The organism is Cupriavidus sp. 22TCCZM01-5 (assembly GCF_057798915.1).
The window spans coordinates 57,672-171,317 of the sequence record NZ_JBYOJR010000002.1; the positions used below are offsets into that span (position 1 = coordinate 57,672).

Annotated in this window: 108 protein-coding genes and 1 tRNA gene (2 of these 109 running past the window's edge); 28 read left to right on the plus strand and 81 right to left on the minus strand. The window is 65.9% G+C overall.

Annotated elements, in window-relative coordinates; translation table 11 throughout:
* From AC3FNH_RS02355 to andAc, 8 genes are all read right to left on the minus strand, one after another.
* Positions 1-1,700 carry the start of an adenylate/guanylate cyclase domain-containing protein gene (locus AC3FNH_RS02355; protein WP_488718956.1) on the minus strand. 1,747 nt of this gene lie to the left of the window's left edge, so 1,700 of the gene's 3,447 nt are visible here — the first part of the coding sequence; its start codon is at positions 1,698-1,700; the stop codon falls past the left edge of the window.
* 324 nt (positions 1,701-2,024) lie between these two features.
* The gene (locus AC3FNH_RS02360; protein ID WP_488718957.1) at positions 2,025-3,746 is read right to left on the minus strand and encodes an amidohydrolase; all 1,722 of its coding nucleotides are present in this window, start codon (positions 3,744-3,746) and stop codon (positions 2,025-2,027) included.
* A 157-nt stretch (positions 3,747-3,903) separates the two neighbouring features.
* On the minus strand, positions 3,904-4,821 hold the full coding sequence (locus AC3FNH_RS02365; RefSeq protein WP_488718958.1) for a dioxygenase family protein: 918 nt from the start codon (positions 4,819-4,821) through the stop codon (positions 3,904-3,906).
* A gap of 14 nt (positions 4,822-4,835) precedes the next feature.
* A complete protein-coding gene (locus AC3FNH_RS02370) occupies positions 4,836-6,221 on the minus strand; it encodes an MFS transporter (RefSeq protein WP_488718959.1) in 1,386 nt (461 codons plus the stop codon).
* A gap of 76 nt (positions 6,222-6,297) precedes the next feature.
* Positions 6,298-7,521 carry an NAD(P)/FAD-dependent oxidoreductase gene (locus AC3FNH_RS02375; RefSeq protein ID WP_488718960.1) on the minus strand — a complete coding sequence of 408 codons (1,224 nt, stop codon included), beginning with the start codon at positions 7,519-7,521 and terminating at the stop codon, positions 6,298-6,300.
* Between the two features lie 15 nt (positions 7,522-7,536).
* Positions 7,537-7,869 carry an anthranilate 1,2-dioxygenase ferredoxin subunit AndAb gene (gene andAb / locus AC3FNH_RS02380; RefSeq protein ID WP_483713102.1) on the minus strand — a complete coding sequence of 111 codons (333 nt, stop codon included), beginning with the start codon at positions 7,867-7,869 and terminating at the stop codon, positions 7,537-7,539.
* Between the two features lie 11 nt (positions 7,870-7,880).
* Positions 7,881-8,357, minus strand: coding sequence for an anthranilate 1,2-dioxygenase small subunit AndAd (gene andAd / locus AC3FNH_RS02385; protein WP_276100253.1), 477 nt, complete (start codon positions 8,355-8,357; stop codon positions 7,881-7,883).
* A gap of 1 nt (position 8,358) precedes the next feature.
* Entirely contained in the window at positions 8,359-9,636 is a 1,278-nt protein-coding gene (gene andAc / locus AC3FNH_RS02390; RefSeq protein WP_488718961.1) for an anthranilate 1,2-dioxygenase large subunit AndAc, read from the minus strand.
* 361 nt (positions 9,637-9,997) lie between these two features.
* Here andAc and AC3FNH_RS02395 point away from each other — a divergent pair, with 361 nt between their 5' ends.
* On the plus strand, positions 9,998-11,011 hold the full coding sequence (locus tag AC3FNH_RS02395; protein ID WP_488718962.1) for an AraC family transcriptional regulator: 1,014 nt from the start codon (positions 9,998-10,000) through the stop codon (positions 11,009-11,011).
* Positions 11,012-11,059: 48 nt separating this feature from the next.
* Here the strand turns inward: AC3FNH_RS02395 and AC3FNH_RS02400 are convergent, their stop codons facing one another.
* The 10 genes from AC3FNH_RS02400 to AC3FNH_RS02445 all read right to left on the minus strand — a co-directional run bounded on the left by AC3FNH_RS02400 (position 11,060) and on the right by AC3FNH_RS02445 (position 22,345).
* Positions 11,060-12,142 carry a M14 family metallopeptidase gene (locus tag AC3FNH_RS02400; protein ID WP_488718963.1) on the minus strand — a complete coding sequence of 361 codons (1,083 nt, stop codon included), beginning with the start codon at positions 12,140-12,142 and terminating at the stop codon, positions 11,060-11,062.
* Between the two features lie 73 nt (positions 12,143-12,215).
* Positions 12,216-12,974, minus strand: coding sequence for a hypothetical protein (locus tag AC3FNH_RS02405; RefSeq protein ID WP_276100249.1), 759 nt, complete (start codon positions 12,972-12,974; stop codon positions 12,216-12,218).
* 99 nt (positions 12,975-13,073) lie between these two features.
* A complete protein-coding gene (locus AC3FNH_RS02410; protein WP_488718964.1) occupies positions 13,074-13,892 on the minus strand; it encodes a M55 family metallopeptidase in 819 nt (272 codons plus the stop codon).
* Positions 13,889-14,923, minus strand: a complete 1,035-nt coding sequence (locus tag AC3FNH_RS02415) for a DmpA family aminopeptidase (RefSeq protein ID WP_488718965.1) — start codon at positions 14,921-14,923, stop codon at positions 13,889-13,891. The genes AC3FNH_RS02410 and AC3FNH_RS02415 overlap by 4 nt, the downstream gene beginning before the upstream one ends.
* An 11-nt stretch (positions 14,924-14,934) precedes the next feature.
* Positions 14,935-15,846 carry a glutathione ABC transporter permease GsiD gene (gene gsiD / locus AC3FNH_RS02420; RefSeq protein ID WP_488718966.1) on the minus strand — a complete coding sequence of 304 codons (912 nt, stop codon included), beginning with the start codon at positions 15,844-15,846 and terminating at the stop codon, positions 14,935-14,937.
* 15 nt (positions 15,847-15,861) lie between these two features.
* Positions 15,862-16,782 carry a glutathione ABC transporter permease GsiC gene (gsiC, locus tag AC3FNH_RS02425; RefSeq protein ID WP_488718967.1) on the minus strand — a complete coding sequence of 307 codons (921 nt, stop codon included), beginning with the start codon at positions 16,780-16,782 and terminating at the stop codon, positions 15,862-15,864.
* 80 nt (positions 16,783-16,862) lie between these two features.
* Entirely contained in the window at positions 16,863-18,419 is a 1,557-nt protein-coding gene (gene gsiB / locus AC3FNH_RS02430; protein WP_488718968.1) for a glutathione ABC transporter substrate-binding protein GsiB, read from the minus strand.
* Between the two features lie 28 nt (positions 18,420-18,447).
* Positions 18,448-20,337 (minus strand): dipeptide ABC transporter ATP-binding protein, encoded by a 1,890-nt coding sequence (locus AC3FNH_RS02435; RefSeq protein ID WP_488718969.1) that lies wholly within the window; start codon positions 20,335-20,337, stop codon positions 18,448-18,450.
* Between the two features lie 49 nt (positions 20,338-20,386).
* Entirely contained in the window at positions 20,387-21,361 is a 975-nt protein-coding gene (locus tag AC3FNH_RS02440; RefSeq protein WP_488718970.1) for an isoaspartyl peptidase/L-asparaginase family protein, read from the minus strand.
* A gap of 6 nt (positions 21,362-21,367) precedes the next feature.
* A complete protein-coding gene (locus AC3FNH_RS02445; RefSeq protein ID WP_276100699.1) occupies positions 21,368-22,345 on the minus strand; it encodes a MurR/RpiR family transcriptional regulator in 978 nt (325 codons plus the stop codon).
* A 270-nt stretch (positions 22,346-22,615) separates the two neighbouring features.
* Here AC3FNH_RS02445 and AC3FNH_RS02450 point away from each other — a divergent pair, with 270 nt between their 5' ends.
* The gene (locus AC3FNH_RS02450; RefSeq protein ID WP_488718971.1) at positions 22,616-24,547 is read left to right on the plus strand and encodes an ATP-binding cassette domain-containing protein; all 1,932 of its coding nucleotides are present in this window, start codon (positions 22,616-22,618) and stop codon (positions 24,545-24,547) included.
* A gap of 66 nt (positions 24,548-24,613) precedes the next feature.
* On the opposite strand, the gene AC3FNH_RS02455 is transcribed toward AC3FNH_RS02450, so the two are convergent.
* The 4 genes from AC3FNH_RS02455 to alr form a co-directional block, all read right to left on the minus strand.
* A complete protein-coding gene (locus tag AC3FNH_RS02455; RefSeq protein ID WP_276100240.1) occupies positions 24,614-25,099 on the minus strand; it encodes a disulfide bond formation protein B in 486 nt (161 codons plus the stop codon).
* Between the two features lie 169 nt (positions 25,100-25,268).
* Entirely contained in the window at positions 25,269-25,847 is a 579-nt protein-coding gene (locus AC3FNH_RS02460; protein WP_488718972.1) for a GNAT family N-acetyltransferase, read from the minus strand.
* A gap of 3 nt (positions 25,848-25,850) precedes the next feature.
* On the minus strand, positions 25,851-27,215 hold the full coding sequence (radA, locus tag AC3FNH_RS02465; RefSeq protein WP_276100238.1) for a DNA repair protein RadA: 1,365 nt from the start codon (positions 27,213-27,215) through the stop codon (positions 25,851-25,853).
* Between the two features lie 90 nt (positions 27,216-27,305).
* On the minus strand, positions 27,306-28,427 hold the full coding sequence (gene alr, locus AC3FNH_RS02470) for an alanine racemase (protein ID WP_488718973.1): 1,122 nt from the start codon (positions 28,425-28,427) through the stop codon (positions 27,306-27,308).
* A 456-nt stretch (positions 28,428-28,883) separates the two neighbouring features.
* On the opposite strand from alr, the gene lplT reads away from it, so the two are divergent.
* The gene (lplT, locus tag AC3FNH_RS02475; protein WP_276100236.1) at positions 28,884-30,203 is read left to right on the plus strand and encodes a lysophospholipid transporter LplT; all 1,320 of its coding nucleotides are present in this window, start codon (positions 28,884-28,886) and stop codon (positions 30,201-30,203) included.
* Positions 30,204-30,596: 393 nt separating this feature from the next.
* Here lplT and AC3FNH_RS02480 read toward each other — a convergent pair whose 3' ends face one another.
* The 5 genes from AC3FNH_RS02480 to tsaB form a co-directional block, all read right to left on the minus strand.
* Positions 30,597-31,571: a Bug family tripartite tricarboxylate transporter substrate binding protein gene (locus AC3FNH_RS02480; protein ID WP_488718974.1), complete on the minus strand. Its 975-nt coding sequence runs from the start codon at positions 31,569-31,571 to the stop codon at positions 30,597-30,599.
* A 219-nt stretch (positions 31,572-31,790) separates the two neighbouring features.
* On the minus strand, positions 31,791-32,921 hold the full coding sequence (locus AC3FNH_RS02485; RefSeq protein WP_276100235.1) for a DUF1853 family protein: 1,131 nt from the start codon (positions 32,919-32,921) through the stop codon (positions 31,791-31,793).
* Positions 32,902-33,756, minus strand: a complete 855-nt coding sequence (locus AC3FNH_RS02490; RefSeq protein ID WP_488718975.1) for a uracil-DNA glycosylase — start codon at positions 33,754-33,756, stop codon at positions 32,902-32,904. The genes AC3FNH_RS02485 and AC3FNH_RS02490 overlap by 20 nt, the downstream gene beginning before the upstream one ends.
* Positions 33,753-34,238, minus strand: a complete 486-nt coding sequence (rimI, locus tag AC3FNH_RS02495) for a ribosomal protein S18-alanine N-acetyltransferase (protein ID WP_276100696.1) — start codon at positions 34,236-34,238, stop codon at positions 33,753-33,755. The genes AC3FNH_RS02490 and rimI overlap by 4 nt, the downstream gene beginning before the upstream one ends.
* 56 nt (positions 34,239-34,294) lie before the next feature.
* Complete coding sequence (tsaB, locus tag AC3FNH_RS02500) at positions 34,295-35,059, minus strand: tRNA (adenosine(37)-N6)-threonylcarbamoyltransferase complex dimerization subunit type 1 TsaB (protein WP_488718976.1); 765 nt, start codon at positions 35,057-35,059, stop codon at positions 34,295-34,297.
* Between the two features lie 121 nt (positions 35,060-35,180).
* Between tsaB and AC3FNH_RS02505 the strand changes: the two genes are divergently transcribed.
* Entirely contained in the window at positions 35,181-35,450 is a 270-nt protein-coding gene (locus AC3FNH_RS02505) for an acyl-CoA-binding protein (protein ID WP_276100232.1), read from the plus strand.
* Positions 35,451-35,471: 21 nt separating this feature from the next.
* On the opposite strand, the gene AC3FNH_RS02510 is transcribed toward AC3FNH_RS02505, so the two are convergent.
* Together AC3FNH_RS02510 and AC3FNH_RS02515 are read right to left on the minus strand one after the other, a co-directional pair.
* Positions 35,472-36,953, minus strand: a complete 1,482-nt coding sequence (locus AC3FNH_RS02510; RefSeq protein ID WP_488718977.1) for a DHA2 family efflux MFS transporter permease subunit — start codon at positions 36,951-36,953, stop codon at positions 35,472-35,474.
* Positions 36,950-37,420, minus strand: a complete 471-nt coding sequence (locus AC3FNH_RS02515) for an SRPBCC family protein (protein WP_276100230.1) — start codon at positions 37,418-37,420, stop codon at positions 36,950-36,952. Before AC3FNH_RS02515 ends, AC3FNH_RS02510 begins: the two co-directional genes overlap by 4 nt.
* 112 nt (positions 37,421-37,532) lie before the next feature.
* Between AC3FNH_RS02515 and AC3FNH_RS02520 the strand changes: the two genes are divergently transcribed.
* The 6 genes from AC3FNH_RS02520 to AC3FNH_RS02545 all read left to right on the plus strand — a co-directional run bounded on the left by AC3FNH_RS02520 (position 37,533) and on the right by AC3FNH_RS02545 (position 41,837).
* Positions 37,533-38,207 (plus strand): SGNH/GDSL hydrolase family protein, encoded by a 675-nt coding sequence (locus tag AC3FNH_RS02520; protein WP_488718978.1) that lies wholly within the window; start codon positions 37,533-37,535, stop codon positions 38,205-38,207.
* A 77-nt stretch (positions 38,208-38,284) separates the two neighbouring features.
* The gene (locus AC3FNH_RS02525) at positions 38,285-38,698 is read left to right on the plus strand and encodes a VOC family protein (RefSeq protein ID WP_488718979.1); all 414 of its coding nucleotides are present in this window, start codon (positions 38,285-38,287) and stop codon (positions 38,696-38,698) included.
* A gap of 193 nt (positions 38,699-38,891) precedes the next feature.
* Complete coding sequence (locus AC3FNH_RS02530) at positions 38,892-39,140, plus strand: AbrB/MazE/SpoVT family DNA-binding domain-containing protein (RefSeq protein ID WP_488718980.1); 249 nt, start codon at positions 38,892-38,894, stop codon at positions 39,138-39,140.
* Positions 39,134-39,454, plus strand: coding sequence for a type II toxin-antitoxin system PemK/MazF family toxin (locus AC3FNH_RS02535; RefSeq protein ID WP_488718981.1), 321 nt, complete (start codon positions 39,134-39,136; stop codon positions 39,452-39,454). Before AC3FNH_RS02530 ends, AC3FNH_RS02535 begins: the two co-directional genes overlap by 7 nt.
* A gap of 213 nt (positions 39,455-39,667) precedes the next feature.
* Positions 39,668-40,483, plus strand: coding sequence for a MetQ/NlpA family ABC transporter substrate-binding protein (locus AC3FNH_RS02540; protein ID WP_488718982.1), 816 nt, complete (start codon positions 39,668-39,670; stop codon positions 40,481-40,483).
* Positions 40,484-40,970: 487 nt separating this feature from the next.
* Positions 40,971-41,837: a lysophospholipid acyltransferase family protein gene (locus tag AC3FNH_RS02545; protein WP_488718983.1), complete on the plus strand. Its 867-nt coding sequence runs from the start codon at positions 40,971-40,973 to the stop codon at positions 41,835-41,837.
* Between the two features lie 26 nt (positions 41,838-41,863).
* Here the strand turns inward: AC3FNH_RS02545 and AC3FNH_RS02550 are convergent, their stop codons facing one another.
* A complete protein-coding gene (locus tag AC3FNH_RS02550; RefSeq protein ID WP_276100225.1) occupies positions 41,864-42,304 on the minus strand; it encodes a PaaI family thioesterase in 441 nt (146 codons plus the stop codon).
* Between the two features lie 257 nt (positions 42,305-42,561).
* Positions 42,562-43,215: a DsbA family oxidoreductase gene (locus AC3FNH_RS02555; protein ID WP_276100224.1), complete on the minus strand. Its 654-nt coding sequence runs from the start codon at positions 43,213-43,215 to the stop codon at positions 42,562-42,564.
* Positions 43,216-43,895: 680 nt separating this feature from the next.
* Here AC3FNH_RS02555 and AC3FNH_RS02560 point away from each other — a divergent pair.
* Entirely contained in the window at positions 43,896-44,171 is a 276-nt protein-coding gene (locus AC3FNH_RS02560) for a hypothetical protein (RefSeq protein WP_488718984.1), read from the plus strand.
* A 98-nt stretch (positions 44,172-44,269) separates the two neighbouring features.
* Here AC3FNH_RS02560 and aceB read toward each other — a convergent pair whose 3' ends face one another.
* Positions 44,270-45,856, minus strand: coding sequence for a malate synthase A (gene aceB / locus AC3FNH_RS02565; RefSeq protein WP_488718985.1), 1,587 nt, complete (start codon positions 45,854-45,856; stop codon positions 44,270-44,272).
* 54 nt (positions 45,857-45,910) lie between these two features.
* Positions 45,911-46,612, minus strand: coding sequence for a haloacid dehalogenase type II (locus AC3FNH_RS02570; protein ID WP_488718986.1), 702 nt, complete (start codon positions 46,610-46,612; stop codon positions 45,911-45,913).
* A 263-nt stretch (positions 46,613-46,875) separates the two neighbouring features.
* Here AC3FNH_RS02570 and AC3FNH_RS02575 point away from each other — a divergent pair, with 263 nt between their 5' ends.
* Entirely contained in the window at positions 46,876-47,826 is a 951-nt protein-coding gene (locus AC3FNH_RS02575; protein WP_488718987.1) for a substrate binding domain-containing protein, read from the plus strand.
* 187 nt (positions 47,827-48,013) lie between these two features.
* Entirely contained in the window at positions 48,014-48,448 is a 435-nt protein-coding gene (locus AC3FNH_RS02580; protein ID WP_276100219.1) for a universal stress protein, read from the plus strand.
* A gap of 299 nt (positions 48,449-48,747) precedes the next feature.
* Here AC3FNH_RS02580 and aceA read toward each other — a convergent pair whose 3' ends face one another.
* The 34 genes from aceA to AC3FNH_RS02750 all read right to left on the minus strand — a co-directional run bounded on the left by aceA (position 48,748) and on the right by AC3FNH_RS02750 (position 85,540).
* Positions 48,748-50,043 (minus strand): isocitrate lyase, encoded by a 1,296-nt coding sequence (aceA, locus tag AC3FNH_RS02585; RefSeq protein WP_488718988.1) that lies wholly within the window; start codon positions 50,041-50,043, stop codon positions 48,748-48,750.
* Between the two features lie 436 nt (positions 50,044-50,479).
* Positions 50,480-50,896, minus strand: coding sequence for a gamma-glutamylcyclotransferase family protein (locus AC3FNH_RS02590; RefSeq protein ID WP_488718989.1), 417 nt, complete (start codon positions 50,894-50,896; stop codon positions 50,480-50,482).
* A 1-nt stretch (position 50,897) separates the two neighbouring features.
* Positions 50,898-51,395 carry a ribonuclease E activity regulator RraA gene (gene rraA / locus AC3FNH_RS02595; protein WP_276100216.1) on the minus strand — a complete coding sequence of 166 codons (498 nt, stop codon included), beginning with the start codon at positions 51,393-51,395 and terminating at the stop codon, positions 50,898-50,900.
* 75 nt (positions 51,396-51,470) lie between these two features.
* Positions 51,471-52,733 (minus strand): MFS transporter, encoded by a 1,263-nt coding sequence (locus tag AC3FNH_RS02600; RefSeq protein WP_488718990.1) that lies wholly within the window; start codon positions 52,731-52,733, stop codon positions 51,471-51,473.
* A 156-nt stretch (positions 52,734-52,889) separates the two neighbouring features.
* Positions 52,890-53,720 (minus strand): LytR/AlgR family response regulator transcription factor, encoded by an 831-nt coding sequence (locus tag AC3FNH_RS02605; RefSeq protein WP_488718991.1) that lies wholly within the window; start codon positions 53,718-53,720, stop codon positions 52,890-52,892.
* A gap of 78 nt (positions 53,721-53,798) precedes the next feature.
* A complete protein-coding gene (locus tag AC3FNH_RS02610) occupies positions 53,799-54,971 on the minus strand; it encodes a sensor histidine kinase (RefSeq protein ID WP_276100213.1) in 1,173 nt (390 codons plus the stop codon).
* A gap of 290 nt (positions 54,972-55,261) precedes the next feature.
* The gene (locus tag AC3FNH_RS02615) at positions 55,262-56,209 is read right to left on the minus strand and encodes a CysB family HTH-type transcriptional regulator (RefSeq protein ID WP_276100212.1); all 948 of its coding nucleotides are present in this window, start codon (positions 56,207-56,209) and stop codon (positions 55,262-55,264) included.
* The gene (locus tag AC3FNH_RS02620; RefSeq protein WP_276100211.1) at positions 56,206-57,342 is read right to left on the minus strand and encodes a sulfate/molybdate ABC transporter ATP-binding protein; all 1,137 of its coding nucleotides are present in this window, start codon (positions 57,340-57,342) and stop codon (positions 56,206-56,208) included. The genes AC3FNH_RS02615 and AC3FNH_RS02620 overlap by 4 nt, the downstream gene beginning before the upstream one ends.
* A complete protein-coding gene (gene cysW, locus AC3FNH_RS02625) occupies positions 57,339-58,262 on the minus strand; it encodes a sulfate ABC transporter permease subunit CysW (protein ID WP_488718992.1) in 924 nt (307 codons plus the stop codon). The genes AC3FNH_RS02620 and cysW overlap by 4 nt, the downstream gene beginning before the upstream one ends.
* Position 58,263: 1 nt before the next feature.
* A complete protein-coding gene (gene cysT, locus AC3FNH_RS02630) occupies positions 58,264-59,220 on the minus strand; it encodes a sulfate ABC transporter permease subunit CysT (RefSeq protein WP_488718993.1) in 957 nt (318 codons plus the stop codon).
* A gap of 135 nt (positions 59,221-59,355) precedes the next feature.
* Positions 59,356-60,015, minus strand: coding sequence for an RBBP9/YdeN family alpha/beta hydrolase (locus AC3FNH_RS02635; protein ID WP_276100208.1), 660 nt, complete (start codon positions 60,013-60,015; stop codon positions 59,356-59,358).
* Positions 60,012-60,854, minus strand: a complete 843-nt coding sequence (locus AC3FNH_RS02640; RefSeq protein ID WP_276100207.1) for an EAL domain-containing protein — start codon at positions 60,852-60,854, stop codon at positions 60,012-60,014. Before AC3FNH_RS02640 ends, AC3FNH_RS02635 begins: the two co-directional genes overlap by 4 nt.
* An 87-nt stretch (positions 60,855-60,941) precedes the next feature.
* A complete protein-coding gene (locus AC3FNH_RS02645) occupies positions 60,942-61,157 on the minus strand; it encodes a TOBE domain-containing protein (protein WP_011298135.1) in 216 nt (71 codons plus the stop codon).
* 100 nt (positions 61,158-61,257) lie between these two features.
* The gene (locus tag AC3FNH_RS02650; RefSeq protein ID WP_488718994.1) at positions 61,258-62,157 is read right to left on the minus strand and encodes an ATP-binding cassette domain-containing protein; all 900 of its coding nucleotides are present in this window, start codon (positions 62,155-62,157) and stop codon (positions 61,258-61,260) included.
* Between the two features lie 12 nt (positions 62,158-62,169).
* Positions 62,170-62,970 carry an aliphatic sulfonate ABC transporter permease SsuC gene (gene ssuC, locus AC3FNH_RS02655; RefSeq protein ID WP_488718995.1) on the minus strand — a complete coding sequence of 267 codons (801 nt, stop codon included), beginning with the start codon at positions 62,968-62,970 and terminating at the stop codon, positions 62,170-62,172.
* A 10-nt stretch (positions 62,971-62,980) separates the two neighbouring features.
* Entirely contained in the window at positions 62,981-64,144 is a 1,164-nt protein-coding gene (ssuD, locus tag AC3FNH_RS02660) for an FMNH2-dependent alkanesulfonate monooxygenase (protein WP_488718996.1), read from the minus strand.
* A gap of 35 nt (positions 64,145-64,179) precedes the next feature.
* Positions 64,180-65,238: a sulfonate ABC transporter substrate-binding protein gene (locus AC3FNH_RS02665; protein ID WP_488718997.1), complete on the minus strand. Its 1,059-nt coding sequence runs from the start codon at positions 65,236-65,238 to the stop codon at positions 64,180-64,182.
* A gap of 184 nt (positions 65,239-65,422) precedes the next feature.
* Complete coding sequence (gene ssuE / locus AC3FNH_RS02670; protein WP_276100202.1) at positions 65,423-66,037, minus strand: NADPH-dependent FMN reductase; 615 nt, start codon at positions 66,035-66,037, stop codon at positions 65,423-65,425.
* Positions 66,038-66,105: 68 nt separating this feature from the next.
* The gene (locus AC3FNH_RS02675; protein ID WP_276100201.1) at positions 66,106-67,110 is read right to left on the minus strand and encodes a sulfate ABC transporter substrate-binding protein; all 1,005 of its coding nucleotides are present in this window, start codon (positions 67,108-67,110) and stop codon (positions 66,106-66,108) included.
* A gap of 735 nt (positions 67,111-67,845) precedes the next feature.
* Positions 67,846-70,434 (minus strand): ATP-dependent chaperone ClpB, encoded by a 2,589-nt coding sequence (gene clpB, locus AC3FNH_RS02680; protein ID WP_488718998.1) that lies wholly within the window; start codon positions 70,432-70,434, stop codon positions 67,846-67,848.
* A 312-nt stretch (positions 70,435-70,746) separates the two neighbouring features.
* The gene (locus tag AC3FNH_RS02685) at positions 70,747-72,867 is read right to left on the minus strand and encodes a D-(-)-3-hydroxybutyrate oligomer hydrolase (protein WP_488718999.1); all 2,121 of its coding nucleotides are present in this window, start codon (positions 72,865-72,867) and stop codon (positions 70,747-70,749) included.
* 94 nt (positions 72,868-72,961) lie between these two features.
* A complete protein-coding gene (locus AC3FNH_RS02690) occupies positions 72,962-74,038 on the minus strand; it encodes a branched-chain amino acid ABC transporter permease (RefSeq protein ID WP_488719000.1) in 1,077 nt (358 codons plus the stop codon).
* Positions 74,039-74,051: 13 nt separating this feature from the next.
* Entirely contained in the window at positions 74,052-75,077 is a 1,026-nt protein-coding gene (locus AC3FNH_RS02695; protein WP_488719001.1) for a branched-chain amino acid ABC transporter permease, read from the minus strand.
* Between the two features lie 81 nt (positions 75,078-75,158).
* Positions 75,159-75,899, minus strand: coding sequence for an ABC transporter ATP-binding protein (locus AC3FNH_RS02700; RefSeq protein ID WP_488719002.1), 741 nt, complete (start codon positions 75,897-75,899; stop codon positions 75,159-75,161).
* Positions 75,892-76,665, minus strand: a complete 774-nt coding sequence (locus AC3FNH_RS02705) for an ABC transporter ATP-binding protein (RefSeq protein WP_488719086.1) — start codon at positions 76,663-76,665, stop codon at positions 75,892-75,894. The genes AC3FNH_RS02700 and AC3FNH_RS02705 overlap by 8 nt, the downstream gene beginning before the upstream one ends.
* Positions 76,666-76,697: 32 nt before the next feature.
* Entirely contained in the window at positions 76,698-77,885 is a 1,188-nt protein-coding gene (locus AC3FNH_RS02710; RefSeq protein WP_488719003.1) for a substrate-binding domain-containing protein, read from the minus strand.
* Between the two features lie 112 nt (positions 77,886-77,997).
* Positions 77,998-78,618, minus strand: coding sequence for a TetR/AcrR family transcriptional regulator (locus AC3FNH_RS02715; RefSeq protein WP_488719004.1), 621 nt, complete (start codon positions 78,616-78,618; stop codon positions 77,998-78,000).
* 265 nt (positions 78,619-78,883) lie between these two features.
* Positions 78,884-79,264, minus strand: a complete 381-nt coding sequence (gene crcB / locus AC3FNH_RS02720; RefSeq protein WP_276100193.1) for a fluoride efflux transporter CrcB — start codon at positions 79,262-79,264, stop codon at positions 78,884-78,886.
* Positions 79,264-79,764 (minus strand): molybdopterin synthase catalytic subunit MoaE, encoded by a 501-nt coding sequence (gene moaE / locus AC3FNH_RS02725; RefSeq protein WP_276100192.1) that lies wholly within the window; start codon positions 79,762-79,764, stop codon positions 79,264-79,266. Before moaE ends, crcB begins: the two co-directional genes overlap by 1 nt.
* 1 nt (position 79,765) lies before the next feature.
* A complete protein-coding gene (gene moaD / locus AC3FNH_RS02730; protein WP_276100191.1) occupies positions 79,766-80,023 on the minus strand; it encodes a molybdopterin converting factor subunit 1 in 258 nt (85 codons plus the stop codon).
* Positions 80,024-80,053: 30 nt separating this feature from the next.
* On the minus strand, positions 80,054-81,295 hold the full coding sequence (locus tag AC3FNH_RS02735) for a molybdopterin molybdotransferase MoeA (protein ID WP_488719005.1): 1,242 nt from the start codon (positions 81,293-81,295) through the stop codon (positions 80,054-80,056).
* Between the two features lie 179 nt (positions 81,296-81,474).
* Positions 81,475-82,923 carry a threonine synthase gene (gene thrC / locus AC3FNH_RS02740; RefSeq protein WP_488719006.1) on the minus strand — a complete coding sequence of 483 codons (1,449 nt, stop codon included), beginning with the start codon at positions 82,921-82,923 and terminating at the stop codon, positions 81,475-81,477.
* 21 nt (positions 82,924-82,944) lie between these two features.
* Positions 82,945-84,255 (minus strand): homoserine dehydrogenase, encoded by a 1,311-nt coding sequence (locus tag AC3FNH_RS02745; protein WP_276100188.1) that lies wholly within the window; start codon positions 84,253-84,255, stop codon positions 82,945-82,947.
* Positions 84,256-84,304: 49 nt separating this feature from the next.
* Positions 84,305-85,540, minus strand: coding sequence for a pyridoxal phosphate-dependent aminotransferase (locus AC3FNH_RS02750; RefSeq protein WP_224081890.1), 1,236 nt, complete (start codon positions 85,538-85,540; stop codon positions 84,305-84,307).
* Between the two features lie 312 nt (positions 85,541-85,852).
* Here AC3FNH_RS02750 and AC3FNH_RS02755 point away from each other — a divergent pair, with 312 nt between their 5' ends.
* The 5 genes from AC3FNH_RS02755 (at position 85,853) to AC3FNH_RS02775 (ending at position 90,253) form a co-directional block, all read left to right on the plus strand.
* Entirely contained in the window at positions 85,853-86,242 is a 390-nt protein-coding gene (locus AC3FNH_RS02755; protein ID WP_276100187.1) for an Mth938-like domain-containing protein, read from the plus strand.
* Positions 86,243-86,400: 158 nt separating this feature from the next.
* Positions 86,401-86,868, plus strand: a complete 468-nt coding sequence (locus AC3FNH_RS02760) for a peroxiredoxin (protein ID WP_276100186.1) — start codon at positions 86,401-86,403, stop codon at positions 86,866-86,868.
* Positions 86,869-87,256: 388 nt separating this feature from the next.
* The gene (locus AC3FNH_RS02765; protein ID WP_276100185.1) at positions 87,257-88,960 is read left to right on the plus strand and encodes a PhoH family protein; all 1,704 of its coding nucleotides are present in this window, start codon (positions 87,257-87,259) and stop codon (positions 88,958-88,960) included.
* A 113-nt stretch (positions 88,961-89,073) separates the two neighbouring features.
* Positions 89,074-89,541 carry a hypothetical protein gene (locus AC3FNH_RS02770; protein ID WP_488719007.1) on the plus strand — a complete coding sequence of 156 codons (468 nt, stop codon included), beginning with the start codon at positions 89,074-89,076 and terminating at the stop codon, positions 89,539-89,541.
* Positions 89,542-89,581: 40 nt separating this feature from the next.
* Entirely contained in the window at positions 89,582-90,253 is a 672-nt protein-coding gene (locus AC3FNH_RS02775; protein WP_488719008.1) for a C40 family peptidase, read from the plus strand.
* A gap of 69 nt (positions 90,254-90,322) precedes the next feature.
* Here AC3FNH_RS02775 and AC3FNH_RS02780 read toward each other — a convergent pair whose 3' ends face one another.
* From AC3FNH_RS02780 to AC3FNH_RS02815, 8 genes are all read right to left on the minus strand, one after another.
* Positions 90,323-91,330 carry an inorganic phosphate transporter gene (locus tag AC3FNH_RS02780; RefSeq protein ID WP_276100182.1) on the minus strand — a complete coding sequence of 336 codons (1,008 nt, stop codon included), beginning with the start codon at positions 91,328-91,330 and terminating at the stop codon, positions 90,323-90,325.
* A gap of 13 nt (positions 91,331-91,343) precedes the next feature.
* Positions 91,344-91,970, minus strand: a complete 627-nt coding sequence (locus tag AC3FNH_RS02785; RefSeq protein ID WP_276100181.1) for a DUF47 domain-containing protein — start codon at positions 91,968-91,970, stop codon at positions 91,344-91,346.
* 184 nt (positions 91,971-92,154) lie between these two features.
* The gene (locus AC3FNH_RS02790; RefSeq protein WP_276100180.1) at positions 92,155-93,546 is read right to left on the minus strand and encodes a replicative DNA helicase; all 1,392 of its coding nucleotides are present in this window, start codon (positions 93,544-93,546) and stop codon (positions 92,155-92,157) included.
* Positions 93,547-93,746: 200 nt separating this feature from the next.
* Positions 93,747-94,199 carry a 50S ribosomal protein L9 gene (rplI, locus tag AC3FNH_RS02795; protein WP_276100179.1) on the minus strand — a complete coding sequence of 151 codons (453 nt, stop codon included), beginning with the start codon at positions 94,197-94,199 and terminating at the stop codon, positions 93,747-93,749.
* Between the two features lie 36 nt (positions 94,200-94,235).
* The gene (gene rpsR, locus AC3FNH_RS02800) at positions 94,236-94,514 is read right to left on the minus strand and encodes a 30S ribosomal protein S18 (RefSeq protein ID WP_011298166.1); all 279 of its coding nucleotides are present in this window, start codon (positions 94,512-94,514) and stop codon (positions 94,236-94,238) included.
* A gap of 3 nt (positions 94,515-94,517) precedes the next feature.
* Positions 94,518-94,817, minus strand: coding sequence for a primosomal replication protein N (priB, locus tag AC3FNH_RS02805; protein ID WP_276100178.1), 300 nt, complete (start codon positions 94,815-94,817; stop codon positions 94,518-94,520).
* 77 nt (positions 94,818-94,894) lie between these two features.
* Positions 94,895-95,269: a 30S ribosomal protein S6 gene (gene rpsF / locus AC3FNH_RS02810; RefSeq protein ID WP_011298168.1), complete on the minus strand. Its 375-nt coding sequence runs from the start codon at positions 95,267-95,269 to the stop codon at positions 94,895-94,897.
* Between the two features lie 102 nt (positions 95,270-95,371).
* Positions 95,372-96,370 carry an asparaginase gene (locus tag AC3FNH_RS02815; protein ID WP_276100177.1) on the minus strand — a complete coding sequence of 333 codons (999 nt, stop codon included), beginning with the start codon at positions 96,368-96,370 and terminating at the stop codon, positions 95,372-95,374.
* A 196-nt stretch (positions 96,371-96,566) separates the two neighbouring features.
* Here AC3FNH_RS02815 and lexA point away from each other — a divergent pair, with 196 nt between their 5' ends.
* The 6 genes from lexA to AC3FNH_RS02845 all read left to right on the plus strand — a co-directional run bounded on the left by lexA (position 96,567) and on the right by AC3FNH_RS02845 (position 106,498).
* A complete protein-coding gene (gene lexA, locus AC3FNH_RS02820; protein WP_276100176.1) occupies positions 96,567-97,223 on the plus strand; it encodes a transcriptional repressor LexA in 657 nt (218 codons plus the stop codon).
* A 102-nt stretch (positions 97,224-97,325) separates the two neighbouring features.
* A complete protein-coding gene (locus AC3FNH_RS02825; protein ID WP_276100175.1) occupies positions 97,326-97,499 on the plus strand; it encodes a hypothetical protein in 174 nt (57 codons plus the stop codon).
* A 419-nt stretch (positions 97,500-97,918) separates the two neighbouring features.
* Positions 97,919-99,973, plus strand: coding sequence for a CHAT domain-containing protein (locus AC3FNH_RS02830; RefSeq protein ID WP_488719009.1), 2,055 nt, complete (start codon positions 97,919-97,921; stop codon positions 99,971-99,973).
* A 1-nt stretch (position 99,974) separates the two neighbouring features.
* Positions 99,975-103,682 (plus strand): nSTAND1 domain-containing NTPase, encoded by a 3,708-nt coding sequence (locus tag AC3FNH_RS02835; protein WP_488719010.1) that lies wholly within the window; start codon positions 99,975-99,977, stop codon positions 103,680-103,682.
* A gap of 30 nt (positions 103,683-103,712) precedes the next feature.
* The gene (locus AC3FNH_RS02840) at positions 103,713-105,059 is read left to right on the plus strand and encodes a hypothetical protein (protein WP_488719011.1); all 1,347 of its coding nucleotides are present in this window, start codon (positions 103,713-103,715) and stop codon (positions 105,057-105,059) included.
* Entirely contained in the window at positions 105,056-106,498 is a 1,443-nt protein-coding gene (locus AC3FNH_RS02845; protein ID WP_488719012.1) for a C25 family cysteine peptidase, read from the plus strand. Before AC3FNH_RS02840 ends, AC3FNH_RS02845 begins: the two co-directional genes overlap by 4 nt.
* Positions 106,499-106,515: 17 nt before the next feature.
* Here AC3FNH_RS02845 and AC3FNH_RS02850 read toward each other — a convergent pair whose 3' ends face one another.
* Positions 106,516-106,722, minus strand: coding sequence for a hypothetical protein (locus AC3FNH_RS02850; RefSeq protein ID WP_276100170.1), 207 nt, complete (start codon positions 106,720-106,722; stop codon positions 106,516-106,518).
* A gap of 46 nt (positions 106,723-106,768) precedes the next feature.
* Positions 106,769-107,020 carry a hypothetical protein gene (locus AC3FNH_RS02855; protein ID WP_276100169.1) on the minus strand — a complete coding sequence of 84 codons (252 nt, stop codon included), beginning with the start codon at positions 107,018-107,020 and terminating at the stop codon, positions 106,769-106,771.
* A 251-nt stretch (positions 107,021-107,271) separates the two neighbouring features.
* On the opposite strand from AC3FNH_RS02855, the gene AC3FNH_RS02860 reads away from it, so the two are divergent.
* From AC3FNH_RS02860 to AC3FNH_RS02875, 4 genes are all read left to right on the plus strand, one after another.
* The gene (locus AC3FNH_RS02860) at positions 107,272-107,496 is read left to right on the plus strand and encodes a DUF2188 domain-containing protein (RefSeq protein ID WP_488719013.1); all 225 of its coding nucleotides are present in this window, start codon (positions 107,272-107,274) and stop codon (positions 107,494-107,496) included.
* Positions 107,497-108,089: 593 nt separating this feature from the next.
* Positions 108,090-108,377, plus strand: coding sequence for a hypothetical protein (locus tag AC3FNH_RS02865; RefSeq protein WP_276100693.1), 288 nt, complete (start codon positions 108,090-108,092; stop codon positions 108,375-108,377).
* 105 nt (positions 108,378-108,482) lie between these two features.
* Positions 108,483-108,558: transfer RNA gene (locus tag AC3FNH_RS02870), tRNA-His, on the plus strand.
* Between the two features lie 395 nt (positions 108,559-108,953).
* Complete coding sequence (locus AC3FNH_RS02875; protein ID WP_276100167.1) at positions 108,954-109,097, plus strand: hypothetical protein; 144 nt, start codon at positions 108,954-108,956, stop codon at positions 109,095-109,097.
* Positions 109,098-109,531: 434 nt separating this feature from the next.
* On the opposite strand, the gene dusA is transcribed toward AC3FNH_RS02875, so the two are convergent.
* The 4 genes from dusA to AC3FNH_RS02895 all read right to left on the minus strand — a co-directional run.
* Complete coding sequence (gene dusA / locus AC3FNH_RS02880) at positions 109,532-110,557, minus strand: tRNA dihydrouridine(20/20a) synthase DusA (protein ID WP_488719014.1); 1,026 nt, start codon at positions 110,555-110,557, stop codon at positions 109,532-109,534.
* 179 nt (positions 110,558-110,736) lie between these two features.
* A complete protein-coding gene (locus AC3FNH_RS02885; RefSeq protein ID WP_276100165.1) occupies positions 110,737-111,300 on the minus strand; it encodes an NADPH-dependent FMN reductase in 564 nt (187 codons plus the stop codon).
* Between the two features lie 129 nt (positions 111,301-111,429).
* Positions 111,430-112,512: an enoyl-CoA hydratase/isomerase family protein gene (locus AC3FNH_RS02890; RefSeq protein WP_488719015.1), complete on the minus strand. Its 1,083-nt coding sequence runs from the start codon at positions 112,510-112,512 to the stop codon at positions 111,430-111,432.
* Positions 112,513-112,614: 102 nt separating this feature from the next.
* Positions 112,615-113,646, minus strand: partial view of a methyl-accepting chemotaxis protein gene (locus AC3FNH_RS02895; protein ID WP_488719016.1) — the 3' portion only. It continues 534 nt past the right edge of the window; 1,032 of the gene's 1,566 nt are visible here — the last part of the coding sequence; the start codon falls outside the window, past its right edge; the stop codon is at positions 112,615-112,617.

Genomic DNA, 113,646 nt, shown 5'->3' on the forward strand with positions numbered 1-113,646 from the left:
TGGCCGAGCAGGACCTTTTCTTCAACCAGCGTCTGGACCACTTCCTCCATAAAGAACGGGTTGCCTTCGGTCTTCGACAGGATCAGCGCTTTCAGGGGCAAGAGCGAGGGATGGTTGCCCAGCAGTCCCGTCAGCAGCCCCTGCGCCTCTGCCAGCCCCAGCGGATCCAGGCTCAACTGGGTGTAATAGGGCCTGGCGCCCCAGTCATGCGCGTACTCCGGGCGGTAATTGACCAGCAACAGGATCCGGGCCTGCGGCACATGCTCGATCAGGATATTGAGGAAAGCCTCGGTCTCACTATCCAGCCATTGCAGGTCTTCGAACAGGACCATGAGCGGCTGGTTCTGGCTCTCGCGCACCAGCAGGCGTGCGATGGCTTCGAAGGTGCGCTGGCGCCGGATCGCCGAGTCCATCGTCGGCAGCACCGACCCCGGCTCGCTGAAGCCGAGCAGGTAAAGCACGTAGGGCAGATGCTCCTCCAGGGTGCGATCCAGGATCATGAGCCTGCCCGCGACCTTCTCGCGGCACAGGCGTTCGTCATCCTGTATCGTGATCTGGAAGTAGTTCCTCAGCAGGTCGACCAGCGGCAGGTAAGGAAACGCCTTGCCGTGCGATACGGAGAAGGTCTCGAGCACCATGCAGCCTTGCTGCGCGCGTCCTTTGAACTCGTGGAACAGGCGCGACTTGCCAACGCCCGCCTCGCCCACCACGCCGATGATCTGCCCGCGCCCTTCCCTGGCCGACGCAAAGGCGTGCTGCAAGCGTTCCAGTTCGGCCTGGCGCCCGACAAACTTCGCCAGGCCGCGATGCGCCGCCACCTGCAGGCGCGTACGCAACGCGCCGAGGCCGAGTACCTCGTAGACCGCGAGCGGCTCGCGGACGCCCTTGACGCTTGTCGTCCCAAGGTCCTTGAACTTGAAATACCCTTCGGTCAGCTTGTGGGTCGATTCGCTGACCAGGATGGACGACGGCATGGCAACGCCTTCCATGCGCGCGGCGATATGGATGGTGTGTCCCACCGGGTCATAGTCGGTGCGCAGGTCATCCTTGCGGATGGAACGCACCACCACTTCGCCGGTATGGACGCCTACGCGGATCTGCAGCGGCACGCCCTGCTCCAGGCGGACCCGGTCAGCATGGCAGCGCATCGCTTCCTGCATGCGCAGCGCCGCGAACAAAGCCCGCAGCGGATGGTCCTCGTGCGCAATGGGTGCGCCGAACAGCGCCATGATGCCGTCACCGAGGGATTTGGCGACGTATCCCTCATAGTGGTGCACGGCCTCCATCATCAGGGCCACCACCGGGTCGATCAGTCCGCGCGCTTCCTCGGGGTCCAGGTCCTGGATCAATGCCGTCGAGCCAGCCATGTCCGCGAACAGCGCGGTAATGGTCTTGCGTTCGCCCGCCGTGCCGCCTCTGGCTTCCATGGCCGCCTGTTCGGCAAGGATGCGCTCGGCCAGATGGGGTGGCGTGTACAGAACGGGGGCGGAATTGGCCGAGGCCGGGGCCGGGGCCAGGACCGAGCGAGTACCGGGCGTGACAACGGCGGCAGCCAGGGAGGCGCCGCACGCTCCGCAGAACTTTGCCGTAGGGCTGGACTCCTTGCCGCATTGGGGGCAAACCTGCGCAAGCCTGCTCCCACATTCTTCGCAGAAGTTGACTCCTGCGGGATTCTCGAACCCGCAACTCGCGCAGCGCATATCGCCCTCTGACCGCATTCGCCTGTCACGCACCCATTAGAGGCGCAATCACTGCACATCGCAAGTCAGAGCTCACGTTGCGGCGAAAGCGGAGAGCGGCAAGCCGATTGCGGGCGGGGACGAAAGTGGCGCAATAACATCTCTTACGCCCGGCGCCGTGGCTGCTCCCTCAAGATTTCAATGCATCCGCCGGAATCGCTTCGCTTCGGCTTGTCAGGCACGCACGCTACCTGACGAGACTGCACGCACCGGGCGAACGGACCGGTGAGGCTATCTCGTCACGAGCGTGCTGCGTACGGCGTTCGTATGCCGGTACTCTTCGACTTAAAAGGCCGGAACCGAAGTGGCCGCGTCGCGGTACACCTGGCGGCCTCCGACATAGGTGGCAATGGCGTGGAGATTCTGGATGTCGACTTCAGGCACCGTCAGATAGTCTCCTGACAACACCACGAAGTCGGCCAGCTTGCCCTTTTCGATCGAGCCCTTGGTATCGGCCTCGCCGTTCAGGTCGGCATAGTTGATGGTGAACATGCGCAGCACGTCGGCGCGTCCCACGCGTTCGTCCGGTCCATATACGCCGTCGGTGATCGTGTCGCGGGTAATAAAGTGATACATCCCCCAGAACGGATTGACCGGCATGTTCGCGGAATCGGTGCCGCCGACGAGCTGGAAGCCGGCATCCATGAAGGTCTTCACGGGGGTCACGTGTTCTGCGCGGTCGTGCCCCCAGTACTTCGACAGCACCGGTGCGGCAACGTACAGGTGGGCCTGCACGGACAGCCTGGCGCCCAGGGCGCGTACGCGGTCGAGCTGCTCCTTGCGGACCACGAATGCATGCTCGATGGTCCAGCCCCTGACGGCGCCCGGGCTGGCCTTGTCGAGGCTTTCCCACGCCGTCAGGACCTGGTCCAGCGCCGCATCGCCAACCACGTGCACGGCCACGCGGTACTTGTTGCGGGCCAGTTCGCCGACCACATCCTGGTACGCCTGGCCGGAAACCAGCGGCAGCCCGAAGAACGTTCCGCCCTTGCCGTAAGGCTCGCTGTAAGGCTGGCTCATATAGCCGCCTTCAAACCCGCCATCGACCGAAGTCTTCGCGCCCCAGATGCGCACCCATTCGTCGCCAGAGCCTGGCGGCAACTGGGCCGAGGCAATAATCGACTTGATCTGCGCGGCCGAGTTCACGGGCGCCATGGCGTTGAGCAGCAGCTGGAAGCGCAGGCTCAGCTTGCCCGCGGCCTGGAGCTGGCGGATGACGGCATAGGCCGAGGGCACGTCAGTGCCCGTGAACATGCCCGGCACACGCACGCTGGTCAGCCCCAGCGCATTGAGCTTGCGCTGCATTTCTTCCAGTGCCGCGGCGTCAAACTTGGGCGGCGCGGGCAGCGTCATCAGCGAGCGCGCATTGTTGATCAGGACGCCGGTCAACTGGCCGTTGCTGTCTTTCTGGATGATGCCGCCGTCGGGCGACACCGTGCTTTCGGTGATATTCCACTTGGCCAGCGCCGCGCTGTTGAGCATGGCCGTCAGGCCGCCGCGGTGCAGCACCAGCGGGTTGTTCGGCGCCACAGCGTCGAGCTCGGCGCGGGTGGGCAGGCGAACCTCTTTCAACTGGGCCTCATGCCAGTCGGAGTTGCTTTGCAGCAGATCGCCGGGCGCATGGCTGGCAACGGCATCGCGAATCGCGGCCAACACATCGTCAATCCTGCGCGTGCGCGACAGGTCGATGCCAGGGCCGCCGCCCGCGCCATGCAGGTGGCCATCGCTGAGGCCAGGGACAATGGTGCGCCCGCCCATGTCGACCACACGCGTGGCCGGGCCGACATGCTTGCCTAATTCACTTGACGATCCGACCGCCAGGAATTTTCCGTCCTTGACGGCGAATCCCTGCTCTACGGTATTGGCGGCGTCGACGGTCAGGACTTTCGCGTTGGTGTAGACCGTATCGGCGACAGGCTCGGATGAGCCCCCGCATCCCGCTAGCGGCAGCACGATGGCCGCGATGCCGAGCCAGCCCGGCACTCCCCTGCTCCTGCTGATTTTCATTCCTTGCTCCCCCAATTTCTTTCTTGTTGGATGTGCGATACCGGCACAAAGGGCCATCCGTGGGACGGCCCTTCATCGGTTAATTTAGATCGATTGTTTATATTTCAACTATTCTCGCCGACGGCTCGAGCCGGCGGCGTGCCCTGCCAGGGCTGGCTCAGGCCGCTCCGGTGGCGTAGCGGCTGGCGGCGATCGCCTCGGCCTCGTTCAGCGCATCCTGGAGCACGAAGTCGAAGCGCACATGGGTGAACGGGCCAGTCACGCCGAGCGAGGCATACTCGGTCGAGCGCTCCACCTTCTCCAGCGACACGACCAGGCCATCGCGCGTGGCGAAGGCGAAATCGTCGTCCAGGAAGGTGTCGCCGGGGATGTTGACTTGCGTGGTCAGCGCACGCTTGCCGCCGCCCGCCACCAGGAAGTGGATGTGGGCCGGACGGTTGCCGTGGCGGCCCAGCAGCGCGAACAGTTCCGACACCGGGCTGTTGGGCGGAATCGCATAGCCCGGCGGCAGGAAGCTGCGGAAGCGGTAGTTGCCCTCGGCGTCGGTCTCGATGCGGCGGCGCAGGTTGTAGGCGGGCTGCGCCGGGTCGAAGTGCGAGTAGCGGCCCAGTTCGTTGCAATGCCAGACGTCGACGCTCGCATGCGGCACCGGCTTGCCTTCCAGGTCCAGCACGCGGCCTTCCATCACCAGGACTTCGCCCTTGCCCTCGTTGCCTTCATCCAGGCGCACTTCGCGCTGGGCCACCGGCGCGCCGGGGACGTAGAGCGGGCCTTCAATGGCGCGCGGCGTGCCCTGGGCGCGCGCGGCGGCCTGGTCGGCTTCATCTTCGAGGATATCGAGCAGGCGGTCGAAGCCAAGGCCGGCAGTGATCAGGCCGACCATATCAGCCTGGCCCAGGCGCGTCAGCCATTGCATGGCCGACCAGAATTCTTTCGGCGTCACCTGGAACGACTCGATGGTGCGGAACAGGTCGGCGACGATACGCGCGGTGATGGCGCGCACGCGCTCATCGCCTGCGCTGACCTGGCTGCTGTTGACCAGCGCCAGGAGTTCGGAAGGGGTGTATTCAGCCATGATGAGTGCTCTCCTTAAATGTGGGAATTTGCGCGACGTTGCGGAATATCGATGCTCTCGGCGTCGGCCGTGGCCTTGCCCGGTTCGGCCGCGACCGACGCCGAGCGCGCGTGCCGGATCATCAGCACGGCCAGCGCCGCCGCCATCCCGGGCACCGCGATGGCCATGAAGTTGTGCTCGAGCCGCAGCCCCATGCCGACCAGCACCCCGATCACGATCGGTGCCAGGATGGCGCCGCCACGGCCCATGCCCAGAGTCCAGCCGATACCGGCAGCGCGGATGCCGATGGGATAAAACTGTCCGGCATAGGCGCAGCCGACGATCTGCGTGCCGATGGTGGATGCGCCGGCGAGGCCGACCATCAGGTACAACCAGCCGGTCGGCATGGGGTGGCCCAGCAGGGTGATCGACACCGCGGCCATCAGGTACATGCCGATCAGCACGTACTTGATATGGAGCTTGTCCGCCAGCCAGCCGCCACCGACGGCCCCGACCATGCCGCCGAGGTTGAGCACCAGCACGAAGGTCAGCGCCGAGCCCAGGCTGTAGCCGGCGCTGGCCATCAGCTTGGCCAGCCAGGAGCTGAGCGCGTAGACCATGAACAGGCACATGAAGCACGACAGCCAGAACATCAGCGTGCTCGGGCCCCGGCCTTGCTGGAATAGCTGGCGGAACGGCGCGCTGGCGGATACGTCGGCACCGGCGATGACAAAGCGATCGTCGGCGCCAGGCCGGTAGGCCGGATCGATGCTGCGCGCCAGGCGCTTGAGCTCATCCGTGCGGCCGCGCCGGATCAGGAACGGCACGGATTCCGGCATCGACTTCAGGACCAGCGGGATCAGCAGCAACGGCAGGCCCGCGGCGATAAACACGGATTGCCAGCCATAGCTTTCGATCAGGCCCTTGCCCAGCACCGCCGCGAGCATGCCGCCAACCGAGTACCCGCTGAACATCAGCGTCACCATCGTGCTGCGCACGCGCTGCGGCGCGTATTCGGTCATCTGCGCGATGACGTTCGGCATCACGCCGCCGATGCCGATCCCGGCCAGGAAGCGCGCCGCGCCGAACAGTACGGGGTCCTTGCATAGCCCCGCGGCGGCGGTAAAGACGCTGAACAGTGCGATGCAGATTGCGATGGCCCAGCGGCGGCCGATCTTGTCGGCAATGGTGCCCAGCAGGATGTTGCCGAACATCATGCCGAACAGCGCGGTGCTGACCAGGAAGCCAGCCTGGGTCGGCCCGACCCCCATCTCCTTGATGATCGACGGCAGCGCAATGCCGGCCACGGCCAGGTCATAGCCGTCGAAGATGATGATCAGCGCGCACCAGATCAGCACGCGGTAGTGAAAAGCATTGAGCCTGGCCTCGCCGGCCATTCTCTGTATGTCGATTTGTCGCATGGTCTCCTCCGTTTCCTTATGTTCTGACTGCTTGCCCGTGTCTGCTTGCAGGCCTTGGCTGCGGGGGCGGCAGCCGTCAAAGCCTGGCCAGCGATACGGCGGGGTCGGCCAGGTCTTGCGGCCTGACCGGCTTGCGTTGCTCGATCAGGCGCCGCGCGAAGCGCAGGTCGCGCGCCGCGTTGCCGCCGAGCGCGGCCGTCACGCACTGGCCGTCGAGGTAGAAAAAGACAAAGCTGCCGCTAGCCGGATCGCCGCGCACCACCACCTGGTGGGATGGCTGCGGCACGCCGTAGATCTGCAGGTTGGTGTCGTGCTGGTCGGACCAGAACCACGGCAGCGGGTCGTAGTGCACCGCGTGTCCGAGCGCGGACTTTGCCGCGGCGATGCCCTGCTCTTGCGCGTTCTGCCATGACTCGAGCCGCATGCTGCGCCCGGCCCAGCCATTGCGCGCAACGGCCACGTCGCCGGCTGCAAAGATGTCCGGATCGGACGTGCGGCACTGCGCGTCGACCAGCACGCCGCCCTCGCAAGCCAGCCCGGCCGCATGCGCCAGCTCGTCGTTCGGTACCAGGCCGATGCCCACTACCGCAACGTCGCAGTCGATCTCGCGGCCATTCGCCAGCGCCACGCGGAGCCCGCCGGACGCGATCGCCGAAATGCCTGCCACGCCGGTATCGAGCAGCACCTCGGTGCCGCGCGCGGCATGCAGCGCCAGCAGGTGCTCGGACAGTGCCGCCGGTATGCTGCGCTCGCACAGCCTGCGCATGGCCTCGATCACCGTGACCTCGGCGCCGCGCTTGCGCGCGGTGGCGGCCACTTCCAGCCCAATCCAGCCGCCGCCCACCACCGCCACGCGCGCGCCGGGGCGCAGTGCGGAACCCAGGCGCTGCGCATCGTCGATGGTGCGCAAGGTGTGCACGCCAGGCAGGTCGGCACCCGGCACGTCGAGCATGCGCGCCCGCCCGCCGGTGCAGAGGATCAGCTTGTCGTAGGCGATGGTGCTGCCATCGGCAAGCTCGATCTGCCTGGCCGCGCGGTCGAGCCGCGCCACGCGCGCACTCGCGAGCCATTCGACCGACAAGGTCGCCAGCGTCGCGGCGTCGAGCAGATGTGCGCTTTCAGGTGCGGCCTCGCCAGCCAGCACTGCTTTGGAGAGCGGCGGGCGTTCATACGGCGGGTGCGCTTCGTCGCCGATCAGCACCACCCGGCCGCCGAAGCCTTCACTGCGCAGCGTGCGTGCGGCCCAGCCGCCGGCCTGGCCAGCACCGACAATGACGATCGTCCGTGGATCCGTGCTCATGACTGCTCCCCGCCTTCAGGACACCACGACCGGTTGCGGCAGCACCTGGATCCGCACGCGGCCGTCCGCCACCTGCACCGGATAGGTCTGGACCGGCGTCACGCACGGCGCCTTGCGCGGCGCACCGGTGCGAAGGTCGAACAGGCCCTGGTGCAGCGGGCACTCGACGCAGCCGTCCTCGACAAAGCCTTCGGACAGCGGCACGCGCTCATGCGTGCACAGGTCGTGCAGCGCGAACAGCTCCTCGCCCACGCGGAAGACCGCAATCGATACCCCGGCCGCCTCGACGGCGCGCGGTTCGTCCTCGATGAATTCGTCGGCCGCGCCGACGTCATGCCATGTACTCATTGGATGCACTCCTAGATCGGCGTGGCCAGAAGGGTCTGGACCCGCGAGGTGTCGTAGACGACCCGCTTTTCCTTGTAGCGCCAGGCGCCGTCCTGCCTGACGACGGTGTCGCGGTAGACGCCGGCCTGGTACACCACGGAGTCGCCCGCGGCGCCGGTATTGACCACGATATAGCTCGACACCGTGCGCACTTCTTCGTCCGTCGCCGTTTCGATCACCAGCCCGCCCAGCGCGTGGCGATAGCCGTGCGCCTCATAGATGTTGGCGTGGCGCAGCGCGACGATGCGGTCGCGCATCATCTTCTGGTTGCGGCAGTGGATGATCGGCGCGGGCAGGCCACGGTCGGCGTTCTCGCGCGAGATGATGGTGTAGGTGCCGTCCTCGGTGAAGAAGGCCGGCCAGCTCTCCAGCAGGTTGTTGTCGATGGCGTGGACGTAGCGGTGTTGCAGGGCGCTCAGTTCCATCCAGAGCTGCAGGTCATTCTTCATCTCAGTACCCCATCGCGTGCTGATATCCGGCCCAGAAGCGGCGAATCAGGTTTTCGGTGATATTGCTGTTGGTCTGCTCCGGCGCATCCAGGCCCATGCCCATGTAGGACGTCTTGTCGCCATCGCGCACGGTGCCGCGCTGCACCAGCTCGGTGGCCTCGGTGTCTTCCATCGAGATATAGCCGGCCGGCCCCACCAGGTTGGCCTGCAGCAGGCGCAGCTCGCGCAGCTCGGGGGTGTCGTCCTCGTAGCCGAAGAAGTGGAACACCAGCTCGAAGTTGTTTGGCCCCTTGGGCAGCAGCTGGCGCGCCACCAGCGTGTTGTGGATCTGCTGGATGACCAGTTGCGGGAAGATAGGCTGGATGTGGTTGGTGCAGTCCTCCTCGAACTCGGAGATCTGCCCCAGCACGTAGGGGTCCTCCAGCGCAAAGCCGTCCTGCATCGAACGGATCTTCTGGTCGGTGTAGGCCGCTGCGGTGTTGGTGTCCTGCTTCGGCTTGGTCACCGTGATCAGGCTGTGCAGGCCGTGCGTGGCGTCCGGGATGGAGCGCGCGCTCATGCCGACGCGGAAGATGTTGAAGGTGGTATGGAACAGGTGCAGCAGGCTCGCGTGATAGGGATCCTTCACGTTCTCGAAGTAGAGCTTCCAGTTCGATTTCGAGTACTGGCGGGTGCAGCCCAGATAGACGACCGGCTTGTGGAACACGCGGTCCACCCAGGGACCCATCTCGGGGCCGATGTAGTCGGCCAGCGGCGGCGCCTGGTCGCTGAAGGTGGCAAACAGCAGGCCCTTGTATTCCTGCACGCGCAGCTTCTGCAGCCCGTGCTGCGACGGATCGAAGGCCTTGGCCATCCCGGTCAGGGTGATGGTGCCCTGCTTCTGTCCGCGCCGGAACGGCACGCCCTGCAGGTCGCCCTCGCAGGAGTAATTCCACTGGTGGTACACGCAGGTGTGCGATTCGGCGTTGCCATACTTCTCGCGGCACACCACCGCGCCGCGATGCGCGCAGCGGTTGACCCAGCACGCAAAGCCGTTCGCCGTGCGCGTTACCACCACCGGCGTATCGCCGACGAAGGTGCTCTTGAAATCGTTGAGATTGGGAATCTCGCAGGCCAGGGCTACGAAGCTCCAGTACGGCCCGCGATAGATGCGCTCCTGCTCCCGGTCATAGACCTCTTGCGAGCTGAACACGCTGTAGGGGACGCATGAGCCGTCGGGCTGGGGAAAGATCACTTTCCGGTCGCTGGCGTTCCCGGCCAGCCGTGGCGAGTCTGACATCGCTGTCTCCGCGAAATTGTTGGGGGATGGGGAATTGGGGAATGGGCCGAGTGTAGAAATTCACTGACGGCGGCACTATCCGAAACTGGCCGACCTGTACCGTGCCGCGATCCGTTTCTTGCCACTTCGGCGGCGGCTATCCGTAAATGGCAAGGCACGCCCGGGCGGCTGTCCGCTTTCGGCAAGGCAGGGTTGCGAGGGCCGGGCGGCGCTACTCATGCCGCGCGCACTATGGCAAGATGAATTGCAGAAAGATGAAGAAGGGCAATCAGCCCTCCGTAGATCAGTCTGTGACTTTCCAGGCAGTTTCCGGTGCATCGGCACAGGGAGACCGCGGTAAGGCCAGAAACGGGGACAACAAATGCCACTTTCTCCGCGGACTCCCGCTCTCTCCGCGCTCTATAGCAAACCGCTGTTCCAGTCCGATGTGCGCGTGGAAGCGCACGACCACGTTGCGCGTGAACTCACCGACCATGTACTGCGCTGGAAGCCAGGCGCCCCCGACGCGGCGATGTTCAAAGGCGAGCTCAATCGCCTGAAGATCTATGCGCTGCGCTACGGCGCCGAAGTGGAGATATCCGCGCGCCCGTTCGAGGACTTCTCCCTCGTCCATACCTCGCTCGGCGCCGGCGCCGAGATCGAATGCGACGGCCACCGGCTGTGGGTTGCCGAGGGCCGCACGGCGGTGCTCGCGCCGAAGGAGCGGATCCGGCTGCGGTGGAGCCCTGGCAACCAGCAGATGATCGTCAGGGTGCCGCACACTCTGTTGCACGAGGCCGCGGGGCGCGAAGGCGTGGAACGTGTCGACCTTGCCCCCGGCGTCCTGCTGCCGCGTGAGCTCGAACCGCAATGGGACCTGATCGCGCATTCGTTACTGAATGTGCTGTCCTGCTCAAGCGACTCCGCAATTCATGCCAGTTGGGTCGATCATCTGGAGCGAAGCCTGGCCCTGTTTCTCCTCTTGCACCAGCCCGTGAGAACCGCCACCCTGCCCTTGCCGCCGGAGCCTGCTTCGGGGCCGGGGCAAGGGGAAGCCACAGCGGCCAGCCGGAGGATGCGGCAGATGGACGCCGTGATGGCCTACATCGAGTCCCACCTTTGCGCACCAGTCTCGCTCGAGGACCTGGCGCGCGCCGCTGGCGTGAGCTTCCGCACGCTGAATGCGGTTTGCCACCACCACCATGGCATCTCGCCGATGGAGCTGCTGCGCAATATCCGCCTGGACGCGGTACGCACCCGTCTGATGCTTGACCCCAGCGCCAGCATTACTGAAACCGCGCTGGCACTTGGCTTCGGCCACCTTGGCCGCTTCGCCGCCTACTACGCTGCGCGCTTCAACGAGCTGCCCAGCGACACGCAGAAGCGGCGTACATAGTGGAAGATCCTGCAAGAGGTTTCCGCACCCCGCGCCGTGATCGGGCGGCTATCGCGCGCGCATGGCCTTTCGGACGGCTGCGGTGACCTGCTCGACCACGCCCTCGCGCCAGTCGTCGGTATCGCCATAGAAAGCCCGCCACATGGCCTGCCTGACCAGCGTGCGCTGGTTTTCGTCGGCCTCCGGATGAAGGTAGAGCCAGTGGTCCCCGCGCAGCGCGTCAAGAACTTCGGCAACCGGCAGCGTGCCGAACTCCAGCGCGATCCCCGCATAGTCGACATCGGGCAGCGTGCCGGCTACCGCCTGCCAGGCCAGCCCGGTCAGCCGGGCCGAACTGGACGAGCCGTCATAGATCGACGTCACCTCGTTGCCCCAGATGGCGCGGGTCCGCCCGAGCTGCGCGTCTTGGTCGGGGCCCATGCAGATGGGCTCGCCGTAGCCCCATGGCCCCAGGCCGGTGTGGACATCGATCCAGCGCAGGCTGCTGCGTCCGCTGCCAAAGCGCGCCAGCACGCGCCGCAGCGTGTAGTTGCTCCAGGTTTCCTTGTTACCGCCATAGAACAGGCCGCGCGGATCCTGGTACTGCCCGCCGCTGACCGCAGTCTGGTACCAGTCCATGCCTTTTTCCGCCACGGTCTTCATGAACCGTGCCTGCTCCGCGTCGGACGGCGGCCATTGCTCGGGCACCAGCATCGGCGCAATCTCCGCATACGGCGCGTTGTCCGGCAGCGGTTGCGCGAAATCCATGAAATTGCGGTTCAGGTCGACGTTGTCCTCGTTGACCCGGCGAAGATGGGAAAAACCGTAGGGATTGACCGCGTGCACGAGCAGCAGGCCCAGGCGCGCTTCGGCGCAGTCCGCCAGCAGGACCGCATCAGCCAGCAGCGCCACCTGGGCGCCGGAGCCGCAGAAGCCCTCCACGCCATGCACCCCGGAACTCACCATCAGCACGTGACGGGCGTCCGCCGGCCCGACCCACGCGACATCCATGGCAAGGTCCTCGCCGGCGCTGCCGCGCCGGGTCGGATGGGGGAATTCCGCAAGTGTTGCGCCCGCGGCGCGCGCGGCGGCCAGGAACTTCTGCCGCGCCTCGGCATAACTGGTGGCAAAGCATCCCGAAACCTGGCCCATGGCGACTGCCCCACGCGAACGGAGATGCTGGCATTAGACGCCAAATCGTCCGGGCTTGCCAGCGTGCAGCGCGTCAGAAAAGCTGCCCGCTTTCGCCGGGGCGCGCGTCGTCCGGCCCCCAGATGCCGGGCGAACTGAATGCCTGCGGATGCATTTCGATGCCTGCGGCGGCGATCTGCGCCGCCGACAGCACGAGCTGCCGCGCCAGCCAGTCGTGCAGGCTGCGCAGGAAGCGGATGTTGTCGAGCCGGTTGGAAGCCGCGATCAGCCGTTCCAGCTTGACGTGGGCCGTGTAGACGTCCAGCAGGTTGGTCGCCTTGAGGCGCGGCGGCGTGGTCGGACTCTTCTCGATGGCGAGAATACGACTCACCTGCGCCCGGCTCAGTTCGCCGGTGCGCTGGAAATACTCGTAGACGTCCTGCAGTGGCGCAAAGCGCACCGTGGGTTGCACGCGCGGCACCGCCGCGACCTTTTCCATGCGCAGGATCAGGTAGCGGATTGCGGCCATGCGCTGTTCGGCTTCGCGCTGGGCGGCGCTTGGCCGGCGGCGCGACGCCATGGCGATGACCGCATCGAGCGACTCGGCCTGGCGCACCACGTCGCGCTCGGTGTAATCCGGCACTTGTGCAAGCTGGCCGGGATGGAGCACGGCGGCCTGGGCGCAGGTCTCGCCGAACGGGTATTCATGGCCCAGTGCATCGCGCAGGATGTACGCCCTGCCATCGGGAAAGCCATGGTGCCGTCCGGTGGCGCCGCGCGCGTGGCAGCGCGTGTCAAGGTCGACGAAATCCTTGCGTACGGGAATCCAGCCCCCGTTCTGTGCCTGGGTCATGAGTCTGCGGTCTTGCGGCAAAGCGGTATTGCGGGTGAAGCCGGCCGGGCCGGCCGAACCCGGTATTGTCGCCGATCGCGCCGCAACGGGCCAATTCCGCTATTTCAGCATGAACGACATGGCCGACAGGCAGTTCAGCATGCGCACCGCTGCCTGCACCGAATCCGCCGCGAATGTCAGCGTGACGCCGTCCACCCGCTCCAGGGCCGGCCACTGGCAGAACAGGTCCGCGTGCGCCGTCGTCTGGGTCTGGAGCCTGCAGTTCAGGGGAGCATCGATGCGCAGCACGCGTGCATTGGCCCGCTCAAGCACCGCCAGCGTGGCCGCTTCGCGGATGGCGTCGCGCGAGGCGGATGGCGCAAGCGTGCTGCCGCTGCCGAAGCCGCCCGCCGACTTGGTCTGCACATAGCGCACCCACGGCATCTGCGTCCGGGTCTCGTCGATGAAGACATCGTCGCCGCTTGCCATCAGCACCGGCACGCCGAACTCGCCGGCCAGCGCGGCATAAAGCCCAGCCTCGCCATATTCCTGCCCGTTCAGCCACACCCGTGCGAAGGCGCCGCTGTTGATCGTATGCGCCAGCACGCCACGGCTCTGCGCGCGGCCGTGGTAGCCGATCATGAACACACCATCGCAGCCCGCTTCGACCTCTGCCATCATGCCGAGGTAGCGCGGCTTGCCCAGCACGAGCTGCGCGCGCGGATCGATCTGGTCGGGCAGCAGATTGCGGAAGCCGCCATGCGAATCATTGACCAGCACTTCGTTGGCACCGGCGTCGAACGCGCCCTGCACGGCCGCGTTGGCTTCGCCAGTCATCCAGGCGCGGGCGCGCTCGTATTCGCCGTTTCCGGGCCGGGTCTGCTCGGCGTGAAAGACGCCGGCGATACCTTCGATATCGGTGGAGATCAGCAGCTTCATGTTCGCTTGTGAAGTTCGGGCACGACATCCAGCAATGCCTGCCGCACGTGGCCATCGCGGCCCCGGACAGTCACGGCGTGCCATAGCGCGTGAAGGATGGCCTGTTCGACGCTGTCGGCCGCCGCGCGGAACAGCGGGTCCAGGCGGCTTTCGTGCAGCAGCGCCACGGCAGGCATCGGATCGGCGGCATGGTGCGGCACGGTGTACGCCGTGGAAAACGCCAGTGCAATATCGCCCGAACCGTGCCCGTACACCGAACCCGTGCGCGCCAGGCCCGCGCCGGCGCGCTGCGCCAGACGGCGCAGCTGGCGCGCATCCAGCGGCGCGTCGGTCGCCAGGATCATGATGATCGAGCCTTTCTCGGGCTCGGGCGCCGGCGCCGCGAGCCGTGCAGCCAGCTCACCGCCGACGTGCCGGCCTGCCACGACGAGAGACTCAGGTATCCCGAAGTTCGCCAGGACCAGTGCACCCACGCAGTAGCCGCCGGCAAGCCGCGAGGCCGTGCCGATACCGCCCTTGACGCCAAACGCCGACATGCCGCGCCCCGCCCCGACCGCGCCGGCGTGTACGTTCGCGCTCGCGGCAGCACAGGCCGCCTCATAGTGGTCACCGCCGACCGCCATGGCCTGGATATCGTTCAGGTAGCCGTCATTGCACTCGAATACCAGCGGGTTGACCGTCGGCAGCAACCGGCCGATCTCCGGATTGGCCGCGATGGCCTCGCGGATCTGCGCCTGCGCCACGGCGCCGACGGCGAACGTGTTGGTCAGCGCGACCGGTGTTTCCAACACGCCCAGTTCTTCCACCTGCACGAGGCCCACGCTCTTGCCAAAGCCGTTGATCACCGCGCATGCAGCGGGCACCTTTTGCAGGTAAGGATTGCCGGCATGCGGGCTCACCACCGTCACGCCGGTCTGCAGATCGCCGTGGTCCAGCGTGCAATGCCCGACCGTCACGCCGGCCACGTCCGTAATGCTGTTGCGCACGCCGGCGGGCAGCGTGCCGATGACCGGCGGCGTCACCTGTTCCATCTGCGCTTGCCTCAGCGCCGGTCGATCTTGGGATCGAGCGCGTCGCGCAGCCCGTCTCCGAGCAGGTTGAATGCGAGCACCGTCAGGAAGATGGCCAGGCTCGGGAAGATCGCAACGTGCGGGGCCGTCACCATGTCGGCGCGTGCCTCGTTGAGCATGGCGCCCCACTCCGGTGTCGGCGGCTGTGCGCCCAGCCCGAGGAACGAGAGGCTTGCCGCCGTGATGATCGACGTGCCGATGCGCATCGAGAAATACACCACGATCGACGACACCGTACCCGGCAGGATATGCCGCATCAGGATGGTCCAGTCCGACGCGCCGATGCTGCGCGCGGCCTCCACGTAGGTCAGGCGCTTGAGCATCAGCGTATTGCCGCGCACCAGGCGCGCAAAGGCGGGAATGCTGAAGATCGCCACGGCGAAGATCACGTTGACCATGCCGTTGCCGAGGATCGCCACCACGCCGATCGCCAGCAAGATGCCCGGGAACGCGAACAGCACGTCGGCGATGCGCATCACGATGCGGTCCCACCAGCCCTCGTAGTAACCGGCCAGCAGCCCCAGTACCGTGCCGACCAGGGCGCCGATGATGACGGACAGGAAGCCCGCCGCCAGCGAGATGCGCGTGCCCGCCAGGATGCGGCTGAAGATGTCGCGCCCAAGCGAATCCACGCCCATCCAGTGGGCCGCGGACGGCCCGGTATTGAGCGCGTCATAGTCGAAGAAATTCTCGGGGTCGTACGGCACCAGGTGCGGCGACAGGATCGCCACCACGACCAGCAGCAGCACGAACGCACCGGCGCCGAGCGCCAGATGCTGCTTGCGGAACTTGCGCCAGAACTCGCTCCAGGGCGTACGCACGGCCTGCGGCGCCGCTGCGGTCGCGGCTGCCTGGCTGGCGGCGGGCGTGGAAATCTCAGTCATGCCGGCCTCCCTCTCTTACTTGTAGCGGATGGTTGGGTTGATCACGGTGTAGAGCAGGTCCACCACCAGGTTGATCAGGATGAATTCGAGCGAGAACAGCAGCACCTCGGCCTGGATCACCGGGTAGTCGCGCATCTCCACGGCATCGACCAGCAGGCGCCCGAGGCCCGGCCAGTTGAAGACCTTCTCCACCACGATCGAGCCGCCCAGCAGGAAGCCGAACTGCAGGCCCATCATGGTCACCACCGGGATCATGGCGTTGCGCAATGTGTGCTTGGCCACGACCACGGTTTCGCGCACGCCCTTGGCACGGGCGGTGCGCACGAAATCTTCCTGCAGCACCTCGACGAACGAGGCGCGCGTAAAACGCGCCATCACCGCCGCCACCGCGGCACCGAGCGTCAGCGACGGCAGGATGTAGTGCTTCCAGCTTTCGGCGCCGATCGACGGCAGCCAGCCCAGTTGCACGGAGAGCACTTCCATCAGCAGCATGCCCAGCGCAAAGGCGGGGAACGAGATGCCGGACACGGCCAGCGTCATGCCCAGGCGATCAGGCCAGCGGTTGCGCCAGACCGCCGAGCAGATGCCGATGACCATGCCGAACACGACGGCCCAGGCCATCGACGCGACGGTCAGCCACAGCGTCGGCATGAAGCGGTCGCCGATCTCTTCGCCGACCGGGCGCTTGGTGCGCAGCGAATGTCCGAACTCGCCGCGGACCGCGTTCGAGAAGAAGTGCACGAACTGCTGGGGCATGGGCTTGTCCAGCCCGAGGTCCTTGCGCACCAGTTCGACCGTGGCCTGGTCCGCCTCCGGGCCCGCCGCCAGCCGCGCCGGGTCACCGGGCAGCAGGTGGACGAACAGGAACACCAGCACCGCGACGATCAGCAGTGTGGGGATCACGCCCAGGCATCGTTTGAGGAAATAGTTCAGCATGACGCTTCAGAGGGAAAGGCCGCAGGCCAGCCCGCCCACGCCCCCGCGACGCGGGCAGGCGGCCACATTCGGCTTACTGCTTACTGCTTGATATCGATCTCGTCGAAATTGAACGAGCCGTCCGGCATTACATACGCGCCAGTGAGTCGCTTGCTGCGCGCGAACAGCACCTTCTCGGTCACCAGGAAGGCCCACGGCGCATCCTTCCAGATGCGTTCCTGCGCATCCTTGTACAGCTTCGCCTTCTCGCCGCGATCGGTCGTGCGCAGCGCGCCCGCGATGTCGGCATCGACCTGGTCGTTCTTGTAGTAGGCGGTGTTCAGCAGTTTCGGCGGCATCGACTCCGATGCCAGCAGCGGACGCAGCGCCCAGTCGGACTCGCCCGTCGACGACGACCAGCCCACGTAGTACATGCGCACGCCAGCTTCTTCCGGCTTCTGCACGCTCTCCACCTTCTCCACGCGCTGGCCCGCTTCGAGCGCCTGCACGCTGGCCTTGATGCCGACCTGCTGCAGCTGCTGCTGCACGAACTGGATCACCTTCTGCGCGGTGGTGTGGTTGTAGGCCGACCACAACGTGGTCTCGAAGCCGTTCGGGTAGCCGGCCTCCTTCAGCAGCGCGCGTGCCTTGGCCGGGTCATACGGCCACGGACCCAGCTTCTCGGCGAAATCCACGCCAGGCGGCACCACGCCCTCGGCCGGCACGGCGTAGCCGGCGAAGGCCACCTTGGCCAGCGCATCCTTGTTGATGGCGTAGTTGATGGCCTGGCGCACCTTGGGGTCGTTGAACGGCTTGACCATGGTGTTCAGCGACACGTAGCGCTGGATGATCGACGGCGCCGCGATCAGGTCCGCCTTCGGGCTGTTCTTGAGCACTGCCGCCTGCTCGAACGGAATGCTGAAGGCGAAGTCGGCCTCGCCGGTCTGCATCACGGCCGCGCGCGTATTGTTGTCCACCACCGGCTTCCACGTGATCGTGTCGATCTTCGGGTAGCCCGTCTTCCAGTAACCCGCAAACTTCTTGCCCTTCAGGTGGTCGGGCTGCTTCCATTCCACGAACTCGAACGGGCCGGTGCCGACCGGATGGAAGGCAACGTCCTTGCCGTACTTCTGCAGTGCGGCCGGAGAGATCATGACGGCCGACGGATGGGACAGCACGTTGATGAAGGGCGAGAACGGCTCCTTCAGCGTGATCTTCACGGTATTGCTGTCCACCACGTCGGTCTTCGCCACGCGGTTGAACAGCGTGTAGCGCTTGAGCTTGTTGGCCGGGTTGGTCACGCGGTCCAGGTTGGCCTTGACCGCGGCGGCGTCGAACGTGGTGCCGTCGTGGAACTTGACCCCCTTCTTCAGCTTGATGGTGTAGGTGAGGCCGTCCTTGCTGACGTCATAGCTCTCGGCCAGCACGTTGACCAGCTTCATGTCCTTGTCCAGGCCAAACAGCCCCTGGTAGAAGCTCTTGGACACGGCCTGCGAGAGCGTGTCGTTCGAGTCGTACGGGTCCAGCGAGGTGAACGTGGAAGCGACAGCCATTACCGCGTCCTTGGCGGCAAAGGCAGGACCGGCCGCCAGTGCGCCCATCGCGCCAACCGCGAGCAGCCCGGCCAGCAGCCTGGGCGAAACCATCCGTGCAGACATCTCGATTCTCCTTGGATCAACCTTAGTTTCAGTAGGCGCCGCCGATGGCGTGCCGGGCAACAAAATGGCCGCTCTCCCCGCTGCCGGCAACGGCCACCAGCGGCTGCACCACTGGCTCGTCGCCGACCGCGCGGATCGGGCTGGGGATTTCATCGGAAAGCGGCTCGCGCCGCAGGTGACGGCGCGCCGGATCGGCAATCGGCACGGCGGCCATCAGCTTCTTCGTGTACGGGTGCTGCGGGTTCTCGAAGATCGCGCGGCGCGGGCCGATCTCGACGATCTGGCCCAGGTACATCACCGCCACGCGATGGCTCACGCGCTCCACCACCGCCATGTCGTGCGAGATGAACAGGAAGGCGATGCCCAGCTCGCGCTGCAGGTCCAGCATCAGGTTGACGATCTGGGCCTGGATCGAGACATCGAGCGCGGACACCGATTCGTCCGCCACTACCACCTTCGGGTTCAGCGCCAGTGCGCGCGCAATGCAGATGCGCTGGCGCTGGCCACCGGAAAACTCGTGCGGATAGCGCGCGGCATGCGAAGCATCCAGCCCCACTTTCTCCAGCAGCCAGGCAACACGCTGCTCGGCCTCCTTGCCGCTGGCCACCTTGTGCACCAGCAGCGGCTCCATGATCGAATAGCCGACCGGCACGCGCGGATCGAGCGAGGCGAACGGATCCTGGAAAATGAACTGGATATTGCGCCGCAGGTGCTGCAGCGCGGCACCTTCCATGCGGCTGATGTCATGCCCGCCGAACTCGATGGTGCCGCTCTGGCTTTCGACCAGCCGCAGCAGCGAACGTCCGGTGGTCGACTTGCCGCAACCCGATTCGCCGACCAGCGCCAGCGTCTCGCCCGGGTAGAGATCGAAGCTGACCTTCTCCACCGCGTGGACGCGCCGCGCGACGCGGCCGAACAGGCCGCCCGGCACGTCGAAGCGCGTCACCAGGTCGCGCACGCGCAGGATCGGCGTGGCTTCGGCGGACACGGTGTCCTGCGGCGCCGCGGGCTCAGGAGCCGAATCGCCAAGCTGCAGCAGCGGGAACTTGGCCGGCAGGTCGGTGCCCTGCATGGCGCCAAGCCGCGGCACGGCCGACAGCAGCGCGCGCGTATAGGGATGGGCCGGGGCGCGGAACACTTCGTCCGAGCCGCCCTCTTCGACCTTTTCGCCACGGTACATCACCAGCACGCGGTCGGCCACTTCAGCCACCACGCCCATATCGTGCGTGATGAACACCACGCCCATGTGCATTTCCGCCTGCAGGCCGCGGATCAGTTGCAGGATCTCGGCCTGGATGGTCACATCCAGCGCGGTGGTCGGCTCATCGGCAATCAGCAGTGCCGGCTTGCACGACAGCGCCATGGCGATCATCACGCGCTGGCGCATGCCACCGGACAACTGGTGCGGGAAGCGGTCCAGGACGCGCTTCGCTTCCGGAATGCGCACCAGTTCCAGCATGCGCAGCGCCTCGGCACGGGCGGCTGAGCGGCCCTTGCCCTGGTGTAGCCGGATCGATTCCGCGATCTGCTCGCCCACCGGGAACACCGGGTTGAGCGAAGTCATCGGCTCCTGGAAGATCATGGCCACGTCGGCGCCGCGCACGCTGCGCAGCGTTGCGTTGTCGGTCCGCGCCAGGTCGATGACGTTGCCGCCGCGCCGGCGCAGCGCCATGCTGCCCGACACGATCTTGCCGCCGCCATGCTCCACCAGCCGCATCAGCGCCAGCGAGGTCACCGACTTGCCGGAGCCGGATTCGCCGACGACGGCGAGCGTCTCGCCACGATCCACGTGGAAGGACAGGTTGCGCACGGCTTCGACGGTGCGTTCCGACGTGGCAAAGCGCACGGTCAGGCCGTCCACGGACACCACGCGCTGCGGCGGCAGCACAATGCTTGAATGAGTAGAGAGTTCAGCCACGGGCACCCCTTGGATTGCTGCGGGAATTGCTGAAAGCGAACGGCTCGCGTCAGCCGTAGATCGACACGGTCACAGGGCCGCTGGCACGCGCAAAGCCACGGTACATGCCCTCGGTGTTGAACGGCAGCGTGATGTTGCCGAAGCGGTCCACCGCGATCAGCCCACCGCGGCCGCCGATGGCGGGCAGCTTTTCCATGACCACACGGCGCGCGGATTCTTCAAGCGACAGTCCGGCATAGCGCATCTGCGCCGAGACATCGTGCGCGGCGACGGTGCGGATGAACATTTCGCCGGTGCCCGTGGCCGAGATCGCGGCCACGTCATCGGCGTAGCAGCCCGCGCCGACCACCGGCGTATCGCCCACGCGGCCGACCTGCTTGTTGGTGACACCGCCCGTGGACGTTGCGGCGGCCAGGTTGCCGAAGCTGTCGCAGGCCACGGCGCCGACCGTGCCGAACTTGCTGTCCGGATCGATCGGGTCCGGCTTGCCGGCAAGTTCGCGCGCGGCCAGCGCGGCAGCGTCATGATCAAGCAGCGCCATGCCCTGCACGGCGCGGGCGCGTTCCCATTGCTCGTAGCGGGCCTGCGTATAGTAGTAATCGCGCGACACCAGTTCAAGCCCGTGGGCCTGCGCAAAGGCTTCGGCGCCCTCTCCCGCGAACAGCACGTGCTCGCTGTGATCCATCACCGCGCGCGCGGCCAGCACCGGATTGCGCAGCCGCGTCACGCAGGCCACCGCGCCGGCATTGAGCGTCGCGCCATCCATCACCGCGGCATCGAGTTCGTACGTTCCGGCGTGCGTCAGCACCGCACCCTTGCCGGCATTGAACAGCGGGCACTCTTCGAGCAGGCGCACCGCTTCGGTGACGGCGTCGATGGCCCTGCCGCCGTCGGCCAGCACACGCTGGCCGGCCAGCAACACCTGTTCCAGCGCCTCGATATATTCGCGTTCGCGCGCGGTATCCATGGCGGCACGCGTAATGGTGCCGGCGCCGCCGTGGATGGCAATGATTGCTTGAGTCATGGAGAACTACGCTTTCGGATGCTTGAATGAGTTGCGGCGGACGGCGCCCGGCTTGCTTTCGCCGTCGGCTTGCGCCACGGGTTGCCCCGGCTGCGTGCCGGCCGCGTTGCCAGCATTGCCGGCATTGGCGCCGTACAGCCAGGGCAGGAGGAATTCGGTCATCTCGGCGGCGGCCTTGACCGGGCGCTCGGCCCGGTGCGCCACGGCGCCACACAGCGCTTCGATCAGCGCCAGGACGTTGGCGTCGGAGTTGGCGGACAGCCGGTTGGCGGCCTGCGCGTAAAGCGCGATATCGGCGATCGGCGCCAGCGGCGAGGTCGGGCCGTCGGTCAATGCCAGCACACGCGCGCCGCGCGCCTTGGCGCGCTGGGCCAGCACCACGGTGTCGGACACATAACGCGGAAAGGCAATGGCGATCACCAGGTCGGCGGGGCTCAGCTTGAACAACTGGCGCGCCGCGTGCGACGCGCCGCCGGCAGCGGCCACCGAGGTCACCATGCGGCAGTGCATCTCCAGCCCGTGCTGCAGCAGGCCCGACAGGAAGCCGCTGGCACCGAAGCCGGCAATGTAGACGCGCTCTGCCGCGAGAATGGCGGATACCGCTCGCTCGCAGGCGTCCGCATCCAGCGCGCGGCGCGTGGCTTCCAGGTTCGCGGCGGCATTGTCCAGCGAAGCGGCGAAGGCTTCCGCGGCCGTCGCCGGCCGCTCCAGCTCCGAACGCAGGCGCTCCACTGGCGCCAGCGTCGCCTCGAAACCGCGCACCAGCTCGGCACGGAACTGCGGATAGCCGTCAAACCCGAGCGCGCGCGCAAAGCGGTTGGCGGTTGCCACCGACACCTGTACCGCGGCCGCGAATTCGTCAATGCGCATGGTCGCAGCGCGGAACGGATTGGCCAGCACGTACTCGGCCATGCGCTGGTGCGCGGGGGTGAGCGCTGGCAGGCTGCGTGCAATGCGTTCGGAAATCGAGGTGCCGTCCGACATGGATGTGAAATACGGGCCGCGGTAAAGACCAGGCATCGGCCGCTATGGCTGCAATGAAAATGAATTTACACGCAGACGCCAAACAAGAAAACAAAGATTTCATTGTTCGAGGGTAATCCCTAGGACTCCCTGCATTTCGCGCGGGCAGCCTCGAGCGGAAACGCTACAATGCCGCCCAGCGCCGCATCCCGGGCTCCTGCCAGCTTTCGCGCCGGTTTCCGCCGTTTGCCTCCGCTTATCTCCGTTTACCCCGACGTTTCTGCCTTCCTCGTGATCCGAATCGACCAGCTTGTCCTCCAGCGCGGCACCAAGGTGCTGTTCGACCACACCAGCGTGACGCTCAACCCGGGCGAGCGCGTGGGCCTCGTCGGCGCCAATGGCAGCGGCAAGTCCACCCTGTTCGCGATGCTGCGCGGGGAATTGCATCCGGACGGCGGCGATGTGGCCGTCCCGGCGCAGTGGCGCATCGCGCACGTGGCGCAGGAGACGCCGGCGGTGGCGCGCAGCGCCGTGGACTATGTGATCGACGGCGACACGCGCCTGCGCGAGATCGAAGCCGCCATCGCCGAAGCCCAGGCCGTCGGCGACGGCAGCGCCGAGGCCGAGGCCCACGCCGGCTTTGCCGATGCCGACGGCTACACCGCCCCGGCCCGCGCCGAGGCCCTGTTGCTGGGCCTGGGCTTCACGCTCGCCCAGGTATCGCAGCCCGTGTCGTCATTCTCGGGCGGCTGGCGCATGCGCCTGAACCTGGCCCAGGCGCTGATGTGCCCGTCCGACCTGCTGCTGCTCGACGAACCGACCAACCACCTGGACCTGGACGCCATCGTCTGGCTCGAAGACTGGCTGGCGCGCTACCCCGGCACGCTGGTCATGATTTCGCACGACCGCGAATTCCTGGACGCGATCTGCAATGTCACGGTCCACATCGAGAACCAGCAGTTGCGCCGCTACGGCGGCAACTACACGCTGTTCGAGACCCTGCGCCTGCAGCAGATGGCGCAGCAGCAGTCGGCCTATGTCCGCCAGCAGAAGGAAATCGCGCACCTGGAATCGTTCATCACGCGCTTCAAGGCCAAGGCGACCAAGGCCCGCCAGGCGCAGAGCCGTGTCAAGGCGCTCGAGAAGATGGAGCGGCTGGCGCCGGTCCACGTCGCGGCCGGCTTCGCGTTCGAGTTCCGCGAACCTGACGCCGCCCCCAACCCGATGATGGTGCTGGACGGCGTCGACTGCGGCTATGCCGAGGCCGATCCGCCGGTGACGATCCTGCACAAGCTGGCGCTGTCGATCCAGAACGGCCAGCGCATCGGCCTGCTCGGCGCCAACGGCCAGGGCAAGTCGACACTGGTCAAGACGCTGGCGGGTACGCAGGATCCGCTCACTGGCACGCTGCGCCTGGGCAAGGGGCTGCAGATCGGTTACTTCGCCCAGCACCAGCTCGAAACGCTGCGCGACCACGACTCGCCGCTGCAGCACCTGGCCCGGCTGGCGCCGGATACGCGCGAACAGGAGCTGCGCGACTTCCTCGGCAGCTTCAACTTCCGCGGCGACATGGCGACCTCGCCGATCGAGCCGTTCTCGGGCGGCGAGAAAGCCCGGCTGGCGCTTTCACTGATCGTCTGGCAAAAGCCGAACCTGCTGCTGCTCGACGAACCGACCAACCACCTGGATCTCGACACGCGCGAGGCGCTGACCATGGCGCTCGCGCAGTTCGAGGGCACCCTGATCCTGGTCTCGCACGACCGCCACCTGCTGCGCGCCACGGCCGACCAGTTCATGCTGGTCGCCGACGGCACCATCCGGCCATTCGACGGCGACCTCGACGACTACCGCGACTGGCTGCTGCAGCAGGCCGCGGCCAAGCGCAACGCGGCCGCGGCCGCGCACCAGGCGGAATCGGGCGGTGCCGCGGCCGCCGTCAACCGCAAGGACCAGCGCCGCGCCGAAGCGGACGAGCGCCAGCGCCTCGCGCAACTGCGCAAGCCGCTTACCAAGGAGCTGGAAAAGGTGGAAAAGCGCATGGCGGTACTGCAGCCGGCCAAGGCCGAGATCGACCAGTTCCTGGCCGACGAGACCAGCTATGCCGAGGCCAACAAGTCGAAGCTGATGGAAATGCTCAAGCGCCAGGGCGAGGTCAATGGCGAGCTGGAAACGCTGGAAGAGAAGTGGCTGGAACTGCAGGAGCAGATCGAGCAGATTGTGTAAAGGGGTTCGCCCCCTGCCACTCGCAAAGAAAAACCGGCGCCTTGTGCGCCGGTTTTTTGCTTTCCCTCAGCGGAAATTCTTCTCCCGCCGGATCAGCCCCACCGCCAGCGTCAGCGTCAGGATGAACAGCCAGATCAGTGACCAGGCCGGCACCGAAAGGCCCAGCACCGGCGGCAGCGGCGCCGTGCACAGGCCATCCGAATAAAACACCTGCGGCAGCACCTTGGCGGTCGGCAAGGCATTGACCCAGTTCTCGAGCGGATCGATGCCGCAGCTCGCCTTGGGGTTCAGCAGCAGCGACACGTGATACACGGCCACGGCAATGCCGCCGACGCCGGACAGCATGCCCAGCCCCTGCCACAGCGAGCGCGTGTTCTGCGCAATGGCCGCGAGCAGCGAGAACAGGCCGATGCCGATAAAGGCGAACCGCTGCATGATGCACAGCGGGCAAGGCTGGTAGCCCTTCTCGAACTGCAGGTACAGCGCAAAGCCGACCAGCCCGAATGAGATGATGGCGATCAGCAGGAAATAGGCGCGGGAATTGGCTTGCATAAACGGGCTTGCATCAACGATGAACGGATCGGGATCTCTGTTGCCAGGTTGCCGGCGCGGCGGCGCAACGGCTGTTGGTCGGCATTATTACCGATTTTGCGAAATGTCCCCGGCCGCGCCCCAGGGAAACGCCGGCTGACGCCCTGTGGCGGATTGCCGCAGGCGGCCCTCAGGCTGAGCCGGGACGGCAAATCCCCGCCTCCCAGTCGGCCCGCGGCAGCCGGTAAAGTCGATGGAGCCGCAGCGGATGGCCCACCGGCAGCGCCGGGTGTTCGAACGCCAGCGCATCCTCATGCATGCCCAAACGCTCCATTACCGCGCGCGAGCGCTGGTTGGCCAGCGCGGTGAACGAAACGATCTCTTCCAGCCCGAGCTGCCCGAACCCCACCATCAGCGCCGAGCGGGCCGCCTCGGTGGCGAAGCCCTGCCCCCACGCATCGCGGGCCAGACGCCAGCCGATCTCCACGCAGGGCGAGAACGGCAAGGCCGCCGCCGGCACATTGAGCCCGACAAAGCCGATGAACGCGCCATCCGCCTTGCGCTCGCAAGCCCAGAAGCCCCACCCGAGCGTGTCGATCTTCCGACGGCAGCGCGCCGCCAGGGCGTCGCTCTCCGCCCGGCCCAGCGGCGCGGGAAAGTAGCGCATCACCTCGGCATCGGCATTCAGCGCGGCAAACGGCACATAGTCGGCGTCGCGCCACTGGCGCAGGCGCAGTCGCGCGGTTTCGGTTTCGATCAGGCCAGCCATCGGTCAGTCGAGATGACGTACGCGATCGATCGCCTGTTCGATGCGCTCGACCGCGATCACCTCGAGCCCGTCGATCTTCTGCTTCGGCGCGTTGGCCTTGGGGATCACGGCGAGCGTGAAGCCGAGCTTGGCGGCTTCCTTCAGCCGTTCCTGGCCGCGCGGGCTGGGACGGATCTCGCCGGCCAGCCCCACCTCGCCGAACACTACCAGGCCGCGCGGGAGCGGCTTGTTGCGCATCGACGAGTGGATCGACAGCAGCACGGCCAGGTCGGCCGCGGGCTCGGTAATCTTTACGCCGCCCACGGCATTCAGGAACACGTCCTGGTCAAAGCAGGCAATGCCCGCATGCCGGTGCAGCACCGCCAGCAGCATGGCCAGCCGGTTCTGTTCAAGGCCCACGGCCAGGCGGCGCGGGTTGGGCACGTTGGCGGTATCGACCAGGGCCTGCACTTCCACGAGCAGCGGGCGCGTGCCTTCCTGCGTCACCAGCACGCAGGAGCCCGGCACCGTCTCTTCATGCTGCGACAGGAACAGCGCCGACGGGTTGCTGATGCCGCGCAGGCCACGCTCCGTCATGGCGAACACACCCAGTTCATTGACTGCGCCGAAACGGTTCTTGAACGCACGGATCAACCGGTGCGAGGAATGCGTATCGCCTTCGAAATACAGCACCGTGTCGACGATGTGCTCCAGCACGCGCGGACCGGCGAGGTTGCCCTCCTTGGTCACGTGGCCGACCAGGATGATGGTGGTGCCGCTGCTCTTGGCAATGCGTGTCAGTTGCGCCGCGCATTCCCGCACCTGCGCGACCGAGCCCGGCGCCGAGGTCAGCGCTTCGGAGTAAAGCGTCTGGATCGAGTCGATCACGGCCACCTCGGGCTTCTCCGCCTCCAGCGTGGCCTGGATCTTCTCCAGCTGGATTTCGGCCAGCAAGCCGAGCGTCGGGCTTTCCACGCCCAGGCGCTGCGCACGCAGCGCGATCTGGGCGCCGGATTCTTCGCCGCTCACATAGAGCACGCGGCGCTGCCCGGCCAGGTTGGCGAGCGCCTGCAGCAGCAACGTCGACTTGCCGATGCCCGGATCGCCGCCGATCAGCACCACCCCGCCCGCGACCAGCCCGCCGCCGAGCACGCGGTCGAACTCTTCAATGCCGCTGGAAAAGCGCGGCACGTCCGCGGCATCGATCTCGGAGAGCTTTTGCACCGTTGCCGATGCCGCCAGCGGCTGGAAGCGCTTGGCCGCACCGCCGCTTTCCGCCACGGTCTCGACCAGCGTGTTCCATTGCTGGCAGTGCGGGCACTGGCCGGCCCAGCGCGGCACGGTGCCACCGCATTCGGTACAGGTGTAGACGGTCTTGGTCTTGGCCAACGGGAGATCCTTGAGGGTAGGTACACCGCAAACGCCACGGCCGGCCACCTTGGGGTGGCCGGCCGTCTGTGCGGTTCAATCAGGCAGCGATCAGGCCAGCAGCGGCGAGGCGCTGTCCGGCGCGGTGATCGTCGCCACGGTGGCCGGCACGCGCGGCGCCAGCGCGCACATCAGCTCATAGCCGACCGTGCCGCTGGCCTGGGCGACATCGTCGATCGGCAGGCCCTGGCCCCACAGCGTGACCGGGCTGCCAATCCTGGCTTTCGGGCATGGCCCCAGGTCGACGCACAGCATGTCCATGGAAACGCGGCCCAGCAGTTCGGTGCGCACGCCATCGACCAGCACCGGCGCGCGGTTCTCTCCCCAGCCGGTGGCGTGGCGCGGATAGCCGTCCGCGTAGCCGCAGGCGACTACGCCGATGCGCATCGGCCGGTCGGCGGTGAACATGGAGCCATAGCCGACCGTATCGCCCGGTTGCAGGTCCTGCACGGCAATCAGCTCGCTATGCAGCGACATGGCAGGCTGCAGGCCGACTCCGGCAATGTCGGCCTCGCGCCCGGTGGGCGAGGCCCCATACAGGATGATGCCGGGCCGCACCCAGGCCCGGTGCGCCTCCGGGTGCCACAGCACCGCCGCCGAGTTCGACAGGCTGGCCTCGCCCGGCAGGTTCGCGGTGGCGGCGTCGAAGGCCGCCACCTGGTGGGCGATGCCGCGGGGACTGTCGGCATCCGAGAAATGGGTCATATGGACGATGCTGCCCACACACGGCATGGCGCGCGCGCGTTCCCACGCGGTGCGGTACTGCGCGGGCTGGAAGCCGAGGCGGTTCATACCGGTGTTGAGCTTGAGCTGGATTGCCAGCGGGCCTTTCGGCCGTGCACTCTCCAGCATGCGAAGCTGCTCGTCGCAATGAATCGCGGTGGTGAGGCGGTATTGCTCCAGCAGCGGCACATCCTGTGGCTGGAAAAAACCTTCCAGCAGCAGGATCGGCCCCTGCCAGCCGAGGTCGCGCAACTGCACGGCCTCATTCAGGTCCAGCAGGCCGAAACCATCGGCCGCGCGCAGGCCGGCAAAGACACGGCGCAGTCCGTGGCCATAGGCATTGGCCTTGACCACGGCCCACACGCGAGAACCGGGCGCGTGACGGCGGACGACCTCCAGGTTGTTGGCAATGGCGGGTTGGTGGATGACGGCGTGGATCGGTCTTGGCATGAAATGACATCTCGCAAGGCATGCATCGCTGCCTCTGGAAGAACCTTTCAGACGCCGCGGTGTGAGTCGGGCGCCATGTCCTGCATAGGCATGCACCAGATCAGGGAAGACCCGGTATTCGGCCAGCGATGCGCAGACGTTATTTGAACACATTCGCGACCCCTGACCAGGAAATCCCCGGGAATCGCAGCGCGTTCCCGCTGTCAAACTGGCGCCTTTGCGGATTCGGGATTGTCGTGTTTTCGTGATATAAAGCCGGACGCTCAGGCCATGTTCTAAACGCGAAGCAATATGTCAATGACGGTCAGGCAAGCAGCGCGGCGCTCACGCGCGGCGCATGCGACACAATTCGACGCGGCCGCAGCCGAGGGTCCCTTGCAACAATCCATGGCCGCGCCGGTGGGCGTAGCCCTTCCCAGAGCGCACGAAGAACGCGCTGGAGACAAAGTCGAAAGCATGAAGAAGGGTTTTTACACCATCATGGCCGCGCAGTTTTTTTCGTCGCTGGCCGACAACGCGCTGCTGATCGCCGCCATTGCCCTTCTTACCGAGTTGCATTCCCCGCAGTGGATGACCCCGCTGCTCAAGCTGTTCTTCGTTCTCTCCTACGTCGTCCTGGCAGCTTTCGTCGGCGCGTTCGCCGACTCCATGCCCAAGGGGCGGGTGATGCTCATCACCAACGCCATCAAGATCGCCGGCTGCGCCATCATGATGTTCGGGCTGCACCCCCTGCTGGCCTATGGCATCGTGGGCTTTGGCGCGGCCGCGTACTCGCCGGCCAAATACGGCATCCTGACCGAGCTGCTGCCCCCCGAAAAGCTGGTGATGGCCAACGGCTGGATCGAAGGGCTGACGGTGGGCTCGATCATCCTGGGCACCGTGGTGGGCGGCGCGCTGATCTCGGTGCATATTTCCCAGATCCTGCTGCGCTTTGACCTGCCCTATATCGACACTGGCATCAATACGCCGGCCGAGGCCGCGATGGTAGTGATCATGCTGTTCTACGTGATCGCCGCCGTCTTCAACCTGTTCATTCCCGATACCGGCGCCCGCTACCCGCAACAGGAAAAGAACCCGATCAAGCTGATCGCGGAGTTCGGCGACTGCTTTGTCGCGCTGTGGCGCGACAAGCTCGGCCAGATCTCGCTGGCCGTGACCACGCTGTTCTGGGGCGTGGGCGCCACGCTGCAGTTCATCGTGCTGAAGTGGGCGGAAAAATCGCTAGGGCTGAACCTGTCGCAGGGCGCCCTGCTGCAGGCCGTGGTCGCGGTGGGCGTGGCCGTCGGCGCCATCATGGCGGCGGCACGCATTCCGTTGCGCAAGTCGCTGTCGGTACTGCCTTTCGGCGTTGCCATGGGCGCCACCGTGATGCTGATGGCCTTCTACACCAAGGACGCGATGCCGCAGGTCACGGTGGACGCGCTGGGCCTGCACATGCCGCTGTACATGGCCATCGCCTACGTCTTCCTGATGCTGGTCGGTGCCATGTCCGGCTATTTCGTCGTGCCGATGAACGCGCTGCTGCAGCACCGCGGCCACGTGCTGCTCTCGGCCGGCCACTCCATCGCCGTGCAGAACTTCAATGAGAACGTTTCCGTGCTGCTGATGCTCTGCCTGTACGCACTGCTGATCAAGCTGAACGTGCCGATTGGCATCGTGATCGTTGCCCTGGGGCTGTTCATCTGCATCACGATGGCGCTGGTCATGAAGGTGCACAAGTACAACGTTCGCATCTTCAACTCGCTCGCCATGATCGGCGAGGACAAGCACCACTGAGCGCAGGCTCCGCCACGGAGCCGGTCCGATCGGTCGCCCGCATCAACAAAAATGGTTCTTCGCGGGATTGCGGGGAGTGGGTAAGGATGGGTTTTCGGGCTTGGCAGGCAGCCAGGCACACTTTGAAGCCCATCCCCGTACGACACCCTCAGCACACTACGATCAATATTCGCCCGCTAGGGCAAGTAAACGCGCTTTTTGGTTACTTTTTGTCGCTCGGACAAGAAGTGACTCGCCGGCCACGCCGGCGAAACAGCAGCGCCCGCCAAGCAAGACAACCCCATCATTCCCCATTCCCGGCAATCCGCCAAAGAACCCGAAAAAAAAGCCAGCGCAGCAAGATGCTGCGCCGGCCTGCGGGACTAGCGCCTGCCGGCGGCGCCGCGCCTGAGCCTAGTCGACCGTGGCACCTGTATCCCTGACGACCTTGCCGAGCCGCGTGGTCTCGCTGCGGATCAAGGCGCCGAACGCCTCCGGCGTGCCGCCGACAACCGGGGTGCCAATCGCCTCCCAGCGCTTGCGGAACTCCGGATCCTTGAAGGCAGCGTTGATCGCGCCATTGAGCTTCAGCACGATGTCGCGCGGCGTTGCGGCCGGTACGGCAATGCCATGCCAGGCAACGAATTCAAACCCCGGCAGGCCCGATTCCGCCAGCGTCGGCACATCGGGCAAAACCGGCGAGCGGACCTTGGTCGTCACGGCGAGCGGACGAAGCTTGCCCGCCTTGATGTAGGTCAGCGAGCTCGCCATGATGTCGAACATGACCGGGACCTGGCCGCCCAGCACGTCATTCAGCGCGGGCCCCGCTCCCTTGTAGGCGATGTGCTGCATCTTCGTGCCCTCGGCGGTATTGAACAGCTCGCCCGCCAGGTGCTGGGGCGTGCCGTTGCCAGCCGATGCAAAGCTGTAGTCGCCGGGCTTGCTGCGAACCGAAGCGATAAAGGACTTAACGTCCTTCACCGGACTGTCTGGATGGACCTCCAGCACCAGCGGGAACGCGGATATCTGAACGACCGGAGCGAGGTCTTTCTGAGGATCGTACGGCAGGTGCTTGTACAGGGTCGGGTTCACCGCCATCGGCCCGCTGGCGGCAAGCAGGATTGTGTAGCCATCGGGAGCCGCCTTGGCCACCGCATCGGTTCCGATATTGCCGCCCGCGCCGGCCCGGTTCTCCACGACGACGGTCGCACCAAGCCGGGTCTGCAGGCTCGCCTGCAACAGGCGCGCCATCAGGTCGGTCGGGCCACCGGGCGGATAGGGCACGACGAAGCGAATCGGTTTGGACGGGTACGCATCCGCCGCCCTGGCATTTGCCGACAGGCCGACCACCAGGCCCAGGCAGGCCAACCCCACTGTTCTCATCTTCATGAAAGTCTCTCTCCGACTTCGTGATCCGGTCTTGTGGCCGTGCTGCGGGTCTGATGCCCGCATGCGCCACGGCGCCAAGGGGCGCCGGCCGAGTATAAAGAGCGCTAACCCATTCGAGAATGCGGATTTTTTGATGGATTGATCTGTGCACCGGATTACTGCTGACAGGCCGAAACACGCGGCAAGGTAACCAGCGCCGCCGAGACCTTGCCGGGTCGGCTACGATGGCTCGCCGTGGCCGGCCGCGGGCTTTGCGGCGCGCGCCAGGGCGCGCTCGGACCATCCGGCCGGCACCACGAACCCGCGCGAGCGTTCACGCCACCAGCCCGGCGCATGCGCGCCGGCCGGTTCCATCTCGCACAGCATGATCGGCGATTCGCGGCGCCAGCCGTGGTCAGGGTGGGGATCGGCAAAGCGCTCGGCCAGCGCCTCCCGCAGGGAGTCCGCCGCTTCGGTCTCGGCCTCTTCCAGCAGCGCGCCGGACAACCAGCCCGAGCGCGACAACCGGCACCAGCGCGTGCCGGCTGCCTGGCCGGCGCGCGCAAACCAGTCATCAAGCGTGGACCACCAGCCGTGCAGGTGGTTGCCGGCAATGCCCAGACGCTCCAGGCCCTGCGGCACCAGGCCGTCGCGATAGAACAGCCACCCGAGCAGATAGACTTCACTGCGATCGACCGCGCCGCCCAGCAAACCCAGCGCCTCCGCGGTGCGCGCCAGCGGCAGTTGCCGGCGCACGATGTGGTCGAGCTTGTCGCCAAGCCGGTCCACGAGATTTGGCCCGACAAACCCGCGCAGCCCCAGCGGCGCCGTGTCGGCCGCGTCGACCATCAGGTAGAACTTGGTAGCCATTTCCCAATGCACGACCTCACCGCTGCCCTGGTCCCGCCAGACGAAGTCGAGTTCCCCGAGGGTCTGGATGCCGTGCCCGTGGGCACGCCTGACCGGTACGTTCGCGGCCAGTAATTCCAGCCCCTGCGCGTGGCGCAGCGCGAAATGCAGCAGGCGCTCGGCATGGCGCCCCAGCCGCAGGCTGCGTGCGCGGCCGGGCTCTTCGGGCAAGGCGTCGGTCATGCCGCTGGCGAGTTCGGCAACGGTAGCGGGCAAGCCGGCGGGATCGGCCTGGTCGAGCCAGTGCTCCCAGGCGGCCAGGGTGCCCGCAGGCCAGCGGGCCAGGCGCGCGCCGCCGGGGTCGCCGGCGTCGGGCAGGCCCTGAAGCAACGGCGGCGACAACGTACACCAGGCCAGGTCGCGCGTGCGCGGCGACAGCGCCTGTCGCCACAGCGGCAGCACCGGCGCGTGCACGCCGTTGCCGCCGTGGCTCAGCGAACGGTCAGGCCTGAGCTCCCGCACGGTCGTGTACCTCGCGGGCCAGGCACAGGTCTTCCCACGCGCGTGCCTTGTCGGTCAGCGTGCGCAGCAGGTAGGCGGGATGGTAGGTGACCACCACGGGAATCCCCTCGTAGCTGTGCACGGTGCCGCGCAGCTTGCCGATCGGCGTGGCGGTGCGCAACAGCGACTGCGCGGCAAAGCGGCCAAGCACGACGATCACCCGGGGCCGCACCAGCGCGATCTGCCGCTTCAGGAACGGCTCGCACTGCGCCACCTCGGCCGGCTCCGGATTGCGGTTGCCAGGCGGACGGCACTTGAGCACATTGGCGATAAACACGTTGCGGCCGCGTGCGAGCCCCAGCGACCCCAGCATGTTGTCCAGCAGCTTGCCTGCCTGGCCGACGAACGGCTCGCCTTGCAGGTCTTCGTTCTCGCCGGGCGCTTCGCCAACCAGCATCCATTCCGCCTCGCGGTCGCCGACCCCGAACACGGTATTGGTACGCGTCTCGCACAGTCCGCAGGCCGTGCATGCCGCCACGGCAGCATCGAGGGCGGGCCACCCCATGGTGGCGATGGCAGCTTCGCGGTCCGGGACGGAAGCCGTGCGCGCAGGCTCAGCAATGGAAGGCGAAGGCGCCGGTTCTTCAAGCTCAGGCACCAAAGCCACGGCGACGAGCGCCTGCGCTTCGGCGGCCTCCGGCGCGAGCACGGATTCGGCTATCGCCTTGGACTCGGCCAGCACGACAGCCGGGCGATCCGGTTCCGCAGCGGCATCCTGCGGCGCGCCCATCGGCTTGCGCGGCACCCACTCCGTGGGAATGCCAAGCACTTCCAGGAACTGTGCGCGGCGGCTCATGCTGCGTCCTCCCCACCGGCCCAGGTCCGGCGCAGCACCAGCGCGTCTTCGCGAGCGTTGCCGGACACCGGGTAGTAGCCCTTGCGCCGGCCGATCTCGACAAAGCCTGCCTCGAGGTAGAGCGCCAGCGCCCCGGTATTGGAAGGCCGCACTTCCAGCAACATCGTATGCAGGTGATGGGTGTGCGATGTGGCCAGCGCCACCGCCAGCATCAGCCGGCCCAAACCCTGCCGTTGCCGGCGCGGCTCCACGGTGATGTTGAGCAGGTGCATTTCGTCGACCACCGGCATCAATACGGCGTACGCCACGAGCGCACCGGTTGGATCGCGCAAGGTCAGGCCCATGTGGCCGACCTTGATGGAATTCTCGAAATTGCCGCGCGTCCACGGATGGCTGTAGGCACGCGCCTCGATCTCGGCCACCGCGTGCAGGTCGAGCGCGCTCATGCGCGCGAGCGCCCAGCCATTGGCGAGCGCGGGCATGACGGGAACGTCCGGCCAGGCCGGGGCCTTGATCGGGTCCGGGCGGTAAGACACGCTCACGATGCGCTCCTCGCGCCCGCCAGCGCGGCGGCCTTGGCGGCGGCGGCCGCCTCGCGCTCCTCGATGGTCTGGGCGACCTTGTCGCGCAGGTAGATCGGCATGGCAAGCGCGGCATCGATGGCCTCGCCGCGCGCCAGTGCGCGCAGGGCGATGGCCACCATCGGCTGCGCGTGCGGCATGGCCTCGGGCAGCACGCGCGCGGCGCGCGCCAGGCCGGCCAGCCGCTCGCCGAATACCGTCGCGGCATTGCCGGCGATCCAGAAGTCGCCAGCCGGGATGGCCACGGTTTCCGGCGGGCCAACCTGCATCGGCGTTTCGACCGCCCATTCGCGCGCGGCGGCGTCCCAGCGGAAGGCCGCAGAATAGGCTTCGTCCATGCGTGCGTCCAGCGCGACCAGCACGGATGCGCCGGGCGGCAGCGCCGACGTGGCGCCGCGTGCGCTTTCCGCGCAGACCATCAGCGTATTGACCGGAATGACCGGAAGCCCGGCACCGAAGGCCAGCCCCTGGGCCACGCCGCAAGCGGTGCGCAGGCCCGTGAACGAGCCCGGGCCGGCCCCGAAGGCGATGGCCGCGCAATCGGCCAGCGCAATGCCAGCCTCGGCCAGCAGTTCGCCCACCGCGGGCAGCACGCGCGCGGACGAGCGCGCGCCGGTATGTTCATGGCGAGACCATGACTCGACCGCGCCATCCGCCGTGGCACGGCCCAGAGCAACAGAACACCACTCGGTGGAAGTTTCGACAGCAAGAATCCAGGACATGGCGCGATTGTAGCCGGTGGCGCCCCAAACCGAGTCCCTCCTCGGTTTTTTGACGGGCCTGCGTGCCGGTTTGAGGACTATCATCGGGCGATTCTTTTCCCCGAATCCCATTGGAGACCCCATGAGTGACCTGCAAGCCCGCTTCGAACAGGCCCAGATCGACGTCAAGCAGCTCAGCGAGCGCCCCAGCAACATGACGCTGCTGCGCCTGTATGCGCTGTTCAAGCAAGGCAGCGAAGGCGACGCCCACGGCGACAAGCCGGGCATGACCGATTTCGTCGGCCGCTACAAGTTCGAGGCATGGGAAGCCCTCAAGGGCACCGCCAGGGACGCCGCCATGGAAAACTACATTGCCCTCGTGGAAGAGCTGCGCAGCGGCGCCACCCACTGAACGCTGCGGGCCCCGCCCGCCTCAGCTGACCGGCACCGGCTTTGGCCGGATGCGCCAGGAGGCCACGATGGCCGTGGCGATCACCACGCCCACGGCCAGGAACGTCTCATCGAAGGCGCCGATGCGCGCAGCCTGTGCCAACGCATCGCCGCCCTGCCCCAGCGCCACGCCGTGCTGGTTCAGCCGCCACTGCAGGCCGACACCGGCCAGGCTGACGCCGATTGCCCCGCCGAGCTGGCGCAGGAAGTTGATGCAGCTCGACCCCTGCGCGATCAGCGAGAAATCCACGCCGCGCATCGAACCCAGCGTGAGCGATGGCAGGATGCACCCAAGGCCAATGCGCCCGAGCACCGCCAGCGCCACCAGCAGCAGATACGGTGTGGATGGCGAGCCCGTGGCCATCAGCAGGAACGACAGCGCCAGCAACCCCAGTCCGAATGACACCTGGTAATGCGGCGACACGCGGTGCGTCAGGCGTCCCGCCAGCGCAATCGTCAGCGCCAGCGCGACGCCGGCCGGCAGCAGCACCAGGCCCGCGCGCGACGGCGTGTAGTTCAGCGCCATCTGCATGTACACGGGCAACAGGTAGGTCGAGCCGAACAGGCCAGCGCCATAGATAAATGCCACCACCGCGCCCGCCGAGAACTGCCGGTAGCTGTAAAGCCGCATGTCCATCAGCGGATCGGCCGCGCGCAGCTGCCACATGACGAACGCCACGACCAGAACCACGCCCAGGCCAGCCAGCATCAGGCCGGCGACGACGCTTTCGCGCATTTCCACCAGTCCGTTCAGCATGCAGACCGTCGCGATGCCGGCCAGCGCCAGGCCGCGCCAGTCCAGCGGCTTGCGCTCGCCCATCATGACCGAATCGACGGCCATGAAGCGCCGCGCCATGGCCGCGCCCAGCAGCGTCAGCGGCACCACGACGAAGAAGATGGAACGCCAGCCAAAGGCCTCCACGAGGAAACCGCCCAGGCTTGGCCCGAGCGCCGGCGCCAGCACCACGCCGAAGCCGAACAGGCTCATGGCCTTGCCCTGCTCGCGCTCGTCGAATACCCGCAGCACAAGGATGCTGGGCAGCGGCTGCATGATACCCGCCGCAACGCCCTCGGCCACGCGCATGGCGATCATGACGCCGTAGGTCGGCGACAGCCCGCCCACCAGCCCGCCCACGCCCAGCAGCGCCAGCGCGCCCAGGAAGGTGCGCCGCAGGCCGTAGCGGTTGAGCAGCCATGGCGTCAGCAGCATCGCCAGCGTCATCGCGATCATGAAGCTGGCCGCGACCCACTGGGCGCGTTCCTGGCCGAGCACGAAATGCCGGCTCAGGTCCGGAATGGCAACGTTGATGATGGTGGACGAGACGATGGACGACATCGTCCCCAGCATCAGCGTCAACAGCACCAGCCAGCGTAGCCGGTCGCCGTAACGCGTGCGCAGCATCGCCCGGGTCGGCCCACCCGACCCGCCGCCGGAGCTGTCCGGCGTGTGCGGGGCCCGGCTCACCCCAGGCGCCCCGTGTCGGCGATTTCGCGGATTTTTCGGACGGTGTCGATGTCAGCCTCGTGATAGGCGGACTTGACGATTTCGGCATAGCGGTCGTCGCCGCTGGCGTCGACGGCCGGCATGGTCGTGTCGTAGACAAAGCGCAGCAGCAGCGCGCCGGGCGCGGGCGTCTCGATCACCATCGTCAGCGTGCCGCCGGCGTGTTCCGCCGTGGCGGCAGTCTCGTAGCGGACCTGCCGGCGCGGCTCGAACACCACGCGGTCATGGATGGCCGCGGCGCCGAAATGCAGCACGCGGTCGATCCAGCCTTCGCCGCGGCCAACGACTTCGGCCCGGTCCAGGCCAAGCACGAACAGTTCGGGCGACTCGGCGCGCAGGACCAGCCCCTGCCAGAGCTGGTCAGGCGTGAGCGGATCCAGTTGAGGATTGCCTGGATCGTTGATCTCTACCAAGTGCTCGAAACGCAACTTCTTTCTCCCTGTTTGGTTGTAATCGATATTATGAAGTGTCTTGCCTGTTCGTCAGTACCATTTCACTGCGCGGCGCAGCATCTGCGCCACGCCCGTCCGGAGCCACTGCATGCCACTCGCCGCCCTGCCCGAAGCCGGTCCGCTGCAAGTCCTGGTATATGCCGATTCGCTTTCATGGGGCATCGTTCCCGGCACGCGCCAGCGCCTGCCGTTCCCGATACGCTGGCCGGGGCGGCTTGAACTCGGGCTGAACGCCGATGGCGGCGCCCCGGTCCGCATCATCGAGGATTGCCTGAACGGCAGGCGCACGGTCTGGGACGACCCGTTCAAGCCGGGGCGCAACGGCCTGCAAGGGCTCGCGCAGCGCATCGAGATCGATTCCCCGCTCGCGCTCGTGGTCTTGATGCTGGGCAACAACGATTTCCAGTCGATGCACCCGCACAACGCCTGGCATGCCGCGCAGGGCATCGGCGCACTGGTCAACGCCATCCGCCTGGCGCCGATCGAGCCTGGGATGCCGGTGCCGCCGGTGCTGGTCGTCGTGCCGCCGCCGATCCGCACGCCACGCGGCCCGCTCGCGCCCAAGTTCGCGGGCGGCGAGCACAAATGGCTGGGCTTGCCTGGGGCGGTGCGCGAGGTGTGCGACACCCTCGCATGCCCTGTGTTCGATGCCGGCACGGTGATCCAGAGCAGCGCCGTCGATGGCGTCCACCTCGACGCCGACGCGCACCTGGCGCTCGGCGACGCGTTGCAGCCCGTGGTGCGCGGACTCCTCGCCCGGTGACATCTACTGACAGGAGCTGTCAGGAGCGCGGGCGCACAATGCGCGGGTTTTCCCCCCGAAGCTGCCAGGAGACCGTGATGGAGTTGCTGATCAATATCGATGTCGATGACCTGCCGCGCGGCATCGGCTTCTACCAGGAAGGGCTGGGCCTGCGCCTGAGCCGCAAGCTGTTCGACGATACCGTGGCGGAAATGAGCGGCGGCGCCACCCCCATCTACCTGCTCGCCAAGCCGCCCGGCTCGCGCCCGACCACGCGCACCAGTATCCGGCGCGACTACCGCCGGCACTGGACGCCGGTGCACCTCGATTTTGTCGTGGACAACCTTGAAACCGCTATCGAGCGCGCGCTGGAGGCCGGCGCCGAGATCGAGGACTGGCCACAGGAATTTGACTGGGGACGGCAGGCCACGCTATCGGACCCGTTCGGGCATGGGCTTTGTTTTATTGAGTGGAGGGGTGAGGGGTATGGGTCGGTTCGGCACGTACCATGAATAAAAAGACAGGCAGAAAATGATTGACGCGCATTCAGAGGATTCCGCTATTGCCATCCACATCGCACTTGCACAGTCACGGTGCTCCAACCACGCGACAGAGTTCGCAAGGTAGCTTGGCGCAGGGCCCTCTGTTATAACATTGTGCTGCCGCACTAATTTTTAGTTCGACATACAAGCCCGAGGTGGCGCAATGAAAGCAGTGATTCGCAAGATGGGGAACTCCCAAGGCGTGCTGATTCCCAAACCGATCCTCGCCCAACTGGGCCTGGAAGACGAGGTTGAAATGGAAGTTGAAAACGATGCGCTCGTCATCCGGCGCCCGAAGAACAAGCCGCGCCATGGCTGGGCGGAGGCCAGCAAGGCCATTGCCGCATCCGGTGACGATGCCCTGGTCCTCGGCGACTTTGCCAATGCTGACGACGAGGACCTGCAATGGTGAGTCGTGGAGAGGTCTGGCTGGTTGCACTCGACCCGACTGTTGGCAGCGAAATCCGCAAGACGCGCCCCTGCGTCATTATTTCGCCGCCTGAACTCCATGACCATCTGCGCACTGTCATGGTGGTGCCCATGACGACAGGCAGTCGCCCGGCCCCCTTTCGTACCCCTGTCACCTTCCAGGGAAAGACCGGCCTCATGTTGCTGGACCAGATCCGCACAATCGATAAAGGCAGATTGGTCAAGAAGGCCGGGGCGGTCGCCGACGAAGCCTTGCTGGTCGCATTGACCGCGTTACGCGAGATATTCGCGGAGTAGCGCGCTCCGGCAATACCCCCCAGCATTAAATGCCAGATTTTGGGCCGACGCCGACTTCATAAGCATATGAAAAAGAAATAGACGCCAAAATCCCCTGCGCCGCCCTGTTTGGACGCAATTGCGTTAATCTGTGCCCTCGCCCGCCCAACCGCACCCGGACCGGGTTGAGGCGCCTTTCAAGCCACAAGCTTCCAATAACATCCAAACTCTCCTATGCGCAGCATCTCCCTTTACAAGCGTCTGGCGGTTGCCCTGTCCGCCGTCGGTCTCATCGCCGCCGCGGGCAGCGTGTCGGCCCAGGAACAGACCATTCGCGTGGGCACCGTCAGCGGTCCGGACGCCGAAGTCTGGCAAGTCGTGCAGAAAGTGGCCAAGAAGAACGGCCTGAACGTGAAGGTCGTGGAATTCAACGACTACGTGCAGCCCAACGCCGCGCTCGATGCCGGCGACCTCGACGCCAACAGCTTCCAGCACCAGCCGTACCTGGATAGCCAGATCAAGCAGCGCGGCTACAAGATGGCAAGCGTGGGCTACACCTATATCTCGCCGCTGGGCATCTACGCGAAGAACCTGAAGTCGCCGAAGGACCTGCCGCAGGGCGCCAAGGTGGCTGTGCCCAATGACCCGTCGAACGAGAACCGTGCGCTGTTGCTGCTGCAGTCCCAGGGCGTGATCAAGCTCAAGGCCGGTGCAGGCGCCAACGGAAACAACGCGACCCCGCTGGACGTGGCCGAGAACCCCAGGAAGCTGAAGATCGTCGAACTGGACGCCGCCCAGCTGGCCCGCGCCCTGCCCGACGTCGGCGCCGCGGTCATCAACACCAACTACGCGCTGGCCGCCGGCCTGCAGCCGACCAAGGACGCGATCGGCCTGGAGGACATCCACAGCCCGTACGCCAACATCATCGTGGTGCGCACCCAGGACAAGGACAAGCCGTGGGTGAAGAAGCTGGTGGCGGCTTACCAGTCGGAAGACGTGAAGCAGTTCATGAAGGCCCAGTTCAAGGGCGCGATGGTCCCCTCGTTCTGATAGCTTCATCGGGATGCGGGTCGCCCCCGCATCCGCCTGCCCTTCGACGCCGGCAGGCACCTATGCCGATCCGCCTTCGCAGGCGGTACGGCCCATACCACCGTTACACGCGGACGGCGCCCTGACCGTTAAAACAACGGGCTGCTGACGGAGGCATGCTACAGTGAGCATCCTTCAACGCAAGAGCCTCCGCATGCCGCGCCGCGCCAATGATTCCACGCAGACACCTGACCGGCCCCTGCCCGTCGCACGCGGTGCCTCCTGGATACCCGCCTGAGGCAGCGCCCCTGCGACTCACAGAACAGCACCCCCCGACGGGCTCTGCGCCCCGCAACTGAAGCGGCCGCCAAGTGCCGCGGAATGGACTGGACCGCCAGTCCCGATCACCGATACCTGCTGCGCCGATTGCCAAGGGCCAGCGGAATCGCGCCAGTCCTTCACCCTTAGATATGTGACCATGCCTCAACGTCCGCCTTTCCCAAGTCGCATGCTCTCCGCGGTAGTTCGGCTTGTTGCCGCACTGCCGTTGCCAGTTGCGCATGCGGCCGGGCGCATGCTGGGACGGCTCGTCTATGCCCTGCCCGGCGGATACCGTCGGCACCTGCGGCAGAACGCCACCCAGGCCGGCTTCGCCGGGCCGTCTTTTGCGCGCAAGGCCGCGGGGGAGACCGGTGCCATGATGACCGAGCTGGCCCATGTCTGGTTTCGCCTCGATGACTGTCTCGACAAGGTCATTTGCGAGGACTGGGACGTGATCGAGAACACCCTGGCCGAAGGCCGCGGACTCGTCATGCTGACGCCGCATCTGGGCTGCTTCGAGTTGGCGGCCCGCTACGCCGCAGAACGGATCTCGCTGACGATCATGTTCCGGCCCCATCGCAAGGCACTCTTCCGGGACCTGCTCGACAGCGTGCGCGGCGCGTCGAAACTGAAGGCGGTTCCCGCCACCGCGCAAGGCGTGCGCGCTTTCGTGCGCGCATTGCGGCAAGGCGAGGCAGTGGGCCTGCTGCCGGATCAGGCGCCCAAGGGCGATGGCGTCTGGGTACCGTTCTTTGCCCGCAAGGCCTATACGATCACGTTGCCGTGCAAGCTCGCCTCGCAGACCGGCGCGCCGCTCATCATTGCGGCTGGCGAGCGCCTGCCTGGCGGGCGCGGCTGGAAAATGCACGTGAAGCGCCTGACCGGGCCCATGCCGCCGACGGCCGAAGAGCAGGCGGCATGGATCAATGCCGAGGTGGAAGACATGGTCCGGCGCTTCCCCGAGCAGTATCTGTGGGGGTACAACCGCTACAAGGTGCCGTCGGGCGCCGTGACACCCGACGCGGATGGCGCCCGCGCCGTCAGTTCGACGTAACTGCCGGCAGCCTGCCAGCGTAGCGCCTATTTCAGGTATTTCATCGTCGCCACGCCTGTCGCGACCAGCAACGCTTCGTCCAGCCAGACCTCCGCGCGGGAAAAGAAAATCGAACGCCCGCGCCGGTCGACCATCCCTTTCGCGGTCAGCAACTTGCCGGTCCCGTTACTCAGGAAGTTCGAGGTCAGTGACAGCGTGACGGCATGCAGCGGCGCCTCGCCCGCGGGCGAGTAAAGACCGGAGTAGCCGGTCGCGGCATCCAGCAACGTACAAATGGTGCCGCCGTGGATCACACGGCTCCGGTTGAGCATGTGCGGCGCAACGTCCAGTTCAAGCTCGACATAATCGCGGCGCCACTGGGTGATCCTGACACCGGCGCTTTCCAGTGCGGGGTTATCAAGGCAGAAGCGCTCTTCGCGGGCGACAACATCCGCGGCAATCACGGTCTGGTGGGATTGGTCTTTCATGTCTCAAATCGGCGCGCTCCTGACGGAGGTATGCACCTGGCAGGCAACAGGGGGGCATACCGGGCTGGCGCTCCTGCCACTTTCGCGTGGTACATCACTTGCGGCAGTCTTTCAGGAAGCGCGAACCCGTCTGCTATCGCGCGACAGCAAGGACGTAACTTCCGGCGATTTGCCCCTCCGCGTAAATCTCGATTTCGCGAACGGTCCCTTTTGTCCGCATGAATGGGGAGGCTGGCATCCGGCGATTTGCGCCGCAATCAGGACGCCGGCGACGCTTGCGCCAGGATCTCCCGGATCGCCTGCTCGAAGGCTTCCACCGGCTGTCCGCCGCTCACCAGATAGCGTCGATTGAAGATGATCGCCGGCACTGAACTCAGCCCCATGGACTGGTTCTCCCGCTCTGCCTCGCGCACCTCGCCGGCATAATCGCCGCCCTGCAGCACCTGGCGCGCGCGCGTGGCGTCCAGTCCGACCGACTCCGCGATCTCGACCAGCACGTCATGGTTGCTCGGATCCCTGCCCTCCGTATGGTAGGCCTCCAGTAGTGCCAGCTTGAGCGGCAACTGGCGGCCTTCAAGCCCGGCCCAGTGCAGCAGGCGATGCGCATCGAAAGTGTTGTAGACGCGAGTGCGCGGCCCGAATGTGAAGCCGACCGAAGCACCGCGCTCGCGGATCATCTCCTGCGTCTGCGCGATCTGCTCCGGCGTGCGTCCGTACTTCTTCCCAAGGTAATCGACTATGGCCTCGCCGCCCGGTCCCATATCCGGATTCAGCTCAAACGGGTGCACGGCGATCTCGGCGTCGACTTCATCGCCAAGGCGCGACAGCGCAAGCCGCAGCGAGGACAGGCCGATGGCGCACCATGGGCATGAGATATCGGAAACGAAGTCGATGCGAAGCGGTTGGGTCATGGTGTCTGTGGCGGAAACGGCGTAATCGGAAAAAACAGCGACGGACAGGGTAACGCGAATCGCCAGGGCTTGCTGGATGGGCCAACAGTGCACGCATGCATAAACTTGACCGTGGAAACGGCCACCGGTTGCCCCGAAGCCGCACGGGCTTCTTGCCATTCAATCGAGGATCCAGCCATCGTCGCCCAACCGGAAATAGCCCGAGACCGCCTCACGGAACTTGACTGTGCCATCATGCAGACACGTCTGCGCATTCATGCACACATCAAGCTGATTCAGCTGATTCGCGCGGCTCGTGAGGAGGGGCAAGACACGCGGTTTGCGTATCGTCTGCTTCACCTGCTGCGGGAGAGCCTGCGAGCGCTCCGGCATGCGCGCAATGTAGAAATTGCACTGCAATGTACGCACCTCTATTGCTGGCAGGTGCGAACGCGCAAGGTCGCAGGCGAGTCCAGGCCGTGCGCCTGAGAGCTCGCCCGCACGTCACCATATCCCTTGGCGGCAGGCAACTCCAGACAAGTCCGGCGGCGGTCCAATAAGGCTTTTGTCCCGCACAGCCGGCCTGTTCCGCGATCCATGTCAGGCAGATGAAGCCAGGTCAGGGCCTTCTCGCGCCATTTGACCGACTTCGGGAACAGAAGATGCGGAACCCCTTCCACGACCGAGCATGGAGGGGCGAAATGAAAGGCATGCGCTATAACCACCAGGAGCTGCAGGAGCTACGCCGCCTTGTGCTGATGGAGCGGGACATACTGCCCCTGGACCAGCGGATCGAAAAATTGCGAGACGAGATCCGGATGCGTTTGCGTCATGTGCGCGCGTTAAAGGCCAAAGGTCATCCGACACATCATTCGACGCGGGTTCTGCGGCTGCTTTGCCGCACGCTCGCCGTGGAACGCACCTACCGGAAAGTCATGCTGAAGAAGGTCATAGATGGGTCGCGCAGCGTCGGCTGAAGACGCCGCGCACAGCATGGTGCGCTTGCGCCTATTCCCAAAAACAAAAACCCGCGGCGAACACCGCGGGTTTTTCATGCCATCAAGCCGTAGCCGGATCAGACTTCTTCGTACAGCGGCAGCGTCAGGAACTCGGCGAAATCTTCCGACGTCGACATCTGCTCGAAGATCTCGGCAGCGCGGTCATAGGTCCTGGTCTCGCCGCCGACTTCGGCCTTCACCTTGGCCAGCTCTTCCGGGATCAGCTTGCGCACCAGCTCGGCCGTGACCTTGGTGCCGTCTTCCAGCTTGCCCTTCGGCGAGCGGATCCACTGCCACACCTGCGAACGCGAGATCTCGGCGGTGGCCGCATCTTCCATCAGGTTGTGGATCGGCACGCAGCCGTTGCCGGCCAGCCAGGCGCCCAGGTAGTGGATGCCGACGTTGATGTTCATGCGCAGGCCGGCTTCGGTGATCGGGGTTTCCGGCTGGAAGTCCAGCAAGTCCGAACCCTTCACGTGCACGTCCGGACGCTGCTTCTCGAACTGGTTAGGCTTGTCGCCCAGCACGGCCACGAATTCCTTCATGGCGGGCTCGACCAGGCCCGGGTGGGCCACCCAGCCGCCGTCGTAGCCATCGGTGGCGTCGCGCTTCTTGTCGTTGATGATGCCCTGCATGGCGATGGCGTTCTTCTCCGGATCGTTCTTGATCGGGATCAGTGCGCTCATGCCGCCCATGGCGGGCGCGCCGCGGTAGTGGCAGGTCTTCAGCAGCAGCAGTGCGTAGGCGCGCATGAACGGCGCGGTCATGGTGACCTTGGCGCGGTCGGCCAGGCAGAAGTCCTTGTCGTTCTTGAACTTCTTGATGCACGAGAAGATGTAGTCCCAGCGGCCGGCGTTCAGGCCCGCGCTGTGCTCGCGCAGTTCGTACAGGATCTCATCCATTTCGAACGCGGCGAGGATCGTCTCGATCAGCACGGTGGCCTTGATGGTGCCTTGCGGCAGGCCGATCTCGTTCTGCGCCATCACGAAGATGTCGTTCCACAGGCGTGCTTCCAGATGGCTTTCCATCTTCGGCAGGTAGAAGAACGGGCCGTCGCCGCGGGCGATCTGCTCCTTGGCGTTGTGGAACAGGAACAGCGCGAAGTCGAAGATGCCGCCCGAGATGCGCTTGCCGTCGATGATGACGTGCTTCTCGTCCAGGTGCCAGCCGCGCGGACGCACCTGCAGCGTGGCGATCTTGTCGTTCAGCTTGTATTGCTTGCCCTTCGATTCCAGCGTCAGCGTGCGGCGCACGGCTGCCTTGAGGTTCACCTGGCCCTGCATCTGGTTGTGCCAGTTGGGGGTGTTGGAATCCTCGAAGTCGGTCATGTAGCTGTCAGCGCCCGAGTTGAAGGCGTTGATGACCATCTTGGCTTCGACCGGGCCGGTGATTTCCACGCGGCGGCATTCCAGGGCCTTGGGGATCGGTGCGACCTTCCAGTCGCCTTCGCGGATGTGCTTGGTTTCGGGCAGGAAGTCGGGGACTTCGCCGGCATCGAGGCGCTTGGCGCGCTCGACGCGCGCGGCCAGCAGTTCCCGGCGGCGCGGCTCGAAGGCGCGGTGCAGTTTGTCTACCAGGGCCAGGGCTTCCGGCGTGAGGATATCTTCGTAGGCCGGCAGGATCTCGCCGGTAATCTTCATGCCCGCGGGCAGCGTGATAGCCATCAGTCTTCTCCTGTTAGTCGATAGCTTGTTAGAGGGTCGGCCGCTCGTTGTCGTTCAGACTTCCACACCAGTGGCGCGGACGAATTCGAGCAGGTCGTTCATGTCGTGCCCGGTGCCGGAGGGCGCTACGTCGAGCCGCTCCGCCGGATGGCCGGCACGGTTGATCCAGAACGTGGTGTAGCCAAACCAGGTGGCGCCGCACGCATCCCAGCCGTTCGAAGAGACAAAAAGAATCTCTTCAGCCGGCAGCTGGAAAGCCTTTGGCCCGAGCGCATAAGCGTCCGGGGCAGTCTTGTACTGGCGCACGGCGTCAACCGACAGCACGTGGTCGAACAAGCCGTGCATGCCCGCGCTCTTGACGGAGATGTCCAGCATCTCGGCATTGCCGTTGGACAGGATGCCCAGCGGCAGGCCCGCGCGGCGCAGCCGCTTGAGCGCGCCCAAGTTCTCCGGAAAGGCCGACAGGCACGCGTATTCCTTGAGCAGCTGCGCCTCGGTCGCGTCGTCCAGCGCCACCCGCAGGCGTTCCGCGGCATAGCGCAGCGAATCCACCGTCAGCGCCCAGAACGGCTTGTAGTACTTGCCGTCGGGTGCGGCCATGGTGCGGATGCGCGTGTAGTCGATCTGCCGCTCGCGCCACAGCAGCGCGAGTGCCTCGCCCTTGCCCGGGAACAACTGTTCCGCGCGCGCCGTGACGGAATACACGTCGAACAGCGTGCCGTAGGCGTCGAAGACGACTGCGCGGATCTTGTTCATGAGGCGCTCTGGTTCCCGGGGTCAGGTCTTGCCGTAGGCGATTGCGTGGGGCTGTACACCATTGAATGCATGGCATTGTAGGCAGTCGTTGCAGTGCGGCAAAGCCGGCCCGGGTCACTTGATCTTTTACTTTTCGGCATCTAATCTTGGCTCACTTGTTCGACAATAAACACCAATTCCCTCCCATTTGACCTCGCATTTGCGCAAAGTACCCATTCGCCGCCCCGCGCGGGTGATCGCGCAGGCATTGCAGACAAAGATTCGTGGACCATTTCAAACAACTGGAGACTTTTGTATCCGTTGCCTCGCGCGGCAGCTTGTCCGCTGCTGCGGCGGCTGAAGGCGTAGCGCCCGCCATCATTGGGCGGCGTATCGATGCGCTGGAGGAACGGCTGGGCGTCAAGCTGCTGATCCGGACCACGCGCAAGATCAGCCTGACCTTCGAGGGCTCGGCCTTCCTGGAGGACTGCCAGCGCATCCTGAACGACCTGCACAACGCCGAGGCCAGCGTTTCCGCGGGCGGCGTGAAGGCCAGCGGGCATCTGCGCGTCACGGCCCCCGCCGGCTATGGGCGCAAGCACGTGGCGCCGCTGGTGCCGCTATTCATTGAATCGCACCCGGATGTGACGATTACGCTGGACCTGTCCGACCGCGTGGTCGATCTCGTCAACGAGGGCTTTGACTGCGCCATCCGTCTTGGCGACCTGCCCGACTCCAGCCTGGTTTCGATCCGCCTGGCCGAAACCCGCCGTGTAGTGGTGGCATCGCCAGAATATCTCGCGCGAGCCGGTACACCGGCTGTTCCCGAGGACCTCCAGCGCCATAACTGCCTGGCCTTTGGCGCCAGCGCCAATGTGCAGCGTGGCTGGGTATTCCAGCAGGAAGGCCGTGCCGTCACCGTCAAGGTCGGCGGCGATATGGAATGCACCGATGGCGCCGTGCTCCACGAATGGTGCCTCCAGGGCCACGGGCTGGCCTGGCGTTCGTGGTGGGAGGTTGGCAGCGAGATCGCCACCCGCCGGCTGGTCACGGTGCTCGACGAGTTCCAGGCGCCCCCGATCGGCATCCATGCCGTCTTCCCGCAACGCAAGCACCTGCCGCTGCGCGTGCGGTTGTTTATCGATCACCTGAAGAACACCTACGGCAACCCCGCTTACTGGCGGCGGACCGAACAGGCGCCTGCGCGGCCGGCAGTCGCGGCCGTGGCAGGCTAGATCGGGGACACAAGCAGATGAATGTGCGCTGTCGTACTCTGTTGCAATTGATATAGCGCAATGCCCTACTCGGCACACTGTCTACAATGGTTTCCAGACAGGCGCTTTTCCGGTCGCAGGCAATGATCGTGTGAAGGTCGCAACCGGGCCTGCCCTCCCCTCATCCCCCGCATGAAAGGAGCCCTGCATGTTCCAACACATCCTGCTACCCACCGACGGTTCCGAGCTCTCCAAGAAGGCAATCAACGGCGGACTGGAGCTGGCCAAGACCATTGGCGCGCGCGTCACCGCCTATGTCTGCCTTGAGGAGTATCCGTACACCCCGTTCAGCGAAATCGTGGTCGAGGCGCCGCAGGCCTTCAAGGACCGGATCGAAAACCAGGCCAAGCTGTACCTCAAGGAAGTGGAAAGCCTTGCCACGGCTGCGGGCGTGACCTTCGACTCCGACATGTCGACGTTTGCGGTGCCGTATCTGGGCATTATCGACGCTGCGGAGCGCCACGGCTGTGATGTGATCTTCATGGCTTCGCACGGCCGGCGCGGCTTGTCCGGCCTGCTGCTGGGCTCGGAGACCCAGAAGGTGCTGACGCACACCGATATTCCGGTGATCGTCTATCGCTGACATCTTCCGCCGGCAATGAATACTGCCCGCACCGGCTAGACCGGTGCGGGCAGTCCCATTGCTACCACGCGCGACTCAGGGGCCCCTGGCGAATCCGCCGCCTCGATATTGGCTGAGTAATAGCCGGTTCCCAAATCCGCGCCAGCACTGGAACAAAAAAACCGCGCCGTCCCTGAGAGAAACGGCGCGGTGCCTGAAAAAGAAGCGCGTGATGGTCGCACGCGCTTCTCTGGTCTGCTGAACCTAGAGACTGCTCGGTTCCCCCCGATCTATGTTTCAGCAAACGGTGGCCAGGAGAGTCAGGCCACTTTCTTGTCTTCGAAGAACTGCTCGTCTTCGGTAGAACCCTTCAGCGCGGTCGTCGACGACTGGCCGCCTTCGATGGTCTGGGTCACGGCGTCGAAGTAGCCGGTGCCGACTTCGCGCTGGTGCTTGACGGCGGTGAAGCCCTTCTCGGCTGCCTTGAACTCGGCTTCCTGCAGTTCCACGAATGCGCTCATCTGGTTGCGGGCGTAGCCGTAGGCCAGGTTGAACATCGAGTAGTTCAGCGAGTGGAAGCCGGCCAGCGTGATGAACTGGAACTTGTAGCCCATGGCGCCCAGTTCCCTCTGGAATTTGGCGATGGTCGCGTCGTCGAGGTTCTTCTTCCAGTTGAACGACGGCGAGCAGTTGTAGGCCAGCATCTTGCCCGGGAACTTCTCGTGCACGGCTTCGGCGAATTTCTTGGCGAACTCGAGATCCGGCTTGCCGGTTTCGCACCACACGAGGTCGGCCACTTCCGCGTAGGCCAGGGCGCGCGAGATCGACTGCTCCAGGCCGTTGCGCACGCGGTAGAAGCCTTCCACGGTGCGCTCGCCGGTGCAGAACGGCTTGTCGTTGTCGTCCACGTCCGAGGTCAACAGGTCAGCGGCTTCGGCGTCGGTACGGGCGATCACCAGGGTCGGCACGCCGGACACGTCGGCTGCCAGACGGGCGGCGGTCAGCTTGGCAACGGCTTCGCGGGTCGGGACCAGCACCTTGCCGCCCATGTGGCCGCACTTCTTCACCGAAGCGAGCTGGTCTTCGAAGTGAACGCCGGCGGCGCCCGCTTCGATCATGGACTTCATCAGCTCGAACGCGTTCAGCACGCCGCCGAAACCGGCTTCGGCGTCAGCCACGATCGGCGCGAAGAAGTCGGTGTCGCCTGTGCCTTCGCTCCACTGGATCTGGTCGGCGCGCTGGAACGTGTTGTTGATGCGCTTGACCACTTGCGGCACCGAGTTGGCCGGGTATAGCGACTGGTCGGGGTACATCTCGCCGGCCAGGTTGGCGTCGCCTGCAACTTGCCAGCCGGACAGGTAGATGGCCTTCAGGCCGGCCTTCACCTGCTGCATGGCCTGGTTGCCGGTCAGTGCGCCCAGCGAGTTGACGAACGGCTCGGTGTGCAGCAGGTTCCACAGCTTTTCAGAACCGCGGCGGGCCAGCGTGTGCTCGACCTGAACGGAACCGCGCAGACGCACCACGTCTTCAGCCGTGTAGTTGCGCTTGATTCCCTTCCAGCGAGGGTTGGTTTCCCAGTCCTTTTGCAGGGCCTGGATCTGTTGTTCGCGGTTCATATCACTCTCCTAAGGACAAATTAGGGATGGCAAAGAAAACTGGCGCTTGCCGACCTGTCCGTTCTTTTCAACCGGTTGACGCTGTTTTCTGCGTCTCAGGTCATCTGTCTTATATAAGAGTTTAGGGAATCGTCCCGCATCGCAACAAGCGTGGAATGTGGGTTGGCACCTAGTTTTTTTCTACATATAAATCAATATGTTAAAAGTTTTATTTCATAATGCGGGACATAATCTTTCATCATGAGAAATCTCGTTGTGCTTTGCAAACCATCAATTTTGCCGATCAAAAAATCTTTCCACATCGTGAAATTTGCGCAGGGAATGACTGGCCGTCAGATAGCTGCAAGAACCGTGACCTAGTATCTGAACCGCCGCCTGAAAAAGGAAACGGCGCCGCGGACGGGCGCCGTTTCCGACTCTGCAACGCGTCGGGATATCAGGCTACTTCTGCATCTCGCGACTTGCGGTAGGCCACCCAGTCGCCGCTTTCAATATGCGGCAGGCCCGACACGGCCGCCTCGACCACTGGATACAGCAGGCAGTTCACGCAGCGGCCATCGTGCAGCACCGTGTGTTGTTCGCGGACGAACAGCGAGGACTGGCCAGGATAGACCTCCTCGATCTCGTCGAGCACCGGCACCAGGGCGTCGGACACTTCATAGATATCCCCGACTGCCGGACCGGCGGCGGGATCGAGCACCAGGCCCGGATAGTTGCCGAAGTCATAGAGACGACCGGCAATCGTGGCCGTGCCGAGCAGCGTGGGCGCGGCAATGCCATGCTTGCGCGCCGCGGCGTTCAGGTCGTTGACCTCGCCCGCGCGCAGCGTACCGTAGACAAAGACCTTGGGCATGTCAGGCACCGAGCTTTTCTTCGGACACCAGCACGCCGTCGGCATCCACATAGATCCAGTTTCCGGGGCGCACCACGGCACCGGGCATCTGTACCGCTACGTCGCGCTCGCCGGCGCCGCGCTTCTGGCTCTTCTGCGGATGCGTGGCCAGCGCGCGGATGCCGATATCACAGACCTCCAGCTCGCTCGTATCGCGTACGCAGCCATTGACGATGATGCCGGCCCAGCCATTCTTCTCGGCCAGCAGCCCCAGGTTGCCACCGACCAGCGCGCAGCGCATCGAGCCGCCGCCGTCCACGACGAGCACGCGGCCCTTCCCCGGCGATTCCAGTGCCTCGCGCACGAGCGAGTTATCTTCAAAGATTTTCAGCGTCGCGGCCGGCCCCTCAAAGGCCAGTTGCTTGCCGAATGAACGGAACCCCGGCGTCATGACGCGCAGCGTGCCGTCGGCCAGGCGCGGTTCGTTGGCATCGCACAGATCGGTGGTTGCATGTTTCATCGAAAACCTCCTGCAGGAAAGAATCTCGGTACCGTCGGGACCGCACTGAGCGCGGTGCGCCGCGGCGGCAATGGATTACCCCGCCGACGCCTGCGCGGCGGCGCCACGGCGTGAACGGTTGCCGTTGCCCACCGTCACGGCGGTCAGGATCGACACGAGCTGGAAGCCGCCGATCATGAAGAACACCCAGTTGGGCAGGTGCGCGTCCATCAGCGCGCCGAAGAACAGCGGTCCGCTGGCCAGGCCGATGTCCAGTCCGGAATAGACCACGCCGTACACGCGCCCGGTGGCGCCGGCCGGGGCGGCCGCGCGCACCAGCAGGTCGCGCGAAGGCCCGGCCATGCCCGCGCCGAAGCCGATCACGCCGAGCAGCACCGGCACCAGCAGCCCCGGCGCAACATTCAGGCCCACCAGCATGGCCATCAGGCCCGACACGGTGAAGCTCAGCGCGATCAGCCGGTCATGGTTGCTGGTGCGGCTGGCGGCAAACCCGCCGACCAGCATGCCACCCGCGCTGCAAAGCATATAGATGGTGTAAGACGCGGTCGCCAGCGTGAACGGGATGCCGTAGAGCTGCGTGAGCGCGGTCGGCGCGAAGCTCTGGATGCCGGCCGCCGAGAACGTCGTCAGCAGGAAGAAGGCCCAGCACACCCAGACCTGCGGCAGCTTCAGGAAGCCCAGCAGACTGCCGCCGGCACCGGCCTGTGCAGCCTTGGGGCGGCCCACCGCGCTGCCAAGCTCGCGCGGATCGAGCACGTGGCGCAGTGCCAGCAGCACCGCCAGCACGCCGAACGCCACGATCGAAGCGGCGGCCAGCGCCACGCGCCATGTCGCCAGGTTAGCGATCGTCACCAGGAACACCGGCGCGGCGGCCCAGCCCAGGTTGCCGGAGATCCCGTGCACCGAGAATGCATGACCAAGCCGGGGCTGCGACACGTGCTTGTTCAGCAGTGTGAAATCTGCCGGATGGAAAACGCCGTTGCCAAGCCCCGCCACGCCGGCACCGAACAGCAGCGCGGCGTAGCCCGAGCTTGCCGACAGCAGCAAGGCGGCCGTGCCCAGGAACGCCAGCCCGGCGAACAGCACCGGCCTGGCGCCAAAGCGGTCCACGACGAAGCCCGAAGCCGTCTGCACCACCGCAGACACGGCGAAGAAGACCGTCATCAGCAGTCCCAGCTCGGCGTAGCTCAGGCCGAATTCCGCCTTGATCCAGGGGAACAGCGGCGCCAGCAGCAGATGGTAGAAATGGGAAACCCCATGCGCCAGCCCGACGAGGCCGATCACCTGGGCGTCATGGCGAAGCGGATTGCGGCTGGGATCGAGAGCGGCGGTAGTCATGGCGGCGGATTCGCGGGATAGAGCCAGATGGCATGGCAGCTGCGCCGCATGCCTGCGCACCAGGGCATGCAAGAGCGCGTACCGAAGCCCGCATCATAGAGGAAAACCGCAACCGGCTGCATACGGCAGCAGCCTGCGCCGCCATGTCCGAGACGACTACATCTGCTTGAACAGGTAGGCGTACTGCCTTGCCACGGGCAACGATTCCGGCCGGTTGCGCAGGCGCAGCGATACGCGGCCGAGCGACTGCGTGACCGCGCTGGCCACGCACGCGATATTGACGACCGTGCCACGGTGAATCTGCCAGAAACGCTCCGGATCGAGCTGCTGCATCAGTTCGCGCAGGCTGGTGCGGATCAGCGCTTCACCGCCCACGGAAACCACGTTGACGTACTTGTCGGTGGCTTCGAGATAGATCACCTCGTCGACCGGGATGATGCGCACCTCCTGTCCGACCAGCGCCTTGATGAAGCGCAGGTAGCTGACCTGCTGCCCCGGCGCGCGTGCCACGGCCGGGTGCTCCAGCGCTTCCAGGCGGCTCAGCAACTGCGCGAGCTGGCCGCTGTCGGTCTGCGCGGCGTCCTGGTCGGCGTTCTGGTCCGCGTCTGCCTGGGCCGCCGCCAGCCGGGCTTTCAGGCGAGACACCGTCGCTTCCAGCCGCTCGTGCTGCACGGGCTTGAGCACGTAATCCACGGCGGCCTGTTCGAAGGCCTCCAGCGCGAACTGGTCGTAGGCGGTCACGAATACCACCAGCGGCGGCACATCGAAATCGACCAGCTCCTTGGCTACGTCCATGCCGCTCATGCCGGGCATGCGGATGTCCAGGAACACGACCGACGGCTGGTGCTGGCGCGCGGCGTCCAGCGCAGCGACGCCGTCGTGAACCACGCCGACGATGCGGGCCTCCGGCCACAACGCGGCCAGCTCGGATTCCAGCACGCGGGCTAGCAGGGGTTCGTCGTCGGCAATCAGCAGGGTCGGGGTCATGGCGGGATCAGGGGGCGTGACCGTCATTGGCAAGCGGGGGCGGACGGGCAAGGGCCTCGCCCTGCCCGGTTCGGATGATCAGGGTCGCGGCATGGCCGGCGTGGCGCCCGCGGGTGTAGCGTGCACCGGTGTGGCGGCCGGCGCCGCGGCGGGCACCGGCACTTCGGTATGGCGAGTCATTGGCAGCGTCAGGCGCACCACCACGCCGCGCGGGCTGTTCTCTTCCATCTGCATGCTGGCGGCAGCGCCGAAAATACGCGCGAGCCGTTCTCGCACATGGGTCAGCCCCATGCCCGAGCCTTTGCCCGAGCCGTGGCCAAAGCCCACACCGGTATCGGCAATCACGACCTGCACCGCGTCGTCGCCGGCCGCGCGTGCCGACAACGAGATCTCGCCGCCGTGCGTGCAAGGCTCGATGCCATGCGTGACCGCATTCTCGACCAGCGGCTGGATCAGCATGGGCGGAATCTCCACTCCGGCCAGCTCGGGCGGCAGGTCGACGTGGTAGCCGAGCCGCTTGCCGAAACGCATGCCCTGGATGTCCAGGTAGCTGCGCAGCAGCTCGAACTCCTGGCGCAGCGTGCACTGCTCGGCCCGCGTATGCGACAGCGAGGTGCGCAGGAAGCCGATCAGCCGCTGCAGCAGCTTGCGCGCGGCGCGCGGATCGGTGGCGATCAGCCCGTCGAGATTGGCCAGCGAGTTGAACAGGAAGTGCGGCTCGATCTGCGCCTGCAGCGCCATCAGCTGGGCCCGCACGAGCTGCTTCTCGGCCTCCTCGCGCTGCAGGGCGTCCAGCGCGGCCTGGCGCTCCAGGTAGGCGAGCTTTTCGCGCGACCAGTAGAAATAGATCATGCTCGCCGACGCCAGCATGCCGACCACCAGGCACATGCGCAGCATGTCGCCGGTTTCGGCGGAGAGCTTTGGCGGCAGATTCAGCGCCTCGCGCGTGGCCCAACTGCCCAGGACCACGCCCATGGGCACTGCGGCAGCGGCCAGGAAAAGGAATGGCCACAGGCGCGGCCGCTCATTCCACCAGATCAGCACGCGCGGAATGTCGATCAGCATCCAGATCGACAGGCCGATCAGCTGGCTGTAGACAAAGTTGTGCCAGAGCGTGCCGCCGGTCTGGAAGCCATAGTTCAGGCTGACGGCGATCACCGTATTCATGCACATCACGAACAGCAGGTCGCGTCCCAGTATCGTCAGCCGGGAGGGGATGGCGGAGGAAAGACAGCGGTCCATGGCGTTCATGTTAGCTTGGCCAGTGCCTGATGCAATTCGGGAGGGTCCGGATGTCTGCGGTGAACGCGCGCGCGCAATGTCTGTTGCGCTGCGGCATGAACCGGAGAGACGGTTTCTCCGGCATGTGCAGGCACTTTACGACGCGTGGGGCCAGGAAGAGAAGTGTCGTGCGACGAACGGCGCGCGCACGGCGCGAACCGCCCGGTGGCGGGATGGAGCGCGGCATGCGCCGCAGTCAGCACAATCGCTGGCTGCGGCGCATGCCGGTGTGGCGAATGCTGCGGCGGCGGCCCGATGCGTCAGGCCGCCAGCGCCTGCGGCGTATCGTTTTCGCCCATGGCGCTGGAGACCGTGTCGCGCGACAGGTGCGGCGCGAACATATTGATGAAGGCATGCGCGTAGTCGCGCAGGTAGGCGCCGCGGCGCAGCGCTACGCTGGTGGTGTTGGCCTCGAACAGGTGGTCGGCCGAAATCCGCACCAGGCCCGAGTCCTTGCGCTCGTCATAGGCCATCGACGCAATGATGCCCACGCCCAGCTCCAGCTCGGCATAGGTCTTGATCACGTCCGCGTCCAGCGCCGTCAGCACGATCTCCGGCTGCAGGCCGGCCTCGGCGAAGGCGCCGTCGATCTTGCGCCGCCCGGTAAAGCCGGCGTCATACGTGATCAGCGGAAAGCCCGCCACGTCCTCGAGCGTCGGCTCCGGCAGGCGCGTCAGCGGATGGTCCGGCGACACCACCAGCACGTGTTGCCAGGTGTAGGCCTCGAACGAGGTCAGGCCCGCCTCGCTGGCCAGCGCCTCGGTCGCGATGCCGATGTCGGCCTGCCCGGTCAGCAGCAGCTCGACGATATGCGTCGGCGATGCCTCCTGCAGCGCCAGCGTCACGTGCGGATAGGCGCGCCGGAACGACTGCACTACCCTGGGCAGCGCGTAGCGTGCCTGCGTGTGCGTCGTGGCGACCGTCAGGCGGCCGGTGTGGCGGCCCGCAAACTCGTCCCCGGCCTGGCGCAGGTTCTCGGCTTCGAGCAGCAGTCGCTCGACGATGCGCACGATCTCGCGGCCCGGCTCGGTCAACCCGGTCAGGCGCTTGCCGTAGCGCTCGAAAATCTCGACGCCGAGTTCTTCCTCCAGTTCGCGGATCTGGCGCGATACGCCAGGCTGCGAAGTGTAGAGCGCGTTGGCGACCTCGGTCAGGTTGAACTGGCGGCGCACCGCCTCGCGGATCGATCTGAGCTGCTGGAAATTCATTGCACTGCCCCTTGTCGGCTGGTCGCCGCGCCATTCGCGCGCACGTTGGATTGTTGCTGTGTGGGCTGGGTGAAGACACGAAGCTGGCGCGGCCGCACCGCCAACAACTCGCCTTCGCGGAAACCCGCGTGGCGGAAGCGCTCGAGCGGCAGGGCCACCTCGATCACGTCCTGGTTGTCCTCGCGCTCCAGTTCGAGCTGGGCCACCGGGCCCAGCGTCAGCGCACGGCGCAGCGTCACGGCGATGCCGTCGGTGCCTGGGGCGTAGCGCTCCAGGTCCAGGTCGTGCGGACGCACATAGGCCACGGCATCGCCGGCAGTCTCGTGGCCGCTGCCCACCACCGGCAGGACCGCTTCGCCGGTATGCAGCAGGCCGCCGCTCTCGCCCACTTCCAGGCGGCCGTGGAACAGGTTGACATTGCCGAGAAAGCCGAACACGAACGGCGTAGCCGGATGGTTGTAGACCGCCTCCGGCGAACCAAACTGCTCGACGCGGCCACGGTTCATCAGCACGACCTGGTCGGCCACTTCGAGCGCCTCTTCCTGGTCATGCGTGACGAACACGCTGGTCACGTGGAGTTCGTCATGCAGGCGGCGCAGCCAGCGGCGCAGTTCCTTGCGCACCTTGGCGTCGAGCGCGCCGAATGGCTCGTCGAGCAGCAGCACGCGCGGTTCCACCGCCAGCGCGCGGGCCAGCGCGATACGCTGGCGCTGCCCGCCCGAAAGCTGCGCGGGATAGCGGTCGGCCAGCCAGTCGAGCTGCACCAGTTCCAGCAGCGACTTCACCTTCTCGCGGATCTGCGCTTCGCCCGGGCGTTCGGCGCGCGGCTTGACGCGCAGGCCGAAGGCGACGTTCTCGAACACGCTCATATGCTTGAACAGCGCATAGTGCTGGAACACGAAGCCCACCTGGCGCTGGCGCACATGCTGCTGCGAGGCATCGCGCCCGGCCAGCACGATCTGGCCCGCGTCGGCCCGCTCCAGGCCGGCGATGATGCGCAGCAGCGTGGTCTTGCCGCAGCCCGACGGCCCGAGCAGCGCCGTCAGCTCGCCCTCTTCGAAGTCCAGCGAGACGTTGTCCAGCGCGACGAAATCGCCAAAGCGCTTCTCTACGTTCTTGACCTGAATGCTCATGATGCCTGTCCTTGCAGTGCGGCCAGCGGATGCTCCACGGCGGCCTCTTGGTTTTCCTTGCGGGCGCGGAATTCCACCAGCGTCTTGATGCCCAGCGTGACCAGGGCCAGCAGCGTCAGCAGCGACGCCACCGCGAATGCTGCCGCGAAGTTGTACTCGTTGTAGAGGATCTCGACGTGCAGCGGCATGGTGTTGGTCAGCCCGCGGATATGGCCCGACACCACCGACACCGCGCCGAACTCGCCCATGGCGCGCGCATTGCACAGGATCACGCCATAGAGCAGGCCCCAGCGGATGTTGGGCAGCGTGATGTGCCGGAACGTCTGCCAGCCCGACGCGCCCAGCACGATGGCTGCCTCTTCCTCTTCGCTGCCCTGCGCCTGCATCAGCGGAATCAGCTCGCGCGCCACGAACGGGAAGGTCACGAAGATGGTGGCCAGCACGATGCCCGGCACCGCGAACATGATCTTGATGTCATGCGCCTCGAGCCACGGGCCGAACCAGCCCTGCGCGCCGAACAGCAGCACGTACACCAGCCCCGAGATCACCGGCGACACCGAGAACGGCAGGTCGATCAGCGTGATCAGCAGGTTCTTGCCGGGGAACTCGAACTTGGCAATGGCCCACGCCGCCGCCACGCCGAACACGAGGTTCAGTGGCACCGCGATGGCGGCCACGGTCAGCGTGAGCTGGATCGCCGACAGCGCATCCGGCTCGATCAGCGCTTCCCAGTAGGTCTGCACGCCCTTGCGCAGGGCCTCGTAAAAGACCGAAGCCAGCGGCACGAACAGGAACAGCGTGAGGAACAGGACCGCCACGGTGATCAGCGTGTAGCGCACCCAGGGCGCTTCGCCGGTGGCGTCGAACTTGTGATGGGCCGGGCCCAGCCGCCCGAGGCGGCCCGAAACTGCGCCGGCCATGTCAGTGCTCCTTGCCCGTGGCGGGCGCTTCCAGTGCCAGGCCACCGCGCACGCCGGACTGGTGGCGGCGGGTCCAGGCCTGCAGCAGGTTGATCAGCAGCAGCAGCGCGAAGGAGATCACCAGCATCACCACCGCCACCGCGGTCGCGCCCGCATAGTCGTACTGCTCGAGCTTGGAATAGATCATCAGCGGCGCGATTTCCGAGACCATCGGCATGTTGCCGGAGATGAATACCACCGAGCCGTATTCGCCGGTGGCACGCGCGAACGACAGCGCAAAGCCCGTCAGCAGCGCCGGCGCGATGGCCGGCAGGATCACGCGGCCAAAGGTCTGCAGGCGCGTGGCGCCAAGGCTGGCCGCGGCCTCTTCCAGCTCCTGCTCTACGTCCTCCAGCACCGGCTGCACCGTGCGCACGACGAACGGCAGGCCGATGAACGTCAGCGCCACCACCACGCCCAGCGGGGTGAAAGCGACCTTGATGCCGAGCGGCTCGAGGTAGCGGCCGATCCAGCCATTGCCCGCGAACAGCGCCGTCAGCGCGATGCCGGCCACGGCGGTGGGCAGCGCGAACGGCAGGTCCACCAGCGCATCGATCAGGCGCTTGCCCGGAAAGCGGTACCGCACCAGCACCCAGGCCACCGCAAGTCCGAAGACTGTATTGATGATCGCCGCGATCAGCGACGCGCCAAAGCTCAGCTGGTAGGAAGCCACCACGCGCGGCGCGGTCACCGTCGCCCAGAAGGCGTCCCACGTCATCGTGAAGGTCTTCAGGAAAGTGGCCGACAGCGGGATCAGGACGATCAGCGTCAGGTAGAAGATGGTGAAGCCCAGCGACAGGCCAAAGCCCGGCAGCACCGTGAAGCGCTGGCGGCCGTTGCGTCCCGGCGCACTGCGGGTGGCGCGCGCATCGGGCGCGGCCGGTGGCGGCGTGTCCGCCAGGGAGATGGAGGGTGGCATGTCGTCTCGTCTGTGGTGAGCCCGTCGCACGGGCCTCACTTATGAAACCGCCGCATAAAGCGGCGGCCTACGAGACAAATTCTGCAGATACGCCTTTATAAACAGAACGAATCTTTACGAATTTTCTTAGATGATTTAGATATAAGGCACGGTCGAGGCCACTTCCACACCCGCTTCCCATGGCCCGGCCTGGTCTCCAGTGGCTTCGGCGCTACCTTCGAAGGCGATCCGCTGCAGCAAAGTGCCGAGCAGGCTCAGCCCTTCGCCCCAGTCGCCAAGGCCGGAATCCGCGTTGATGTGACCCAGAGTGCCCCCATCGACGAGTTCGCTGCCCCACAGCGTGCCCCAGCTGAAGGCCGTGCGCTGGGGCATCCACGGGTCGTTGCGGCTCGCGACCAGGATAGTGGGGAACGGCAGCCGGTAAGTCGGCAGCAGATGGGCGACGCCGAACTTGTCCGGGTCGGCAGGCGCCACCAGCAACGCGCCGGCAATGCCGGCCGGATCCAGTGCGGCCTGCCTCAGCGTGGCCAGGCAGCCAAAGCTGTGCGCGACCAGCACGGCGCCGCGCGCCGCCACGCGCTGCGCACGCATCACGCCCTCGGACACGCGTTCGGCCCACAACGGCAGGCTCGGGCGCGACCAGTCGTGCTGCTCGATGCGTTGCCAGTCCGGGAAGCGCTGCTCCCAGCGGCTTTGCCAGTGCCCCGGGCCGCTGCCATGCAGGCCCGGCACGGTCAGCACCTGAAGGTGCCTGGGAATGTCCAGGCGCGGAACCGGCTTGCTGCTCTCAGTCATGCCACCTCCTCGCTCAATGTCCTGGGCTCGCGCAGGCCCGCGGGAGTCACCGGCCCGCCCGCGAATGCCCCCTGCCCAAGGTCGATGCCGGCCGCCTGCAAGCGTTCCACGCTCAGGGCATCCTGCAGCCGCCGGCCGATCAGCGTGACGCCCGCGCTGGCGGCACTGGCGCGCAGCCCGGCAAGCTGGCGATCGGTCCAGGTGCGGCGCATGTCGAGCTTGAGCCAGTCCGGCAACGCGTGCGCCATCAACGCGCCGGCCTCGGCCGGATCGGACGCCTGCAGGCTGACCGCAAAGCCGTTGCGCCGGTAGTTGCCGACCACGTGCAGCAGCAATGGCAAGTCGTCATTGGCGCTGGCCGGCACCTGGATCACAAAACGGTCAAGCGGCAGCCCGAGCGACTGCAGCGCACGCCGGAACGCCGAACCGTGGTCATCCGCCACCGCCGCCAGCAGGCGGTTGTGCACGTTGAGCACAAGCTTGTGCGCGCCCTCGGCGGCAAAGTAATTGACGGCGTGCACGAGGCGCGACAGCCGGTCCAGCGATACCAGCGTGGCGTCGTCGGCCGCCATCGCGAACAGCTTCCACGCGGCCAGGCCCACGCCATCCTGCGCATAGGTATGGATGGCGCCTTCGTGCGCCACGACTGCGCGGTCGGCCAGCGTCACCAGCGGCTCGAACGCGCTGGTCAGCGAACAGTTGAAGAACTGGCCCTGCACCTGTCCGCGCGCATCGCGCCAAAGCTGGCGGTCGGCCAGCGGCTGCCGCGGCAGTGTGTCAAGGTAGCGCTCCAGGGCGCTCAACCTGGCTTCGGGTGCATTCGCGCCTGCGATGGCCATTCCTCTCTCTTCCTTTGGCGCCTCCCGGCGCCGGTGTTCCCGTTTGACGTTCGAGCCGCGGGCCGTGCGCACACGGCCCGCGGCGGCTTACAGCTTGGCAATGGACACCTCGGTGGCCTTGACCAGCGCAACGACTTCGCTGCCCAGCGTGAGGCCGAGATCGCGGATCGAGCGCGTGGTGATGACCGAGGTGACGATGCCGGCCGGCGTTTCCACGTCCACTTCGGACACCACCGGACCTTCGATGATCGCGGCAACCTTGCCGCGGAACTGGTTGCGTACGTTGATCGCCTGAATGCTCATGATAGAAGCTCCTTTTGTGAAGGCGTATGAAGATTGTGTAATGACGATGTGCGGGTTCCGGATGCGTTACACCAGCGGCTTTTATCCCTTTTATCCGCCCCTACACCGCGAAGCGCACCGATTCCACGGTGCGCACCAGTGACCAGTCCGCCGTGGGTTCCCGCTCCGTCTGTGGCATGGAGGCGGCAAGCGGCGTGTGCTGCATGACCCGCCGCAGCACGCGTTCTTCCAGCTGCGCGAACGCTGCCGATCCACGCTGCCGTGGCCTGGCGAGCGCGACGGGTTCGTCCATCGCAACGCGGCCATCCTCGATCAGTACGATGCGGTCGGCCAAGGCCACCGCTTCGGACACGTCATGCGTCACCAGCAGCGCGGTAAAGCCGAGCCGATCCCATAGGGATTCGATCAGTCCCTGCATCTCGATGCGCGTCAGCGCGTCCAGTGCGCCGAGCGGTTCGTCGAGCAACAGCAGCCGCGGGTGATGCACGAGGGCGCGCGCCAGCGCGACGCGTTGGCGCTGCCCGCCGGAAAGCCGCGCCGGCCACGCATCCGCTCGGTCCGCAAGGCCGACCTGCGCAAGCACGGCGGCAGCATCGCCGCGACGCTCGCGCGGCAGGCCCAGCGCCACGTTTTCCAGCACGCGCTTCCACGGCAGCAGGCGCGAGTCCTGGAACATCACGCGGATGTCCTGCTGCAGCGTGCGGGCCGGCTGCGCATCGAGCGTGATGGCGCCATGGTCCGATGCTTCCAGCCCCGCGACCAGCCGCAGCAAGGTGCTCTTGCCGCAGCCGCTGCGTCCGACGATGGCGACGAACTCGCCCGGTGCCGCGCTCAGTTCGATGCGGTGCAGTACCTCGCGGCCGTCATAGCGCTTGACCACCTGCTGCACATGCAGCGCAACACCGCCCGTCCGTGCTTCGCCCTGGCGCGGCGCAGCCGCCTCCTTCAGGCGCGCATCTGCATACGCGAGCGCGGCCTGCTCTACCGGATTGCTTTGCATATCGGATCTCCTTCAGGCGGCCTGGTAGCCCGGATGCCAGCGCAGCCAGAAGCGTTCCAGCCCGCGTGACAGCACATCGGCCAGCTTGCCGAGCAGCGCATAGAGCAGGATGCCCACCAGCACCACGTCGGTCTGCAGGAACTCTCGCGCGTTCATGGTCATGTAGCCGATACCGGACTGCGCCGAGATGGTCTCGGCCACGATCAGGATCACCCACATCAACCCGAGCGAGAAACGCACGCCAACGAGGATGCTGGGCAGCGCGCCGGGCAGGATCACCTCGCGATAAAGACGCCAGCCCGACAGCCCATAGCTGCGCGCCATCTCGATCAGGCCCGGGTCAACCGCGCGGATGCCGTGGAACGTGTTCAGGTACACCGGGAAGAACACGCCCAGCGCGACCAGGAACAGCTTGGCGGTCTCGTCGATGCCGAACCACAGGATCACGAGCGGGATCAGCGCCAGCGGCGGGATATTGCGCACCATCTGCAGCGTGCTGTCGAGCAGCGTGGCGGCGCTGCGGAACGTACCGGTGAGCAGGCCCAGCAGCAACCCGAGGCCGCCGCCGATGGCAAACCCGACCAGCGCGCGCCAGGTGCTGACCCACACGTGCTGCCACAGCTCGCCCGAACGCGCGAGGCCCCACGCGGCCTCCACCACGGCCAGCGGCGCCGGCAACACGCGCGTCGACAGCCAGCCGCCTTGCGATGCGGCCTGCCAGACGATGACCAGCACTGCCGGCACCACCCACGGCGCCAGCGTGCGCGCCACGGCGCGCCAATCGCGGCGCGGCGCTACCAAGAAAGCAGACATGGCGATCTCCTCAGCTTTGCGAAGCGCGCGGCACGATGCCGGTCGCCATGACTTCGCCGAACGGTCCCGACAGCACCTGGCCCGGCAGCTTGATGCGCACGGAACGCGGCAGCAGGGGGAACACCAGCTCGGCGAAGCGGTAAGCCTCTTCCAGGTGCGGATAGCCGGACAGCACGAAGGTATCGATGCCAAGTTCCGCGTATTCGCGGATGCGCTCGGCTACCTGCTGCGGATCACCGACCAGCGCCGTGCCGGCGCCACCGCGTACCAGGCCCACGCCGGCCCACAGGTTGGGGCTGATCTCCAGTGCCTCGCGCGTGCGCTTGCTGCCACCCGCATGCAAGGCCGCCATGCGGCGCTGGCCCTCCGAATCCATCTTCGCGAACACGGCCTGCGCGCGTGCCACGGTCTCGTCGTCGAGCCGGCTGATCAGCGCGTCGGCCGCAGCCCACGCGGCAGCCTCGGTCTCGCGCACGATCACGTGCAGCCGGATGCCGAACTTCACCGTGCGGCCGTGGCGCTCGGCATGGCGGCGCACATCGGCGAGTTTCAGCGCGACCTCCGCCGGCGGCTCGCCCCAGGTCAGGTAGGTATCGACCTGCTCCCCGGCGAGCTCGTGCGCGGCGGCGGATGAGCCACCGAAATACACCGGCGGATGCGGCCGTTGCAACGGCGGGTACAGCACGCGCGCGCCCTTCACCTTCAGGTGTCGCCCTTCAAAGCTGATCTCGCCGCTGTCATGGCTGGCCGCGAGCACGTCGCGCCAGATGCGGATGAATTCGGCCGAGGCTTCGTAGCGCGCGGCGTGGTCGAGAAACAGGCCATCACCCTCGAGTTCGGCCACGTCTCCGCCTGTCACCAGGTTGACCAGCAGCCGGCCGCCCGAAATGCGGTCGAAGGTGGCGGCCATGCGCGCGGCCAGCGTCGGCGTCATCAGTCCCGGACGCACGGCCACGAGGAAACGCAGGCGCTGTGTCACGGCAGCCAGCGCGGAGGCCACCACCCACGGATCTTCGCAAGAGCGGCCGGTCGGGATCAGCACGCCTTCGTAGCCGAGCGTGTCGGCGGCCACGGCCACCTGCTTCAAGTAGTCGATGCCCACCTCGCGCGCGCCCTCGGACGTGCCCAGGTAGCGGCTGTCGCCGTGGGTCGGGATAAACCAGAAAACTTGCATGTCGGTACCTCGTTATCGTTGTGGTTGTGCGCGCTTCAGCGCTGCGCCTGCTGCCAGCTCGCGTCCGAGACCTTGATCGGCTTCGGGATCAGCTTGAGCGAATGGAAGACGTCGGCGATTCGTTGCTGTTCAGCCAGCACGTCGGCGCTCACCGGCCGCGCGCCATACGAGAATCGCGACACGGCCAGGTCCAGCACGGCGGGCTCCAGGCCGAGTTCGCTGATCAGCACGGCCGACGCGTCCTTCGGGTTCTTTTCCGCCCACGCGCCAAGCGATGCCAGTTCATCGAGCAGCAGCTTCACGATCTCCGGCTTTGCCTGCGCATAGGGGCGCGAGGCCAGGTAGAACTGGTGGTTGCTGACCACGTTCTTGCCGTCCGCGCCGCGGCCATCGGCCAGCACGCGCGCGCCGAGCTGCTTTTCCGCGGCGGCCAGGAACGGGTCCCAGATCACCCATGCGTCCACCGCGCCGCGCTCGAAGGCGGCACGCGCATCGGCCGGCGGCAGATAGACCGGCTGGATCTCGTTATAGGGGATGCCCGCTTTCTCAAGCTGGCGCACCAGCAGGTAATGGACGTTCGAGCCCTTGTTCAGCGCCACGCGCTTGCCGCGCAAGTCCGCCACACTCTTGATGGCGGAGCCCTTGGGCACGACGATGGCTTCGGCGGTCGGCGCCGGCGGTTCGTTGCCGATATAGGCGAGCTGCGCACCGGCGGCCTGCGCAAAGATCGGCGGTGCTTCGCCGACGGTGCCGAAGTCGATCGCGCCGACATTGAGGCCTTCCAGCAGTTGCGGGCCGGCCGGGAACTCCGTCCACTTGACCGTAATGCCTTGCGGCGCAAGGCGCTTCTCCAGCGTGCCGCGCGCCTTCAGCAGCGTCAGCGTGCCGTACTTCTGGTAGCCGATGCGCAGCACCTTGGGATCGACGGTCTTCGACTGGGCTTCGGCGCGGCCCGGCAACAGGCCATAGGCCACGCCGGTGGCCAGTACGAGCGCCGCGATCAGGATGCGGCGACGACGCTGGCCTGCGATCTGCGGATGACCCAAAGGGGTTGCGGCTTCGCCGGCAATCGGCGACAAGGTGGACGATGTCATGGATGTTTTCCCGAGCCGGCACGCGTCCGGCAATCTGTCTGCATGGATGGTCTTGGCCGGAACGTCGGCCTGTGTGGGCAGCAACCCGCCCTGCCGGCCTGCTGCACAGGCGGCATGACAACGGAATTGCCGGTGAGGCCGGCCAGCGCTGGCGCGCTAGTAGCCGGCGGGACTACGAATCAGCTCAGGCAGGACATCGCTGCGCCACCGCGGCATGCGCGACGCGCTGGGCCTGCGGCACGGGCACGAATTCAAGCGGGACGTGGATCCTCGAACGGGCCAGTGCCTCGCGTACGCGCAGCACGCCCTCTTCCAGGCGCAACGACAGCGCGGCATCGAAGCGCGCGGGCTGCGTTCCATTGATTTCAATCTGCTGGTCCACCGCAAAGATGCCAGGCAGGATTTGCCGCGAACCCAGTGCCGACAGCACTGGACGCAGGGCATAGTCGATCGCCAGCGCGTGCGCCAGGCTACCGCCGGTGGCAATCGGCAGCACCACCTTGTCGCGCAGGCCGGTCTGCGGCAGCAGGTCCAGGAAGGCCTTGAGCAGGCCGCTGTAGGCTGCCTTGTAGACCGGCGTGGCCAGCACCACCACCTGCGCCTCGGCCACCGCGCGCGCGGCGCCGGCAATGGCGGGATCGTCGGCTCTGGCCGCCAGCAGCGGCCCGGCCGGCAGTTCGCGCAGGTCGATGTGGCTGGTACGCTCGCCGGCGGCTTCCAGCTCGCTGCGCAGATGGGCCAGCAGGTGACCGGAGCGCGATGGCACCGAGGGACTGCCGGACAGGGTGAGGATGGACATCGGGGCTTCCTTCTTCAGGTTGGCGGAACGGTACCGGTCACGTTGCCCCGGCCCGTCCGTCTCGTGGATTACTTCTTGCCGGGCTGGTAGATCTGGTCGAACGAACCGCCATCGGCAAAGTGGGCCTTCTGTGCCTTCTGCCAGCCGCCGAATGCTTCATCGATCGTGAACAGCTTCACCTTCGGAAAGTTCGCCGCGTACTTGGCGGCGATCTTTTCGGAGATCGGCCGGTAGTAGTTCTTGGCCGCGATCTCCTGGCCTTCGTCGGTGTACAGGAACTGCAGGTAGGCCTCGGCCGCCTTGCGCGTGCCCTTCTTGTCGACCACCTTGTCGACCACGGCGACCGGCGGCTCGGCCAGGATCGAAACCGACGGCGCGACGATGTCGAATTTTTCCGGACCCAGCTCCTTGATGGCCAGGATCGCTTCGTTCTCCCACGCGATCAGCACGTCGCCCAGGCCGCGCTCGACAAAGGTGGTGGTGGCGCCACGCGCGCCCGAATCGAGCACGGGCACGTGCTTGAGCAGCTCGCCGACGAATTCACGCGCCTTGGCGTCATTGCCGCCCGGCTGGCGCAGCGCATAGCCCCATGCCGCCAGGTAGTTCCAGCGCGCGCCGCCCGAGGTCTTCGGATTCGGCGTGATGACCTGCACGCCCGGCTTGACCAGGTCGTTCCAGTCCTTGATGCCCTTGGGGTTGCCCTTGCGCACCAGGAACACGATGGTCGAGGTGTACGGCGACGCGTTGTGGGGCAGGCGTTTCTGCCAGTCGGGCTTGAGCAGGCCCTTCTCGGCGATGGCGTCGATGTCGTAGCCCAGCGCCAGCGTGACCACGTCGGCATCCAGCCCGTCGATCACCGAGCGCGCCTGCTTGCCCGAGCCGCCGTGCGACTGGCGCACGGTCACGGCGTCGCCGCCCTGGGCCTTCCAGGCCTTGGCGAACGCGGCGTTCACGTCCACGTACAGCTCGCGTGTCGGATCGTAGGAAACGTTCAGCAGGTTGGTTGCCGCCGCCGTCTGCGCGGCGCCGATCGCGGCAATAGCGGCCAGGCCGATGGCCAGCTTGCGAATCATCTTGTTGCTCCCGTCAGGTGTCGTGAATGGCGCTGGAGCGCCTCGTTGGCTGCCCGCCTTTGGCGGTCGGGCTTGTGTCAGGAGCAAGACTACCGAGGGGCCTATCTGAACGGAACGAATGCTTTCGCCGAACCTTGCGTGTTTTCCGCATAAGATCGGGCGGAAATATGCACATGCCTGAGCACGGTGTCGATCCGCGCCGGCAAGCCGTGCCAGGCGCACGGAGATTGGATAGCCGAAGAGGTCGGGCGCTCATGACGCGATATCCATGCGCCATCCGGTAACATTTCGGCCCGGGCCGAAAACCGGACGCCCAAAAGAAAACGCCCGCACCGGATTAGCGGTGCGGGCTAAGTTTCCATTCGGAAACGGGTAGACAAGTCATGAAGAGCGCCCCCGCATCTCCATGACAGAAAGAATCATAGCGATGCCGCGTCGAATCCGGCTTGACCAAGGTCAAGTGGGCGAGACGTTGTGCTGGGCAGCCGGGCAGACTCTGAAGCCCGTACCCGTACAACACCCTCAGCACACTACGATCAATATTCGCCCGCTAGGGCAAGTAAACGCGCTTTTTGGTTACTTCTTGTCGCTCGGACAAAAAGTGACTCGCCGGCTACGCCGGCGAAACAGCGGCGCATGCCAAGCACGACAACCCCATCATTCCCCATTCCCAGCAATCCGCCAAAGAACCCGAAAAAAAAGCGCCCCGAAGGGCGCCCTCCCGCTCATACCCGCTTAATCCAGCGCACGGCCAAAGGTAAATTCGCCGTCGGCGTAATCCACCGGCACGACATCCTTGGCGGCAAACTTGCCTTCCAGGATGGCGCGCGCCACCGGGTTCTCGATCTGCTGCTGGATCGCCCGCTTGAGCGGACGCGCCCCGAACACCGGGTCGTAACCCGCACTCGCGATCTTCTCCAGTGCCAGCTCGCTGACCTCCAACGTCATGTCCATGCGGGCCAGGCGGGCCTGCAGGCGTTGCAGCTGGATGCGCGCAATCGACTCGATATTCTTCTGGTCGAGCGCGTGGAACACCACGACTTCATCGATCCGGTTCAGGAACTCCGGACGGAAATGCGTGCGCACTTCCTGCCAGACGGCACCCTTCACCGCTTCCTGCGGCTCGCCCACCATCGACTGGATGATCTGCGAACCGAGGTTCGACGTCATCACGATCACCGTGTTCTTGAAGTCCACCGTGCGTCCCTGGCCGTCGGTCAGGCGGCCATCGTCCAGCACCTGCAGCAGCACGTTGAAGACGTCCGGGTGAGCCTTCTCGACTTCATCGAGCAGCACCACGCTATACGGCTTGCGGCGTACGGCCTCGGTCAGGTAACCGCCTTCCTCGTAGCCGACATATCCGGGCGGCGCGCCGATCAGGCGGCTCACGCTGTGCTTCTCCATGAACTCGCTCATGTCGATGCGGATCAGGTGCTCTTCCGAATCGAACAGGAACTCGGCCAGGGCCTTGCACAGTTCGGTCTTGCCGACGCCGGTCGGCCCCAGGAACAGGAACGAGCCATAAGGCTTGTTCTCGTCCGCCAGGCCCGCGCGCGAACGGCGGATCGCATCGGACACCAGCCGCACGGCCTCGTCCTGGCCCACCACGCGGTTGTGCAGGCGGTCTTCCATCTTCAGCAGCTTTTCGCGCTCGCCCTGCATCATCTTCGACACCGGGATGCCGGTCGCACGGCTCACCACTTCGGCGATTTCCTCGGCGCCAACCTGCGTGCGCAGCAGCTTGTTGGGCTGCTTCTGCTCGCTGGCCTCGGCGTCGGTCGCGGCCTTGAGCTTGCCTTCCAGGCCCGGCAGTTTGCCGTATTGCAGCTCGGCCACCTTGTCGAGCTTGCCTTCGCGCTGCAGCTTGACGATCTCGAGCTTGACCTTCTCGATCTCTTCCTTGAGCGCGGCCGTGCCCTGCGCGGCGCCCTTCTCGGCCTTCCAGATCTCGTCGAGGTCCGCGTACTCCTTCTCCAGGCGCGTGATCTCCTGCTCGATCAGGTCGAGCCGCTTGAGCGAGGCCTCGTCGGTCTCCTTCTTGACCGCTTCGCGCTCGATCTTGAGCTGGATGGTGCGGCGCTCGAGCTTGTCCATCGCCTCCGGCTTGGAGTCGATTTCCATCTTGATGCGCGCGGCCGCCTCGTCGATCAGGTCGATCGCCTTGTCGGGCAGGAAGCGGTCGGTGATATAGCGATGCGACAGCTCCGCCGCGGCGACGATGGCCGGGTCGGTGATCTCCACGCCGTGGTGCAGTTCATACTTCTCCTGCAGGCCGCGCAGGATGGCGATGGTGGCTTCCACCGAAGGCTCGTCCACCAGTACCTTCTGGAAGCGGCGCTCGAGCGCGGCGTCCTTCTCGATGTACTTGCGGTACTCGTCCAGCGTGGTCGCGCCGATGCAATGCAGCTCGCCGCGCGCCAGCGCCGGCTTGAGCATGTTGCCCGCGTCGATCGCACCCTCGGCCTTGCCCGCGCCGACCATGGTGTGGATCTCGTCGATGAAGACGATGGTCTGGCCCTCGTCCTTGGCGATGTCGTTGAGCACGGCCTTCAGGCGTTCCTCGAACTCGCCGCGGTACTTGGCGCCGGCCAGCAGGCCAGCCATGTCGAGCACCAGCACGCGCTTGTTCTTCAGGCTCTCGGGCACCTCGCCGTTGACGATGCGCTGCGCCAGGCCCTCCACGATCGCGGTCTTGCCCACGCCCGGCTCGCCGATCAGCACCGGGTTGTTCTTGGTGCGGCGCTGCAGGATCTGGATCGCGCGGCGAATCTCGTCGTCGCGGCCGATCACCGGGTCCAGCTTGCCCATGCGGGCACGCTCGGTCAGGTCGATGGTGTACTTCTTGAGTGCCTCGCGCTGGGTTTCCGCATCGGCGCTGTTGACGGCATCGCCGCCGCGGACGGCCTGGATGGCAGTCTCCAGCGGCTTGCGGTTCAGGCCGTTCTCGCGCGCAATGCGGCCGGCCTCGCCCTTGTCTTCCGACACGGCAAGCAGGAACAGCTCGCTGGCGATGAACTGGTCGCCACGCTTGATGGCTTCCTTCTCGGCGGCGTTGAGCAGGTTGACCAGGTCGCGGCCCACCTGGACCTCGCTGGTGCCCTGCACTTGCGGCAGGCGCTTGATGGCCGCATCCAGCGCGCTCTGCATGCCGCTCACGTTTGCACCGGCACGCTGCAGCAGCGCCTTGGCGGCGCCGTCGTTCTGCGCAATCAGCGCACGCAGCAGGTGCTGCGGTTCGATGTATTGGTTGTCATTGGCCAGTGCCAGGCTTTGCGCATCAGCCAGCGCTTCCTGGAACCGGGTAGTCAGTTTGTCAAGACGCATAGGATTCCCTCTCTCAGTGAGTGTCCTGATGCTAGGGAGGTCGCCTGGCCGGACACTGGATGTCTTTCCGAAAGATAAGGCTCTGGCCTGACATTTCAAGACCACGCCGACGCGATCTTGGCGCGAGAAAAAGTGAAGAATGCGATACACCGCTCGCACGACCAGGCAGCTCTGGCGTCACCCTTGCTTTCAAGGTAGTTCCTCTACGCAAGCGCCTCTCCCTGCGCGACAGTCTCCCGCCACGGGCCTTGGAAGCTGCGCGCGCGATAGCGCCGCGGCACGGCCAGGTCGTGCCGCGGCTGGCGGCACGCATCAATCCGGAACATCTACAGCGCCGGTGCTGGCCGTGATCTGGTTGCCGGCGTCGGGACTGGACGAGATCGGCGGCACGTTGACCGGCAGCAGCGTCGGTGCGGCCGTGGTATTGGTGGCGCCGCCGCGCGGGATCGTGCGCACCACCTGCGACGGCGGCAGGGCCTTGCCGGTAGTGAGGTTGTCAAAGACCGCATCCAGCGCGCGGATCAGGTACAGGTGCAGCGGCACGTAGCGGTTGCTGTACCCCGACACGGCCCCGATGAAGGCATCGAAATGCTGCGCGTTCTCGACCTCGATATACGAGAGCTTGCTGGCCGCGCCTTCCTGCTGCCGGTTGAAGCCGAGATACGGCCGCGACGTGTGATTGACCGGCAGCAGGCCATCGCTGCGGCCGTGCACGATCAGCGCTGGCTTGCCACGCAGGTTGCCCGTGCGCTGCGTCTCCGACACGCCCGCCTGCAGCGCCTGCGCCTGGGAACCCGTGCCCGTCAGCAGGTCGCGCAGGCACTTGGCACCGTCGAAGTTGGCATCGGCCCGGTTGCTGGAGGCTGACACCGACTGGCCGTTCAGGAACGGACCATGCTGCAGGTCGCGGTCATTGATCAGTTGCACCGTACTGGTTGGCGGTACGCCGTTGCCGGTCGAGAACATCGACGCCAGCACCGACGGCGTGATCGCCGCCGGCTTGAAGTCGGCCAGCGTGGTGGCGAAGCTGTAGCCACACAGCCGGTCCGTCACGCTGGCCCTGGCGTACGAGTTGGCGTAGGTCACCGAAATCGAGGCCGCCGTATCGAAGAAGGCCAGCGACGGATGCAGCGCATCCGACTCCGGTTCCCAGCCGGCATCATGCAGCGTCGCGAGCGCGCTTGCCGCCTGGTCGCTCACCGTGGTGCCGGTAATCATCTTGTTGTCGACCAGCGTCTGGCACCGGGCAGCGTAGAACGCGTTGGTGGCAAAGGCCGGAGCATTGACCAGCGAAGTTGCCTGGGACGCACATAGCTGCAACAGGTTGGCCGTGGTGATGTAGTCATACAGCTTGTGGCCTGACGCATTGACCGGCTTGCTGCCACGCTTGACCAGGATGCCGGCATTCGGCGGCAGGTTCACGTTGGGTTCGGCCACGGCCACGCCGTCGATCATGCCGCCGGCGTCCTGCTCTGCCGCCGCGATCGCCGCGCCGCCGCCATTGGAAACGCTGGAGGCGATCACCAGGATCCTGTTCTTGCCGAGGGTCCGCTGGCGCACGCCGTTTCCGGCAACCAAGCCAAAGCGGTCATTGATCGCCCAGATGCCGAAATCGATCGCCTGCAACGTGAACTTGCCCCAGTCTTTTTCCGGGTTGCGCTGCGAATGGGCATGCTTGAACGCGAGTCGATGCGGGGCCTGGCTCGTGAAGTCGGCCAGTGACAGGATGCCTGGCCGCGCCGCGAACTGGGCGTTGCTGCCGGCGGCGCTCCGCGTGGTGCGCGTGCCGTCGATAAGCGGCACGGTGTCAGTGTCCAGGTCATGCGGCGCGGCGCCCGTCCCCTTGTCGGTATAGACCACCGCGCAACCGCGCTTGAGCCCCCACTCGCCCACGGAGATCGCGCCATACACCCCGCGCGAGCCCGACGACGTTGCGGTGATCATGCAAGGCTTGCTGAGATTGAACGTGTTGGGGATCTGCACCAGCATCGTCACGTTCTCCTGGCCGCTGCCGTCGTCGGAGAAGGCCAGGTACTCGACGCCGGCGATCTTGCCCTGCCCGGTGGTGACGTTGCCCTGCGCGTCGACATTGGGTCCGTAGAACGTACCGAAGCCGCCGCCCGCGGTGGTGTCGACGATCGCGCGGTAGTTGGTGTAGATCGCGTAGCGGCGCAGCTCGGCCGCAGTCGGCGCGGTGGGATTGGCCGGTACCGGTGCCGTGGCGCTTGCCAGCCCATCCTTGCCGAGGCCGGCCGTCAGCAGGTCGTCGGTCGTGCCGTCGTAGGCCTTGATCGTCACGGTGCCGATATTGGCGGGCTTGATATTCGGGTTGGTATTGCCGTCGCCGCTGTCCCCGCCGCAAGCCACGGCCAGCAGTGCCGCAACGGCCGCGAAGGCGACCTTGCCAAGGCGATGAAAGTTGTCGTGCTGCATGGGACCTCCTGGTTTGCTGACTATCCGCTCATGCCGAGAAGACTTCCGAACTGCAAACTGCCGGGCCAATGCTGTGCGTTCCGTGCGGCGCGGCTCAGGGCGCCGCGTCTTGCGCCATGCCGGCGCCGCGCAGCCGCCCCACTACGCCCTGCGGAAAATAGTAGACGCTGAGGATGAACAGCAGCCCCAGCCACAGCAGCCAGCGGTCCGGGTGAAGCAGCCCGGAAAGCAGCGGCACGGATGCCGTGGCCTCGCTCGCCAGCTTCATCACGTCCTGCAGGTAGGTCTGCGCGAGCAGGAACAGCGTGGTGCCGATGACCGCGCCATAGAGCGTGCCCATGCCCCCGATCACGACGATCAGCAGGATATCGACCATGATTTCGAACGACAGCGAGGTGTCCGGCCCGTTATAGCGCAGCCAGAGCGCCATCAGCACGCCGGCCATGGTGGCAAATATGGCAGACAGCACGGTGGAGACTGTGCGGAAGACCACGGTCCGGTAGCCGATCGCCTCGGCGCGGAAGTCGTTCTCGCGGATGGCCTGCAGCACGCGGCCGAACGGCGAGTTGACGATGCGCAGCAGCAGCAGGAACAGCACCACCGCGCCGGCAAACACCAGGTAGTAGCTCAGCAGCTTGCCGTTGAGCGGCACGCCGAACCATTCGGCATCGCCGAGCGAAAAGCCCGGGCGCAGTGCCTCCGGCACCTTGAAGCTCAGGCCGTCCTCGCCGCCGGTCCATTCGGACCATTGCGAGACTAGCGTGGCGAAGGCCGTGGCCACGGCCAGCGTGATCATGGCGAAGAAGATCGCCCGCACGCGCAGCGAAAATAGGCCAACCAGGAAGGCCAGCAGCGCCGACACCGCCAGCGCCGCCGCCGTGCCCGCCAGCAGCGCGCCCCAGCCCGGCTCCATGCGCGACATGGCAATGGCCACGCCATAGCCGCCGATGCCGAAGAACATGGTGTGGGCAAAGGAAACGATGCCGGTATAGCCGAGCAGCAGGTCGTAGCTGGCCACCAGCACCACGAAGATGCAGATCTTGGCCGCCACGTTCAGCGCGCGGGCGCCCGGGAACACGAACGGCGCGCAGGCCAGGGCCAGCACGATCAGCAGCAGCATCGCACTGAGCACGCGGCTGCGAGGGAGGTCGCCGGAAAGCAGTCGGGTCATGTCGTGCCTCTTCTCAGCGCCTGGCCACCGGAAACAGCCCCTGCGGGCGCCAAAGCAGGATCAGCATCATCAGCAGGATGTTCGAGAACAACGCGGCCTTCGGCAACAGGAATCCCGTGTAGTTGGCCATCAGCCCCACCAGCAGCGCGCCGACAAAACAGCCCGTGGTCGAGCCCAGCCCGCCGATGATGATGACGATGAAGATCAGCACATTGACCTGCGCGCCGATCGCCGCCGTGATGTTCTGCTGGTACAGCCCCCACAGCACGCCGCCCATGCCGGCCAGCGCGGCACCGGCCACGAACACGGCGATGAAGAGCCGCCGCACGCGATAGCCGAGCGCCTCCACCATCTCGCGGTTCTCCACGCCGGCCCGGATCAGCAGTCCGATACGCGTGCGGTTGAGCAAGAGCAGCATGGCGACGAACACGACCAGCCCGAGCACCATGGCCACCAGCCGGTACTTTTCGATGGCGGCGTCGCCGAGCAGCACCGCGCCGCGGAACGCCGCCGGCACCTCCAGCGCGATCGTCTCCGCCCCCCAGATGGCCTTGATCAGCTGCTCGGCGACGATCATGCCGCCCATGGTGATCAGGATCTGCTTGAGGTGCTGGCCGTAGACCGGGCGCACCACCACGCGTTCGAAGAACAGCCCGACCGCCCCGGCCGCCGCCATGGCCGCCAGGATCGCCAGCGCGAACACCGCGAGGTTCAGCACCAGGCTGTCGGCCTGCACCCACCCCGACAGCGGCAGCAGTACCGAGGCCGCCACATACGCGCCCAGCGCGATAAAGGCGCCGTGACCAAAGTTGAGCACGTCCATCAGGCCGAACACGAGCGTGAGGCCCGACGACACCACGAAGATGATCATGCCCATGGCCAGCCCGGCAATGGTCAGCGTGAGCCAGGTGGCACCACTGCCCACCAGCGGGAAAGCCAGCAGCATCAGCAAAGGTGCAAGGGCCAACGGCGTCCAGTCGAGACGGACTCTTGGCAAGTCTGCGGGGCCAGCAGTCGGTATGGTTGTGGAGGTTGTCATGAGTCTCGTCATGCTGTTTGTGCGCTCCCCCTCCCCCGCTCGCGGGAGTGGGGAGCAAACCCGTCGCAGTCACCTGCGTCGCTACTGATGCGCCGCCAGCGACAACCCCAGCAGCCGTTGCTGCAACGCGTCATCCCGCGCCAGCGCCGCCATGTCACCGGCATGCACGATGCGCCCGTCATCCATCACCGCCACCGTATCGCCGACCGATTTCGCCATATGGAAGTTCTGCTCCACCAGCAGGATCGACACCTCGGTCTGCTTCAGTTCGCGGAACACGGCGATCATGTTCTCGATGATGGCCGGCGCCAGCCCCTTGGTCGGTTCATCCACGATCAGCAGCTTGCGCGGCTCGATGATGGCGCGCGCCACCGACAGCATCTGCTTCTGCCCGCCGGACAGCACGCCGGCGCGCTGGTGCCAGAACGTCTTCAGCGCGGGAAACATGCGGAATACCCAGTCCAGCCGCCGCGTGTCGATGGCGCCAGTGCGCGCGGCCAGCCGCATGTTCTCGGCCACGGTCAGGTCGGAAAACACGCCCATGTTCTCGGGCACGTAAGCGATGCCTGCCTGCGCGATGGCGGGCGTGCCCTGCCCTGTGATGTCGGCCCCATCGAACGTCACGGTGCCCTCACTGGCGCGCCACAGGCCCATGATGGTGCGCAGCGTCGTCGTCTTGCCCGCGCCATTGCGCCCCAGCAGCATGGTCACGCCGCCGCGCGGCACCTCGAAGCTCACGCCGTGGAGGATGTGGTACGGGCCGATATGGGTCTGCACGTCGCTCAGCCGCAGGATCGGTTCGGCATTTGCGCGCTCAGGCATGGCTCGCCTCCACGTCCGCGCCGGCTTGCGCCACGCCCAGGTACGCCTGCTGCACGATCGGCGAGGCCATGACCTCCGCCGGCTTGCCGTCGGCCATCAACGTGCCGTTGTGCAGCACGACGATGCGGTCGGCCAGCGAGCGCACCACGTCCATCTTGTGTTCCACCAGCAGCACGGTCTTGCTCCGGTCCTGCCGGATTTCGCGGATCAGGTCGAGGATCACCGGCACCTCGTCCACGCTCATGCCCGCGGTGGGCTCGTCGAACATGAAGATGCGCGGCTGCAGTGCCAGCAGGATGCCGACCTCCAGCTTGCGCTGGTCGCCGTGCGGCAGCGCGGCCACCGGCAGGTGACGCTTGTCGGCCAGCGCCACGCGCTCCAGGCAGGCCTCGGCCTGCGCGCGCACGCCGCGGTGGCTGGTCCACATCGACAGCAAGTCGATGCCGCGCTGCTGGCGCGCCTGCACGGCCAGCCGCACGTTCTCCAGCACAGGCAGGTTCGGGAACAGGCTGGTCAGCTGGAACGCGCGTCCAAGGCCACGGCGTGCCCTGCGCGAAGCCGGCAGGCGCGTCACGTCCTGGCCATCGAGCAGGATCTGGCCCGCGCTGGCCGGCAATTGCCCCGAGACCAGGTTGAAATAGGTCGTCTTGCCCGCGCCGTTGGGGCCGACGATGCAGGTCAGCTCGCCGGGCCGGAACGCGCACGATACTGCGTTGACGGCCACGTGCCCGCCGAAGCGGATGGTGAGCCCGCGCGTCTCCAGCATCGGCGGCTGCGCCGGATTGGCTGCCACGGCCATCAACGGTGGTTGCGGATTGGCACGTTCATCTCCTCGGGCTTGATCTCGCGGACCAGTTCGGGCACGCCCCAGGCGAAAGCCGGGTCCACCTTGATCCTGAAGTGGTACATCGACTGCATGGCCTGGTGATCCTCCTTGCGGAAGACCATGCGGCCCTTGGGCGTTTCGAACGCCATGCCTTCCATCGCGGTGATCAGCTTCTCGGAGTTGGTGTCGCCGCCGGTCTTCTTGAGCGCTTCTACCAGCGCGATACCGGCCGACATGCCCCCTGCCGTGAAGAAGTCAGGCGGCGACTTGAACTTGCTGTAGTGGTTCGACACGAGCCATTCGTTGGCCTTGTTCTTCGGGATGCCGAAGTAGTAGTACGTGGCGCCCTCCATGCCCGGGAAGTTCTTGTAGCTGGCCATCGCCGGCAGGATATTGCCGCCGGTGGCGATCTCGATGCCGTAGCGCTTGGGGTCGAGGTCCGCGATCTTGAACGGATTGCCGGCGCCGGCCCAGATGATGAAGATCACCTTGCGGCCCGGCTTGTCCTTGAGCGCGTCGAACAGGCGCTGCGCACCGGCGGTGAAGTCGGTGGTGTTGGTCGGCAGGTATTCCTCATGGACGATCTTCGCGTTCTTCAGCGCGCCCTTGAACGCCTTCACGCCATCGCGGCCGAAGGCATAGTCCTGCGCCAGCGTGGCGATCTGCACGCCGGGCTTGTCCAGGGCGACGGCATTCGAAATGGCGTCCTGCGAGGAATTGCGGCCCGTGCGGAAGATGTAGCGATTCCACTTGTCGCCGGTAATGGAGTCGGCCACGGCGGGCTCGACCAGCAGAATCTTCTTGTATTCCTCCGCTACCGGCAGCATGGCCAGCGCCGTGCCGGAAGACGTCGGTCCCAGCGCGATGTCGGCGCGGTCGTCGCTGTAGGCGGCGGCAAGCTGGGCCTTGGCCACGTCGGGCTTGCCCTGGGTGTCCTTTTCGATCACCACGAGCTTGTTGCCATTGACGGTCATGGTGCCGTTGGTGGCGTACTCCAGGCCCATCATCAGGCCGGTCTGGGTCTGTTTCGCGTAGGCCTCGAGCGCCCCGGTCTTGTCGTAGACGTGGGCAATCCGGATGTCCCTGGCAAGCACGCCGCCACTGGCGAGCAGGCTGGCGGCAAGCGCCACGGCGTGTACAGCGATGGTGCTGCGTTGCATGGTGATCTCCTCTTCTTCGGTCTCTCGGTCTCGTCGGTCTCGTCGGTCTTTCCAGCTTCTTGTTACTGTTCTTGCCTGAAAACTCGCCCGGCCGTCCGGCCGAAGACGCCCATCACCGCGCCTGCAGTCCGTGCGTGATCATGTCGAAGGCGGCATCGACCACCTTGTCCATCGAGGCCGGCCGCTTCCACAGTGCGTAGCGCATGCCAAGGAAGTTGCTGATGCCGATCAGGCACCAGGCGCGCACCTCGGCGTCGCCGGGGCAAACCTCGCCCTGTTCGGCAGCCCGGGTCAGGCGCCGGCTGTACAGGTCCGCAAAGACCTGGAAGTAGCCGCTATAGATGGTCTCGTCCACCGAATACGAATCGAGCACGATCCGGTAGAGATTCTTGTGTCGGGAAACGAAGGACAGGAACGCCTTCAGGCCGAGCCGTTCGGCCTCCATCTGGCTGGTGGCCGGTGCCGCGTGCTTGCGCAGGTGGGCGCGCAACAACTCCAGCATGTGCTGGACCAGCGCGCGGAAGATATCTTCCTTGTCCTGGAAGTACAGGTAGAAGGTGCCCATGGCCACCTTGGCTTCCTGTGTGATTTCGGATATCGATGCGACGTAGTAGCCCTTCTCGCCGAACACCTTCTCGGCGGCACGCAGCAGGGACTCGCGTGTTTTCTGCCCGCGCGCGGTCTTGGGCGGGCAGATGCCGGAGTCAGTCCTGCCGGAATCGGTCTGGGACATCGTGTCTCCACTGTGGCGCTCGGGCGCCCTCTGTGCTTGATACCTGCGTGTGATACCAGCGTGTGATACCAGCATCGCGCGACCTGCCCGCCGCCCGGCCTCCTCTGCCCCGGGGCGGCACCGCGAAACATGATGACTGATTCACGTTTCATCGTATAGAGAGCCGCCGGCAGGTGTCAATTCATGGCTTTCCCGTATCACACGCGGCACCGACGCCGGCGGCTCCCGCAAGCCGGCCATGCCGCCAGCCCCCCGCTGCGGGCGTTCAGGCCACGAAGCGGTAGGTCCACAAACCCAGCCCGGCGAGCAGCAGCGAGCCACCCAGATGGGTGACCACATGCAGCAGCGCCCATCCGTAGTCGCCGGACATCAGGTTGGCCAGCGCTTCGCTGGAAAAGGTGGAAAACGTGGTCAGGCCGCCGAGAAAGCCGGTGATCGCCAGCAGGCGCCATTCGGGGGGCAGCCCCGGATGGGAACCGAAGAAGCCGACGGCCAGGCCGATCAGGTAGCCGCCCAGCAGGTTCGCGGCCAGGGTGCCGTACGGCAGGGCCGGATTCAGGGCGTTCCACATGACCGAGAACCCCCAGCGCAGCCATGCGCCGATCGCCGCGCCGACGCCGACAGCCACAAAACCCAGAGCGCCCATCAGTTGCCGCCGTCGCTGCCGGCGTCAGCGCCGCTGGCGTTGAAGGACGGAATTCCCCAGCGCTTCAGGGCCGCCTCGTCGGTCACGCGGGCGTCGACCCAGCGCGCGCCTTCCGGCGTCTCTTCCTTTTTCCAGAACGGTGCCTCGGACTTGAGGTAGTCCATGATGAATTCGCATGCCGCGAATGCGTTGCCGCGGTGCGCGGATGCCACGGCCACCATCACGATCTGGTCCAGCGGCAGCAGCGGCCCGACGCGGTGGATGATGGTCACGCCCAGCAGTTCCCAACGAGCGCAAGCGGCGGCCTCGATCTGTGCGAGCGCCTTCTCGGTCATGCCCGGATAGTGCTCAAGCTCCATCGCGCTGACCGCGCTGCCTTCGCTCACATCGCGCACGGTGCCGATGAAGCTCGCCACCGCGCCCACGGCGGGCCGGCCGGCCCGCAGCGCCGCCACTTCGGCGCCGAGGTCGAAATCCTCGCGCTGTACCCTCACGCTCATGTCAGCCTCCGGTTACCGGCGGGAAGAAGGCCACTTCGCAGCCGTCGGCAATGGCCGTATCGGCGCGGGCCACGGCGTGGTCGACGGCCATGCGCAGCGCGCGGCCTTCGGCCAGGGCCTCGGCCCACGCCCCGCCGCGCGTGCGCAGCCACTGGCGCAACTCGCCCACCGTGCGCACGTCGCCCGGGACTTCCGCGCGTTCCGCGGCAACGCCGAGCTGTTCGCGCACGCTGGCAAAGAAACGTAGTTCGATATTCATCACGACTTCTTGCACCGTCTGTACCGCCCGCTATGCCAGCAGGCCGTCAAACGGAATGAACTGCACGGTATCGCCGTGCGCGATCGCCCGGTCGGGCGGGTTGTCGATCAGGCCGTCGCCCCACACCGTGGAGGTCAGCACGCCCGAGCTCTGGTTCGGGAACAGGTCCAGGCCGCCATTGGCATTGAGGCGCGCGCGCAGGAATTCATTGCGGCGGTCGCCCTTCTTCAGTTCGAAGTCCGCGCGCAGCGGCAGACGCCGTGGCGTCACGTCGGCCACGCCCTGCAGGCGCAGGATAAAGGGCCGAACGAACAGCAGGAAGGTGACGAAACTTGATACCGGGTTGCCCGGCAGCCCGAGGAAAAACGCAGAATCGCTGCCGTCGTTGCGGACCTGGCCGAACGCCAGCGGCTTGCCCGGCTTGATCGCGATCTGCCACATGTCCAGGCGCCCCTCGGCTTCCACCGCGGGCCTGATATGGTCTTCCTCACCGACCGAGACCCCGCCCGATGTAATGATCAGGTCATGGCCCTGTGCGGCCTTGCGCAGCGTTTCGCGAGTGGCGGCCAGCGTGTCGGGCACGATGCCCAGGTCGCTGACTTCGCAGCCGAGGTTTTCGAGCAGGCCGCGCAGCGTGAAACGATTCGAGTTGTAGATGGCACCCGGCTTAAGCGGCTCGCCAGGCATGGCCAGTTCATCGCCCGTGAAGAACACCGCAACGCGCACACGGCGCACCACCTCAAGCCGCGCCTGGCCCACCGAGGCAGCCAGGCCCAGCGCCTGCGGCGTGAGCCGCGTGCCGGCGGGCAGGATCACGCTGCCGGCCTCGATATCCTCGCCGGCGCGCCGGATCCATTCGCCGGACTGCGGCACGTGGTTGACGATCACGTCGTTGCCATCGGCCACGCACTGCTCCTGCATCACCACCGCGTCGGCGCCGGGCGGGATCAACCCGCCGGTGAAGATGCGCGCGGCGGTACCCGGCGCCAGTTCCGTGCCGACATGGCCAGCCGGAATGCGTTGCGACACGGGCAGGCGCGTACCCGCGGCCGGCACATCGGCGGCGCGCATCACATAGCCATCCATCGACGTATTGTCGGCAGGCGGCACCTGCAGGGAACTGGTGACCGGATTGGCCAGCACACGGCCGTTGGCGGCCAGGGTGTCGACGTGTTCGACCTGGGCCAGCGGACGGGCGGCGGCCAGCAGGGCATCAAGCGCCTGGGCCATGGTCAGCATCGGGGGGCGGGAGGACGCTGCAGCTTGGGTCATGGTGGGATGTATGGGTTCGGAGCGCCCATGAAAAACGGCCCGCGCATTGCGCCGCACAGCGTATATCGGCTGGTGCGGGCAATCCGGGGGCCGGGACTGGGCCACGGCTAGCCTGATTGTAGCGAGTTGGCGCCGCCAAGGCATGCGGCGGCGCCGCAGCCACCTGGAGGCGCCCGCGCTTACAGGCCGGTGTGGCCGGCGATGAAGGCCTTGACCTGGCTGGCGTCGTTGGCAATCACCTCGAAGCGCTGCGGCAGCTTCTCGATGCCTTCGAAGGCGGCGGGACGCTCCGGCTCATGGCCCAGTGCCTCGCGGATGGTGTCGGCGAACTTGGCCGGCAGCGCGGTTTCCAGCACCACCATCGGCACGCCCGCGCTGAGATGCTCGCGCGCCACCTTGATGCCGTCGGCAGTATGGGTATCGATGGTGATGCCATAGCGCGCCGACAGGTCGCGGATGGTCGCCACGCGATCTTCGTGCGTGCTGCGGCCCGAGACAAAGCCGAATTCGCCGCGGATGCGCTCGAATTCCGGCGTGCCGGACAGGTCGAAGCCGCCCTTCTCCTCCACGTCGCGGAACAGCGCGGCCAGCTTGCCGCCGTCCTGGCCCAGCAGGTCGAAGATGAAGCGCTCGAAGTTCGACGCCTTCGAGATATCCATGCTCGGGCTCGACGTATGGTAGGTCTCGGCCGACTTGCGCACGCGATAGGCGCCGGTGCGGAAGAACTCGTCGAGCACGTCGTTCTCGTTGGTGGCCACCACCAGCTTGTCGATCGGCAGGCCCATCATGCGCGCGATATGGCCGGCGCAGACGTTACCGAAATTGCCCGACGGCACGCAGAACGACACCTTCTGGCCCGGGCCCGACGTCGCCAGCAGCCAGCCCTTGAAGTAGTACACCACCTGGGCCACCACGCGCGCCCAGTTGATCGAGTTGACCGTGCCGATGCGCTGGCGGGCCTTGTATTCGAGGTCGTTCGAAACCGCCTTGACGATGTCCTGGCAGTCGTCGAACACGCCTTCCACTGCCAGGTTGAAGATGTTCGGGTCCTGCAGGCTGAACATCTGCGCGGTCTGGAACGCGCTCATCTTGCGGTGCGGGCTCAGCATGAACACGCGGATGCCGCGCTTGCCGCGCATCGCGTATTCGGCGGCGCTGCCGGTATCGCCCGAAGTGGCGCCCAGGATGTTCAGCTCCAGCCCGGCACGGCCCAGCGCGTACTCGAACATATTGCCCAGCAGCTGCATGGCCATGTCCTTGAAGGCCAGCGTCGGGCCGTTGGACAGGCCCAGTAATTGCAGCTTGGTGCCACCTTCTTCGCCGAGCGTGCGCAGCGGCGTGATGTCGGCGGTGTTGTCGCCGGGACGGGCGTTGCAGTACACCTCGGCGGTGTAGGTCTTGCGCGTCAGTGCGCGCAGGTCCTCGGCCGGGATGTCGTCGCAGAACTTGCTCAGGATCTCGAAGGCGAGGTCGGCGTACGAGAGCTTGCGCCAGGCTTCCAGCTCATCGGCGGAGACCTGCGGATACTGCACGGGCAGGTACAGGCCGCCGTCCGGCGCCAGGCCGCCCAGCAGGATCTCGGAGAACGATTGCGGCACTTCATGGCCGCGGGTCGACTGGTATTTCATGGGTCCGGATTATCCTGCCGCTCAGTTCAGTTCTTCCATGCGCAGGCGCGTGACCGGCGACAGCACGGTCGGCAGCGACTCGATCTTCGCGATGGCGGCATTGACATGCTTCTCGCGGGTCACGTGGGTCAGGATGATGATGTCGGTCTGCGGCTCGCCCTCGCGCGATTCCTTCTGCAGCATGGCGTCGATGGAGATGCCCGCCTCGGCCAGGATACGCGTGATCTCGGCCAGCACGCCGGTCTCGTCCGCCACGCGCATGCGCAGGTAGTAGGCGCTGTTGATTTCCTCGATCGGCAGCACCGGCACGTTCGACAGCTCGTCCGGCTGGAACGCCAGGTGCGGCACGCGGTGGTTCGGGTCGGCGGTATGCAGGCGGGTCACGTCGACGAGGTCCGCGATCACGGCCGAGGCGGTCGGCTCGGCGCCGGCGCCCTTGCCGTAGTAGAGCGTGGCGCCGACGGCGTCGCCCTGCACCAGTACGGCGTTCATCGCGCCTTCGACGTTGGCGATCAGGCGCGAGGCCGGCACCAGCGTCGGGTGCACGCGCAGTTCCACGCCGTCGTCGCGACGGCGCGTGATGCCCAGCAGCTTGATGCGGTAGCCCAGTTCCTCGGCGTACTTGATGTCGGCCGCGGCCAGCTTGGTGATGCCTTCCACGTGGGCGCGGTCGAACTGCACCGGCATGCCGAACGCGATAGCGCTCATCAGCGTGACCTTGTGCGCGGCGTCGACGCCTTCGATATCGAAGGTCGGGTCGGCTTCGGCGTAGCCCAGTTGCTGCGCTTCCTTCAGGACCGTGTCGAAATCCAGGCCCTTGTCGCGCATCTCGGACAGGATGAAGTTGGTGGTGCCGTTGATGATGCCGGCGATCCACTGGATGCGGTTGGCGGTCAGGCCTTCGCGCAGCGCCTTGATGATGGGAATGCCGCCGGCCACCGCCGCTTCGAACGCGACGATTACGCCCTTGCGGCGTGCGGCTTCGAAGATCTCGTTGCCGTGTACGGCGAGCAGCGCCTTGTTGGCGGTGACCACGTGCTTGCCGTTCTCGATGGCCTTGAGCACCAGCTCGCGCGCGATGCCGTAGCCGCCGATCAGCTCCACCACGATGTCGATGTCCGGGCGCGCCACTACCGCGTTGGCGTCGTTGACGATCTCGACTTCGCCGTTGGTCAGCTCGCGCGCGCGCTCGGTGTTGAGATCGGCCACGACGGCGATCTCGATGCCGCGGCCGGCGCGGCGGCGAATTTCTTCCTGGTTGCGCTTGAGCACGTTGAACGTGCCGCTACCGACGGTACCGATGCCGAGCAGGCCGACTTTGATGGGGTTCATGGACAATCTGACTCTAGGTTGCTAAGGATGAGTTGCAGCGGCCGCCCGATCAGGCAGCCACCTTGCCGTGGCGTTTTCGGTACGCCTCCAGGAAGCGCGCGATGCGGTTGATCGCCTCGCGCAGGTCTTCCTCGTGCGGCAGGAATACAATCCGGAAATGGTCCGGCTTGGCCCAGTTGAAGCCCGAGCCCTGCACCAGCAGCACCTTGGACTCCTGCAGCAGTTCATAGATGAACTCCTGGTCGTCCTGCACCGGGTACATCGACAGGTCCAGCTTCGGGAACAGGTACAGCGCGGCCTTGGGCTTGACGCAGCTGACGCCGGGAATCGCGGTGATCAGCTCGTACGCCAGGTCGCGCTGGCGGCGCAGACGGCCGCCTTCGGCCACCAGGTCGTTGATGCTCTGGTAGCCGCCCAGCGCGGTCTGGATGGCCCACTGCCCCGGCACGTTGGCGCACAGGCGCATCGAGGACAGCATGTTCAGGCCCTCGATATAGTCGAGCGCCGGGCGCTTGTCGCCCGACACCACCATCCAGCCGGCGCGGTAGCCGCATGACCGGTAGTTCTTGGACAGGCCGTTGAACGTCACCGTCAGCACGTCGGTCGACAGGGAGGCGATCGAGGTATGGGTGTTGCCGTCGTACAGGACCTTGTCGTAGATCTCGTCGGCGAAGATGATCAGCCCGTGCTCGCGCGCGATCGCGACGATCTCCAGCAGCAGCTCGTCCGAGTACAGCGCGCCGGTCGGGTTGTTCGGGTTGATGATGACGATGCCCTTGGTATGCGGGGTAATGCGGGCGCGGATATCGTCCGGGTCCGGCATCCACTCGTTGGACTCGTCGCAGATATAGTGCACCGGCGTGCCGCCCGACAGGCTCACGGCCGCGGTCCAGAGCGGATAGTCCGGTGCGGGCACCAGGACTTCATCGCCACTGTTGAGCAGCGCGTTGACCGCCATGACGATCAGTTCCGAGGCGCCGTTACCCACATAGATATCTTCCAGGCCGACGCCCTGGATATTCTTCTGCTGGGTGTAGTGCATGATCGCCTTGCGCGCGGCGAAAATGCCCTTCGAATCCGAGTACCCGGCCGAGTTCGGCAGGTTGCGCATCATGTCCTGCTGGATTTCCTCCGGCGCATCGAAACCGAATACGGCGAGGTTGCCGATATTCAGCTTGATGATCTTGTGTCCCTCTTCCTCCATCTGCTTGGCCTTTTCCAGCACCGGGCCGCGGATGTCGTAGCAAACATTATTGAGTTTGTTGGATTTCTGGATGGGTTTCACGGCGGTGTCAGCGGAGGCGAAAACTGCCGCGTCGGCGGCAGCGAACATGGGAATCCGGATGGAGTGTCTCGGGGCGCCGTCCGCTGCGATGCAACGCAGTCTTGCCGCGAATGTGGCAGACACGGAGGCAAAAGCTATAATTTATCGGATTATGACAGACTTCGGCAGCAATTCTTGCATTGCAGCGTGCCCCGGGAAAACCCGCCGCCGGCGCCTGCCTCCTGCCGTCAATCCGCTGCCTGCCCGCGCCGCCGGCCATCCGCTCAGCGGAAAGCGCCGCTGTGCCCGCCATGCCGCCTCCGGGGCCCCCAATTGAAACTTCACGCCGACCAGCCACAATCGCTTAACACGGTCACGGCCTATGGGCCTGACTACGTCGAAATCAACCTGATACGTCACACCAATTCCGTCCTGGTGCTCCCTGAAGGGGAAGTCCGGCCCTGGCCGGTGGAGCGCTTCGAAGATCTCGAGCCCGCGCACTTCGAGGCACTGGCCGAACTGGGCGCCGAAGTCGTGCTGCTTGGCACGGGTTCGCGCCTGCGCTTCCCGCATCCGCGGCTGACCGCCTCGCTGGCCAGGAAGCACGTTGGCGTGGACGCCATGGACATGCAGGCCGCATGCCGCACATACAATATCCTGATGGCGGAAGGCCGCAAGGTGGCCGCCGTGCTGCTGCTCGAGCGGGAAGCCGCGGACAATTGACCTGTCATTGGCCGGCCAGGAAAAGTTAAGGGGGCGCCACGCTTGAAGTCCATGAGTGCGCCCCAATCTGCTCCCCTCGTGACGCAGGCGTGCTACCCGCGCTGCCTTCGCCCACGCCCTCGCAGCTCTCCGATACCGCCTCCCCTGGAGCCACAACAATGACAGTCAGTCTCAACAAGGCCGTACCCGACTTCAGCGCGCCGGTCACCGGCGACGGCGGCACCTTCCGCCTCTCCGAACAGCGCGGCAAGACCGTGGTGCTGTACTTCTATCCGAAGGACAACACCCCGGGTTGCACGACCGAGGCCATGAACTTCCGCGACCAGTACGACGACTTCGTCAAGGCCGGCGTGGCCGTGTTTGGCATCTCGCGCGACAGCCTGCGCTCGCACGAGAATTTCAAGGCCAAGCTCGAGCTGCCATTCGAACTGATCTCGGACCCGGACGAGGCGGTCTGCAATCTCTTCGATGTCATGAAGATGAAAAAACTCTATGGCAAGGAGCACCGCGGCGTCGAGCGCAGTACTTTCATCCTCGACAGCAAGGGCATCCTGCGCCACGAGCTGCGCGGCATCAAGGTGCCCAACCACGTGGACGAGGTGCTGGAGACCGTGCGCGGCCTCTGAAACACGGTCCGCTCGCCACCGGCAACGCTGCGACGGGACGCACCGGATTGGCATGGCCGCGACACCACGCATACCCTCGCGTGACTCGCAATTGCCAAACCCGAAACCTTCGGATACATTGGCCCGTAATGAGTTCAGATTCCGGATGCCACGCTGATTCGACTTCCTGGCCCAGGCGGTTCGCGCCGCAGGCCGGTAGCGGATCTGCCGTGTCGCAGGTCCGCATGCAAGCCGCCAAACCTGTATCGCAGGGCTGGCGGCTTTTTTGTTTATCCGATGCCCCGGGTGCCCCGCGCGTGCATGCTCCGGTGGCCGCTGGCATTCTCCTTGCGAGATGCCGCACGGATAGTTCCGCCCCCATCTTGTCCCCCTGAAAGGAAAGCCAAGCATGCCGCTGCCTACCATGCCCGCCAAGCCTGCCCAATTGCTGGATCCGAGCGAGTTCGCTCCGGTCTCCGCGGTGCCCAAGGCCAAAGCCGTCACACAGGGAAAGAAACCTGTGCCGGCGCTCGAGCGCGTGGCATTGCTGGAAACCGGCGACACCCAGGCGCCTGCCGCCAAGGCGCGCGCCGCCGCCGGTACCCGCGCCCGCTCGACTCCCACGCCAACCGTGCCGGCCACGCCCGTCGCCGCGGCGCCGGTGAGCCTGGTCAAACCGGCGGCCGGCCCCAACCGCCGCGCACGCAAGGCAGAAGGCCCGAGCAAGCTGTTCGTGCTCGACACCAACGTGCTGATGCACGACCCGAGTTCGCTGTTCCGCTTCGAAGAGCACGACGTCTATCTGCCAATGATGACGCTCGAAGAACTGGACAACCACAAGAAGGGCATGAGCGAAGTCGCGCGCAACGCGCGCACCGTCAGCCGCACGCTCGACTCGCTGGTGAGCGACACCGGCGGCGTGCTCGATGACGGCCTGCCGCTGGCCAAGCTCGGCAACCGCGACGCGCAGGGCAAGCTGTTCTTCCAGACCCGGCTCAACGACATCAAGCTGCCCGAGGGCCTGCCGCAGGGCAAGGCCGACAACCAGATCCTGGGCGTGGTCAGCGCGCTGCAGCAGCAGTTTCCGGAGCGCGAGGTCGTGCTGGTGTCGAAAGACATCAACATGCGCATCAAGGCCCGCGCGCTGGGCCTGCCCGCCGAGGACTACTACAACGACCAGGTCCTGGAAGACAAGGACCTGCTCTACGCGGGCGTGATGCAGTTGCCCGGGGATTTCTGGACCAAGCACGGCAAGGGCGTCGAGAGCTGGCAGGACCCGAAGACCGGCGCAATGTTCTACCGCCTGACCGGCCCGCTGGTGCCCTCCTTCCTGGTCAACCAGTTCGTCTACCTGGAGCCGGTGGACGGCAGCCTGCCGCTCTACGCGCAGGTCAAGGAGATCAACGGCAAGACCGCGCTGCTGCAGACCCTCAAGGACTACACGCACCACAAGAACAACGTGTGGAGCGTGACCGCGCGCAACCGCGAGCAGAACTTCGCGCTCAACCTGCTGATGAACCCGGACATCGACTTCGTCACGCTGCTGGGCCAGGCCGGTACCGGCAAGACGCTGCTGGCGCTGGCCGCGGGCCTGGAGCAGGTGCTGGACCAGAAGCTGTACAACGAGATCATCGTCACCCGCGCGACCGTGCCGGTCGGCGAGGACATCGGCTTCCTGCCCGGCACCGAGGAAGAGAAGATGCAGCCGTGGATGGGCGCCTTCGACGACAACCTCGAAGTCCTGCAGAAGAGCGACGACAGCGCCGGCGAATGGGGCCGCGCGGCAACGCAGGAGCTGATCCGCTCGCGCATCAAGGTCAAGAGCATGAACTTCATGCGCGGCCGCACCTTCGTCAACAAGTTCCTCATCATCGATGAAGCGCAGAACCTGACGCCGAAGCAGATGAAGACGCTGGTCACGCGCGCGGGCCCGGGCACCAAGATCATCTGCCTGGGCAATATCGCGCAGATCGATACACCGTACCTGACCGAGGGTTCGTCGGGCCTGACCTACGTGGTGGACCGTTTCAAGGGCTGGAGCCACAGCGGCCACATCACGCTGGCACGCGGCGAGCGCTCCCGCCTGGCCGACCACGCCGGCGACGTACTGTAAGGCATGCCGCCGGCCTGCCCCTGCGGCAAGCTGGCGGACAGAATCCGCGCCCCGGCCCTCGGGCCGCGGGCGCTTGTTCCGTTCGCGACGAGATCGCTCGACAGGAGGCGTCGATGAGCCATCAGCAACCGCACGGCCGGCATCGTCAGCCGGCCGCCGCGCTCCGGCCCTGGGATCGCAAGCGCATGCTGGCGTTAGCCACGCTGGCCGCCGCCGGCATGGCGCTGTCTGCGGTCTGGCGGCCCGCGCGTGCCGCCGACGAGATGGTGATCCGCACCATGGGGCCGGTGAGCTACGTCTGTGGCGGCATTGCCGAAGACGAGCGCAAGGCGCTCGCCAGCCTGGAAAAGAACTTCAACATGGGCGTCCAGTTCTCGCAGGGCGGCAATGGCGAATTCCTCTCGGACGTGGCCGTACGGTTGTTGCGTGACGACCAGGAGGTCGCCGCCTTCCGCGCCGCCGGCCCACGCTGCCTCATACGTGCGCCAGAAGGCAGCTACAATATCGAGGCCAGTTACAAGGGCCAGACCAAGACCATCAAGATCGGCACCGGAAGCCGCGACGTTCAGTTGCGCTGGTAACGGAAGGATCCGGGTCGGGGCTGGCGACCGACCAGACAGGATGCCTTCGCGCCGTTCCCTTGCCCATTGCGCCATCCGGTTGCGCCTGCCCGCGGTTCCCGCCGCGGCGCGGCTGCCGCTGGTTTGCGCCGCCGCCCTGCTGCTGGCGGCCTGCGCCGGTGCGCCAGCCTCGCGCCAGGCAGGCCTGTCACGCACGCCAGGCAAGCCGATGATCGATCCGAGCGCGGGACTCGAGGAAATCTCCATCCAGGCCATGTCGCTGGTCGGCACGCCATACCGCTACGGTGGCAATACGCCCGACAGCGGCTTCGACTGCAGCGGCCTGGTGCGATACGTGGTCGCCCGCGCCGCCAACGTAAACCTGCCGCGCACCACCGAGGCCATGGGCACGCGCGGGTCGGCACTGGACCGCAGCGAGGTGGCATCAGGCGACCTGGTCTTCTTCAATACCACGGGCCGAGCCAATTCCCATGTCGGCATCTACGTCGGCCAGAACCGCTTCGTGCATGCGCCGTCCAGCGGCGGCACCGTGCGCCTTGAGGACATGGGCAAGTCTTACTGGGCATCCCGGTACAACGGTGCGCGACGCGTGGTCGCGGCGATCAATCAGCCGCTGCCGGCCCCGGCCCTGGCCCCAGAGCCGCCAGCCGCGCTGCCCGAGTCCGTGCCGCCTGTCGACGACGATCCGATCGCCGCCTTCGCCAACCAGTAGGATGCCCTGAACGACAAAGAGCCAGGCAGCTGCCTGGCTCTTCTTCATGCGCAGAGGTTTCGCCGTGTCTTACAGGATATGGCGGCCAACCCACCACGCAATCGCGGACATGAACGCCGAAGCCGGGATCGTCAGCACCCAGGCCCATACGATATTGCCGGCCACGCCCCAGCGCACCGCCGACATCTTCTGGGCGGAGCCCACGCCGACGATCGCGCCGGTAATCGTGTGCGTGGTCGACACGGGCACGCCCAGCGCCGACGCGAAGAACAAGGTCAGCGCACCGCCGGTTTCCGCGCAGAAGCCGCCCACCGGCTTGAGCTTCGTGATCTTCTGGCCCATGGTCCGCACGATGCGCCAGCCGCCGAACAGCGTGCCCATGCCGATGGCCACGTAGCAGCACACGATCACCCAGACTGGCGGCTCGCCGCCGGCGGCGACATGGCCGCTGGCGATCAGCAGCATCCAGATGATGCCGATGGTCTTCTGCGCGTCATTGCCGCCGTGGCCCAGGCTGTATAGCGAGGCCGAGGCCAGCTGCAGCCGGCGGAACCAGCGGTCCACGCGCGAAGGCGGCGTGCGAAAGAAGGTCCAGCCCACGATCACCATCATCAGCGACCCGAGAATAAGGCCCAGCAGCGGCGAGACCACGATGAACACCACCGTCTTCAGCAGCCCGTTGCCCACCAGCGCGCCGGTGCCCGCCTTGGCCACCGCGGCACCCACCAGGCCACCGATCAGCGCATGCGAGGACGACGAGGGGATGCCGTAGTACCACGTGATCCCGTTCCAGGCGATGGCCCCGACCAGCGCGCCGAATATCACGTAGTGGTCGACGATATTGACGTCCACGGTGCCCGTGCCCACGGTCGCCGCCACCTTCAGGTGGAAGATGAAGATCGCAATGACGTTGCACATTGCCGCCATCGCCACCGCATGGTGCGGCTTCAGCACGCCCGTGGAAACCACCGTGGCGATCGAGTTGGCCGCGTCGTGGAAGCCGTTCATGAAGTCGAACAGCAGCGCGAGCGCCACCAGCAGGCCGATCACCCACAGGCTCATTTGAATGGTATGCATTGCCGATTCCGCGTCAGGCGTTTTCCAGGACGATGCCTTCGATGATGTTGGCCACGTCCTCGCACTTGTCGGTAATCGTTTCGAGCTGCTCGTAGATGGCCTTCAGCTTGATCAGGCGCTTGACGTCGGTCTCGTCGCGGAACAGCTTTGACATGGCCGAGCGCATCACGCGGTCGGCTTCCGACTCGAGCTGGTCGATCTGCTGGGCGGTCTTCAGGATGGTGCTGGCGTTGCCCATGTCCTCGAGCAGGCCCACGGCGATCTTGACCTGGTCGCAGCACTGCACGCAGATGGCCGCCAGGCGCAGCGCCTCGTCGGTCAGGCTGGTCACGTCGTACAGCGAGATCGTTTCCGCCACGTCTTCCATCAGGTCCAGGATGTCGTCCATGGTCGTGATGAGCTTGTGGATCTCGTCGCGGTCCAGCGGCGTGATGAAGGTCTTGTGCAGCAGGTCGATGGTGTCGTGCGTGATCCGGTCGGCCTTCTTTTCGGTCGCCTGGACCCGGCGGGCATGCGCCTCGGCATTGGGCAAGTCATTGACCAGTGTCTGCAGTTCCTGGGCGGCGGTCACCGCGCAGTCGGCATGCTGGTTGAAGTATTCGAAGAACTTGCCCTCGGTGGGCATGAATCGGCCGAACATGGAATGTTCCTTGTCGCAGCGTGTTGGCGCTGCTTGGTTTGTTGCTGGAGGATGATACGCAATGCGTCGCGTGACAGCGGTCTTTTGGACCGCCGTCATCAAAGCGCAATATTTTACAGGGTTGTGGCCGCAATGCCTGCCGGTATGTCGCAAACGAGACGCTCGGCGACAGGCAGGCTTGACTTCAGGTGTCGTTGTCGAAGAAGGCCGGGCCGCCGCTAAAGTTGTCGAACTTGGTGAACTGACCCAGGAAGGTCAGGCGCACCGTGCCGATCGGACCGTTACGCTGCTTGCCGATGATGATTTCGGCCGTGCCCTTGTCCTGCGAATCGGGGTTGTAGACTTCGTCGCGGTAGATGAACAGGATCACGTCAGCATCCTGTTCGATGGCGCCCGATTCACGCAAGTCGGACATCACGGGCCGCTTGTTGGGGCGCTGTTCCAGGCTTCGGTTGAGCTGCGACAGCGCAATCACCGGGCAGTTCAGCTCCTTCGCCAGGCCCTTGAGCGAACGCGAGATCTCGGAGATTTCGGTAGCCCGGTTCTCGCCGCCGCCGGAGCCGGACATCAGCTGCAGGTAGTCGATGATGATCAGGCCGAGCTGCCCGCACTGGCGCGCCAGCCGGCGCGAGCGCGCACGCAGCTCCATCGGGTTCAGCGCCGGCGTCTCGTCGATAAAGAGCTGGGCGTCGTTCATGCGCTGGATGGCATGGGTCAGGCGCGGCCAGTCTTCGTCGAGCAGGCGGCCGGTACGCAGCCGGTGCTGGTCGAGACGGCCGACCGAGCCCAGCATACGCATCGCCAGCTGGGTACCCGCCATTTCCATCGAGAACACCGCGACCGGCAACCCCTGCTCTACCGCCACGTGTTCGCCGATGTTCAGCGAAAACGCGGTCTTACCCATCGATGGACGTCCCGCGACGATGATCAGGTCACCGGCCTGCATGCCGCTGGTCATCTTGTCGAGGTCGATGAAGCCGGTTGGCACACCGGTCACGTCGGTGGTCGAGTCCCGGTGGTACAGCTCGTCGATCCGCTCCACCACCTGCGTCAGCAGCGGCTGGATTTCCTGGAAACCCTTCTGGCCGCGCGAACCCTCTTCGGCAATGGCGAAGACCTTGGACTCGGCCGCATCCAGCAGCTCGCGGACTTCTCGCCCCTGCGGCGCGAAGGCCGACGACGCAATGTCGTCCGCCACGGTCACCAGCTTGCGCAGCACCGCGCGCTCGCGCACGATCTCCGCGTAGCGGCGGATATTGGCGGCGCTGGGCGTGTTCTGCGCGAGCGAGTTCAGGTAGGCCAGTCCGCCCACCTCCTCGGCCTTGCCAGCCACCTGCAGCATTTCATAGACGGTGATGACGTCGGCGGGCTTGGTGGCCGAGATCAGCTTCGCGATGTTCTGGAAGATCAGCCGGTGGTCAAAGCGGTAGAAGTCCGCTTCGGCGATGAAATCGGCAATGCGGTCCCAGGCGGAATTGTCCAGCAGCAGGCCACCAAGCACCGATTGCTCGGCCTCGATCGAATGCGGCGGTACCTTGAGACTTTCAAGTTGGGGGTCGGCGACGGGCGCGTTCATGGGGTGGGATTATACCGGCGGGCAGACCCTGGCCGGCTGACATTTGCGCGGCAACAATTCTGCATCAGGCCTTGACAGCGCCGGGTGTGCTGCAAAAAAAGCGTCATGATACGAATGCGGCGGACAAAGAAAAAGGCAGGAGCCACGCTCCTGCCTTTTTACTTGCTTGCGCCGGACTGGCCGGCACGGCAAGGTCTTGCTTAGACTTGCTCGCCCACGACAGCGACGGTCACGTCGACCACCACGTCGGTGTGCAGCGCAACGCTGACCGGGTGGTCGCCCACCGTCTTCAGCGGGCCGTTCGGCAGACGAACCTGGGCCTTCTCGACCTTGAAGCCTTGGGTGCCCAGGGCAACGGCGATGTCGGCGTTGGTCACGGAACCGAACAGGCGGCCGTCCACACCCGACTTCTGGGAGATCTGGACGGTCTGGCCGTTCAGCTTCTCGCCTTCGGCTTGCGCAGCGGCCAGCTTCTCGGCAGCGGCCTTTTCCAGCTCGGCACGCTTCACTTCGAATTCCTGGATCGCGGTTTGCGTGGCGCGGCGGGCCTTCTTGCTCGGGATCAGGAAGTTACGGGCGTAACCATCCTTCACCTTGACGATGTCACCCAGGTTACCCAGGTTGATCACTTTTTCCAGCAGAATAACTTGCATCGTGTTCTCTCCTTTACGGACCTATGGCCTGGACTATCAGTTCTTGTGCAGGTCGGTGTACGGCATCAGCGCCAGGAAGCGGGCGCGCTTGATGGCCGTATCCAGCTGACGCTGATAGTGAGCCTTGGTACCGGTCAGGCGAGCCGGCGTGATCTTGCCGTTGTCGCCGATGAAGTCCTTCAGGGTGTCCAGATCCTTGTAGTCGATCTGTTCCACGCCAGCCACGGTGAAGCGGCAGAAGCGCTTGCGCTTGAACAGCGGGTTCTGTTGCTGGAAGCGCTTCTTGTTCTTGTTGTCACGTTTGATGAATGCCATGATTCAATCCTTTACGAATGCTTTACATCCGGTGATGTGAAAGACGAGGGCCTTGCTGTTGCGGTGCTTGCGGGTCAGGAATCCTTCGCAGTCGAGCAGCGTGCCGAGCGGCAACCGCTCCAGACGCTGGCCAACCGGGCCGATTCCCATCGCTGCAATGGCAAACTCGACCTGCCTCGGTGTTTCCGCCTCGATCGCCTCGCCGCTGTACTGCAGGATGCAGTTCACGACGGGCACACCGGCCGGGGTATACCTGAGGGCATCGCGTTCCGCCAGTGTGGCGGCTAGCCGAAGCTGGTTCAACGCGTGGCCCCTTGCAGTGTGTTGCCCATGCTGCCGTGGTCAGACTTGCCGGCCACGACCGGCACCGCAGTCCGCACTCAGGCGGCCTGGCCTTCGGTGGTCGTTTGCGCGGCCTTGCGGGCTTCTTCGCGCTGCACTTCCTTCATCATCGGCGAAGGAGCGGTTTCGGCCTTCTTCGTCTGCACGATCAGGTGACGCAGCACGGCGTCATTGAACTTGAAGGCGTGTTCCAGCTCGGCCAGGGTTTCCTTGCCGCACTCGATGTTGACGCAAACGTAGTGAGCCTTGGCCAGCTTCTGGATCATGTAAGCCATCTGGCGACGGCCCCAGTCTTCCACGCGGTGAACCTGGCCGCCTTGCGACGTCACGAGCGACTTGTAACGCTCGATCATGGCCGGCACTTGCTCGCTCTGGTCCGGATGGACGATGAAAACGATTTCGTAATGACGCATTGACGCTCCTTTTGGGATGAGCCACCCGGGCGTCACGTCCGGTGTGGCAAGGTTGAATAGCCCTAAATTATAGCTCGACTGTTGACAATCGCGCAACCGCGCTCACGCCGCCGCGAATAGCGCCTGGAGCCGGTCCGGCGCAGCGGCCAGCCCCGGGTCCTGCGCCAGGGCCAGCAACAGCAGCACCCTGGCCTTATAGGGATTCAGGTCGGCAGCGGAAAGGAAAACGCCACCATCCGGGTCGGCAACTGGCGGAATCGCCACATGCCCCGCCCCTGTACGCGAACTCCGCACCACGGCCACACCGGCCGCCGCGGCATCCCTGAGCGCTGCGATCAGTGTCTCGTGCACCGACCCATTGCCCGCCGCCGCCACGATCAGGCCACGCACACCCGCGGCCACCATCGCGTCCACCGCGATGCGGCCGGGCTGCGCGTAGCTCGCGATGATCTCGACATCCGGCCAACGGGCCGGCACCAGCAAGGCAGCCGCTATGGCGTGCGCAGGCTTGCGCGCCAGCCGCACCAGTTCATCCTGCACAAAGCCCAGCGGACCGGTCACTGGCGATACAAAGGCATCCACCGACGAGGTATGCGCCTTGGTCACGTCGCGCGCCGCATGAACCTGCTGGTTCAGCACCACCAGCACGCCCTTGCCGCGCGCATCTGGATGGCCAGCGACGCGCACGGCATCGAGCAGATTGAGCGGACCATCGGCCGACAGCGACGTCGACGGCCGCATGGCCGCAGTCAGCACCACCGGCACCGGGCATGCCTGCGTCAGGTGCAGGAACATCGCCGTCTCTTCGAGCGTGTCCGTGCCATGCGTGATGACGATGCCGGCCACATCCGGCTGCGCCGACCAGTGCCGCACGCGCTCCGCGAGCGTCGACCAGAGCGAGAACACCATGTCCTTGCTGTCGACCTGCGCCACCTGTTCGGCCTCGACCCTGGCCACCGACTGCAACGCCGGCACTGCCGCCAGCAGCGTTGTCACGGGTACCGTCGCAGCCTGATAGCGCGCGCTGCTGGCCGGGTTGGTCGAGGCGCCGGCAATGGTGCCGCCGGTGGCAAGGACCACGATGCGGGGAAGCTGGGACATGGTCGGGATGCAGGAAGCTGAGGTCCGGCGATTGTACCCGCGGCATGCGGGCAAATCGGAAGTCGAGCAGACACTTCTGAAATTCTGCTTGCGCTTGCGCCGATACTGTATAAAATCACAGCATACTGTTTAAACATACAGTGCCCGCCTGGCTGGCAGCGGTATCGCACCGGGGCACTCATCACGGAACGCTTCCATGGCGACCCTGACACCCCGGCAGCAGCAGATTTTCGACCTGATCCGCAACACGATCCGCGGCACGGGCTTCCCGCCTACGCGCGCCGAGATCGCTGCGGAGTTCGGCTTCTCGTCGCCCAATGCCGCAGAAGAGCACCTGCGGGCGCTGGCGCGCAAGGGCGTGATCGAACTGACGCCGGGCGCATCGCGCGGCATCCGGCTCAAGGTAGCGCGCAGCGATTCCGAATCCCCTGACCAGTTTTCGCTGCCGGTGTCCGGCATCATGCAGCTGACGCTGCCGCTCGTGGGCCGCGTCGCCGCCGGCAGCCCGATCCTCGCCGCCGAGCATATCGACCGCCAGTACCAGGTCGATGCCACTGTCTTCGACGAGCGTCCCGACTACCTGCTGCGCGTGCGCGGCCTGAGCATGCGCGACGCCGGCATCCTCGACGGCGACCTGCTGGCCGTGCGCAAGGCCAGCGAAGCGCCCAACGGCAAGATCGTCGTGGCCCGCCTGGGCGACGACGTCACCGTCAAGCGCCTGCAGCGCCGTGGCGGCACGATCGAGCTGATCGCGGAAAACCCGGATTTTCCGAACATCGTGGTCACGCCCGGACGCGAGGAATTTTCACTCGAAGGCATCGCCGTCGGGTTGATCCGCTCCTCGGGCTTCTGACCAGCGCGGCCAGCCGCGCGCTGGCCGCCCTCCTCCTTGCAGTGCCGACGCCGCCCGCATGACGAGTGTTGACCCCGCTTTTGCCAATCGAGAGGTGTAGCCATGCCGCAAATCGAACACATTGCAGCCGCCCGTCAGCCCGTCAAGCCGGTGCCGTTCCGGCAGTCGAAGGGCGTCCGCATCTACCAGGGCGCGCAGCGCCGCACCATGGTTGGCAGCATGGCAGCCATCTGCCGGATGCTGGAACTGGCCGAGCCGACCAAGCTCCTGGCCTGAGTCCCGCCGGCAAGAACCGGCAGGGGTCGTCATCCGGCCCTTGAATGGCGGATTCATCGAGAATTGCATATTCCGCAAATCTCATCTTCATTTGTTTTATCTGCGACATCTTTCCATCGAGGGTGCCAGCTTCTAGCCTTCAGTTAGCAGGCACAGCGTGCCCCGGCGCCGTCGCAGAACGGCCCAACCGCAGCATGGCACGCCATTGAACCGGGCCGGCTCGCGCGCATTGCCGCCGCCGGCCGCCAGCCTAGCGTTGCCGGGGTAATTGCGAACGCCAGCGACGGTGCCGGTGCCGGTGCCGTCAGCGAATCGGCATGGGGGGCATCATGGCCGCCATCGAAACGCCTTGCGCCAGGACTTTGCGTCGCGGCGACCCGCTCGGTGCGGCATAGCCCTGCCTTGACGACGGACCGCCCATGCCGCGCAACTATTCCGAACTGGAAATCGTGATCGGCACGGATGCCGCAGGCGGATATGAAGCCGAGGCCAGGCACCGCGTGCCCGAAGGCGATGTGATCACCCCACGCGTGCCGATGCCGCTTGCACCCGACGACCCCGCGGTGCGCGACGCGGATCCGCAGGTGTGCGGCCGCGCACTGGCCGCCGCCCTGTTCGCCGCGCCACCGCTGCGCGACGCCTTCGTCCTCGCGCAGGCATCGGCCAACGAACGCCACCTGGACCTGCGCGTGCGCCTGCGCATCGGCGTCGACGCGCGCGCATTGCACGCGCTGCCATGGGAAACGCTCTACGACCCCGCAGGCGAGCACGCGTTGTTCATCACCCAGCGCTGCTTCTTTTCGCGCTACCTGTTTGCGCGGGAAATGCGCCTGCCGCGCCTGCGCGCACGCAGCGACGTAAGCGCGCTCGTGGTGGTGGCGAACCCAAGCGGACTGGGCCCCGAACTGAAGCCGATCGATGCCGCCGGGGAAGCCGCGCGCACCGTCGCCGCGCTGGCGCCGATTCCCGCGAAGGCCCTGGCGGAACCCGGCCACGCCACGATCGACCGCATCTTCGCGGCACTGCAGGAAGGCGCCGATGTGTTCTGCCTCGTGTGCCACGGCGCGCTCGTGGACGACCAGCCCATGCTGTGGCTCGAACAGGCCGACGGCAGCCGTGACCTGGTGAGCGGCAGCGTGCTGGTGAACCGCATCGGCACCCTCGAGCGTCCGCCGAGCCTGGTGGTGTTGTGTTCTTGCCAGAGCGCCGGATCCGGCGCCGCGCGCAGCGCCAGCACGCTGATGGCCCTGGGACCGCTCCTTGCCCAGGCCGGCGTGCCGGCGGTCCTGGCCATGCAGGGCAATATCGGCATGGCCACCATGAACGCCTTCCTGCCGCGGTTCTTTGCCGAGCTGCGCGAACACGGCGAGGTGGATCGTGCCGCCGGCGTGGCGCGCGCGGCGGTCAGCGAGTACCCGGACTGGTGGATGCCCGCGGTGTTCACGCGGCTGGACAGCGGCCGCATCTTCTACCCGCCCGGTTTTGCGCCCGATGAAGGCGATGGCGGCGACGCCTGGCGCGCCGTCATCGAGAACATCCGCCACGGCGAGACCACGCCGATCCTCGGGCCCGCGATGAGCGAAGCCATGTTCGGCTCGCGCCTGCAGCTCGCCCAGACCTGGGCCGAGGCCTACCACTTCCCGATGGCCCCGCACGAGCGCGACGAATTGCCGCAAGTCGCCCAGTACCTGGCGGTCTCGCAGCAGGGCGTATTCCCGCGCCGCCTGTTCTACAAGTTCGCGTACCAGCATATCGTCCAGCAATACCGCGACCTGCTGACCCCCGAACTGCTCGCGCTGAAGAACGAGGACGTCATCGCGGAGCTTGGCAATGTGGTCAGTGCCGTCGGCCGCGCACAGCGCGACCGCGAGCCGCAAAGCCCCTACCGCGCCATGGCGCGGCTGAAGCTGCCGGTCTACCTGAGCACCGACCCGAGCGACCTGCTGGCCGATGCGCTGCGCGAGAGCGGCGCCGACCCGAGCGTGCGGCTGTGCCGCTGGAACCGCCAGGCCGAAGCCTGCGACGATGCGCTGGCCGAAGGCCGCAAGCGCGCCGCGCCGACCGCGCAGGCGCCAATGGTGCTCAAGCTCTTCGGCGACCTGCGCGAACCGGGCTCGCTCGTGCTGACCGAAGACCAGTACTTCGACTACCTCACCAGCGTGTCGGTCAACCGCAATGCGATTCCGCTCGCGGTGCGGGCGCGCCTGAACGACAGCGCCCTGCTCTTTGTCGGCTTCGACGTACAGTCGTGGGAATTCCGCATCCTGTTCCGCAGCATCCTGAACCTGGAAGGCGCCGACCTGCGCCAGGAATACCAGCACCTGTCGGCGCAGCTCGACCCCAACAGCATCGTTGACCCGGTGAGCGCGCGCCGCTACCTCGAACGCTATTTCCAGGACAAGGCCAGGCTCAAGCTGTACTGGGGCGATGTCGGCATGTTCACCGCAGAGCTGTTCCAGCGCATGGAGTCCTGACATGGCGCACGCGAGTCCCGGCCCCTACATCGGCCCGACGCCGCTTGGCGAAACCGATCCGATCTTCGGGCGCGATGCCGAGATCGAGGAGCTGCGCGACCGCCTCATCGCCGACCGCATCGTGCTGCTGTACTCGCCATCGGGCGCGGGCAAGACGTCGCTGATCGAAGCCGGCCTGCGCCCGCGCCTGGCCGACCGCTTCGACGTATTGCCGACCGCGCGCGTCAGCGCGCCCTATGGCGGCGCCAACCGCTACGTCTCGAGCGTGCTGCATGGCTGGGCCGCGCGGTCCGGCGTAAAGCCGCGCGAGAACGACACGCTGCTCTCGTACCTGTCGCGCATGCCGGGTCCGCCCTCAGACGCAAAGCCACGGCGGCTGATGATCGTACTGGACCAGTTCGAGGAGATCTTCACGCTGGACAGCGACGACGTCGCACAGAAGCGAGAGTTCTTCAGCCAGCTTGGCGACGTGCTCGACCTCGGCCCGAGCCCGGTCTGGGCACTGGTGTCGATGCGCGAGGAGTATTTCTCTTGGCTCGATGCCTACCGGGACCTGGTACCGACAAGGCTCAACAACACCATGCGCATCGACCTGCTGACGCGCGAGCAGGCCCTGCAAGCCCTGACAGGCCCCGCCGCGGCCGTTGGCGTGGACTTCCGCGAAGACGCCGCGCAACGGCTGGTGCATGACCTCGCGCAGATCCGCACGCGCGATGCGAACGGGCAGGCGGTCATGCGCGAAGGCCGCTTTGTCGAGCCGGTCCAATTGCAGGTGGTGGGCCTGAGCCTGTGGCGCCAGTGCTTCGGCGACGCCGGCACGCCGCCGGCGGGTGCCGCCATCACGCTCGACCAGGTACAGCGGCTCGACACCGGCGCAGCGCTGGCGACATACTGCAACCTGGCCCTGGACGCCGCGGCGCCAACCCGCGCGCGCCAGCGCGTAGTGCGCGAATGGATCGAGAGCCGCCTGATCACGGCCGCCAACATGCGCGCGCAGGCTACGCTTGAGGCGGGCGTGCGCGCGGCGCCAACCGCGACGGAACTAGGCGTGCTGCAGCAATACCACCTGGTGCGCGCGCAGAGCCGGCAGGATGCACAATGGTATGAGCTCACGCACGACCGGCTGACCGAGCCGCTGCGCGCCAGCAATGCCCAATGGCGGGCGCAGTACCTGCCGCACTGGAAACAGCTTGCGCGCGCGTGGGCGCTTTCGGGCGAGAACCCCGGCGTATTCGGCAAGCTCACTTCCACGGAAGAGCTGGACGATACCCTGCTCGAACCGGAAGACATGCACAGCGAAGCCGAGAACCGCTTCCTGGCTGCATACCAGCGCCACCGCGAATCGCGTGCCCGTGCGCGCAAGTGGCGCATCCTCGGTTATGCGCTGGGCCTGGTCACGCTGGTCTTCCTGTTCGGCTTCGTGCTGTCAGCCTGGCAGTTGCGCTCGACCAAGCAGGAACTTGCGCGCCAGAACGCGTTGTTTTCCTTGCTCAATTCCCGCCCGGCACCGGACGCGGCATTGCTGGCGGCGGTCGAAGGCACGCGTGGCCAGCACGGGCACGACCGCCCCGGCAATGCCTTCGACTTCCGCCGCCCGCTGCTTGGCACGCTGCACCGCGCGCGCCATATCGAAGCCTACCTGGCCCGCGCGGATGGCCGCATGACTGAAGTCCAGGCCGATGCCACGCACCGCGCCACGGCGCGCCTGGATTCTGGACGCTGGGAAATAGAGATCGCGGAGCTGACGCCGGGAGGCCGCCGCGCCAGCCTCGACGAAACGCAACTGCGCAACCAGCATCCGCAGGGCGTGCGGGCGTTCGCGCTGGCGGGCGCAGGAACGCTTGCCACCGGCGGGCAGGACGGCAGCGTGGCCCTGTGGAGCATCGCGCAGCCGGGCCGGGCCACCCGGCTCGCACTGCCACGCGGTGCCCGCCCCGAAAGCGGATGGGGCCCGGTTTCCGCCCTGGCCAGCGATGGCCATCGGCTCGTGGCCGGCTACGAGGGCGGCCGTGTGGTCATATGGGACCTGGCCCGCGCGGGCGGCAACTGGCAGCAGCCGGTCGCGGCCGGCCGCCTGCACGCCATGCGCGTGACCGGGCTGGCACTTTTCGACAACGGCCGCCAGCTCGCGACCGTATCGCGCGATGGCAAGGCACGGCTCTGGCGGCTGCCGGAGGATTCGGCCCCCGGGCCGGAGCAGCTCACGGGCCCGGCACAGGAACTGCCGTCCCCCCCGGGGAACACCGACTGGTTCTCGGGGTACCACAGCGTGGCTGTCAGCCTTGACGGCAGCCTGGTCGTGGCCGGCACGCGCAGCGGCCGCATCGATGTCTGGCGCGCGGCGGATGGAGGGCGCTGGCCGCGCCCGCTGTCCGGGCATGACGATGCCGTCGTGCGACTGGTATTCACGGACGCGCGGCAACTGCTGTCAGGCGGGTGGGATGGCCGTGTCATCAAATGGCAGCTTGACCCGGAGGGCATGCAGGTCGTGCGCAACGAGTTGATCGACCTGCCGACGCAGATCACCGGGCTGGCGCCAGGCGGACGCCAGCAACTGCTGGTCTCGACGGAACAGGGCGAGCTACTGCAAATGCGCGCGGACACGCCGCGCAACCCGGTCGCGCGCATTGTGGCGCGCAAGCAGGACAACGTCCCCCCGCAACTGCTGGCGCTGGGCGGCAGCGCTCCTTCGCAAGCCGCGGCCAGTGACGGCCAGGGCCTGACAATGCTCCAGTCCGAAGGCGCACAACTCGCCGTGCATCGCCTGCCCGGGCAATTCGAGGCGCCCGTCACCGCGCTGGCATGGGCGCGCGGCGCGCAGCGCCTGGCGCTGGCCGATGCCGGCGGCAGCGTGTGGATCCTCGGCACGGACGGCGGCGGCATCGCCCTGCCCGAAGCCAAGGCCAGCAGCCAGGCCCGCCTCGCGCTCAGCCCGGGCGCCGACCTGCTTGCGATCCGCTCCGGCGACGCCGGCAATGGCCGCCGCCTGCAAATCTGGCGCATCCGCCCGGCAGGCACTGCTGGCGCCGCACCGCCTTGCCAGTTGTCCCTGCCTGACGATCTGGCCCGCGCCACCAATGCGGTGTTCCGCCCAGGCAGCAGCGAGCTGGCCGTGTCCGACGATGACCGGCTCAGCCTGTGGCGCATCGACACATCCGGCCGCGACTGCGCCAGCGCACGGGCCACGCAGGTGCTCCAGTTCCAGGAACTGCCACGCGGCCAGATTACGAGCCTGGCCTTCAACCGCCGGGGCGATACGCTGGTCGCTGGCAACTACCTCGGCAAGGTATTCCGGCTGGCGCTCGGGGAAGCGCCATCGGATCCCGCCAGGACAGCGGGCGCGCTCGTCCTCCTCAAGCAGGACGCGTCCGGGGTCATTACCTCGCTGGCCGTTCCCGATGCGCCGTTCGTCGTGGCCGGCGACGACCACGGCAACCTGTTCCTGCTCGACAGCCACGCCGACCGTCCGCTGCCGATTCCCCAGGCGCTCTACCACGACCCGCGCCAGCCCGTCGCCCAGCTTTCCGTCAGCGACGACGGACGCTGGCTCTATGCCGCCGGCACCGAAGTCGCGGCAGTCTGGGATCTCGACCTTGACGCGTGGCGCCGCCAGGCCTGCGCGATCGTCGGCGGCGGCTTCACGGCGCGGCAGAAGGCCGATTACTTCAAGGCCGACACGCCGCAGCCGGATGCCTGCGAATCGCACTGATCCCGGCACTGACACAAGAGGAGATCCGCCATGCCGTTCCAGACCATCGCCGCCACCGGCACCACGTACGCCCTGATCGCACTGGACGCCGACGGCAACGAGCGCAGCGACGACCCGGACGCCGCCGGCGGCCAAGCCGGACGCTTGTCCGACCGGCTGCTGGCCCAGTGGCACGATGGCCCCGCGCCGACCGACATCTTCCTGTGGAGCCACGGCTGGCAAGGCGACCTCCCGGCCGCGCGCAGCCAGTACGACCGCTGGATCGGCGCATTCAGCGCCTGCGCCGTGGATGAACAGGAAACGCGCACGCTGCGGCCCGGCTTTGCACTGGCCCATATCGGCGTGCACTGGCCAAGCCTGCCATGGGGCGACGAAGAAATGGGGGATGCCGCCAGCTTCGCCGCCTCCGCGCCCATGGGCAGGGACGCGATGATCGACGCCTACGCGCAGCGCCTTGGCGACACGCCAGCGGTGCGCGAGGCGCTCGCCGTCATCGTCGAAGCCGCGCGCACCGGAGCCGATGCGGCACGGCTGCCGGCCGAGGTGCGGCAGGCTTACCTCAGGCTGGACGAAGCGCTCGCATTGGGCACAGGCGGCGCCGATGGCGATGCCGGCGCCGACCGCCTGCCGTTCGACCCCGACGCGTCGTTCGCCGAGGCCAGCCAGCTCGGCGCCGCCTACGGCGCGCCTTCGCTTGGAGGCATCCTTGCCCCGCTACGCCAGCTTTCGTTCTGGACCATGAAGAAGCGCGCGCAGACCGTAGGCGAACAAGGCGTCCACGCGCTCGTCAACCGCCTGTTCGACACCCTGCCGGACGCGCGCTTGCACCTGATGGGCCACAGCTTCGGCTGCATCGTCATGTCGGCCGCACTGGGCGGGCCCGGCGGCACGGCCGCATTGCGCCGGCCGGTGGATTCTTGCGTGCTCGTGCAAGGCGCGATGTCGCTATGGGCCTATGCCCCGTCGATTCCGGTGCGGCCGGACTCGGCGGGCTATTGCCATCACCTGCTGCCGGACGGCAAGCTGCGCGGGCCACTGGTGGTCACGCGCTCGCGGCACGACACTGCCGTGTGCGAGCTTTATCCGTGGGCCGCGGGCGTCGCGGGACAGGTGGCGTTCGATGCGGCACCGACTTATCCCACGTTCGGCGCGATCGGCGCGTTCGGCATCCAGGGCGTGGACGCCGCGGCCGACATCGCCATGCTCGACATCGACGGGCGCTACGCCATGCCCGGCGGGCGCGTGCTGAACGTCGAGGCCAGCGCCTATATCTGCCACAAGTCCGGCATCTCGGGGGCGCACAACGACATCAGCGGGCCGCAGGTCGCGCACCTGATCTGGCAGGCCGCGCAGGCAAGCGCCACGGAGGCCCCATGAGCGGCGCGCCCTTGCCGCCCTTGCCGATTGCGCTGGGCGTACATGCCGACACCGGACGGCCGCTGCCGGACCTCGACCAAACCGGCATCGACGCCTTCTGCGCGCGCGAGCAGGCCGGCCGCGGCGCCCGCGAGCGCGCCGCGGAGCGGGCGCGCCAGGCCGATACGTATGCGGTCATGGGCGACGTGGACGCCGACAATCTCGCGGAAGCCGGCTGGGGCCTGCTGTTTGCCGCGGACACCGATCCGGCGCCTTACCTAGAAGCCTTGTCACCGCTGATCGACAGACGGCGCGCGCAGGCGGGCGACATCAAGATATTCCACGGCCCCGAAGGTTGCCTGCCCGGCGACACCGCCTCGAGCTGGCTCGCGCGGCACAAGGTATCGCTGAACGTCGTCGACCCCGCGCTGGGCGTGCCGTATTACCTGGTCCTCGTCGGCCCGCCCGGCAAGATTCCGTTCTCGTTCCAGTACACGCTGGACCTCTACTGGGCAGTTGGCCGGCTGGATTTTGCCGAGCTGGAAGACTATCGGTGCTATGCCGACAGCATCGTCGCTTATGAAAGCGCCACGACCGTACCATCGCGCCGCAGCGTCGCCCTCTTCGCCACCTGCCACGACTTCGACCGCGCCACGCAGATGCTGACGCGCCAGCTCGCCACCCCCCTCGCCGCGGGCAATGAGCAGACCAGGCCGCTCGGTGAGCGGCAAGGCTTTGCCATGCGCGCCGTGCTGGGCGATGCGGCTACCAAGGCCGCGCTGACCGGCCTGTTGCGCGGCGACGGACCGGACGGCGCACCAGCCATCTTGCTGACCGGATCACACGGCATGTGCCTGCGCGCCGACGACAGCCGGATTGCCGATATACAGGGCGCGCTGGTCTGCCAGGACTGGCCTGGCTATGGCGCCATCGATGCCGGCCACTGGTTCGCCGCCAGTGACATCCCCGCCGACGCCCGGTGCCATGGACTGATTCACTTCTGCTTTGCATGCTTCGGCGCGGGTTCGCCCGAACTGGACAACTTCAGCGCGCCCGGCGGAAACAGCAACCGCATCGCCCCATGCCCATTCACGGCCCGCCTGCCTCAGCGCCTGCTTGCCCACCCGCATGGCGGCGCGCTGGCCGTTCTTGGCCACGTCGACCGGGCCTGGGCCTACAGCTTCCAGTCCGAGCGCGCGGATCCGCAAACCCAGGGCTTTCGCGACGTGGCGGGCAGCCTGCTGCGCGGCCAGCGCGTGGGCCAGGCCACCGACCGCTTCAATATCCGCTGGGCTGCGCTCAGTACCGAGCTCGCCGACCTGCTGCGCGATCGCAGCGCGGGTGCGGAGGTTTCAGAAGCGGAAATCGCATTGCGATGGATCGCACGCGACGATGCGCGCAACTACGTGGTACTGGGAGACCCGGCGGCGCGGTTGCGGGTGCGCGAAATGGAGGGATAGTGCCGCGGCTACGGCGGCTAATCGTTGGCGTCGCCGGAGATTTGATCGATTTCATGCCTGGCGGCGGCATAGGCTGCATCGATCGCGCCACCTTCCGATGCCGCGAGCGCGCCGGCGTTATGTCGATGCCCGTGCCCGCGGATGACAAACGACCAGTCCCACTGCCCGCCTGGCGCCTTGATCGCCTGAATCGAGATTTCCCGGGTCTTGTATCGAAATTCCATGACCGCCTCCTGTTGTCCAGTCCATCGTAGCAGGAAGCTGGAGCACTCAGATAGACAATGGCTGTGGCTTTACCTTCTTCCCCAGGACGGCCATTACGATCAGCCCGAGGGACGGAGTAAAGATCATCGAGAAAGCGAGCCAGATTGCAACGGAGCGCCCCAGTATGTGCGCCAGCAGGCCAATCGCAAAAGAACAAAGCAACCAGAAGGCAACGGCAAGCATGATGGTGATGGAAGCTAGTTTGTTACCTGTCCAGTATGGAAAACCAACGCCATTCCATTTGATCCCAAGTGACATCCGCTTTGCGATTCGGGACAGTCGGGATAAACCCCATGCGCGCATGGGGCATGGTGAGTCGCTCACGTGGCATTCGTCCACCCCATGCGATCTGCGCGGGAGAAAGGCTCGGGCTCGTTGTCCGCCCCTGAGGGCTTTCCGAAAGTGAATCTCAGGTACTTCAACTTCTGTTTGCTTGTCGGACAGCGACCGATACCGACGTGGTCTTCCCGCGCCGAAACTGTCTCCACGGACTACCACAGGAGATCGCCATGGCCAGCAAGAACATCCACGTCGTCCCTACCTACAATGGCTGGGCGGTTCAGTTCGAAGGTGGTTCCGGAAACGAGCAGCGTTTCACCTGTCAGCAACATGCCATCGCCACTGGGATCGAAAAGGCAAAACGGGCAAAGGTCGAACTGCTGATCCACGGCCGGGATGGACAGATTCACGAGAGGAACTCGTTTGGCCAGGAAACGCCCGATCTAAAGGGGTAATGGCTGGGCCAGTTCGGGCAGAAAGCCGAACCAGCCACCATGACTATCTAAGCACTGCCAGCGAGAGGCCGCTAGGGGTCCGTTTGACATTCCCGGCGCGATAAGGCTGTGGCGAACCCGATGGCCGGCGAAGACACGCTGCCACCCTAGTACCTCAGGCCGCCCTGCCATCTATCTCTGTCACCATCGTACCGATGGTCGTCCCAGTCTCGATAACCATGATCGTGCTCATGGTATCGACCGTCCTCCCTGTAGTATCCATGGTGCTCTTCCCGGTCGGGCGCTACCACGCAGCCACTCAGCAATGCCGTAAAAGTGGCAAGCAACACAAGAATGGTTTTCATAAGGCACTCCCCTGTCTGATCCTCGTCTGTTTCCAGCTTATGCATTGGATTTCCGGCGGGATGTAGGACACGGAGTTCTGCCGTGGCAGGCGCAATCCTACAGCAAACCTTTGCGCGGTTGCCCCCGTTCGAGCGACCCATCGGCCAGTTGATCCTATTAGGGGACTCGGGCCGGCAAGAACTCGCCTCACTGCCCGGGGAGACCGTGATACGATGGCTCGCGGCATGGCATGGCCGTATCTTTGTCAGATGAATCGCTGGGATGAGGTGGCTGTGGTGGATGACCAGACGCCGTTCGGCGTTGTGTTCGAGGACTTCCGGTTGATATGGGTAGCGGAGCGCCTGCAGGACGGAAAATGGACGGCGCGCTACTGCTGGCACCCAGGTACGACCGAGGCTGCGGGCAAGGCGCTCCAGGAGAATGTGCTAAACGGCAAATCGCGCCGGCTTCTGGGTCAGTACGACAGCGAGGCTGAGACCATTGAAGCCATCAAGCAGGCAGTGCTGCTGGAGGCGAAGTGGTCGCCTCGCAAGTGACGAAGTCAGCCCCGAAAAAATTTTGTGCGGGATACTAGCCATATCGGAAAGTTACTTATATAATCTTGGTTTTCGTCGATCAGCGCTTCGCTGATGACCTCTACGGTGGCTGTAGCTCAGTTGGTAGAGTCCAGGATTGTGATTCCTGTCGTCGTGGGTTCGAGTCCCATCAGCCACCCCAAGAATTTTTTAAAAGCAGCCACTTATTCAAGTGGCTGTTTTTATTTTCGGGCGATCTTTCCAGTATTTATCTCCGCCATGTTCCTCGGCGGGAATACTCGGCATCCAAACACCGTTGGCCACATTATTCACGCCTTAGACCCACGCAGAAATCCTGGTTCGGCAAGCATGTCGGGGAAGAAGATATGCTTTACACAGCCCCTACTGATGCAGGGTTCTAAGGGCGAGCCCACTCACCGATACTTTTACGCGAGGGACATTGACCCCCCTCGACCTTCCCATCAGGCGGTCTCCGGAAGAGCCGCCTGCTTTTTTTTTGCGATGGACCAGCCCTGACATGGAACCCATGGGCGGGATCGCCTGACAAACCTGCCGTGCAGCAATGAGGAGCGCGGTATGAAGCAGATATTCGGGATGGCGGTGGCGGCCTTGCTGGCAATGACGATGGCCGCATGCGCGGGTAGCGGCACAGAAGGCAGCGGCTCAGGCATTACCACCTATGGCACGATCGACGTAGGCATCAGCCACACAGGCAAATAGCTGTTGCGCTGAGGAACTCTATCGAGACGACTCGATTCAATCGCCTGCTCGGAGAACGCAAAAAAAAGAGCCCGCGGCGCGGACTCCAACTTTTGCGATCTCAAATGCCCTGAAGGCCGTTGCACTGTAGCTGGCATCCAGGACTTGCGCCATTCGGGTTAACCGAAGTCGCGGCCGGGCAACTCAAAAAAAAACAGCCCGCAATGCGGGCTGAATAATCAGTTGAAGAAAGCCCTGTATTCGAGGGCAGGCACAGTGTAAGAAAGTGCCTGCCCTCGGCTAATTAGGGGAATCCCTTTCCTGGCGCGGGTTTCCGGAAGATCGTTGGCAGTAAGTGCCGCACGCGCTACCTGCATTCCCCCCATGCATGGATTCGCCACTCGGAATTAGAGCATTTATTCTACGACGCTCCTGGCGCTATCCACGGTAATCGCCTATGCGGCTGCGCGATGCGCAGGCTCCACGGGGTCCGTGGAGCGCAGATGCGAACGCGCTTCTTCGAAAAGCGCATCCACATCAGTTTGCGTACGGGCTCCGGACATCCGCTTGGCGTCAGACAGCACGCGCCGCCAGCCACGACCACCCGCGACGCCACGGTAGAGACCCAGCATGTGGCGAGTCACCGCGCCCATGTAGCCGCCGCGCTCCACCAAATCACCGATAAAGCGCTGCATGGCAAGCTCCACCTCCAGCCGCGACCGGACCGGTGCCTCAGCGTCACCGTAGAAACGGCGGTCCATTTCAGCGAGCACATAAGGCTGGTGATAGGCCTCCCGTCCAATCATCACCCCGTCGACGTGCTCCAGGTGGATCGCCATTTCGTCATAGGTGACGATGCCACCGTTGATCAGGATCTCCAGCTGCGGGAAATCCTTTTTCAGTTGGTAGGCCACTTCATAACGCAGCGGTGGAACCTCGCGGTTCTCCTTCGGGCTCAGGCCTTTCAGGATCGCATTGCGCGCATGCACAATAAATGTCTCGCAGCCAGCCTGCGCCACGGTGCCGACAAAATCACGGACAAAATCATAGTGTTCGACCTTGTCGATGCCGATGCGGTGCTTGACGGTCACCGGGATCGACACGGCATCGCGCATGGCTTTCACGCAGTCCGCCACGAGTTTCGGCTCCGCCATCAGGCAAGCGCCAAATGCACCACGCTGCACGCGCTCGGACGGGCAGCCGCAATTCAGGTTGATCTCCGCATAGCCCCACTGCTGGCCGAGGCGCGCGGCGACTGCAAGGTCCGCCGGCTCGCTACCACCCAATTGCAGGGCCACGGGATGCTCCGCGGCGTCGAAGTCCAGATGTCGGGGCACGTCTCCATGCAGCAGCGCGCCGGTCGTCACCATCTCCGTGTACAGCCAGGTATGGCGGCTTAGTTGGCGATGGAACATTCGACAATTGCGATCGGTCCAGTCCATCATCGGTGCAACCGAGATGCGGCGTGGGCTTGGCTTCATGGAGTTATTGACTTGTCTGCGGGACGGTTGCAACCGGCACAGCGGTGCATCACTCGCCCATGTGCCGGCCCAGGCAGAGTTCTGCGGGCACCGGCATCGGTCTACGCGGGAAAGGACAACAGTATAGGCCACAGCGCGCGTTTGCGCTGCGACCCGTGCCCCGCGAGACGGTTGTCGCCTCAGCGGGCGGCGGCGTTCCGCTCGATCCAGGCGGCGTAGGTCGTCAGGTATTTGCCTAGAAATCCGCGCGTCGATTCGTTCGCGATACCACCCTGCTCGTCGAACAGCTTGTCCGCTCCACCGATATAGGCTTCCGGCTGTTGCAGGACCGGCACGTTCAGGAACACGAGCGACTGGCGCAGGTGATGATTGGCACCAAAGCCGCCAACGGCACCGGGGGAAGCGCTGATGACACCTCCGGGCTTGCCGTCCCATACACTGCTGCCATACGGGCGGGACCCGACATCAATGGCATTCTTCATTGGCGCCGGCACGGAACGGTTGTACTCGGGCGTCACGAAGAGCACGGCATCGGCGCGGCGGATACGGTCCCGGAAAGCGGTCCATTCGGGAGGCGGGCTGCCGTCCAGGTCCTGGTTGTACAACTGCAGGTTGCCGATCTCGACGATCTCCAGCTTCAGCGGCTGCGGCGCCAGCGCGATCAGCGCCTTGGCCAGCTTCCGGTTGAACGACTCCTTGCGCAGGCTTCCCACCAGTACAGCGACATCTCGAGGATTGCTCATCACGACTCCTTCAACTGTGTGGTTCGAGTGAAGCGGAACGGCTCTGGCCTCCATGGATCACTTGGCATGCCCGGCGCCGAACCAGCCCTCACTCTACCCGACTCCGGAGAGCCGCGTGGCGCACCCCGCTTACTTGCCGAGGCTTGCCAGAGGATGGTTTTCCGCACGCCACGGGCTGTCGAAGAATGACATCACTTTCTCGCGGCCCACTTCGTCGATGCGCGCATCCTGCCAGCGCGGCTGGTGGTCCTTGTCGATCGCCAGTGCGCGGATGCCTTCCACGCCGTCGCCCTTGCGGAACACGTAGTGCATCATGTCGAGCTCCATGCGCAGCTCATCGTCCAGCGACATCGTGCGCGCGCGACGGATCTGCTCCAGCGACACATGAAGCATCAATGGCGAGCGGCTGCGCAGCATGGCCGCGGTGTGGGCGGCCCACTCGCCCGGCGCATCGCTGATCGCGGCGAGGATGTCCACCACGGTGTCGCCGGCGAAGATGCTATCGATCTCCACCGACAGGCTCGCAAGCTGGCTTTGTGCCGGCACGCAGGCGTCGCGATGCTGCTGTGTGAAGGTGGCGATATGGTCAAGCACGGCCTGGCCGTTGTCGAACGCGCGCGCGCGCAGATCGCTCGCGACCTCGGCCAGCACATTGGCAGGGAGGAAGGCGTCTGCCAGTCCGGCATACAGTGCGTCGGCCGCGTGGATCGCCGTCCCGGTCAGGCCCAGGTATTCGCCGATGCGGCCCGGCGTGCGCGCCAGGAACCAACCGCCGCCCACGTCCGGGAACAGCCCGATATTGGTTTCGGGCATGGCCATCCTGGTGCGGTCGGTGACGATGCGCAGGCGCGCGCCTTGCGAAATGCCCATGCCTCCGCCCATGACCACCCCATCCATCAGCGCAATATACGGCTTGGCGTAGCGGTGGATCAGGAAGTTGAGGGCATATTCCTCGACAAAGAACTGATCGAGCAGCGGATCGCCCTCGTGCGCAGCCTTATGGAAATAGCGGATGTCACCACCGGCGCAGAAGGCCTTGCCGCCGGCACCGCTCACCACGACCGCCACCACTTCCGGCGCATCGGCCCATGCCTGCAGTGCCTCGGTCATGGCACGGATCATTTCCAGCGACAGCGCATTAAGCGCCTGCGGCCGGTTCAGTGTCAGGTAGCCGATGCCACCCTGGACTTCTGTCGTGACGAAGTCAGTCATGATGCTCTCCCACGCAAATGCAACCCGCGATTCTACGCCGATCACCCGCGCAGAAGCGCAGGCGCGGGCGGCATCCGCACACGCCTGCGTGCCCTCACGGCATCATGAAAGCCTGAACGTCGACACCAGCGTCATCAGTCGTTGCGCCTGGTCCTGCAGCGATGCCGCAGCGGCGGCGGCCTGTTCCACCAGCGCTGCGTTCTGCTGTGTCATCCCATCCATGTGGGACACGGCCAGGTTCACCTGCTCGATGCCATTGGACTGTTCGTCCGACGCCGCGCTGATGTCGCGGACGATCGCACCGACCCGCCGCACGGCATCGACAATGTCCTGCATGGCGCGTCCCGCGTCGTCCACCATGCCGGCACCCTCGCGCACATTGGCCACCGATGCACCGATCAGCCCGCGGATTTCCTTGGATGCTCCCGCGCAGCGCTGCGCGAGGTCTCGCACGTCGCCCGCCACCACCGCGAAGCCGCGGCCGTGTTCTCCCGCGCGCGCGGCCTCCACCGCGGCATTCAGGGCAAGGATATTGGTCTGGAAGGCGATCTTCTCGATCACGTCGATGATGTCGACGATCCTGCCCGAACTCGCATCGATGGACTGCATCGTATGCACGACGCGCGCCACCGCTTCGCTACCTCGCTCGGCAAGTATGGTGGCGTCCTTGGCCAGGGTAGCCGCCTCGCGCGCGCTGTCGGCGTTCTGGCGAACCGTGCCGGTCAGTTCTTCCATGCTCGACGCGGTTTCCTCCAGCGACGCGGCCTGCTGCTCGGTGCGCTGCGACAGGTCCGCATTGCCGCTGGCGATCTGCCGGCTGGCCGCGGCAATCGAATCCGCACCGCCGCTCACCTGGCCCACCATGGCGACAAGGCTCGACTGCATACGACCCAGCATGCCCAGCATCCGGCTGGTTTCGCTGCGTGCCCGCTCGTCTGCCATCACGGCGTCATCACTCCCCTTCGCGCTAAGGTCGCCACCAGCCATCCGCTCAAAGCGAGCCATGGCAAAGTCCAGCGGCCTGACGATGGACTGGCGCAATCGCCATGCGACGGCAGTACTGAACGCCAACCCCGCCACCAGCACCACGACCGACCAGGCCAGAAGCGTGCCGTAGCGCTGCTGCGACGCTTC

Coding starts and splice junctions, on each gene's coding strand:
- AC3FNH_RS02690 (WP_488719000.1), bottom strand. CDS start 74,038: ATGACCCGACTGCTTTCCGGCGACCTCCCTCGCAGCCGCGTGCTCAGT.
- AC3FNH_RS02650 (WP_488718994.1), bottom strand. CDS start 62,157: ATGCAAAGCAATCCGGTAGAGCAGGCCGCGCTCGCGTATGCAGATGCG.
- AC3FNH_RS02675 (WP_276100201.1), bottom strand. CDS start 67,110: ATGATTCGCAAGCTGGCCATCGGCCTGGCCGCTATTGCCGCGATCGGC.
- AC3FNH_RS02395 (WP_488718962.1), top strand. CDS start 9,998: ATGCCACTTTCTCCGCGGACTCCCGCTCTCTCCGCGCTCTATAGCAAA.
- clpB (WP_488718998.1), bottom strand. CDS start 70,434: ATGCGTCTTGACAAACTGACTACCCGGTTCCAGGAAGCGCTGGCTGAT.
- AC3FNH_RS02790 (WP_276100180.1), bottom strand. CDS start 93,546: ATGAACGCGCCCGTCGCCGACCCCCAACTTGAAAGTCTCAAGGTACCG.
- AC3FNH_RS02875 (WP_276100167.1), top strand. CDS start 108,954: ATGAAGCAGATATTCGGGATGGCGGTGGCGGCCTTGCTGGCAATGACG.
- crcB (WP_276100193.1), bottom strand. CDS start 79,264: ATGGGCGCTCTGGGTTTTGTGGCTGTCGGCGTCGGCGCGGCGATCGGC.
- AC3FNH_RS02665 (WP_488718997.1), bottom strand. CDS start 65,238: ATGACATCGTCCACCTTGTCGCCGATTGCCGGCGAAGCCGCAACCCCT.
- AC3FNH_RS02615 (WP_276100212.1), bottom strand. CDS start 56,209: ATGAATTTCCAGCAGCTCAGATCGATCCGCGAGGCGGTGCGCCGCCAG.
- andAb (WP_483713102.1), bottom strand. CDS start 7,869: ATGAGTACATGGCATGACGTCGGCGCGGCCGACGAATTCATCGAGGAC.
- AC3FNH_RS02530 (WP_488718980.1), top strand. CDS start 38,892: ATGAAAGCAGTGATTCGCAAGATGGGGAACTCCCAAGGCGTGCTGATT.
- AC3FNH_RS02540 (WP_488718982.1), top strand. CDS start 39,668: ATGCGCAGCATCTCCCTTTACAAGCGTCTGGCGGTTGCCCTGTCCGCC.
- AC3FNH_RS02705 (WP_488719086.1), bottom strand. CDS start 76,665: ATGCTGGAGACGCGCGGGCTCACCATCCGCTTCGGCGGGCACGTGGCC.
- andAd (WP_276100253.1), bottom strand. CDS start 8,357: ATGAAGAATGACCTGCAGCTCTGGATGGAACTGAGCGCCCTGCAACAC.
- AC3FNH_RS02620 (WP_276100211.1), bottom strand. CDS start 57,342: ATGAGCATTCAGGTCAAGAACGTAGAGAAGCGCTTTGGCGATTTCGTC.
- AC3FNH_RS02375 (WP_488718960.1), bottom strand. CDS start 7,521: ATGAGCACGGATCCACGGACGATCGTCATTGTCGGTGCTGGCCAGGCC.
- AC3FNH_RS02775 (WP_488719008.1), top strand. CDS start 89,582: ATGCCTTCGCGCCGTTCCCTTGCCCATTGCGCCATCCGGTTGCGCCTG.
- AC3FNH_RS02520 (WP_488718978.1), top strand. CDS start 37,533: ATGCCACTCGCCGCCCTGCCCGAAGCCGGTCCGCTGCAAGTCCTGGTA.
- rplI (WP_276100179.1), bottom strand. CDS start 94,199: ATGCAAGTTATTCTGCTGGAAAAAGTGATCAACCTGGGTAACCTGGGT.
- gsiD (WP_488718966.1), bottom strand. CDS start 15,846: ATGACTGAGATTTCCACGCCCGCCGCCAGCCAGGCAGCCGCGACCGCA.
- ssuD (WP_488718996.1), bottom strand. CDS start 64,144: ATGCAAGTTTTCTGGTTTATCCCGACCCACGGCGACAGCCGCTACCTG.
- AC3FNH_RS02600 (WP_488718990.1), bottom strand. CDS start 52,733: ATGACTACCGCCGCTCTCGATCCCAGCCGCAATCCGCTTCGCCATGAC.
- AC3FNH_RS02835 (WP_488719010.1), top strand. CDS start 99,975: ATGGCGCACGCGAGTCCCGGCCCCTACATCGGCCCGACGCCGCTTGGC.
- AC3FNH_RS02460 (WP_488718972.1), bottom strand. CDS start 25,847: ATGGCTGGCCTGATCGAAACCGAAACCGCGCGACTGCGCCTGCGCCAG.
- AC3FNH_RS02580 (WP_276100219.1), top strand. CDS start 48,014: ATGTTCCAACACATCCTGCTACCCACCGACGGTTCCGAGCTCTCCAAG.
- rraA (WP_276100216.1), bottom strand. CDS start 51,395: ATGAAACATGCAACCACCGATCTGTGCGATGCCAACGAACCGCGCCTG.
- AC3FNH_RS02605 (WP_488718991.1), bottom strand. CDS start 53,720: ATGACCCCGACCCTGCTGATTGCCGACGACGAACCCCTGCTAGCCCGC.
- dusA (WP_488719014.1), bottom strand. CDS start 110,557: ATGAAGCCAAGCCCACGCCGCATCTCGGTTGCACCGATGATGGACTGG.
- AC3FNH_RS02760 (WP_276100186.1), top strand. CDS start 86,401: ATGACAGTCAGTCTCAACAAGGCCGTACCCGACTTCAGCGCGCCGGTC.
- AC3FNH_RS02535 (WP_488718981.1), top strand. CDS start 39,134: ATGGTGAGTCGTGGAGAGGTCTGGCTGGTTGCACTCGACCCGACTGTT.
- AC3FNH_RS02410 (WP_488718964.1), bottom strand. CDS start 13,892: ATGAAGCTGCTGATCTCCACCGATATCGAAGGTATCGCCGGCGTCTTT.
- AC3FNH_RS02360 (WP_488718957.1), bottom strand. CDS start 3,746: ATGAAAATCAGCAGGAGCAGGGGAGTGCCGGGCTGGCTCGGCATCGCG.
- AC3FNH_RS02890 (WP_488719015.1), bottom strand. CDS start 112,512: ATGACTGACTTCGTCACGACAGAAGTCCAGGGTGGCATCGGCTACCTG.
- AC3FNH_RS02765 (WP_276100185.1), top strand. CDS start 87,257: ATGCCGCTGCCTACCATGCCCGCCAAGCCTGCCCAATTGCTGGATCCG.
- AC3FNH_RS02365 (WP_488718958.1), bottom strand. CDS start 4,821: ATGGCTGAATACACCCCTTCCGAACTCCTGGCGCTGGTCAACAGCAGC.
- AC3FNH_RS02480 (WP_488718974.1), bottom strand. CDS start 31,571: ATGAAGATGAGAACAGTGGGGTTGGCCTGCCTGGGCCTGGTGGTCGGC.
- AC3FNH_RS02735 (WP_488719005.1), bottom strand. CDS start 81,295: ATGACCCAAGCTGCAGCGTCCTCCCGCCCCCCGATGCTGACCATGGCC.
- AC3FNH_RS02770 (WP_488719007.1), top strand. CDS start 89,074: ATGAGCCATCAGCAACCGCACGGCCGGCATCGTCAGCCGGCCGCCGCG.
- AC3FNH_RS02745 (WP_276100188.1), bottom strand. CDS start 84,255: ATGAACCCCATCAAAGTCGGCCTGCTCGGCATCGGTACCGTCGGTAGC.
- lexA (WP_276100176.1), top strand. CDS start 96,567: ATGGCGACCCTGACACCCCGGCAGCAGCAGATTTTCGACCTGATCCGC.
- AC3FNH_RS02695 (WP_488719001.1), bottom strand. CDS start 75,077: ATGACAACCTCCACAACCATACCGACTGCTGGCCCCGCAGACTTGCCA.
- AC3FNH_RS02555 (WP_276100224.1), bottom strand. CDS start 43,215: ATGACCCAACCGCTTCGCATCGACTTCGTTTCCGATATCTCATGCCCA.
- AC3FNH_RS02400 (WP_488718963.1), bottom strand. CDS start 12,142: ATGGGCCAGGTTTCGGGATGCTTTGCCACCAGTTATGCCGAGGCGCGG.
- AC3FNH_RS02370 (WP_488718959.1), bottom strand. CDS start 6,221: ATGCGACAAATCGACATACAGAGAATGGCCGGCGAGGCCAGGCTCAAT.
- AC3FNH_RS02815 (WP_276100177.1), bottom strand. CDS start 96,370: ATGTCCCAGCTTCCCCGCATCGTGGTCCTTGCCACCGGCGGCACCATT.
- AC3FNH_RS02550 (WP_276100225.1), bottom strand. CDS start 42,304: ATGAAAGACCAATCCCACCAGACCGTGATTGCCGCGGATGTTGTCGCC.
- AC3FNH_RS02645 (WP_011298135.1), bottom strand. CDS start 61,157: ATGAGCATTCAGGCGATCAACGTACGCAACCAGTTCCGCGGCAAGGTT.
- AC3FNH_RS02455 (WP_276100240.1), bottom strand. CDS start 25,099: ATGCAAGCCAATTCCCGCGCCTATTTCCTGCTGATCGCCATCATCTCA.
- lplT (WP_276100236.1), top strand. CDS start 28,884: ATGAAGAAGGGTTTTTACACCATCATGGCCGCGCAGTTTTTTTCGTCG.
- rimI (WP_276100696.1), bottom strand. CDS start 34,238: ATGCCCGCGCTCGCCAATGGCTGGGCGCTCGCGCGCATGAGCGCGCTC.
- ssuC (WP_488718995.1), bottom strand. CDS start 62,970: ATGTCTGCTTTCTTGGTAGCGCCGCGCCGCGATTGGCGCGCCGTGGCG.
- AC3FNH_RS02545 (WP_488718983.1), top strand. CDS start 40,971: ATGCTCTCCGCGGTAGTTCGGCTTGTTGCCGCACTGCCGTTGCCAGTT.
- AC3FNH_RS02640 (WP_276100207.1), bottom strand. CDS start 60,854: ATGGCCATCGCAGGCGCGAATGCACCCGAAGCCAGGTTGAGCGCCCTG.
- moaD (WP_276100191.1), bottom strand. CDS start 80,023: ATGAATATCGAACTACGTTTCTTTGCCAGCGTGCGCGAACAGCTCGGC.
- AC3FNH_RS02785 (WP_276100181.1), bottom strand. CDS start 91,970: ATGTTCGGCCGATTCATGCCCACCGAGGGCAAGTTCTTCGAATACTTC.
- gsiB (WP_488718968.1), bottom strand. CDS start 18,419: ATGTCTGCACGGATGGTTTCGCCCAGGCTGCTGGCCGGGCTGCTCGCG.
- AC3FNH_RS02710 (WP_488719003.1), bottom strand. CDS start 77,885: ATGCAACGCAGCACCATCGCTGTACACGCCGTGGCGCTTGCCGCCAGC.
- AC3FNH_RS02855 (WP_276100169.1), bottom strand. CDS start 107,020: ATGTCACTTGGGATCAAATGGAATGGCGTTGGTTTTCCATACTGGACA.
- rpsF (WP_011298168.1), bottom strand. CDS start 95,269: ATGCGTCATTACGAAATCGTTTTCATCGTCCATCCGGACCAGAGCGAG.
- alr (WP_488718973.1), bottom strand. CDS start 28,427: ATGCCAAGACCGATCCACGCCGTCATCCACCAACCCGCCATTGCCAAC.
- AC3FNH_RS02850 (WP_276100170.1), bottom strand. CDS start 106,722: ATGGAATTTCGATACAAGACCCGGGAAATCTCGATTCAGGCGATCAAG.
- ssuE (WP_276100202.1), bottom strand. CDS start 66,037: ATGTCCATCCTCACCCTGTCCGGCAGTCCCTCGGTGCCATCGCGCTCC.
- AC3FNH_RS02845 (WP_488719012.1), top strand. CDS start 105,056: ATGAGCGGCGCGCCCTTGCCGCCCTTGCCGATTGCGCTGGGCGTACAT.
- cysT (WP_488718993.1), bottom strand. CDS start 59,220: ATGCCACCCTCCATCTCCCTGGCGGACACGCCGCCACCGGCCGCGCCC.
- aceA (WP_488718988.1), bottom strand. CDS start 50,043: ATGAACCGCGAACAACAGATCCAGGCCCTGCAAAAGGACTGGGAAACC.
- AC3FNH_RS02610 (WP_276100213.1), bottom strand. CDS start 54,971: ATGAACGCCATGGACCGCTGTCTTTCCTCCGCCATCCCCTCCCGGCTG.
- AC3FNH_RS02685 (WP_488718999.1), bottom strand. CDS start 72,867: ATGCAGCACGACAACTTTCATCGCCTTGGCAAGGTCGCCTTCGCGGCC.
- AC3FNH_RS02445 (WP_276100699.1), bottom strand. CDS start 22,345: ATGTCGGACGGCACCTCGATTTCCGAACGCATTGCACGCAGCCTGCCA.
- AC3FNH_RS02590 (WP_488718989.1), bottom strand. CDS start 50,896: ATGCCCAAGGTCTTTGTCTACGGTACGCTGCGCGCGGGCGAGGTCAAC.
- AC3FNH_RS02405 (WP_276100249.1), bottom strand. CDS start 12,974: ATGACCCAGGCACAGAACGGGGGCTGGATTCCCGTACGCAAGGATTTC.
- AC3FNH_RS02860 (WP_488719013.1), top strand. CDS start 107,272: ATGGCCAGCAAGAACATCCACGTCGTCCCTACCTACAATGGCTGGGCG.
- gsiC (WP_488718967.1), bottom strand. CDS start 16,782: ATGCTGAACTATTTCCTCAAACGATGCCTGGGCGTGATCCCCACACTG.
- AC3FNH_RS02825 (WP_276100175.1), top strand. CDS start 97,326: ATGCCGCAAATCGAACACATTGCAGCCGCCCGTCAGCCCGTCAAGCCG.
- AC3FNH_RS02840 (WP_488719011.1), top strand. CDS start 103,713: ATGCCGTTCCAGACCATCGCCGCCACCGGCACCACGTACGCCCTGATC.
- AC3FNH_RS02885 (WP_276100165.1), bottom strand. CDS start 111,300: ATGAGCAATCCTCGAGATGTCGCTGTACTGGTGGGAAGCCTGCGCAAG.
- AC3FNH_RS02440 (WP_488718970.1), bottom strand. CDS start 21,361: ATGACTCAAGCAATCATTGCCATCCACGGCGGCGCCGGCACCATTACG.
- AC3FNH_RS02635 (WP_276100208.1), bottom strand. CDS start 60,015: ATGACTGAGAGCAGCAAGCCGGTTCCGCGCCTGGACATTCCCAGGCAC.
- aceB (WP_488718985.1), bottom strand. CDS start 45,856: ATGGCTATCACGCTGCCCGCGGGCATGAAGATTACCGGCGAGATCCTG.
- cysW (WP_488718992.1), bottom strand. CDS start 58,262: ATGGCCGGCGCAGTTTCGGGCCGCCTCGGGCGGCTGGGCCCGGCCCAT.
- AC3FNH_RS02560 (WP_488718984.1), top strand. CDS start 43,896: ATGAAAGGCATGCGCTATAACCACCAGGAGCTGCAGGAGCTACGCCGC.
- AC3FNH_RS02715 (WP_488719004.1), bottom strand. CDS start 78,618: ATGTCCCAGACCGATTCCGGCAGGACTGACTCCGGCATCTGCCCGCCC.
- AC3FNH_RS02415 (WP_488718965.1), bottom strand. CDS start 14,923: ATGGAACAGGTGACGCCGCCGGTCATCGGCACGCTGCCCGCCGGCGTG.
- AC3FNH_RS02700 (WP_488719002.1), bottom strand. CDS start 75,899: ATGCCTGAGCGCGCAAATGCCGAACCGATCCTGCGGCTGAGCGACGTG.
- AC3FNH_RS02490 (WP_488718975.1), bottom strand. CDS start 33,756: ATGAGCCGCCGCGCACAGTTCCTGGAAGTGCTTGGCATTCCCACGGAG.
- AC3FNH_RS02570 (WP_488718986.1), bottom strand. CDS start 46,612: ATGAACAAGATCCGCGCAGTCGTCTTCGACGCCTACGGCACGCTGTTC.
- AC3FNH_RS02780 (WP_276100182.1), bottom strand. CDS start 91,330: ATGCATACCATTCAAATGAGCCTGTGGGTGATCGGCCTGCTGGTGGCG.
- moaE (WP_276100192.1), bottom strand. CDS start 79,764: ATGAGCGTGAGGGTACAGCGCGAGGATTTCGACCTCGGCGCCGAAGTG.
- AC3FNH_RS02830 (WP_488719009.1), top strand. CDS start 97,919: ATGCCGCGCAACTATTCCGAACTGGAAATCGTGATCGGCACGGATGCC.
- tsaB (WP_488718976.1), bottom strand. CDS start 35,059: ATGTCCTGGATTCTTGCTGTCGAAACTTCCACCGAGTGGTGTTCTGTT.
- thrC (WP_488719006.1), bottom strand. CDS start 82,923: ATGAAATACCAGTCGACCCGCGGCCATGAAGTGCCGCAATCGTTCTCC.
- andAc (WP_488718961.1), bottom strand. CDS start 9,636: ATGTCAGACTCGCCACGGCTGGCCGGGAACGCCAGCGACCGGAAAGTG.
- AC3FNH_RS02525 (WP_488718979.1), top strand. CDS start 38,285: ATGGAGTTGCTGATCAATATCGATGTCGATGACCTGCCGCGCGGCATC.
- rpsR (WP_011298166.1), bottom strand. CDS start 94,514: ATGGCATTCATCAAACGTGACAACAAGAACAAGAAGCGCTTCCAGCAA.
- AC3FNH_RS02505 (WP_276100232.1), top strand. CDS start 35,181: ATGAGTGACCTGCAAGCCCGCTTCGAACAGGCCCAGATCGACGTCAAG.
- AC3FNH_RS02865 (WP_276100693.1), top strand. CDS start 108,090: ATGAATCGCTGGGATGAGGTGGCTGTGGTGGATGACCAGACGCCGTTC.